This is a genomic window from Paenibacillus paludis (genome assembly GCF_042610515.1).
Taxonomy (GTDB): domain Bacteria; phylum Bacillota; class Bacilli; order Paenibacillales; family Paenibacillaceae; genus Paenibacillus_AQ.
Window position 1 is genome coordinate 1 of record NZ_JBGJZP010000004.1, and the last position, 115,343, is coordinate 115,343.

At 51.3% G+C, this 115,343-nt stretch carries 106 protein-coding genes, 1 pseudogene and 2 riboswitches; of the genes and pseudogenes, 73 read left to right on the top strand and 34 right to left on the bottom strand.

The window, feature by feature from the left end:
- The first annotated feature begins 572 nt into the window (after window positions 1–572).
- The 3 genes from ACAN56_RS08690 to ACAN56_RS08700 are packed head-to-tail and all read left to right on the top strand — an operon-like array spanning window position 573 to window position 2,590.
- Complete coding sequence (locus ACAN56_RS08690) at window positions 573–1,166, top strand: bifunctional transcriptional activator/DNA repair enzyme AdaA (RefSeq protein WP_038584893.1); 594 nt, start codon at window positions 573–575, stop codon at window positions 1,164–1,166.
- A complete protein-coding gene (locus ACAN56_RS08695; RefSeq protein WP_379142081.1) occupies window positions 1,141–1,707 on the top strand; it encodes a methylated-DNA--[protein]-cysteine S-methyltransferase in 567 nt (188 codons plus the stop codon). The genes ACAN56_RS08690 and ACAN56_RS08695 overlap by 26 nt, the downstream gene beginning before the upstream one ends.
- Entirely contained in the window at window positions 1,688–2,590 is a 903-nt protein-coding gene (locus tag ACAN56_RS08700) for a DNA-3-methyladenine glycosylase family protein (RefSeq protein ID WP_379142084.1), read from the top strand. Before ACAN56_RS08695 ends, ACAN56_RS08700 begins: the two co-directional genes overlap by 20 nt.
- 200 nt (window positions 2,591–2,790) lie before the next feature.
- Here the strand turns inward: ACAN56_RS08700 and ACAN56_RS08705 are convergent, their stop codons facing one another.
- The 3 genes from ACAN56_RS08705 to ACAN56_RS08715 all read right to left on the bottom strand — a co-directional run bounded on the left by ACAN56_RS08705 (window position 2,791) and on the right by ACAN56_RS08715 (window position 3,999).
- The gene (locus ACAN56_RS08705) at window positions 2,791–2,880 is read right to left on the bottom strand and encodes a putative holin-like toxin (protein ID WP_379142086.1); all 90 of its coding nucleotides are present in this window, start codon (window positions 2,878–2,880) and stop codon (window positions 2,791–2,793) included.
- Window positions 2,881–3,029: 149 nt separating this feature from the next.
- Window positions 3,030–3,179: a hypothetical protein gene (locus ACAN56_RS08710; RefSeq protein ID WP_156130793.1), complete on the bottom strand. Its 150-nt coding sequence runs from the start codon at window positions 3,177–3,179 to the stop codon at window positions 3,030–3,032.
- A 13-nt stretch (window positions 3,180–3,192) separates the two neighbouring features.
- On the bottom strand, window positions 3,193–3,999 hold the full coding sequence (locus ACAN56_RS08715) for a DNA-binding protein (protein ID WP_379142089.1): 807 nt from the start codon (window positions 3,997–3,999) through the stop codon (window positions 3,193–3,195).
- 540 nt (window positions 4,000–4,539) lie between these two features.
- On the opposite strand from ACAN56_RS08715, the gene ACAN56_RS08720 reads away from it, so the two are divergent.
- Window positions 4,540–5,007, top strand: coding sequence for a L,D-transpeptidase (locus tag ACAN56_RS08720; protein ID WP_341089269.1), 468 nt, complete (start codon window positions 4,540–4,542; stop codon window positions 5,005–5,007).
- Between the two features lie 111 nt (window positions 5,008–5,118).
- Here ACAN56_RS08720 and ACAN56_RS08725 read toward each other — a convergent pair whose 3' ends face one another.
- Entirely contained in the window at window positions 5,119–5,544 is a 426-nt protein-coding gene (locus ACAN56_RS08725) for a VOC family protein (protein WP_379142091.1), read from the bottom strand.
- Window positions 5,545–5,684: 140 nt separating this feature from the next.
- On the opposite strand from ACAN56_RS08725, the gene ACAN56_RS08730 reads away from it, so the two are divergent.
- Window positions 5,685–6,644 carry a helix-turn-helix transcriptional regulator gene (locus ACAN56_RS08730; RefSeq protein WP_038584907.1) on the top strand — a complete coding sequence of 320 codons (960 nt, stop codon included), beginning with the start codon at window positions 5,685–5,687 and terminating at the stop codon, window positions 6,642–6,644.
- 198 nt (window positions 6,645–6,842) lie between these two features.
- Here ACAN56_RS08730 and pdxR read toward each other — a convergent pair whose 3' ends face one another.
- Window positions 6,843–8,261, bottom strand: coding sequence for a MocR-like pyridoxine biosynthesis transcription factor PdxR (gene pdxR, locus ACAN56_RS08735; RefSeq protein ID WP_379142095.1), 1,419 nt, complete (start codon window positions 8,259–8,261; stop codon window positions 6,843–6,845).
- 105 nt (window positions 8,262–8,366) lie between these two features.
- Here pdxR and ACAN56_RS08740 point away from each other — a divergent pair, with 105 nt between their 5' ends.
- The 5 genes from ACAN56_RS08740 to ACAN56_RS08760 all read left to right on the top strand — a co-directional run bounded on the left by ACAN56_RS08740 (window position 8,367) and on the right by ACAN56_RS08760 (window position 14,230).
- Window positions 8,367–8,921: a GNAT family N-acetyltransferase gene (locus tag ACAN56_RS08740; protein ID WP_342438022.1), complete on the top strand. Its 555-nt coding sequence runs from the start codon at window positions 8,367–8,369 to the stop codon at window positions 8,919–8,921.
- A 198-nt stretch (window positions 8,922–9,119) separates the two neighbouring features.
- A complete protein-coding gene (locus ACAN56_RS08745; protein ID WP_038584915.1) occupies window positions 9,120–9,587 on the top strand; it encodes an Hsp20/alpha crystallin family protein in 468 nt (155 codons plus the stop codon).
- 399 nt (window positions 9,588–9,986) lie between these two features.
- Complete coding sequence (locus ACAN56_RS08750) at window positions 9,987–10,937, top strand: DnaJ C-terminal domain-containing protein (RefSeq protein ID WP_038584918.1); 951 nt, start codon at window positions 9,987–9,989, stop codon at window positions 10,935–10,937.
- 43 nt (window positions 10,938–10,980) lie between these two features.
- Window positions 10,981–13,623: an ATP-dependent chaperone ClpB gene (gene clpB, locus ACAN56_RS08755; protein ID WP_379142098.1), complete on the top strand. Its 2,643-nt coding sequence runs from the start codon at window positions 10,981–10,983 to the stop codon at window positions 13,621–13,623.
- 370 nt (window positions 13,624–13,993) lie between these two features.
- A complete protein-coding gene (locus ACAN56_RS08760) occupies window positions 13,994–14,230 on the top strand; it encodes a hypothetical protein (protein ID WP_379142101.1) in 237 nt (78 codons plus the stop codon).
- A gap of 456 nt (window positions 14,231–14,686) precedes the next feature.
- On the opposite strand, the gene ACAN56_RS08765 is transcribed toward ACAN56_RS08760, so the two are convergent.
- Both ACAN56_RS08765 and ACAN56_RS08770 read right to left on the bottom strand, forming a co-directional pair.
- Window positions 14,687–14,950, bottom strand: a complete 264-nt coding sequence (locus ACAN56_RS08765; RefSeq protein ID WP_379142668.1) for a hypothetical protein — start codon at window positions 14,948–14,950, stop codon at window positions 14,687–14,689.
- Window positions 14,947–16,875 (bottom strand): glycosyltransferase family 2 protein, encoded by a 1,929-nt coding sequence (locus tag ACAN56_RS08770; RefSeq protein WP_379142103.1) that lies wholly within the window; start codon window positions 16,873–16,875, stop codon window positions 14,947–14,949. Before ACAN56_RS08770 ends, ACAN56_RS08765 begins: the two co-directional genes overlap by 4 nt.
- A 232-nt stretch (window positions 16,876–17,107) precedes the next feature.
- Here ACAN56_RS08770 and ACAN56_RS08775 point away from each other — a divergent pair, with 232 nt between their 5' ends.
- From ACAN56_RS08775 to ACAN56_RS08815, 9 genes are all read left to right on the top strand, one after another.
- Window positions 17,108–17,320, top strand: coding sequence for a hypothetical protein (locus ACAN56_RS08775; RefSeq protein ID WP_038584928.1), 213 nt, complete (start codon window positions 17,108–17,110; stop codon window positions 17,318–17,320).
- Window positions 17,317–17,748 (top strand): peptidylprolyl isomerase, encoded by a 432-nt coding sequence (locus tag ACAN56_RS08780; RefSeq protein ID WP_379142106.1) that lies wholly within the window; start codon window positions 17,317–17,319, stop codon window positions 17,746–17,748. The genes ACAN56_RS08775 and ACAN56_RS08780 overlap by 4 nt, the downstream gene beginning before the upstream one ends.
- Window positions 17,749–17,885: 137 nt before the next feature.
- Entirely contained in the window at window positions 17,886–19,499 is a 1,614-nt protein-coding gene (locus ACAN56_RS08785; RefSeq protein ID WP_038584934.1) for an ABC transporter substrate-binding protein, read from the top strand.
- Between the two features lie 84 nt (window positions 19,500–19,583).
- Window positions 19,584–20,534, top strand: a complete 951-nt coding sequence (locus tag ACAN56_RS08790) for an ABC transporter permease (protein ID WP_076114551.1) — start codon at window positions 19,584–19,586, stop codon at window positions 20,532–20,534.
- A 4-nt stretch (window positions 20,535–20,538) separates the two neighbouring features.
- Window positions 20,539–21,384: an ABC transporter permease gene (locus ACAN56_RS08795; RefSeq protein WP_038584939.1), complete on the top strand. Its 846-nt coding sequence runs from the start codon at window positions 20,539–20,541 to the stop codon at window positions 21,382–21,384.
- Window positions 21,385–21,399: 15 nt separating this feature from the next.
- Window positions 21,400–22,413 carry an ABC transporter ATP-binding protein gene (locus ACAN56_RS08800; RefSeq protein WP_038584941.1) on the top strand — a complete coding sequence of 338 codons (1,014 nt, stop codon included), beginning with the start codon at window positions 21,400–21,402 and terminating at the stop codon, window positions 22,411–22,413.
- Entirely contained in the window at window positions 22,410–23,327 is a 918-nt protein-coding gene (locus ACAN56_RS08805; RefSeq protein ID WP_038584944.1) for an ABC transporter ATP-binding protein, read from the top strand. The genes ACAN56_RS08800 and ACAN56_RS08805 overlap by 4 nt, the downstream gene beginning before the upstream one ends.
- Window positions 23,328–23,400: 73 nt before the next feature.
- Entirely contained in the window at window positions 23,401–23,838 is a 438-nt protein-coding gene (locus ACAN56_RS08810) for a hypothetical protein (RefSeq protein ID WP_038584947.1), read from the top strand.
- Between the two features lie 176 nt (window positions 23,839–24,014).
- The gene (locus ACAN56_RS08815; RefSeq protein ID WP_379142113.1) at window positions 24,015–24,851 is read left to right on the top strand and encodes an MBL fold metallo-hydrolase; all 837 of its coding nucleotides are present in this window, start codon (window positions 24,015–24,017) and stop codon (window positions 24,849–24,851) included.
- Window positions 24,852–24,894: 43 nt separating this feature from the next.
- Here ACAN56_RS08815 and ACAN56_RS08820 read toward each other — a convergent pair whose 3' ends face one another.
- Window positions 24,895–25,734, bottom strand: coding sequence for an SDR family oxidoreductase (locus ACAN56_RS08820; protein WP_038584953.1), 840 nt, complete (start codon window positions 25,732–25,734; stop codon window positions 24,895–24,897).
- Window positions 25,735–25,939: 205 nt separating this feature from the next.
- Between ACAN56_RS08820 and ACAN56_RS08825 the strand changes: the two genes are divergently transcribed.
- Window positions 25,940–26,980, top strand: a complete 1,041-nt coding sequence (locus ACAN56_RS08825) for an AI-2E family transporter (protein WP_038584955.1) — start codon at window positions 25,940–25,942, stop codon at window positions 26,978–26,980.
- A gap of 197 nt (window positions 26,981–27,177) precedes the next feature.
- Here ACAN56_RS08825 and ACAN56_RS08830 read toward each other — a convergent pair whose 3' ends face one another.
- Window positions 27,178–27,609 (bottom strand): hypothetical protein, encoded by a 432-nt coding sequence (locus ACAN56_RS08830; protein WP_379142116.1) that lies wholly within the window; start codon window positions 27,607–27,609, stop codon window positions 27,178–27,180.
- Between the two features lie 293 nt (window positions 27,610–27,902).
- On the opposite strand from ACAN56_RS08830, the gene ACAN56_RS08835 reads away from it, so the two are divergent.
- The 8 genes from ACAN56_RS08835 (at window position 27,903) to ACAN56_RS08870 (ending at window position 36,375) form a co-directional block, all read left to right on the top strand.
- Window positions 27,903–28,598: a response regulator transcription factor gene (locus ACAN56_RS08835; protein WP_038584958.1), complete on the top strand. Its 696-nt coding sequence runs from the start codon at window positions 27,903–27,905 to the stop codon at window positions 28,596–28,598.
- Complete coding sequence (locus ACAN56_RS08840; RefSeq protein ID WP_379142119.1) at window positions 28,595–30,064, top strand: sensor histidine kinase; 1,470 nt, start codon at window positions 28,595–28,597, stop codon at window positions 30,062–30,064. The genes ACAN56_RS08835 and ACAN56_RS08840 overlap by 4 nt, the downstream gene beginning before the upstream one ends.
- 85 nt (window positions 30,065–30,149) lie before the next feature.
- Window positions 30,150–31,271: a TolB family protein gene (locus tag ACAN56_RS08845; protein WP_379142121.1), complete on the top strand. Its 1,122-nt coding sequence runs from the start codon at window positions 30,150–30,152 to the stop codon at window positions 31,269–31,271.
- Between the two features lie 232 nt (window positions 31,272–31,503).
- Window positions 31,504–32,049 carry a MarR family winged helix-turn-helix transcriptional regulator gene (locus ACAN56_RS08850; protein ID WP_379142123.1) on the top strand — a complete coding sequence of 182 codons (546 nt, stop codon included), beginning with the start codon at window positions 31,504–31,506 and terminating at the stop codon, window positions 32,047–32,049.
- Between the two features lie 150 nt (window positions 32,050–32,199).
- Window positions 32,200–33,654, top strand: coding sequence for an aryl-sulfate sulfotransferase (locus ACAN56_RS08855; protein WP_379142125.1), 1,455 nt, complete (start codon window positions 32,200–32,202; stop codon window positions 33,652–33,654).
- Window positions 33,655–33,684: 30 nt separating this feature from the next.
- A complete protein-coding gene (locus ACAN56_RS08860) occupies window positions 33,685–34,713 on the top strand; it encodes an ABC transporter substrate-binding protein (RefSeq protein WP_379142127.1) in 1,029 nt (342 codons plus the stop codon).
- 90 nt (window positions 34,714–34,803) lie between these two features.
- The gene (locus ACAN56_RS08865) at window positions 34,804–35,580 is read left to right on the top strand and encodes an ABC transporter ATP-binding protein (protein WP_038584974.1); all 777 of its coding nucleotides are present in this window, start codon (window positions 34,804–34,806) and stop codon (window positions 35,578–35,580) included.
- Window positions 35,581–35,598: 18 nt separating this feature from the next.
- Window positions 35,599–36,375 (top strand): ABC transporter permease, encoded by a 777-nt coding sequence (locus ACAN56_RS08870; RefSeq protein WP_038598357.1) that lies wholly within the window; start codon window positions 35,599–35,601, stop codon window positions 36,373–36,375.
- Window positions 36,376–36,468: 93 nt separating this feature from the next.
- On the opposite strand, the gene ACAN56_RS08875 is transcribed toward ACAN56_RS08870, so the two are convergent.
- A complete protein-coding gene (locus tag ACAN56_RS08875; protein WP_379142130.1) occupies window positions 36,469–36,840 on the bottom strand; it encodes a hypothetical protein in 372 nt (123 codons plus the stop codon).
- Between the two features lie 174 nt (window positions 36,841–37,014).
- On the opposite strand from ACAN56_RS08875, the gene ACAN56_RS08880 reads away from it, so the two are divergent.
- On the top strand, window positions 37,015–37,251 hold the full coding sequence (locus ACAN56_RS08880; RefSeq protein ID WP_038584980.1) for a DUF6953 family protein: 237 nt from the start codon (window positions 37,015–37,017) through the stop codon (window positions 37,249–37,251).
- Between the two features lie 133 nt (window positions 37,252–37,384).
- Here ACAN56_RS08880 and ACAN56_RS08885 read toward each other — a convergent pair whose 3' ends face one another.
- From ACAN56_RS08885 to ACAN56_RS08895, 3 genes are read right to left on the bottom strand one after another with little or no spacing between them, the layout of a single operon-like run.
- Window positions 37,385–38,467, bottom strand: a complete 1,083-nt coding sequence (locus ACAN56_RS08885; protein ID WP_038584983.1) for a mannose-1-phosphate guanylyltransferase — start codon at window positions 38,465–38,467, stop codon at window positions 37,385–37,387.
- Window positions 38,460–39,566, bottom strand: a complete 1,107-nt coding sequence (locus ACAN56_RS08890) for a glycosyl transferase (RefSeq protein ID WP_052091752.1) — start codon at window positions 39,564–39,566, stop codon at window positions 38,460–38,462. The genes ACAN56_RS08885 and ACAN56_RS08890 overlap by 8 nt, the downstream gene beginning before the upstream one ends.
- Complete coding sequence (locus tag ACAN56_RS08895; protein ID WP_379142135.1) at window positions 39,566–40,750, bottom strand: glycosyltransferase family 4 protein; 1,185 nt, start codon at window positions 40,748–40,750, stop codon at window positions 39,566–39,568. The genes ACAN56_RS08890 and ACAN56_RS08895 overlap by 1 nt, the downstream gene beginning before the upstream one ends.
- A 186-nt stretch (window positions 40,751–40,936) precedes the next feature.
- Here ACAN56_RS08895 and ACAN56_RS08900 point away from each other — a divergent pair, with 186 nt between their 5' ends.
- The 3 genes from ACAN56_RS08900 to ACAN56_RS08910 all read left to right on the top strand — a co-directional run bounded on the left by ACAN56_RS08900 (window position 40,937) and on the right by ACAN56_RS08910 (window position 42,815).
- Window positions 40,937–41,233, top strand: a complete 297-nt coding sequence (locus tag ACAN56_RS08900; RefSeq protein WP_052091753.1) for a helix-turn-helix domain-containing protein — start codon at window positions 40,937–40,939, stop codon at window positions 41,231–41,233.
- On the top strand, window positions 41,199–42,143 hold the full coding sequence (locus ACAN56_RS08905; protein WP_379142137.1) for a DUF1861 family protein: 945 nt from the start codon (window positions 41,199–41,201) through the stop codon (window positions 42,141–42,143). The genes ACAN56_RS08900 and ACAN56_RS08905 overlap by 35 nt, the downstream gene beginning before the upstream one ends.
- Window positions 42,144–42,227: 84 nt before the next feature.
- Window positions 42,228–42,815, top strand: coding sequence for a 50S ribosomal protein L25 (locus tag ACAN56_RS08910; protein WP_379142139.1), 588 nt, complete (start codon window positions 42,228–42,230; stop codon window positions 42,813–42,815).
- Between the two features lie 100 nt (window positions 42,816–42,915).
- On the opposite strand, the gene ACAN56_RS08915 is transcribed toward ACAN56_RS08910, so the two are convergent.
- Complete coding sequence (locus tag ACAN56_RS08915; RefSeq protein WP_379142143.1) at window positions 42,916–45,240, bottom strand: UvrD-helicase domain-containing protein; 2,325 nt, start codon at window positions 45,238–45,240, stop codon at window positions 42,916–42,918.
- A 166-nt stretch (window positions 45,241–45,406) separates the two neighbouring features.
- Here ACAN56_RS08915 and ACAN56_RS08920 point away from each other — a divergent pair, with 166 nt between their 5' ends.
- Window positions 45,407–46,288: a helix-turn-helix transcriptional regulator gene (locus ACAN56_RS08920; RefSeq protein ID WP_076111559.1), complete on the top strand. Its 882-nt coding sequence runs from the start codon at window positions 45,407–45,409 to the stop codon at window positions 46,286–46,288.
- Window positions 46,289–46,350: 62 nt separating this feature from the next.
- Here the strand turns inward: ACAN56_RS08920 and ACAN56_RS08925 are convergent, their stop codons facing one another.
- Both ACAN56_RS08925 and ACAN56_RS08930 read right to left on the bottom strand, forming a co-directional pair.
- Entirely contained in the window at window positions 46,351–46,806 is a 456-nt protein-coding gene (locus tag ACAN56_RS08925) for an Imm30 family immunity protein (RefSeq protein WP_379142147.1), read from the bottom strand.
- Between the two features lie 11 nt (window positions 46,807–46,817).
- The gene (locus tag ACAN56_RS08930) at window positions 46,818–47,681 is read right to left on the bottom strand and encodes a Cof-type HAD-IIB family hydrolase (RefSeq protein WP_038585003.1); all 864 of its coding nucleotides are present in this window, start codon (window positions 47,679–47,681) and stop codon (window positions 46,818–46,820) included.
- A gap of 514 nt (window positions 47,682–48,195) precedes the next feature.
- On the opposite strand from ACAN56_RS08930, the gene ACAN56_RS08935 reads away from it, so the two are divergent.
- On the top strand, window positions 48,196–49,437 hold the full coding sequence (locus ACAN56_RS08935) for a DUF445 domain-containing protein (protein ID WP_038585005.1): 1,242 nt from the start codon (window positions 48,196–48,198) through the stop codon (window positions 49,435–49,437).
- 117 nt (window positions 49,438–49,554) lie between these two features.
- Here ACAN56_RS08935 and ACAN56_RS08940 read toward each other — a convergent pair whose 3' ends face one another.
- From ACAN56_RS08940 to ACAN56_RS08950, 3 genes are all read right to left on the bottom strand, one after another.
- On the bottom strand, window positions 49,555–49,881 hold the full coding sequence (locus ACAN56_RS08940) for a P-II family nitrogen regulator (protein ID WP_038585008.1): 327 nt from the start codon (window positions 49,879–49,881) through the stop codon (window positions 49,555–49,557).
- 206 nt (window positions 49,882–50,087) lie between these two features.
- Complete coding sequence (locus ACAN56_RS08945; RefSeq protein ID WP_379142152.1) at window positions 50,088–51,188, bottom strand: glycosyltransferase family 4 protein; 1,101 nt, start codon at window positions 51,186–51,188, stop codon at window positions 50,088–50,090.
- Window positions 51,189–51,276: 88 nt separating this feature from the next.
- Complete coding sequence (locus ACAN56_RS08950; protein WP_038585013.1) at window positions 51,277–52,095, bottom strand: hypothetical protein; 819 nt, start codon at window positions 52,093–52,095, stop codon at window positions 51,277–51,279.
- A gap of 286 nt (window positions 52,096–52,381) precedes the next feature.
- Between ACAN56_RS08950 and ACAN56_RS08955 the strand changes: the two genes are divergently transcribed.
- The 26 genes from ACAN56_RS08955 (at window position 52,382) to ACAN56_RS09080 (ending at window position 80,980) form a co-directional block, all read left to right on the top strand.
- Window positions 52,382–55,927 (top strand): PAS domain S-box protein, encoded by a 3,546-nt coding sequence (locus tag ACAN56_RS08955; protein ID WP_379142154.1) that lies wholly within the window; start codon window positions 52,382–52,384, stop codon window positions 55,925–55,927.
- Complete coding sequence (locus ACAN56_RS08960; protein WP_379142156.1) at window positions 55,924–56,559, top strand: C39 family peptidase; 636 nt, start codon at window positions 55,924–55,926, stop codon at window positions 56,557–56,559. The genes ACAN56_RS08955 and ACAN56_RS08960 overlap by 4 nt, the downstream gene beginning before the upstream one ends.
- Before the next feature lie 113 nt (window positions 56,560–56,672).
- Entirely contained in the window at window positions 56,673–58,631 is a 1,959-nt protein-coding gene (gene pulA, locus ACAN56_RS08965) for a type I pullulanase (protein WP_379142159.1), read from the top strand.
- A gap of 330 nt (window positions 58,632–58,961) precedes the next feature.
- Complete coding sequence (locus tag ACAN56_RS08970) at window positions 58,962–59,288, top strand: PadR family transcriptional regulator (RefSeq protein ID WP_038585016.1); 327 nt, start codon at window positions 58,962–58,964, stop codon at window positions 59,286–59,288.
- Window positions 59,289–59,293: 5 nt separating this feature from the next.
- On the top strand, window positions 59,294–60,064 hold the full coding sequence (locus ACAN56_RS08975; RefSeq protein ID WP_379142163.1) for a permease prefix domain 1-containing protein: 771 nt from the start codon (window positions 59,294–59,296) through the stop codon (window positions 60,062–60,064).
- 494 nt (window positions 60,065–60,558) lie between these two features.
- Window positions 60,559–62,043, top strand: coding sequence for a glutamate synthase subunit beta (locus ACAN56_RS08980; RefSeq protein WP_038585022.1), 1,485 nt, complete (start codon window positions 60,559–60,561; stop codon window positions 62,041–62,043).
- Window positions 62,044–62,170: 127 nt separating this feature from the next.
- A complete protein-coding gene (yfcE, locus tag ACAN56_RS08985) occupies window positions 62,171–62,713 on the top strand; it encodes a phosphodiesterase (RefSeq protein ID WP_038585025.1) in 543 nt (180 codons plus the stop codon).
- Window positions 62,714–62,824: 111 nt separating this feature from the next.
- Window positions 62,825–63,853, top strand: coding sequence for an agmatine deiminase family protein (locus ACAN56_RS08990; RefSeq protein ID WP_038585028.1), 1,029 nt, complete (start codon window positions 62,825–62,827; stop codon window positions 63,851–63,853).
- A gap of 25 nt (window positions 63,854–63,878) precedes the next feature.
- Window positions 63,879–64,754 carry an N-carbamoylputrescine amidase gene (gene aguB / locus ACAN56_RS08995; RefSeq protein ID WP_038585030.1) on the top strand — a complete coding sequence of 292 codons (876 nt, stop codon included), beginning with the start codon at window positions 63,879–63,881 and terminating at the stop codon, window positions 64,752–64,754.
- Between the two features lie 255 nt (window positions 64,755–65,009).
- Window positions 65,010–65,825 carry a transporter substrate-binding domain-containing protein gene (locus ACAN56_RS09000; protein WP_379142167.1) on the top strand — a complete coding sequence of 272 codons (816 nt, stop codon included), beginning with the start codon at window positions 65,010–65,012 and terminating at the stop codon, window positions 65,823–65,825.
- Between the two features lie 92 nt (window positions 65,826–65,917).
- Window positions 65,918–66,565, top strand: a complete 648-nt coding sequence (locus tag ACAN56_RS09005; protein WP_038585035.1) for an amino acid ABC transporter permease — start codon at window positions 65,918–65,920, stop codon at window positions 66,563–66,565.
- 15 nt (window positions 66,566–66,580) lie between these two features.
- Window positions 66,581–67,303: an amino acid ABC transporter ATP-binding protein gene (locus ACAN56_RS09010; RefSeq protein ID WP_038598375.1), complete on the top strand. Its 723-nt coding sequence runs from the start codon at window positions 66,581–66,583 to the stop codon at window positions 67,301–67,303.
- Window positions 67,304–67,458: 155 nt separating this feature from the next.
- Window positions 67,459–67,905, top strand: a complete 447-nt coding sequence (locus ACAN56_RS09015; protein WP_038585038.1) for a tellurite resistance TerB family protein — start codon at window positions 67,459–67,461, stop codon at window positions 67,903–67,905.
- Between the two features lie 123 nt (window positions 67,906–68,028).
- Window positions 68,029–68,625 (top strand): TerD family protein, encoded by a 597-nt coding sequence (locus ACAN56_RS09020; protein ID WP_038585041.1) that lies wholly within the window; start codon window positions 68,029–68,031, stop codon window positions 68,623–68,625.
- Window positions 68,626–68,655: 30 nt separating this feature from the next.
- A complete protein-coding gene (locus ACAN56_RS09025; protein WP_038585044.1) occupies window positions 68,656–69,231 on the top strand; it encodes a TerD family protein in 576 nt (191 codons plus the stop codon).
- 68 nt (window positions 69,232–69,299) lie between these two features.
- On the top strand, window positions 69,300–69,881 hold the full coding sequence (locus tag ACAN56_RS09030; protein WP_038585047.1) for a TerD family protein: 582 nt from the start codon (window positions 69,300–69,302) through the stop codon (window positions 69,879–69,881).
- A gap of 81 nt (window positions 69,882–69,962) precedes the next feature.
- Window positions 69,963–71,264: a TerD family protein gene (locus tag ACAN56_RS09035; protein WP_379142172.1), complete on the top strand. Its 1,302-nt coding sequence runs from the start codon at window positions 69,963–69,965 to the stop codon at window positions 71,262–71,264.
- Window positions 71,265–71,291: 27 nt separating this feature from the next.
- Complete coding sequence (locus tag ACAN56_RS09040; protein ID WP_038585053.1) at window positions 71,292–72,044, top strand: TerC family protein; 753 nt, start codon at window positions 71,292–71,294, stop codon at window positions 72,042–72,044.
- A 213-nt stretch (window positions 72,045–72,257) separates the two neighbouring features.
- Window positions 72,258–73,466 (top strand): HpcH/HpaI aldolase/citrate lyase family protein, encoded by a 1,209-nt coding sequence (locus ACAN56_RS09045; RefSeq protein ID WP_052091755.1) that lies wholly within the window; start codon window positions 72,258–72,260, stop codon window positions 73,464–73,466.
- A gap of 76 nt (window positions 73,467–73,542) precedes the next feature.
- Complete coding sequence (locus ACAN56_RS09050; protein WP_052092412.1) at window positions 73,543–74,856, top strand: phosphoribosyltransferase family protein; 1,314 nt, start codon at window positions 73,543–73,545, stop codon at window positions 74,854–74,856.
- Entirely contained in the window at window positions 74,840–76,000 is a 1,161-nt protein-coding gene (locus ACAN56_RS09055) for a cysteine protease StiP family protein (RefSeq protein ID WP_379142178.1), read from the top strand. Before ACAN56_RS09050 ends, ACAN56_RS09055 begins: the two co-directional genes overlap by 17 nt.
- Window positions 75,997–76,830: an HAD family hydrolase gene (locus ACAN56_RS09060; protein ID WP_379142180.1), complete on the top strand. Its 834-nt coding sequence runs from the start codon at window positions 75,997–75,999 to the stop codon at window positions 76,828–76,830. The genes ACAN56_RS09055 and ACAN56_RS09060 overlap by 4 nt, the downstream gene beginning before the upstream one ends.
- Window positions 76,827–77,882, top strand: coding sequence for an ATP-grasp domain-containing protein (locus ACAN56_RS09065; protein WP_379142182.1), 1,056 nt, complete (start codon window positions 76,827–76,829; stop codon window positions 77,880–77,882). Before ACAN56_RS09060 ends, ACAN56_RS09065 begins: the two co-directional genes overlap by 4 nt.
- A gap of 34 nt (window positions 77,883–77,916) precedes the next feature.
- Window positions 77,917–78,627: a hypothetical protein gene (locus ACAN56_RS09070; protein WP_052092413.1), complete on the top strand. Its 711-nt coding sequence runs from the start codon at window positions 77,917–77,919 to the stop codon at window positions 78,625–78,627.
- An 11-nt stretch (window positions 78,628–78,638) separates the two neighbouring features.
- Window positions 78,639–79,739, top strand: coding sequence for a toxic anion resistance protein (locus tag ACAN56_RS09075; RefSeq protein WP_038585067.1), 1,101 nt, complete (start codon window positions 78,639–78,641; stop codon window positions 79,737–79,739).
- 434 nt (window positions 79,740–80,173) lie between these two features.
- Window positions 80,174–80,980, top strand: coding sequence for a formate/nitrite transporter family protein (locus ACAN56_RS09080; RefSeq protein WP_076111595.1), 807 nt, complete (start codon window positions 80,174–80,176; stop codon window positions 80,978–80,980).
- A gap of 104 nt (window positions 80,981–81,084) precedes the next feature.
- Here ACAN56_RS09080 and ACAN56_RS09085 read toward each other — a convergent pair whose 3' ends face one another.
- From ACAN56_RS09085 to ACAN56_RS09110, 6 genes are all read right to left on the bottom strand, one after another.
- Complete coding sequence (locus tag ACAN56_RS09085) at window positions 81,085–81,741, bottom strand: 3-oxoacid CoA-transferase subunit B (protein ID WP_379142186.1); 657 nt, start codon at window positions 81,739–81,741, stop codon at window positions 81,085–81,087.
- Window positions 81,734–82,402: a CoA transferase subunit A gene (locus ACAN56_RS09090; RefSeq protein WP_379142189.1), complete on the bottom strand. Its 669-nt coding sequence runs from the start codon at window positions 82,400–82,402 to the stop codon at window positions 81,734–81,736. Before ACAN56_RS09090 ends, ACAN56_RS09085 begins: the two co-directional genes overlap by 8 nt.
- Window positions 82,403–82,447: 45 nt before the next feature.
- Window positions 82,448–83,188, bottom strand: coding sequence for an acetoacetate decarboxylase (locus tag ACAN56_RS09095; protein ID WP_379142192.1), 741 nt, complete (start codon window positions 83,186–83,188; stop codon window positions 82,448–82,450).
- Between the two features lie 33 nt (window positions 83,189–83,221).
- On the bottom strand, window positions 83,222–84,406 hold the full coding sequence (locus ACAN56_RS09100; RefSeq protein WP_379142195.1) for an acetyl-CoA C-acetyltransferase: 1,185 nt from the start codon (window positions 84,404–84,406) through the stop codon (window positions 83,222–83,224).
- Between the two features lie 366 nt (window positions 84,407–84,772).
- Window positions 84,773–86,986, bottom strand: coding sequence for a TPM domain-containing protein (locus ACAN56_RS09105; RefSeq protein WP_379142197.1), 2,214 nt, complete (start codon window positions 86,984–86,986; stop codon window positions 84,773–84,775).
- Between the two features lie 202 nt (window positions 86,987–87,188).
- Entirely contained in the window at window positions 87,189–87,332 is a 144-nt protein-coding gene (locus tag ACAN56_RS09110) for a hypothetical protein (RefSeq protein WP_197073643.1), read from the bottom strand.
- A 312-nt stretch (window positions 87,333–87,644) separates the two neighbouring features.
- Between ACAN56_RS09110 and ACAN56_RS09115 the strand changes: the two genes are divergently transcribed.
- From ACAN56_RS09115 to ACAN56_RS09125, 3 genes are all read left to right on the top strand, one after another.
- Window positions 87,645–90,755 (top strand): EAL domain-containing protein, encoded by a 3,111-nt coding sequence (locus ACAN56_RS09115; RefSeq protein WP_379142200.1) that lies wholly within the window; start codon window positions 87,645–87,647, stop codon window positions 90,753–90,755.
- 300 nt (window positions 90,756–91,055) lie between these two features.
- A riboswitch (purine riboswitch) is annotated at window positions 91,056–91,155 on the top strand.
- A gap of 122 nt (window positions 91,156–91,277) precedes the next feature.
- Window positions 91,278–92,714, top strand: a complete 1,437-nt coding sequence (locus ACAN56_RS09120) for an NAD(P)/FAD-dependent oxidoreductase (protein WP_379142202.1) — start codon at window positions 91,278–91,280, stop codon at window positions 92,712–92,714.
- 146 nt (window positions 92,715–92,860) lie between these two features.
- Window positions 92,861–93,811 carry a VanZ family protein gene (locus ACAN56_RS09125; protein WP_379142204.1) on the top strand — a complete coding sequence of 317 codons (951 nt, stop codon included), beginning with the start codon at window positions 92,861–92,863 and terminating at the stop codon, window positions 93,809–93,811.
- 7 nt (window positions 93,812–93,818) lie between these two features.
- Here the strand turns inward: ACAN56_RS09125 and ACAN56_RS09130 are convergent, their stop codons facing one another.
- Entirely contained in the window at window positions 93,819–94,421 is a 603-nt protein-coding gene (locus ACAN56_RS09130) for a nucleotidyltransferase family protein (protein WP_379142653.1), read from the bottom strand.
- A 557-nt stretch (window positions 94,422–94,978) separates the two neighbouring features.
- Here ACAN56_RS09130 and ACAN56_RS09135 point away from each other — a divergent pair.
- The 5 genes from ACAN56_RS09135 (at window position 94,979) to ACAN56_RS09155 (ending at window position 100,578) form a co-directional block, all read left to right on the top strand.
- Complete coding sequence (locus tag ACAN56_RS09135) at window positions 94,979–96,646, top strand: LytS/YhcK type 5TM receptor domain-containing protein (protein WP_379142206.1); 1,668 nt, start codon at window positions 94,979–94,981, stop codon at window positions 96,644–96,646.
- The gene (locus ACAN56_RS09140) at window positions 96,643–97,371 is read left to right on the top strand and encodes a LytR/AlgR family response regulator transcription factor (RefSeq protein ID WP_038585089.1); all 729 of its coding nucleotides are present in this window, start codon (window positions 96,643–96,645) and stop codon (window positions 97,369–97,371) included. Before ACAN56_RS09135 ends, ACAN56_RS09140 begins: the two co-directional genes overlap by 4 nt.
- A gap of 124 nt (window positions 97,372–97,495) precedes the next feature.
- Entirely contained in the window at window positions 97,496–98,764 is a 1,269-nt protein-coding gene (locus tag ACAN56_RS09145; protein WP_341119348.1) for an L-lactate MFS transporter, read from the top strand.
- A 285-nt stretch (window positions 98,765–99,049) separates the two neighbouring features.
- Entirely contained in the window at window positions 99,050–99,628 is a 579-nt protein-coding gene (locus tag ACAN56_RS09150) for an RNA polymerase sigma factor (RefSeq protein WP_038585094.1), read from the top strand.
- Complete coding sequence (locus tag ACAN56_RS09155; protein ID WP_379142210.1) at window positions 99,589–100,578, top strand: hypothetical protein; 990 nt, start codon at window positions 99,589–99,591, stop codon at window positions 100,576–100,578. The genes ACAN56_RS09150 and ACAN56_RS09155 overlap by 40 nt, the downstream gene beginning before the upstream one ends.
- A gap of 165 nt (window positions 100,579–100,743) precedes the next feature.
- Here ACAN56_RS09155 and odhB read toward each other — a convergent pair whose 3' ends face one another.
- Window positions 100,744–102,057, bottom strand: a complete 1,314-nt coding sequence (gene odhB, locus ACAN56_RS09160; RefSeq protein ID WP_379142212.1) for a 2-oxoglutarate dehydrogenase complex dihydrolipoyllysine-residue succinyltransferase — start codon at window positions 102,055–102,057, stop codon at window positions 100,744–100,746.
- A 54-nt stretch (window positions 102,058–102,111) separates the two neighbouring features.
- Window positions 102,112–104,979, bottom strand: a complete 2,868-nt coding sequence (locus ACAN56_RS09165; RefSeq protein ID WP_379142214.1) for a 2-oxoglutarate dehydrogenase E1 component — start codon at window positions 104,977–104,979, stop codon at window positions 102,112–102,114.
- Between the two features lie 484 nt (window positions 104,980–105,463).
- A riboswitch (cyclic di-GMP riboswitch) is annotated at window positions 105,464–105,548 on the top strand.
- 27 nt (window positions 105,549–105,575) lie between these two features.
- On the opposite strand from ACAN56_RS09165, the gene ACAN56_RS09170 reads away from it, so the two are divergent.
- Window positions 105,576–105,728, top strand: coding sequence for an anti-repressor SinI family protein (locus ACAN56_RS09170; protein WP_081965649.1), 153 nt, complete (start codon window positions 105,576–105,578; stop codon window positions 105,726–105,728).
- Window positions 105,729–105,828: 100 nt separating this feature from the next.
- Here ACAN56_RS09170 and ACAN56_RS09175 read toward each other — a convergent pair whose 3' ends face one another.
- The gene (locus tag ACAN56_RS09175) at window positions 105,829–106,161 is read right to left on the bottom strand and encodes a helix-turn-helix domain-containing protein (protein ID WP_038585105.1); all 333 of its coding nucleotides are present in this window, start codon (window positions 106,159–106,161) and stop codon (window positions 105,829–105,831) included.
- 421 nt (window positions 106,162–106,582) lie between these two features.
- Between ACAN56_RS09175 and ACAN56_RS09180 the strand changes: the two genes are divergently transcribed.
- The 4 genes from ACAN56_RS09180 to ACAN56_RS09195 all read left to right on the top strand — a co-directional run bounded on the left by ACAN56_RS09180 (window position 106,583) and on the right by ACAN56_RS09195 (window position 109,689).
- Window positions 106,583–107,581: a hypothetical protein gene (locus ACAN56_RS09180; RefSeq protein WP_379142217.1), complete on the top strand. Its 999-nt coding sequence runs from the start codon at window positions 106,583–106,585 to the stop codon at window positions 107,579–107,581.
- 18 nt (window positions 107,582–107,599) lie between these two features.
- Entirely contained in the window at window positions 107,600–108,193 is a 594-nt protein-coding gene (gene sipW, locus ACAN56_RS09185; protein ID WP_156130796.1) for a signal peptidase I SipW, read from the top strand.
- Window positions 108,194–108,279: 86 nt separating this feature from the next.
- Window positions 108,280–108,783, top strand: a complete 504-nt coding sequence (locus tag ACAN56_RS09190) for a TasA family protein (RefSeq protein WP_052091759.1) — start codon at window positions 108,280–108,282, stop codon at window positions 108,781–108,783.
- Between the two features lie 84 nt (window positions 108,784–108,867).
- Window positions 108,868–109,689, top strand: a complete 822-nt coding sequence (locus ACAN56_RS09195; RefSeq protein WP_038585108.1) for a TasA family protein — start codon at window positions 108,868–108,870, stop codon at window positions 109,687–109,689.
- 90 nt (window positions 109,690–109,779) lie between these two features.
- Here ACAN56_RS09195 and ACAN56_RS09200 read toward each other — a convergent pair whose 3' ends face one another.
- The 5 genes and pseudogenes from ACAN56_RS09200 to ACAN56_RS09215 form a co-directional block, all read right to left on the bottom strand.
- A complete protein-coding gene (locus ACAN56_RS09200; RefSeq protein WP_038585111.1) occupies window positions 109,780–110,757 on the bottom strand; it encodes an aldo/keto reductase in 978 nt (325 codons plus the stop codon).
- Between the two features lie 51 nt (window positions 110,758–110,808).
- Window positions 110,809–110,922, bottom strand: a pseudogene (locus ACAN56_RS35490) (hypothetical protein); the annotation flags it as partial.
- 114 nt (window positions 110,923–111,036) lie between these two features.
- Window positions 111,037–111,600, bottom strand: coding sequence for a PadR family transcriptional regulator (locus ACAN56_RS09205; protein WP_038585114.1), 564 nt, complete (start codon window positions 111,598–111,600; stop codon window positions 111,037–111,039).
- Between the two features lie 6 nt (window positions 111,601–111,606).
- Complete coding sequence (locus ACAN56_RS09210) at window positions 111,607–113,127, bottom strand: MDR family MFS transporter (protein WP_038585117.1); 1,521 nt, start codon at window positions 113,125–113,127, stop codon at window positions 111,607–111,609.
- A 217-nt stretch (window positions 113,128–113,344) separates the two neighbouring features.
- Window positions 113,345–115,183, bottom strand: coding sequence for a bifunctional diguanylate cyclase/phosphohydrolase (locus tag ACAN56_RS09215; RefSeq protein WP_052091760.1), 1,839 nt, complete (start codon window positions 115,181–115,183; stop codon window positions 113,345–113,347).
- Window positions 115,184–115,343 lie beyond the last annotated feature (160 nt).

Sequence of the window (115,343 nt, forward strand, 5' to 3'; positions counted from 1 at the left end):
GTAGGTACGATTGAAGCTCTTTGTCAGGTGCTTCTTTCTTCGATAGTCGCTGGGGATTTTCCTTTTCTACAAGGATTATATATTACGCCAGAATTTATATGTTTCACACGATAACTTATCCTTCTATTTCTCGCTGAAACGGTACCGTCCTTAAAAAGGACGGCAAAGCCGTTTCCACTTGGATTGCCGGTTTAGATGAGCCGGCATGTGGAAGCAGCCGGACTCCAGCGCTTCTATTTCGGCAAAATCAGTCTTATTGGGGGCGAAACGGACCTCAGCGCCGCTATTTTCACAAAAACTGTCTAATTGTCGCAGGAAACAGGAAATAACGTCAATGCAGTCCGCTGGGCATGAAAGTGGGCCTTTCTGCTATAAATAGCGTCTCTCCAGTCCGGCAGCGTTGAAAGCCCCCTTCTGGCCGAAGCGGACCGCTGTGCGCATATCGCGCGGCATGGTGGACTGGTCAGAGCCCGGTTGCAAAGGTCTTTACTGTCGTAATCTTGCTCTCCTATTGCGATAGGCTGCATAAGGCCAAAGCAATCGTTTATACTGGCGGTATGAGGTGATTTCATATGGATCAGGCATTATTCGAACAGGTCTACGATTCGGTAGTCAAGCGGGAATCAACCTATGACGGGGTTTATTATACAGCGGTGTTGACTACACATATTGTCTGCCGCCCTTCCTGCCGGGCAAGAACGCCGAAGGCGGGCAATGTGGTCTTTTACGGTTCTTTGCAGGAGGCGACGAGAGCAGGTTTCCGCCCCTGCAAAAGATGCCGCCCCGAGGAAGGCGGCAGGCTAAGACCCGACGCGGTGCTTGCCGCACAGGCAGATGCCGTTATGGCAGAACGTTATGGAGAGAAGCTGACGCTGCAGTCACTGGCTGAACAGCTGAAAGTCAGCCCGTTTCACCTGCAAAGAACCTATAAGCGGGTAACCGGCCAGTCTCCTGCCGCGAGGCTGGACCAGCTGCGGCTGGAGAAAGCATGCGGACTGCTCGCGGACACCGGGCTCGCCATTGCTGAGGTTGGCAAGGCGGTCAGCTTTCAGGGACCGTCCCATTTTGCCGCATGGTTTGCGCGGAAGACCGGCCTTGCGCCAACAGAATACCGTACAGAGCTCAAAGGAGGAATCCAGCATGACCCAGACACTCAAGACCATTGAGATTTTCCATCATACCCTCAACGTCCGGAATAGAGACTGGACTTTGTGGGCCAGCAAGAAGGGCCTAATCCGCATATCTTATCAGGAGGATCAAGGCGTGCTTCCGGCATCGTGGCTGAAAACCTATGCACCGTCACATCAGTTCAGCGAGGACGCTGGCATCTTCGATCAATTCGGGGCCACGCAGCTTCTGGAGAGTTATTTTAACGGAGAGCCTGTAAGCTTCAGCAGTATCCCTTTGGATCTCTGGGGCACCCCGTTTCAGCAGGAGGTCTGGATGGGGCTGGCCGCTATTCCCCATGGTGCAATAGTGACCTACAAGGAGCTTGCCGTAAGCATCGGAAGACCGCAGGCAGTCCGCGCGGTGGGTGCGGCTAACGGGCAAAATCCGCTGCCGGTTGTGCTGCCCTGCCACCGGGTCATCGGCACGAACGGCACACTAACCGGATACCGGGGCGGCCTCAAGCTGAAGCAGGAGCTGCTGAAATTGGAAGGCATTACGAATGTGGGGGCGGCGGGACATGAACGATTTGCTTTTTGAGCTGCCGCTGCCGGAGTTTTTTGACTTGTCCACATGTCTGGAATACATGAACCGTTCGCCGCTGGAATGCCTGTTCCGTTCCGATGGGGAAGGGGTTACCCGGCTGTTCATGCTGGAAGGAACGCCGTCGCTGGTCAGGCTGACGGTTGCAGCCGGTACACCGCGTCTACAAGCCACACTGCTGACCGGTGCTTTTCCCGGCCCGAAACCTCTGGCGGAACTGACGCAGTATATCGTGGAATGGTTCGATCTGGACCGCGATCTTGCACCGTTCTACCGGCTGGCTGACGCAGACCCGCTCTTGCAGAAGCTCGCGGCGAGTGAACGGGGCTTGCGGATCATCGGCATTCCCGATCTGTTCGAGGCTTTATGCTGGGCTATTCTCGGCCAGCAGGTCAATCTGGCTTTTGCCTACAGGCTGAAGCAGCAACTCACCGCTGAATACGGGAAGTCGCTGGAATATGAAGGGCATACTTATTATCATTTTCCGGGGCCTGAGACGTTTCTAAAGGTCTCGATGGAAGAACTCTGTAGTCTGCAGCTGACCCGCAGCAAAGCGCGGACCCTATTGGATGTGGCTGGACTGATCTCCGGTGGTGAATTGAGCCGGGAGGAGCTGCTGGCCCTGCCGTCCCCTGAAGCCGCCGAGCAGCGGCTGCTGAAGATCCGGGGAATCGGTCCGTGGACCTCGCAGTATGTGCGGATGCGCTGCCTGCGCGACGCCACTGCCTTCCCCGTAGGAGATGTCGGCCTGCAGAATGCGGTGAAGTTCCTCACCGGCATGGATAGAAAGCCGACCCCGGCGGAACTGCTGGCACTGTCGGTACCCTGGCACGGCTGGGAAGCCTATGCCACATTTTATTTGTGGCGTGCGCTGTATTGACTATCCGCTGCCTGTGAACGGTCAATAGGTTTGGCTTTTTTTGTATCACCTTGTTGTATGAAAACCGATATGCTAAGATACAATTAAAGAAGGAGCCGTGCGTCAACACGACTCCAGTGTACAATCCGCGATAAGAGCGGACGGCCTTGGTATAAGGCAACGGAGAAGTAGATCGCGCTCACCCTACCAAGATGGGCGGTCTACTTCTTTTTGTTGAAGGATAAAATCAACACAACCAGCGTCGCAAATGAAATCATCAGCGTCAGTGCTTGGTATACCTCCACAGGCATCACCTCCCTTCCGGGAGATTAGCCGACCGCTAATCCAGCAGTTAACCGTGCATCAATGGAAATAAGCCCAGCTTTGATAGCCCCATACTTTTTCACACGCGAAAAAGCCCCTGCAGAGTTTGCAGAGGCTCGTCCGGCTATTGATTTATTTAATGGTCTACCCCGTGGCGCAGCGGTCCGAAGCCGCCGCTTGCGATCTTATCCGTGCTGGTGGATCCTGCGTCCGCGCTGACAACAGCTGCATTAACACTTACCAAAGCGACCACAATAAAGATGAGCGTAAACACTTTTTTCTTCATTTTGAAATCCTCCCTAGTCTTGTATTTGTTCCATCAAGCAGAGGTACTCGTCCAGTTGCCCGGAAGTTGTTTGATTTCGGAGTTTCTCAAAGAGAACCGCTGACTTACGGAACCCTGTATCATCTTTAAGCTTAACTGATGATGCCAAAGAACATAGAAGCGAATTTATAGAATCATATATATTTCCATTTATGTAATAATATTTCGCCTTCAAATAAATGTAATCTATGTAATACCGGATATTCCTTTTTGTTATGTAGTATTCCCCCATCGAGTCGATCTGCTCTTTGAACTCGATCAGCACCTCATCGACGTTGTACTTATGCTTGATTGCTGACTCCAGGATGTATATCATGCCTGGCAGGATTTCCTCTTCGTTATGCCGCAGGAAAACCAGGTAATCCGGAAGTGCGGTGGTGTTCCCCTCGTTCAGTTCGATCACGTGCAGATTAGCTAGGGCAATTTCACGATAATATTCAACCTCGGCCCAGCCCTCGGCGTTCATACCGTTAATCCATCCCAAATCCTCATACTTCGAGATGCACTCTCTCGCCTCGTCATATCGGCCCAGCTTCTCAAGCGCGATTCCTTTCAAACACATAGAATAGCCGAAGTAATAGACGATGCTTCGGTTTATTCCGAAGTTGCACACCTTCTGGCCGTCGGCATGCTCCCGCTGATATATGCTGTAAAATTGATTAATCTCGCTGTATAGCCTATCGGCGATTTGGAGGATACCGTCCCAATTTTCAAGGGTAAATGATGCTCTTAGCATCTGAACCAGTGAATCAGCATTGATCCCGTTAAGATCCAACTCCAATATGATCCATCCTTCCGTAAAAAGCGAAAAAAGTTTCTCCATGATATTCCACAAAATACAAAATAAGAATTTCTTTGTCTAATCATTGTTCTTTATTTCACCCTTATTAGTAAGTGACCCATGTCACATTTAAAGGTATTTTTATACAAAAAAATTCATTATATGGAAAATATGCAGGACGTCCGATACGCGTCATACAAAAACGCCTGAAATAAGCTCAGACGCTGCAATATCGCAACAAAGCTACGTCTGAATTAGTTAAATCTATAAAGGAAAAGAGACACCTCTAAAAGAGACATCTCTTGAATAAAACGGAGTTTATGTCACAGATAATCAAAGTTGTATATTCAGGATTAGACTTGAGAATAAATAATATTTTCCAAATAAAGTTGATAATTAGTAATCCGTGGTTGTAAATCCTCCTCCTCTAACTCCCTATTAATAGAAGGCGGTTGATGCAGAGCACAATGATATGGAGTTATCTATTAGCCTCTGCCACTCCATCAGCTAATCCTTCAAAAACAATTGGAGGTTTTATAAATGGGATACCACATTCGGGTTAACTTGAATGCAAACCGGACAAAATTGGGTTCACTGAAAATGTATAATGATAGCGGGGCTTTAGTATTTGGTCCTGTACAAGCACTTGGCCGCTCAGAGTACGGTTATCCTTGGTCTCAGACTGACGGACATACACCAACCGGGGTATATTCAGCAACAATATCGAAAGAGCCAATGCCCCAAACGGTTAAAAATAAACGCTCTTATGGCCCGTCGAAATATATCATAATGGACCCTGTTAGTGGCAATGCGTTAATTGCAGAACAAAATGGCCGCTCAGGTCTATGGATTCATGGTGGAGATCCAGCAGATACAGGTGCCCCTTCTTATCCACTACGTCCAACACATGGTTGCGTAAGACTTTCGAATGAGGACCAACACAGCTTGATTTATGTTCTATCCACATTAGGTGGCGGTACTGGAAAGGTTACTATCGCCGAAGTTTAATCTAAGGAACAAAATCAACATTTGTTAAAGCCGTTTTAAACGGGGCACTTAAATACAGACACAGGCCATGGCTGCCTGCCTATGGAAGGGCAGGAGCCATGGCCTGTTTTTTTACCGTGGCCGCTTGGTGAAGATTTGAAAGGTTACACCGAACTTGTCGGTGATCATGCCGTAGGCTGGGCTGAAATAGACCGGACCGAGTTCAACGTCAACCTGCCCGCCTTCCTTAAGGGTGTTGTATAACCGTTCCGCTTCCCCGGCGTCCTCCGTCGAAAGGCAGATGTTGATGCCGTTGCCTGTTTGCAGTACCTGTCCGATGTCAAGATCGGCTACAAAAATATCCGTGTCTCCCACACTCAGGACAGAATGGGCGATACGCGCTTTTTCTTCGTCCGACAATGGTGAATCCGGATTCTGCGGGCCTTGTCCCACGGTTTGCTTAAACTGAAGTTTTGCTCCCAGACTCTCCTGATAAAAAGCAATGGCTTCCTCTGCCGTACCGTCAAGCAGGATAAAAGGATTTAGTTGGATACTCATTTCTAATTCGCTCCTTCAAGCTGTATTTGCCCTTTGCGGCTGGGCTTTGATTTCATTGTAGTCTATAATAGTGACAAGTATTGTCATGAATAGAAAAGTAAATGAAGCCAATTTCAAATCATCTGAATGGAGGCTGGCGCATGTCCAAATCGAAAAGACTGCTGGACCTGATGATGACCGTCAACCGCAGGCGGAAGTTTACCGTCAGGGAGCTGGCCGACGAATTCGGGGTCTCTACACGAACGATTCTGAGGGATTTACAGGAGCTTGGCGAGCTTGGGGTTCCGCTGTATTCCGAAGTAGGCCCCCATGGAGGTTATCAGGTGCTGAACGAACGGATTCTTCCGCCGATTGCTTTTACGGAAGCGGAGGCGGTAGCGATTTTTTTTGCCAGCCATGCCTTGCGTCACTATCAGTATCTGCCCTTTAAAGAAGAGTCCCTATCAGCATTGCACAAATTTTATAATTATATGTCGGGTGATGTCCGCGACCGGATTGATGAGATGAAAAACCGGATTGATTTCGTGACTCCGTCAAGGCAGGCAGAGTTTCCTTATTTGTCGATCCTGCTGGAGGCGGCTACCGATCAGAAAGTACTACGGATCGACTATGAATCCAAAGGGCAGCAGTCGTGCAGAGCAATACAGCCTGTCGGCATTTATGCCAGCAGCGGCTTATGGTACTGCCCGGCTTATTGTTTTGTGCGCGGGGATATCCGCGTGTTCCGCTGCGACCGGATCCATTCGGCGGACTATGACCATTCGGGGCTGGCGCCCCTAGATTTGCGGCATATCCATCTGGGAAATAAGGAGATTTACAGCGCCATGGAGCAGGTGCCTGAAGAGGAACGGGTCAAACTTCACGTAGAGCTTGGGAAAGCGGGGGTCCAGAGCTGTGAGGCCGAGCTGTGGTCGGCATCCCTGCTGCATAGGCGTGAAGACGGGACCGGATGGCTGGAAGGCAAGGTATCTGGAAGCGATCTTCGCTTTTTTGCCAGATTTGTTATGGGGCTCGGAAACGGGGCGACGGTCCACGAACCGCCGGAGCTGGTGGAGGAACTAAAGGGTATGCTTGCCGAAATACTGGAGAAATACAGCTGACAGGAAATGCTGCGGCTGTTTCTGGGGATTAGCATACCCCAGCGGGCCGGGGGATTAACTTCGCTATTTGGTCACGCGGATGAATTGCTTATCCGCCAGGTCAAAGGAGCCTTCCGGCGGCAGTGGTCTGTCCGAGCAAAGGTAATGGTCAAGGGTCGTTGGGATTCACCTTCCTGAAGGGTCTGCTGAATAACTTCGTTAAATCAAGGGCAGCCATACCTCAGCCAGACGGCGGATTCCCTCTTCGATCAGGTTTTCAGGGATGCCCCCGAATCCAAGGATAAACTCAGGGTCATCGTTTTCGGGCTGCTCCCACCATGTATAAGACATCGGGGTAACCCGAATGCCGGCCTTTTCTGCCACAGCCGCAAGCTGCCGGGCACTGCCGCCGGATTTCAGTGTGAGCAGAATGTGAAATCCGGCGTCCCTTCCGCTTACGGCTGCCTGGTCTCCGAAATAGCGCTGAATGGAGCGGAGGAGAAGGTCATGTTTTTTCTGGTAGAGCAGCCGCATTCTCCGCAGATGCTTCTCGAAATGCCCTCTTTCCATAAAATAATGCATCGCGATCTGATTCAGCCGGGAGGCTGAATGCTCCAGATACAGCTCCCTCGTCAAATGGTGATACAGCGGCAGCAGTGCTTTCGGCAGAACCATGTAGTGAATGCTAAGGGCAGGGGCTAGAGACTGGGCGAAGCTGCACATGTAGATTACGGGGCTGTCTTCCAGAAGTCCCTGCAGTGCGGGAATCGGCCTTCCGTGATAGCGGAACTCACCGTCGTAGTCGTCTTCAATGATTATGCTGTCCGTTGAACGGGCCCAGTCCAGCAAAGCGTGGCGTTTGGCAATCGGCAAGGTCATGCCTCTGGGGAACTGGTGGGAAGGCGAGATATACACGCTGCTGGCCCTGCTGGTATAGAGCTTCTCCACATCTATTCCGTCTTCCTGTAAAGGAATGGGAATCATCTCAAATCCGTGCCTGCGGAATGCTGCCGGCAGCAGATGATAGCCCGGATCTTCAATGCCGAGCCGTTTGCTGCTGCCCTGCAGTATGAGGCAAAGCAGAGAACATAGCGTATATTGATCCCCGCCGATTACAACCTGCTCCGCCGTGCAGCGCAGCCCGCGGAATTGCCGCAAATGGGCGGCGATGCTTTCGCGGAGGGCAGGCTCACCCTGCGGATCGCCATATTGCAGCAGATCAGGGTTGGCGAGCTGTTCCTGATAGAGGCTGCGCCATATTTTGTGGGGAAACAGGGAAAAGTCGTTTTTCGACATATGGAAATCATAGGCATACGGCCGGGAGTCGCGGGCTGTTATCGGGCGGCTGGGCAGCGGCGGAGCGCCTGCGGCGGCTGTCAGCCCGCTGAACATATGCATAGGCTGAACATAATAGCCGCTGCGCGGCTTGCTTGCGATGAAGCCCTCGGACAGCAGCTGCTGGTAAGCAAGCTCGACCGGTGTAGCGCTGAGGCTTAGCTGGGCGGCAAACACACGGATTGATGGCAGACGGGTACCGGCCGGCAAGGAGCCGCTGATGATTTCTTTTTTGAAATAATGATATAGCTGAATATAGTAGGGAATTTCATGGTTCTCGCTGAGAGCGGGGACAAGCAGCATATTATCCTCTCCATCTGTCCTTCGAAATTGAATGATTTTGTCTATTTTATAGTATACAGTCTTGCAATATCATAGAGCTACACTAAGAGACAGGAGTTGGCAGCAATGAATAAGCAGTCCGGGCTATTAAATGGAGACAAAGTGTATCTGCGTCCGCTTAACGGGGAAGATGCCGAACTGTACTACCACATGTTCTACGATAAGGAGACCCGCTACCTCACAGGCACCCAGAAGCATATCAACAAGGAACAGATCACGGGGTATATTGAGCGAAAAGCCGGGGATGACAGCGCAGTGCTTCTGCTGATTGCCCTTCAGGAGAATGACGAGGTGATCGGCGACATTGCGATTCAGGATATCGACCGGAACAACCGGAATGCGAATCTGCGGATCGCCATCGGCGAAGGGAAACATCAGGGACAGGGTTACGGCCGGGAGTCTCTGCTGCTCATGCTGGACTATGGCTTCGGGATTCTGAATTTGCACCGGATCGAACTGGAGGTCTTTAGCTACAACAGCCGTGCTATACATGTATATGAGAGCATCGGCTTTGTCCGGGAGGGCGTGCAGCGGGAGGCGCTTTTTTATAACCATGAATACCATGATGTGATCAAGATGGGCATGCTGGAGCAGGAGTACCGGGAGCGTTATTTACGATAAAGGTCAAACAAGGTCAAATCGTTAAAAAAGCTAAAATTTGTAATATAAAATAAGCCGAAACGCCGGGATTTGCCGGATTTTCGGCTTATTCCGGTTTTGTCATCCAGCGGTAGCCGGACTATAATAAAGCCATAAGGTCAAATAAAGTCAAAGTCAAAATTGAGTTCAAAATTGAAGACATTGAGAGGAGAATGGATCATGTTTGATTTGGTGCCTTTTGGAAAACGCAGAGATGATGTGTTTGGTGTGCTGGCTAAGTCTTTAAACGAAGTGTTTAATGATGAGTTTTTTGCTCCGATGACCGGCGCTGCCCAGTCCTTCCGGACGGATATCCGCGAGAGCGGTCAGGCCTATCTGATCGAGGCCGAGCTTCCCGGCTTCAAAAAAGAGGAAATCGACATTGATTATACCCGTCCATATTTGACGATCAAAGCGGTACGCAAGGAAGAGGACGCTCAAGAGAACGAAGAACATCAGGTAGTGCGCAGAGAACGCCGGTACGGGGAGTATGTGCGCCGCTTCTATGTGCAGGATATTGCCGAAGATGAAATCCGGGCTTCCCTGAAAGACGGCATGCTGTCGCTGGAAGTACCGAAGCAGCAGAAATCTCAGGGCAAACGCATTGAGATCCAGGATAATGGTTCATCCGGAGAACAGCTTCAGTAACATATTCCAAGGCTATAACATCCGGGGGAAGCGGAGAGTCCCGCACGCGGATGGAAGGTGAAGTGAGACTTTCAAGCCTGGAGGAATGAGCTGTGTAAAAAGGGGTCCCGGGCAGGGCGGCCTATGCCGCATGCCTCTCTGATCCCTGCAGTTGCAGCGGCTTCACCGGGCTTTTCATATAGCAGTAACCATAGAAGGCGCATTGTAGTGGGATTTCCGGCTATGGTGCGTCTTTTCTGAGAGTATATCCCCTGTGGGCAGCAGCAGAGACAAGGTAAAGCAGCACAGGGCTGACCCGGCTGACGAATTACCAGTTGATGGGACGGGAAGAATATATTTAAGAATACAAGCGGAAAGCGCCGGAGGATGGGTGCAGCCAGCAGAAAGGAAGAGGTTCGATTGGCGGCAAAAAACTATTACGAGGCCTTGGAGGTAGGCAAGCAGGCTTCCAAGCAGGAGATTAAAAAAGCCTATCAAAAGCTCGCCAAAAAGTGGCATCCCGATGTTAATAAATCTCCTGGAGCGGATATGAAATTCAAGGAAGCGGCAGAAGCATACGAGGTGCTGGGCAACGAGGAAAAGCGCAAAGCCTACGATGAAGAGCTCCGCTACGGATTTGGCGGCGCAAATACGGGCGGCACGCAGCATTCGGGTTCCGGGAGCGGCGGTATTTCCGAAGAGGATTTGTTCGGCATGTTCTTCGGCAGCCGTGGTGCGGCGGACCGGGCCGGATTTGATTTCTTCTCCGGCAGCGGCGGTGCGCGGCAAGGCGGGGGAGGAACGTGGGGGCAAGCGCAGGGCACCATGCAGGCTCAGCTGGAGATTACGCTGGAGCAGGCTTACAAGGGCGGGAAAGTAAGGGTGCAGGTCGCTGGCAAAGACGTGAACGTTAGCATCCCGGCGCGGTCACCCGAAGGTACGGTCCTGCGGATTCCCGGCGGCGGGAATGCTGCTGCGCAGGGTAGGGACGTGCTGATTACGCTGCATATCCTGCCGCATGAGATTTACGAGCCCGAAGGCGGCGATCTGTATGGGACGGTGGAAATTGCCCCATGGCAGGCCGTGCTGGGCGGAGAAGCCAAAGTGCCGCTGCCCGATGGCAGCAGCGTCAAATTGAAGATCCCCGCCGGGATCACGGGCGGGAAAACGCTGCGGATTCCGGGCAAGGGGCTGAAACGCCCGAACGGCACAAACGGTGACATCCTGTTCGCGATTGAGATTGTCATCCCGCCCGGAACTACGGAAGCGGAGAAGAACATTTACCGCCGTCTGGCCGAGGGTGCAAGCTTTCAGGCCGGAGCCAAACGCCAAGGCTCCGGAGCGCAGCGGCGCACAGCCGCCAGAGGGTAATTAGATATAGGAGCGATGAAGAAAGGGAAAGGTGATGAAGGAGATGGACTTCAACAAACTAACACAAAAACTGCAGGAAGCCGTTGCAGCCGCACAATCGCTGGCGGGTGCGGGCGGACATCAGGAGATCGATAACCTCCACCTGCTTAAGGCGCTGCTCCAGCAGCAGGATGGACTGCTGCCGCGGCTGCTGCAGAAGATGAACATTCCCGCTGCCGAGCTGCTGCAGGGCACGGATGAGCTGCTTCAGCGGAAGCCCAGTGTCAGCGGATCGGGTGCCGGCACGATGCGGCGGTATGCTTCGCCATCGCTGATTGCCGTACTGGAGCAGGCCGAGAAGGAAGCGGCAGGGATGCAGGATGAGTTCGTTGCCGTAGAGCATGCCGTACTGGCCATGGTATCTGTTTCCGGCAGCGAAAACCGCGAGCTGCGCGAACTGTTTGCCAGCCGGGGGATTACACGTGACAAGCTGCTGGCTGTGCTTGCGGATATCCGCGGGCACCAGCGGGTGACGAGCCGGGAGCCGGAAGCCACCTACGAGGTGTTGGAGAAATATGGCCGCGATCTGGTGGCCGAAGTGCGGGCCGGCAAGATTGATCCCGTCATTGGACGTGACGGGGAGATTCGCCGGGTCATCCGCATCCTCTCCCGCAAAACCAAAAATAACCCGGTGCTGATCGGGGAGCCGGGCGTAGGGAAGACGGCTATCGTCGAAGGGCTGGCTCACCGGATCGTCCGCAAGGATGTGCCGGAGGGACTGAAGGATAAGACGATTTTTTCGCTCGATATGAGTGCGCTGGTCGCCGGAGCCAAATACCGTGGGGAATTCGAGGAGCGGCTGCAGGCGGTTCTGAAAGAGATACGCGAGAGTAACGGGCGGATCATTCTCTTCATTGATGAGCTGCATACGATTGTCGGAGCAGGCAAAACCGAAGGAGCGATGGACGCCGGCAACATGCTGAAGCCGATGCTGGCCCGCGGCGAGCTGCACTGTATCGGAGCGACAACGTTGGATGAGTACCGCAAGTATATCGAGAAGGACCCGGCGCTGGAGCGCCGTTTCCAGCAGGTGCTGGTCAGTGAGCCGGATGTGGAGGACACGATTTCCATTCTGCGCGGGCTGAAGGAACGTTTTGAGGTGCATCACGGGGTCAAAATCCATGACAGCGCACTTGTAGCAGCGGGCGTGCTGTCGAACCGCTATATCACGGACCGGTTCCTGCCGGATAAGGCGATTGATCTGGTGGATGAGGCCTGCGCAATGATCCGCACGGAGATCGACTCCATGCCCGGTGAAATGGATGAGGTGACCCGCCGCCTGATGCAGATGGAGATTGAAGAAGCCGCGCTGAAGAAGGAAACAGACGATGCCAGCAAGCGCAGACTGGAATCCTTGCAGCGTGAATTGGCTGACCTTAAGGAGAAACATCTCGGGATGACTGCGCGCTGGGAAAAGGAAAAGTCAGCTATTCAAGGCATCCGTGAGCTGAAGAAAAAATTGGAGCAGGCGCGCAAGGACCTGGTGGATGCGCAGGAAATCTACGACCTCAACAAATCGGCGGAGCTTAGCTACGGCATCATCCCGGATCTGGAGCGGCAGGTGAAGGCTGCGGAGGAAGCGGCGCAGCAAGATCAGGAGACCCGGCTGCTGCGCGAGGCCGTGACAGAGGAAGAAATCGCGGATATCGTCTCCCGCTGGACAGGAGTTCCCGTGAGCAGACTGGTCGAAGGCGAGCGGGATAAGCTGCTGCGGCTGGAGGATATGCTGCATGAGCGGGTTGTCGGGCAGGAGGAGGCGGTCCGGCTGGTGGCGGATGCCGTACTCCGGGCCCGGGCAGGCATCAAAGACCCGAACCGGCCCATCGGCTCCTTCCTGTTCCTCGGGCCGACCGGTGTTGGCAAAACCGAGCTGGCAAAGGCGCTGGCCGTATCGCTGTTCGACCGTGAAGACGGCATGATCCGTATTGATATGTCGGAGTACATGGAGAAGCACAGCGTCTCGCGCCTTGTCGGCGCGCCTCCGGGATATGTCGGCTATGAGGAAGGCGGCCAGCTTACCGAAGCGGTGCGCCGTCAGCCCTACACCGTTGTCCTTCTGGACGAGGTGGAGAAGGCCCATCCCGATGTGTTCAACATCCTGCTGCAGCTGCTGGATGACGGGCGGCTGACCGATTCGCAAGGCCGGATCGTCGACTTCAAAAATTCGATTATCATTATGACCTCGAATATCGGCTCGCCGCATCTGATCCAGGGCACCGATGATAACGGGGAGCTTACCCAGGCGGTCAAGGACAGAGTCATGAAGGAACTGAGCGGTCATTTCCGTCCCGAGTTCCTGAACCGGGTTGACGATATCGTAATGTTCAAGCCGCTGACATTGGCTGAAATTGAACAGATCGTTGTCAAGCTGGTCGACGGCTTGCGTCTGCGTCTGAGCGACCGGGGGGTTGGCCTTAAGCTAAGCGAGGCGGCGGTGCGGTTCATCGCCAAGGAGGGTTTTGATCCGGTGTACGGAGCAAGACCGCTCAAGCGGTTCATCCAGCGCAGTCTGGAGACACCTGTTGCGCGCGCCCTCATCGCCGGGGAAGCGCCGGAGGGATCCGTCCTGGAGGTTCACCATGCGGGCGGTGAGCTGAAAGTTTCCATTGCCAAGCCGGAGCCGGCGGAGAAAATAAGCACAGTGTGAGAAGCTGGCAGATAAGTTGTGTCTGGCAGGGAGCAGCAGCCTTGATGCGCTGCGTTCTGAGCTGCGAAGCAGCTTGTGGTGCGCTATGTTCCGCGCCACGAAGAAACTCGCGATACGAGGCGTTCTGTGCTGCGAAACACTGATGGTGCCGCACTCTGTGCTGTGAAACACTACTGGTGCCGCACTCTGTGCTGCGTGACACCGCTGGTGCGCACTCTGTGCTGCGAAACACTGCTGGTGCCGAACTCCGCGCTGCGTAACACTGCTGGTGCGTACTCTGTGCTGCGAAACACTACTGGTGCCGAACTCCGCGCTGCGTAACACTGCTGGTGCGCACTCTGCGCTGCGTAACACTACTGGTGCGCACTCTGTGCTGCGAAACACTACTGGTGCGCGTTCTGTGCTGCGTGACACCGCTGGTGCGCACTCTGTGCTGCGTAACACTGCTGGTGCGCACTCCGCGCTGCGTAACACTACTGGTGCCGCACTCCGCACTGCGAAGCAGGGCGCTGGTACTTTGCGTTCCACATCGCGCACCGCTCAGTTCAGACTATGCGATGCCCTGCCTTGGCTGGAATTGGCCGCCAAGGCAGTTCTTCCGATGTGATCAGCAGATAGCTGCACTTCGTACAACTAAATGGACCCGTTATCCATGCGGTGGAGGTTTAATTGTATTTCGTGCAGCTATTTTTTTGATTTCCCGCCCATTCAGCCTTGTGACGGTTTTTTAATTGCAGGAACTGCAACTATAAGCCGCTTCTGGCCTTTTTGGCTGGGAATAGTTGCACGAAATACAGCTATAGATCTGGAATTGAAATTCTGTACTCCACAATTCCGCAATTCCGCAATCAATCTGCTTACGGCAGGCATCCATTTATTGCACTTGGTGAAGCAGAGTAACTGGAACAGATTAAGGGTAGCTGTTGCTATCTGCTGAATCAAATCGTCCAAGTCCGGCACAAAAAGAGCGTCCACCAGCTATGTATGGCTGAGGGACGCTCTTTTTGTGCTATTGGAAGTGTATAGGCTAGTGGTGCAGCTTTTAACTAAAAATGCTCTTTACTCAAGAAAACTGAGGGCAACAGCGCCCTAGAGCAGTTGACCGCGTTTCTTCAAATGGCGGTAGAGTAATCAGCGGTGCTACTGTCGAGCTGAGGCCGTAGAAGAAATGGGACAGATTCATCATCGTGCCCGAAACGGCCATCGAGCCGAAGATCAGAAAGCCGGCGAACACGGTCAGCAGCTGCAGAATACAGTTTCGTTTAGTTGATGCGTGCAGTGAAATTTGCATGAAAAACCGCATAGGGTCCAGTATACTACCACTCACTCTATCCAAGGAACCAAATTGGGGTGCTGCTCAAGGATGGAGGCATATTGCTCTTTCCAACCGTATATTCCATCCGGATCAAGCAGCATATAGCGCAAATATTTATCCAGCCGGAATTCTGGCCGGGACCAGCCGAGATGCTTAAGCCGCAAATTGCTTAATTGATGGGGCAGCTCAAAAATATTCTCCGGCAGCCGTCCGCAATGCTGCGGCGATTCATTCCAGATATAGGGGAAACCCTCGCGGTAGCGGAGCAGAAACGGACGATAGCTGTGGTGGGAACGCCAATACCTGTCTTCACGGTAATGATGATCATCCCAAAAATCATAGAGCCGGAAGCAGAATAGGTCGCAAGCATCCTCCCGCAGCAGGGCGTCGATGTCACCGGCAAACCTTTCTTCAAAAATCTCATCCGCATCCAGACTCAGGATCCATTCCGGCCCACTCTTAACAACCTCATCCCACTGCTGCTTGCGCAGCTCCGCCTCATTGCTGAACTTGGAGACGGTGTTGTGTATAAGACGGAGTGGAATGCCCTGAAGGGCTTCCCGGCAAATGTCAGCCGTGTTATCCGTGCTGCCATCGTCAATAATGACGGCTTCGTCGATATACTTGCGATGTTCTTGCAGAATTTGCTGCAGGAAGCGCTGGCTCTCATTCTTGACGACCATCGTCAGAGTCAGCTTTGGTCGTCTGCCAGCCGGGGAAGCAGTGGCAGCAGACGCCGACGGGACGGCATTGGCGGCATGATCCTCTGCCTCAGCGGGTTCATCTCCCGGCAGTGCCGGCAGGTCTTTGCTCAGGCGTACCTTCGCCTCAGCCGCTGTCCACGGAGCAGAATGCGGCTGCGAATCCTGTTGAACCGACGTTTCCCCGGATTCAGCTTCCGGCTCTGCGGTCTTTGCAGCTTGGCCAGCCTCCGCCTCCGTTTGTAGTACGTCCCCGGGTGCCGCAGAACCCTCCGTTTCTTCTACGACTCCCGGAACCGCCTCCGCTTCTTGTACGCCTCCCGGTGCAGCGGCAGCTTTTATTTCATGTGCGCCTCCCATCGTTCCCGCCGTATCCGCTGCATCTGCCCCGTCATCCGTCCCGTCCACAGCTGCTTCCGGAGCGGGTGACGTCAGCCGGATATAATCATCCACCTTACTAAGGTCGCTGTCCCTGTAGAGATGCAGCGCAGGATAATGGGTGTCGACATATAGCGGAATGCCCAGAGCGGCGGCACGGATGCAGAAATGGCGGTCTTCGCCCCAGTAGGAGATATTCCGGATCACATCATAGCTTACCCCGGACTCGATAGCCCGGCGGCTAATCAGCGTGCAGGCGCCAAGTCCGCCAACCTCATAGATTCCCGGCTGCTGCAGCTTGGCCAGAAAGGCGTGAAATCTGTGGTTGATCTCCTCGTGGGTAAGCTTCTCCCCCGGAAGTGCCTCCCACTGGTTGTACTCGTCATGCATCCAGACCTGCGGCTGCAGCATCGTGTTCGGCTGCCACTGTGTCCAGAAGACCTCCGAGATAATATCTTTTTGCGTCTGTATCAGGTGGAGTAACGTGTCCGGATGTAAGATCAAATCCGAATCGATCAGGAACAGATAATCATAGCCGAAGGCTTCAGCCCGCCGGATCATCAGGTTCTTGAAGCCAGCCACCTTCCAAACCAGGCCCGAATTCCAAAAATGGGTATGGTCATCCCGGACATAGGTATCGCGGAAGCCGGAGGACTGCAGGAATACATTATTGGCGCTTTTGGAGAATTCCTGCAGCAGCGAACTGGACGCTTCATCCTCATTGTCATCAATGAAATAAAAACCCAGCTCAACACCGTCAAGCCGCAGGCGCAGCAGTGATTTTAGAAATTGGTGCAGGATCAGCGGTTTTTGGTGGATCGGGCTGCCGAGCAATACGCGTGTCTGGGGTCCGCTCATAGCTTTCCATTCCAGTACAGGGTCATCATTAATAGAACATCCCCTTGGATTTACAAATAGATGATATAGGTTATATGTATTCAATATATTTAGAGAGGTACTAGACTAACCCTTATTTTTTAAAGGGTGTGGGAATTTATGGATTGGTGTCTGGAGACGGCCTGTTGTACAATACCGCTTAAAGACTGCAACGGGCAGTCGGCAGGCTGACGGGAGGAGTGGCACTATCGCTATGGATAAATCACCGCTGAAAGTACAACAGCTGATCAATCTGCTGCTGGCAATGAATCCGCGTGCCGAGGTGTTCTGGCATGATGCGGAGGGGAACTACCGTCCGCTGCGGGACGAGGATGTACAGGAGATCTATGCGCCGGAGGAAGCTGCCAAGACGGTTGCCCATATTGGCGGCCCTTATAGAAATGAAGAGCCGGAGGGGAGATCATGAAGCAGGCATCCATCAGACTGGAGCAAGGACAGGTCATTGAGCTTGAGCTTCATGAGCAGGAAGCCCCGGGTACCGTAGCCAATTTTGAAAAGCTGGCGAACAGCGGCTTTTATAACGGCCTGACTTTTCAGCGTGTAGTCCGCGGGTTCGTAGCTCAAGGCGGGTGTCCCGAAGGCACGGGGCGTGGAGGCACCGATAAAATCCCCTGTGAAACGCAGAATAATCCCCATAAGCATGTGCGTGGCGCCTTGTCGATGGTTCATTTCGGGCCTAATACCGGCAGCTGCCAGTTTTTTATCTGCTATGATACGTTTGATTATTTGGATCCCTGGCATACGGTGTTCGGAAGAGTCACGGCAGGAATGGAGCATGTGGACGCCTTGAAGCGCGGGGATATCATGTCAGAGGTCAAGGTGTGGAATCATTAGACGCCCTACCCGTCTTTACAGGCGATTCCCTCGAAATCCCATTATTGTGAAATTGCATCCATTGTAATCCCGAGTATTCCGATATATAATTCATAACAGAAGTAGTGAAGTTGTTCATAGACATGGAGGAGAAACAAATGCGTAGAGGATTATCAGGGGTTATTGTTCTAATATTGTTAACGGTTATGATCAGTGCGTGCTCCGGGGGGAATAACGCAGCATCAACAAATGCAAGCCAGTCACCGGACGCTTCGCAGCAGCCTGCGGCAGGTGAACCCAAAGACGGCGGGAACTTGATTATCGGGGTGGCTTCCGATCCGGTAGTGCTTAATCCGAACTATGCAGGTGACCGGGTCAGCTTGACGATTGACCAGGCGCTGTATGCCCCGTTGTTCCAGGTTAATAACGGAGAGAAAACATTTTATCTGGCGGACAGCCTTACGCCTTCGGCCGATAATCTTACTTATACACTGAAGCTGAAAAGCGGACTCACCTGGCATGACGGAGAGAAGCTGACTGCCGACGACGTAGTGTTTACGATTGACAGCATTTTGGATGAGGCACAGAATAGCTTCCTCAGAGCCAGCTTTGTCATCGGCGACAAGCCGGTCAAAGCGGTGAAAGTGGATGATGTGACTGTAGAATTCCAGCTGCCGCAAGTCAGCCCGGCTTTCGAAGCTGCACTGGTGCAGGTATTCCCGATTCCAAAGCATATCTTTGAGAATGAAACTGATCTGGAGAAAAGCACCAAAAATGCCTCTCCTGTAGGTTCGGGCCCATTCAAGTTCAAAGAATATAAAGCCGGTGAGTATCTTACACTGGAAAGATTCGATAACTACTTCGGCGGCAAGCCGCACCTGGATTCTGTAACTTACCGGATTGCCAAGGATACCAACGCTGCCAACCTTGCCCTGCAGAATGGCGAGATCAACGTGCAGTACCTGGATCCAAAGGATGTAGCGACTATCCAGGCTACAAATAATTTTCAGATCCTGCCTTACAGTGAAGGCCGCCTGGCTTATCTGATGTTCAACGCCAACAGCGACACAGGTGTTCTGGCTAAAAAAGAAGTACGTCAAGCTTTGTCCCTGGCGCTCAGCCGTGATGAACTGATTCAAACGGCATACACTTCCAGTGAATATGCCGATCCGGCGAAGTCATTCCTGACTCCGGACGCGCTATACTTCACCAATGACGTGACTACGTATGACAATGATGTCGCCAAAGCAAAGGAACTGCTGAAAGCGGCTGGGGTCAGCAACCTCAAGCTGAGATATATTGTGCAAAGCGGAAACAAAACACAGGAAGCCATCTCCCTGTATGTACAGCAGAAGCTTAAAGCGGTCGGCGTAGAGGTTGAACTGCAGAATATGGATTCCTCAGCCTGGGTGCAGAAGTTTATTGACCTGAAGGCTAAGGACTACGAGCTGGCATTGACCGGATATATCATGGGATATGATCCCGATGCTTACCGCATCCTGTTCACTTCGGGCGCTTCCTCCAACTATTCGCATTATGCGAATCCAGAGGTTGACCAGTTGCTGAAGGATGGAGCCGGCGAGGCTGATACAGCCAAACGCGGCGAGATCTACAAGAAAGCACAGCAAATTGTTGCTGAAGATGCACCGATCTACCCAATCGCTTATACTAAAACTGTCGTAGCCGTGTCCAACACCTATGGCGGAATTGAAGAAGCTGTTCTGAAGCCTGTCGTTATTTTTGAAGATTTGTCCAAAATCTATTTGAAATAAAGCGCAGCGAAAAATAAGTACGGCAAAAAATAAGCTGGACATCCAGCTTATTTTTTGCTGATCAAGAGCTGGGAGAATATGCGTATGAGACAACTCATTTTTCGTAGACTGCTGCAAACGATCCCGATGTTGTTTTTCGTGTCGGTTGTCTGCTTTACGATGATCAAGCTGGCTCCGGGAGATCCGGTGCTGTCCTTTGTAACACCGAATATGCATGCCGATGATATCGAGCGCATCCGCCATAACCTGGGGCTGGATAAGCCGGCGTATATTCAATATTTTATCTGGATCAAAGAAATCGCCCAGGGCGACTTCGGGTATTCCCTGGTCAACCATCAGCCGGTATTGGATCAAATACTGGACCGTTTGCCGGCGACAGCCGGACTCATGGGCAGTGCGATCCTGCTTGCGGTACTGCTGGCGATTCCCCTTGGCCTGATTGCCGGAGCGAACCGCAACCGCTGGGCCGACAAGCTGATTAATTTTATCTCCTACATCGGGATTTCGGTGCCATTATTCTGGCTGGCCATTTTGCTAATGTACTTATTTGCCATTAAACTGCATCTGCTGCCGAGTATGGGGATGCGTACGATTGGCGTGGAATCGGCGGTTGATGTGCTGAAGCACGGGATTTTGCCTTGCTCTGTTCTGGCTTTTGGTTTTCTCGCCACATACGTGCGCTACATCCGCTCCAGCACCATCGGACAGCTGAAAGAGGAATATGTGCAGATTCAGTATGCTTTTGGCTCGAAGAAGTCGACGATACTGTTTCGTCATGTTATGAAGCATGTGCTGCTGCCTGTAATTACGCTGCTCGGCATGTCCATGGGCGATCTGGTGGCAGGGGCGATCGTGACGGAGACGGTATTTTCCTGGCCGGGCATCGGGTCGCTGGGAATGACGGCAGTCAAGGGAATGGATTACCCGGTCATTATGGGGATCACGCTATTCTCTTCCCTGATGCTGATTATCGGCAATCTGGTGGCGGATATTCTCTATAGCTTCGTTGATCCGAGAATTAAATTAAAGGGGTGACCTCATGAATCGCAGTAAATGGAAAAATCTAAAATCAGAGCTGTTTACGAACGGTCTGGGTGTCGCCGCTCTCGTAATATTGATTGTATTTACCCTTGGAGCCATTTTCGCCTTCCTGTCCGGCTATGATCCCAATGCAATGGATGCGATGGCGAGACTAACTCCGCCGGGGGCCGCCCATTGGTTTGGAACGGATGACTATGGACGGGATTATCTGGCCAGAGCGTTGTACGGCGGCCGCGTGTCCCTGCTGGTTGGCTTCGCCTCGATGGTTGTGGCAACCGTCATTGGGGTAACAGTGGGCGTAATCAGCGGCTATTTCGGCGGCTGGCTGGATAATCTCCTGATGCGTATGCTGGATGTTATCATGTCGATTCCTTCCTTCCTGATTCTGCTGCTGCTCAGCGTGTTTCTGAAACCAAGCGTCAGCAACATTATCATCATTATTGCGCTCCTGATGTGGATGAATGTAGCCCGGGTTATCCGTGCGGAGGCGATGACGATCAAGGAACGCGAATATGTGCTGTACGCCAAGGCGTCGGGACAAAGCGCCACAGGCATTATCTGGCGCCACATTCTTCCCGGCCTGGTGCCGGTCATTATTGTAGGGGCAACGAACAACATTGCTTCGGCCATTATGATGGAATCCTCGCTTAGCTTTCTCGGTTTCGGCGTACAGCCGCCGAATGCCACCTGGGGCAGCATGCTGAACAGCGCGCAGGGCTATATTGCCCAGGCGCCTTACTTGGCGCTGTTTCCCGGGCTGATGATTTTGTTAACCGTACTGAGCTTTAATGTGCTGGGTGATATTTTGCGGGTTGGCTTTGAACCGAAGCTGATCCGGAGATAGGAGAGTGAAGACATCATGACGCAGAGGCTGCTGTCTGTTGAGGATTTGCAAGTATCGTTCTCTACCCGCGATGGGGAGAATCAGGCGGTCCGGGGAGTCAGCTTTCATATAGATGCCGGTGAAACTGTGGGAATCGTCGGGGAATCCGGGAGTGGTAAAAGTGTCACGGCCAAGGCGATTATGTCCCTGATTACGCCTCCGGGCCGCATCACCGCCGGAAATATTGAGTTCCGCGGCGAGAGTCTGAACGGGCTCTCGGAGAAGCAGTGGCGCAAGCTGCGCGGCAACCGGATCGCCATGGTCTTTCAGGACCCGATGACCTCGCTGAATCCGGTTAAGCGAATCGGGCAGCAATTAACGGAAGTCATCCGCAGACACCGCGGATTGAATAAAGAAGCGGCTTATGCCGAAGCGGCGGACATGCTGCGCCAAGTGGGCATCCGTGATCCGGAGCAGCGGCTGAAGCAGTATCCGCATGAGTTCAGCGGAGGAATGCGGCAGCGGGTGATGATCGCCATGGCGCTCTCCTGCCAGCCGGAGCTGCTGATTGCCGACGAGCCGACAACCGCGCTTGATGCAACGATCCAGGCGCAGATTCTTGACCTGTTTAAAGAGCTGAAGGGAAGATCGGAGACCGCTGTCGCGCTAATCACCCATGATCTCGGTGTGGTGGCGCAGGTCTGCACCCGGGTTATCGTGATGTACGGCGGGCTTATTATGGAGGAGGGGACGGTTCAGGATATCTTCTACCGCCCCCAGCATCCCTATACCCAAGGCCTGCTGCGCTCGATTCCGAAACGTGGCGGCGGCTCGCGCGAGCGGCTTATTCCGATTGAAGGCACGCCGCCGGATCTGCTGGATCCGCCGCCGGGCTGCCCGTTCATGGAACGCTGCCCGCATGCCTTTGCCCGCTGCAGCGAGCGGCCTCCGGTAACCGAGCTGTCTCCGGGCCACCGCTCAATGTGCTGGCTGGCTGAAGGCGCGCCGGAAGCTGCTGCAGTTCGTGCGGAAGGAGGGGAAGCCCTGTGAGTAAAAACGATGTGCTGGTGGATGTGAACAATCTCAAGAAGCATTTCTCCAAAGGCAAAGATATGCGCGGACGCGACACCGCCGTGCTGAAAGCAGTCGACGGCGTAAGCTTCCAAATTCGCCGGGGGGAAACCTTCGGACTGGTCGGAGAATCGGGCAGCGGAAAGTCGACAGTAGGACGCTGCCTGCTCCGGCTATACGATTATACAGGCGGCGAGGTGTCATTTGACGGCCAGTCGCTCGGCTCTCTTAGCGAGAAGCAGCTGAAGCCTTTCCGCAGACGGATTCAGTCGATCTTTCAGGATCCGTATTCCTCGCTGAATCCCAGTCTGAATGTGCTGGAGCTGATCAGCGAGCCGATGAAAATCCATGGCGTGCACCAGGGGGAAGAACGCAAAGAAGCGGTGGCTTCGCTGCTGGAGAAGGTAGGACTCAAGAGAGAGCATCTGTACCGCTTCCCTCATGAGTTCAGCGGCGGCCAGCGCCAGCGGATATCCATCGCCAGAGCGCTTTCCGTGCGGCCTGAATTTGTCGTCTGTGACGAGCCGATTTCGGCGCTCGACGTCTCCGTCCAAGCTCAAGTCGTCAATATGCTGGAGGATTTACAGTCCGAATTCGGACTGACGTATCTCTTCATCGCCCATGATCTGTCGATGGTCCGGCATATTTCCGACCGGATCGGCGTCATGTACGGCGGACGCCTTGTCGAGGTTGCGGAGAGCGATGAGCTGTACGACAACCCAATTCATCCGTATACCAAAGCGTTGCTGTCTTCCATTCTGGAGACAGACCCAATGAAGGTGAATCAGAGAATTCATCTGGACGGCTTCTCTGTCTCGCGCGGCGAGGGCGAAGCCGTTAAGCTGCAGGAAGTGAGCCCAGGCCACTTTGTGGCTTACGACTTCGCGGAATAAAGGACAGCTGTGCTATGATTTGAAATAAGGATAGGCTGAGTTAATGGTGTTATTACTGGAGGGAGGTCATACAATGACAGAAACATCGGGCAAAGTTAAATTATCGCAATGGGATGCGCTGCTGCTGGAATCGCTGCGGTCCTTGGGGTGGGAGAGCGGGCAGCTGCTCGGAATAACCTCCGGGGGAGAGCTGCCGGTGGATGAGAGTGAATTCCATTTTGACTATCAGCAATTGGCAGCATTCGCTGCGGAGCAGCCGGAGGAGTACCGCCGCGCGGTAACGGATGGCTACCAGATCAAGTACAATACCATTCGTGGAATCCGCAGCTGGATTGCCGTAGCCCTCGGCAAAGAGGCGCAGCTTGAGCTGGAGGAAGGCAAGGAAGCGGTGGAATTGGCTCTGACGGACGCTGAGAAAAGCCGTCTGGAAGCGGTGCTCTCCTTCGGATGGCATATTATTTCAGGACAGGCTGAGGCGGGAGTATACCGGATTGAGCCGATCCAGCGGTAAACGGGGTACAAGGCATTCATAAAGTTCTATCGACATCAGAGAAGATTGTGCCTGGCGCTCTGCCGGGGCAATCTTTTTTTATTGAAATATAAGTATTTATATGTGAACTTATAAGGTAGACATAAGAATTTTGCTGGTGTGAAATAGAAACGTTGATCCGGCTAGGAGGGGAATCGGTGTTAAAATCGAAAAGCGCAGGGGTTACACTATTTCAGAGTGATCTCTATGAGACCAATTCGCTTGTAGTGGAGACTGCAGACTGTGTGCTGGTGGTGGATCCATGCTGGCTGCCGCGTGAAGTGGAGGAAATCCGGCAGTATGTAGAGAATACCCTTGCCGGCAGACGGCTGCTGCTGTTATTCACGCACTCTGATTATGATCATATTATCGGGTATGGGGCTTTCAAGGAGGCCGAAGTTATCGCCAGCAGAGCATTTGCAGGCAAAAGCGAAGAAGAGCGGAAGGCGATTATCGAGGATCTCCGGACCTTTGATGACAATTACTATCTGAGAAGGCCTTACGAGACAAATTATCCGGTAGTGGATCATATCATAGAACAGGATGGGCAAACGCTAGTATTCGGAGATATGGTGCTGACCGGCTATGTTGCGCCGGGGCATACGGATGATGGACTGTTTACCTTGGTTGAACCGCTCGGACTGTTCATTGCCGGAGACTATTTGTCGGACGTGGAGTTCCCCTATGTTTATGACAACAGCCGTTCCTACGAGCAGACGCTGGGCAAACTGGAACTGATCCTTGCCAGTCATGCTGTCACGCTGCTGGTTCCCGGACATGGGGAAGTGGCCGACAGTCTGCCCGAAATCTCGCGGCGCAAAGCCGTAGGTCTCGCTTATATTGATAATCTGCGGACAGCTATAGCTGAAGGCAAGCAGGAAGACATCGAACGCCTGATCGACGGCTGTGCGTTCCCGCGTAATATGGCCAAATTCCACCGGAGCAACAGGGAGCTGATAGAGAAGGAGCTGGCCGAAACTGCCGGTGAGACTTAAAGACCGGAAACGCAGTTTAGAGCCAGCTCCTCTTTCAAGCCGTTTATAGATTGAGCTGGATCTTGCGGGTGTTGAGCACACCTTCGAGTCCGGTAGGGTCTGTGCTTATCTTGCGGGAGACGAAGGCTTCCGCCTGTTCCGAGGTGCGGATCCGCAGCGGCTTGGTTTCCATATGCACCAGGTCCCACATGACGTCCGCTACAGAAGCAGCGGTCTGCGGCACCACGTTCCGCTGCAGGAATGTCGCGGTATAGGCATCAAGAACCGGCTTATATTCGTCCTCCAGAATTCCTCCGGTGTCGGCTACATGACCGAGCACGGTCTTGTTGAATTCAGTGGCGATGGCTCCCGGCTCAAGCAGCGTGACATCAATATTGAACTGCGGCTTGTAGTAGGTAGCCAGACTTTCCAGCAAGCCCTCCACCGCGAACTTGCTGGCGCAGTAGATCTCGTTCATCGGCTGGCCAACCAGTCCGCCGACGCTTGAAGTGGCTACAATGTGTCCATATCCGGTGCGGCGCAACAGCGGCAGCGCGGCTCGAATCGTATGCATGACGCCATATACGTTAGTGTCGAACACCTTTTGAATGTCCTCCAGCGGTGCTTGTCCAAGCGCCCGGAGATAGCCAAAGCCCGCATTGGCAAACAACACATCAAGTTGGCCCTGCTCCTGATCAATCCGCTCGATCACAGCCTGAACCGATTCCGGCTTCGTAACCTCCAGCTCTACAAAATGAAGATTGCTCTCTCCACGGTACTGTTCCTGATCACGTGCGGGGTTTCGTGTACCAGCGTAGACGATCCAGCCTTCACGCGCGAACTTCAAGGCCGAGGCCAGGCCAATTCCGGATGAGGCTCCGGTAATACAGATGATTTTTCCCATAAGATAAAGACCTCCAGTGGCAGAAATGATTCTGCATATTTAACGATTATTTTCCACATTATAGCATAATATAGGCTCGGCTCTGATAAGTTGACATAAAGTTTGTATTTCCGCGTATTTTAGGGGCCCTCCAAGTTGCTATAAGTGATTTCATTACTGTAGACTATAAATAAAAGTCCTAATTGCAAGCGAATGGAGAGGAACAATGGAAGTATTCAAGCGTTACTACGCGAATTTAACAGCCCGGCGGTTTTTAATTCTGGCGCTGATCGCACTGTTGCTGTACAGTATTCGAGACATGCTGAATTTGGTGCTGCTGACGTTTTTGATTGCTTATGTAATGAACAGCTTTCAGGTATTGCTGACCAAGCGGACCAGTAGATTTGTTAAGGTGAACAGTAAGGTTATTATTATCATCTTATATCTGGCTTTAATCAGCATGATCGTGATGGCCCTCGTCAAATATCTGCCCAAGGTTTTTGAGCAAATTAAGCAATTAACCAATTTTCTCAGCACCTTAACCTCTGAAGATATTCCGCAGAATGAGATTATGCAGTATTTATTCAACATGCTGAAGGATTTGAACTATGAGTCCTATATGAAGAGCGGCATTGATTATGTGCTCAAGATCAGCAATTGGGGCACAACCTTCGTATTGTCAACCATTCTGAGCTTTGTTTTCATCCTGGAGAAGAACCGGATTGTCAGTTTTACCTCCCGCCTGAGAGAGAGCAAGATTTCCTGGTTCTATGTGGAGCTGGAGTATTTCGGCAAAAAATTCATCTCCTCCTTCGGCAAAGTCATTGAAGCCCAAATTCTGATAGCGTTGTTCAATACTTTCTTCACGGTCATCGGGCTGTGGATTCTTGGCTTTCCGTACCTCTTCGCGCTGTCGATCATGATCTTCATGCTCAGCCTGATCCCGGTTGTCGGCTTTGTCATCTCCCTGATTCCGCTCTGCATTATCGGCTATAGCATCGGCGGGCTGGAAATGACGATCTATGTGCTGGCGATGATTGCAGTACTGCATTTTGTCGAAGGCTATTTCCTCAACCCGAAGCTGATGTCTTCCAAAATGAACCTGCCGATGTTCTACACCTTTATCGTGCTGCTGTTCTCCGAGCATTATATCGGCGTATGGGGACTTATTCTCGGCATTCCGATCTTCGTCTTCTTCCTGGATATTCTGGATATTACCCGGGAGAAGCAGGTACCTCTGGATATTGAAGCGAAAAAGATTCAATAACCTGTCAGATTCCTTAGCGGCATAATAAAAAGTGGCATTCCTACTTAACGAAAGTTGGAATGCCACTTTTTCTTTGTTCAAATATAATGAATTTATATGCTGCACGCTATAAATTATCCTTCTATTTCTCGCTGAAACGGATACCGTCCTTTTGAGGACGGCATCCGTTTCCACTTGCGATTGTTATGTAGTTCCCGTTAATCGAATGAGGTAAGAACACTTTGAGCCACAAGCTCGCTGAGTTCGGCTTTCTGAGCGGTATATTGCTCCGAAGTAATGCTTCCGCTTGCCAGTCTGGCATCAAGCTGCTGGGTTAACTGGGCAACCTGCAGGTGAATAACACTGTCAATATTCCCGCCGTTCTCTACAGCGATATCATGTAAGGACTTCCCGTCATAGAGTGCCTCGTACAACTCCTCGTCAGAGGATTGATTCAGTGCCTCCAGTAATTCATCCTTGTCTGCCACATTGGTAGAAGTGGACCATTTTGCTACCGGAGCGGCTGCTGCTGCTACTGCTGCAGGCTTGCCCCAGGTGGTTCCTCCAAAGGACATGGCCACAATCATTGTTCCGACAATCATCACCCGTTTAATGTTCATGCGTTTAATGTTCATATGTTTTATATTCATCAGTGTCATCCTCACTTTAAGTGTAATGTTATATCAATCAAGGGGCGTAGGTTACGGCAATTAGGACTTTAGCTTAAGCTTATTGTAAACGGTGAAGCTGAGGCTAAGCTTAAGTCTGGTTTAAGATAACCTAAAAATTGGGCTCCTGACGAATACTACGTTTAAATTGGCAAGCGGGTTCGTTTTTTTGGAAGCAGGCAAGGATTTTGGTCAAACAGGCGAACAAAGGTATACTACAAATAGAACAATTGGCCAAGAAATAATTAAACCGGAAGCGGGAAGGTGAACCGAAGATGGCTAAAAAAGTGCTTGTTGTCGATGACGAGCCGGGCATTGTAAGTGCGATTGCCTATGCGCTCCGCCGTGAAGGTTACGAGGTGGACACCGCCGCTGACGGCGAAGAGGCGCTTGGCAAGGTATTGACCTTCCGGCCGAATGCCATGGTGTTGGATGTGATGATGCCGAAGCTGAGCGGATACGATGTATGCCGCAGGCTGGAGAACCGGAAGGACATCGGGATTATTCTGTTGACCGTCAAAAATGATATCGTTGATAAAATCGTCGGCCTGGAGCTGGGCGCGGATGATTATATGACCAAGCCGTTCGAAATCCGTGAGCTGCTGGCCCGTGTCAAGGCACTCTTGCGCAGGCTGGACAAACAAGGCGGGGAGGCACCGGCCGAGATTATCGAATATGGGGCGCTGCACGTGTACCCCGGAAGGCGCAGTGCCGAGCTTGACGGGCAGCAGCTTGAGCTGACACCGAAGGAATTTGATCTGCTGCTCCTCCTGCTCTCCCACCCGCAACGTGTCTATATGCGCGAAGAGCTGCTGGAACAGGTGTGGGAAATGGATTATGCCGGAGGCACACGTACGGTGGACATCCACATCCAGCGGCTGCGCAAAAAGCTGGGTGAGCCGTACCAGAATGTGCTGCAAACCGTCTATGGGGTCGGCTATAAAGCCATTTCTGCCGGGAGTTACCCATGAGGATCAGCATCAAGCTGAAATTCAGCCTGTTCCTGGCCGTACTGCTCATTCTGGCTGTAAGTGTGCTGAGCTATTTTGTGCTGCAGGGTGTAGCCAGGAATCAGCAGCTACAGGCTGAAGACTACCTGGACCAGCATGTCAAAACAGTGAATCTGCGGGTGAAGCAGACGTATTATACGGGTGCCCGTCTCGAACCGCAGGCATTCATGCAGCAGCGGGGCAGATCGCTGGCTGTGGAGCTGGCCGGGTTCACCGGCCTGGAAGTTACACTTTACGATGCGGCGGGGCAGGTCGTTGGCAGCTCGGTCCAAGGAGAGACTGCCCCGGCAGGGCAGGATGTCTCCGGTGCGCTGGCCTATGCGTTGCAGAATAAAATCGCCTACCAGAACGCAGCGGATGATAAGCTGCTTTATCTGGCTCCTGTGCAAGGACCGGAGAAGCAGATGGGTGTTGTGCAGCTGCAGTATTCGCTGAAGAGCGCCCAAAGCTTCCAGCAAACCTTACAGAACCTGTTCCTGACGACCGGTGCAGCCGTGCTGGTGCTCAGCTTCATCGTCGGCTATCTATATTTCAACCGCGCCGCTGCGGCGATCGGGCGGCTTAAGAAGGCGGCAGAGTCGATCCGCCGCGCCGAATATATCTCTGCTCCACCGGTGAAGCGGAAGGATGAGCTGGGCGAGCTGGCTGAAGGCATTTACTTCATGAGCCGCGAGATTGAGAGCAGCATTGCCGCAAAGGATGAGGAGCAGCGCAAGCTGCAGCTGGCCGTCACCAAGCTGCAGGCGCTGGAGCAGCAGCAGAAGCAGTATATCGGCAATATCAGCCATGAATTCAAGACGCCGCTGACCTCTATAAAAGCTTATGTAGACCTGCTGAATATGTATGATGATGATCCCAAGCTGTTGTTTGATGCCAAGCTCAATATTGCCAAAGAGACTGGGCGGCTGTATGAGATGGTTGAGAAGGTACTGCAGCTGACGGCGCTGGAGAAATACGATTTCGAGTCACAGGCTGAACTGCTGGAGGTGGCTGAGGGCCTGGAGGATATTTGCGGACGCATGAACGGCAAGGCGGAGCGCTACGGGATTATGATTACGCTGGATGCCGAACCCGCCCATATCTGGATTGATAAGGAGAGCTTTATGCATATTTTTATCAATCTGCTCGACAATGCGATCAAATATAATGTCCCGCAAGGGAGAGTTCATCTTCATAGCGAGGTCCGGGACCAGCGGGTATGGATCACCATCAAGGATTCCGGTATCGGGATTCCTCCCGAGGCCCGCGACAAGATTTTTGAACCCTTCTTCACGGTCAACCGTGACCGTTCCAGAGCCTCAGGCGGGACTGGACTGGGCCTATCCTTGGTGCGCAATCTGGTGGAGAAGCAGAACGGAACCATTACTCTGCTGGAGACAGAAGGGGAAGGCACGGCATTTGAACTGTCTTTTCCGAGGGTCTCTTAATTTACAATTTGGAAACATCCGGAGGCGCTTTGGAAATACTCTTCCGGTATGCTTGGAGCAACTTAAGCTTGTAGGGGGAACGATCATGGCTGCAAAGATAGGCGGAAAGCCGGGCAAGGCGGCGCTGTTTCTGTTGTGCACGGCAATACTGTTATCCACGGCGGCTTGCAATGCGGGCGAAACGGAGACACGGCAGATCGTAGAAAAATCCGGCCAGAAGATCACCGTTCTGGACAATACCAGCGAATCGGTCTACACGAAGCTGGAGCTGGAGGGCATTGACAAGGTGGAGAATGTCCGTGGAATGGATTTTGTCAGTGAAGACAGCCTTGTTGTGGATAAGGAGAATCGTCAGCTGCCTCCACAGACGGTTGAGGGCCAGAAACGTTATCCGCATAATCTCTATCTGCACAACCTATCCACGGATGAGGAGACTCCGCTCCTGGTAGGGGAGAAGAATTACGGCTCGGCCCTGCTGTCTCCCGACAAGAAGCATCTTCTCTACAAAGAGTTGGAGGATTTCACCGGCTTTGGCTACATTATGAATCTGGAGACTGGAGTATCCGTACAGGTGGACGATACGCAGTTCAGGAGCGAAGAGGGGAAATGGATTGATAACGGGCAGATTCTTTTTCCTGATATGGAGGGCAATATCCTAAGAGTCGATCTGAATGGTGATCAAGAAATTGTGCTTAAACCCGGTGCGGCGTATGTTCATGAGGTGGTGCAGTCGGGAAGCCTGATCTATTACGTCACAGGTGAAGAGGCGGAGTTGAACGCTTACAATACCGAAACGAAGCAATCCAAACTGCTGAAGAAAAGTGTCATGTGGGTCATTCCTTCACCGGACGGGAGCAGGCTGGCTATTGTAAAACGGACCAAGCCGGGAGAGATGGTCCTGGTTCTCTGCGACACGGAGGGCAATGAGCAGTCAACACTAGCTTCGGCGCAGCAAATATTCGGAACCAGCTGGTCCCCGGACGGGAGCAAGCTGGCTTATGCACTAACTGCCGGAAACGCTGCTTCGGGTCAGGACGGTTTATTTATCACCGAAGTGGAAACGGGCGAACAAACACCGGTTCTGGCTGACATTGAAGTGGCCGACCAGCTGCGCTGGAGCCCTTCCGGCAAGAAGCTGCTCGCTTCTTCCGGCATTTTGAAGGATAATGCGTACCAGTTCATAACTTATGTGATCCGGTTAACTTAAGATGAAGATACGGGGCATCCTGCGGGATGCTTTTTATTTTCTCTAAATCCACACTTGACAGGTTGGTTTAAGGGGGTTTATGATTACTGCAATAATTCACCAGTCATTAAATGAACAATGAAATAATTACCTGAGCCGATTGGACCGCCAAAGGCTCCCGCATGATCTCCCTATGGGGGGAGTGTGCCGGGAGTCTTTTTTTGTTGGCTGATGGAAGGGAAGTAGGGAGAGCATGACGGAAGAACAATGGGAGCAGCTGGAAGAGGCGGATTATCTGTTCCGCAAAATGGTGCGCAGGTTTGTGAAGGAGCGTGACCGTGTAAGTGTTGCGGGGATTACCTTGCCGGGTATGCTGATTCTGCACAAAATCATCCGCGAGGGTGAGCAGCGGCTTGGCGATCTGGCCGGGCAGCTCGATTTCACCTCCGGTGCGATTACTGCACTAAGCGATAAGCTGGAGGCCGGCGGGTATACAGTGCGCAGGCGCAAGGAAGATGACCGCAGAACCGTATTACTCGATATTACAGCCAAGGGCAGGGAAGTGGCCGAGCGCAACAGCAACATCGGGGCCCGATGTATCACGCTTCTGTTCGAGGGCTTCACGGAGGAGGAGCTTGAGCTGCAGAGCCGCTTTTATGAACGGATCATCAGCAATCTGGAGGGGTTCTCGGATACGCTGCTGGAGCTGGCGCAGCAGAATGCCGAGCCCCCCGTTCCTGCCAGCCCTGAACAGAAGCCGCCGAGAACCGTGACAGAGAGCAAATATCTTAGTTACTGAGAAAATAATGTCTATGCTTCCGAAGCAGTTTTGTTCGAAGTGACTCAGGAAGTGTATACACACAAAACTTAAGCAAATGCTTCCGAAGCGAGTTTTGTTCGAAGCCGATTCAGGAAGCCAATACACACAAAACTTTAAGGAGAGATGATTATGGGACATTCAACAGTTTATCCAACAGGAGCAACAGTGTACAATCCGGCCAAGGCGTGGAGCGGCTATACGGTATTTCAGGCGGGTGAAGAAGGTGTAGTGCTGATCGACATGAACGGCAAAGAGGTTCATCTGTGGCAGGGGCTGCTCGGCTTTCCGGCCAAAATCCTCCCCGGCGGTTATGTACTAGGCAGCACGGGCCGGAGAGATCCGAAGTTTGGCATTCAGGATAATGTGGATCTGGTGCAAGTCGATTGGGATGGCAATATCGTCTGGAAGTACAACAGCTATGAGCATATTGAAGATCCCGGCTATGAGCCGCTGTGGTATGCCCGCCAGCACCACGATTACCAGCGGGAAGGTAATCCGGTCGGCTATTACGCTCCGGGGCTTGAGCCTAAGGTAAGCAGCGGCAAGACATTAATTCTCGCCCATAAGAACCTGCACAACGACATCATCTCCAACAAAGAGCTGCTGGATGACACCATTCTTGAAGTGGACTGGGAAGGCAAAATTATCTGGGAGTGGAAGGCCAGCGATCACTTTGCTGAACTGGGCTTTGACGAAGCGGCCCGTAATGTCCTGTTCCGCGACCCTAACACGCGTTCCTTCGGTAATCTCGGCGGCGGCGTAGGCGACTGGCTGCATATCAACTCTGCATCGTACGTGGGGCTGAACAAGTTCTATGATAATGGAGACGAACGGTTTCACCCGGATAACGTCATCTGGGATGCCCGGGAAGCGAACATCATCGCGATTACGGACAGGAAAACAGGTGCTATTGTCTGGCGGCTCGGACCGGACTATTCTCTCCCTGAAGTGAAGCATATCGGATGGATTATCGGCCAGCATCACGCTCACATTATTCCAAAAGGGCTGCCGGGTGAAGGCAATCTTCTCGTATTCGACAACGGCGGCTGGGGCGGTTATGGTCTGCCGAATCCGGCATCACCTTTCGGGCAGAAGAATGCGGTGCGCGACCACTCCCGTATCCTGGAGATTGATCCCGTAACGTTAGAGGTCGTATGGCAATACACTTCGGCAGAGGCCGGATTCTCAGTTCCGACGGACTCCTATAAATTTTACAGTCCTTATATCAGCTCGGCCCAGCGGCTAGCCAATGGGAACACGTTGATTACAGAAGGATCGAACGGCAGATTGTTTGAGGTTACTCCGGAGTATGAGCTGGTCTGGGAGTATGTCTCGCCATTTACCGACCGCCGAAACACGAATATGGTCTACCGCTCCTACCGGGTGCCGTATGCATGGGTGCCGCAATTGGAGAAGCCGAAGGAAATTGCGATTGAACCCATAGATGTGACCACCTTCAGAGTGTCTGGTGCAGCGCCGAAGGGCTCGGATTCTGTAGTAAGTGTAGCGACAACCCTGCCGTTTGTAGAAGGAGCTGCTTGTGTGGCTACCGCTGATGAGAGCGCTGTTCAGAGAGCGAGATAGATTAATTCCAAAATGAAGAGGTGTGTTTACTTGAAAAAATCCTGGTATGGTTCTGCTTTTCTGCTCTTATCCTTATCTTTCGTAATTTTTATGTCAGGCTGCAGTTCCAAGGGAGATGCCGCCGCGTCTGAGGGATCATCCGGCAGCAAGGAGAAGACCGTGAAAATCAAGATTGCCGACACGAATTCCAATCCGACCTTCCGTGTAGCTCTAAATAAAGGTTTCTTCAAAAATCATGGAATCGACGCGGAAATTGTCAACTTTGGCACCCCCGCAGAGGGTGTGAATGCTCTTTTCATCAAGCAGGTGGATGTATCCTACGGCGCTGATTTCCCGCTGCTGAACGCTGTTTCCAAAGGCGAATATTCGATCATTGCTTCTGCCGGTCTGGCTACCGATCAGGCTGCGGCGGCGTGGAAGCTGTACGTGAGGGATGAGATCCAGAGTGCCGCCGATCTGAAAGGCAAGAATCTTAGCTTCCTGCGCGGAACCTTCCTACCGTATCTGTGGGATGAATACCTGAAGGAGCAGGGCATCGCGTTAAGTGATGTGAAGCTTACCGGGCAGGGGGCTTTTGACGAAGCCTTTATTGCCCTGAAGCAAGGAGATATTGATGCCGCCTGGGTCATCGGTTCAGCATTGGAAGATAAGCTGAATGCCTTAGAAGGTGTGCATCAGTTAACTGACATGTCCAAAACTCCAGTGCGGCTGGGTACAGGAATTGTGGCCGGCAATGAGCTTCTGAAGGCAAAGCCGGATGTGATCGGAGGATTCCTGGCGGCTGTTGCTGAAGCGTCAGCCTATGCCCAGGAGCATCCAGATGAAGTGGCGGATCTCATGTACGAGGAAGTGAAGCAGCCGAGAGAAAATACGCTGAAGGATCTGCCTGTTAACCCATGGGAGGTTGGCTTTACACAGGCTGCCTATGACAGCTTGGCAGGCCAGAAGAAATACATGGTCGAGACGGGTATCATCGCACAGGACTTTGACCTGGACAGCAAGCTGAATCTGGAGCCGCTGAAGAAGGCTTTGCCGGATACAGTAACCTACGGCAAATAACATGCTCTTATGAAGCGGGTTCCGAAGCCAGTTCTGACCAAGGCTGACCGAGGAGCCCTATGCTATACAAAACTTTTAGGAGGTGTCCATATGGCCTTAACTGCCAAGCAGAATGCCATTCATATCGAGCAGCTTCGCAAAAGCTACAGCGAGCCTGCAGCCGGAAACGTCCATTACATTATCAAAGATGTGAATCTGGTCATTAAAGGCGGGGAGTTTTTTGTTCTGCTCGGACCGAGCGGCTGCGGGAAATCGACGCTGCTGAATATGATTGCCGGGTTTGTCTCCAAATCCGGAGGAAACCTCAGAGTGGATAATGTTGAAGTGGATAGACCCGGCCGGGACCGCGCAGTTGTATTCCAGCAGGCAGACTCCTCCTTGTTCCCGTGGCTGACGGTGCGGGAGAATGTGGAATTTGGGCTGCGGATGAAAAAGACACCGAAGCCGGAGCGGCGCACAATTTCGGACCGCTATATCGGGCTTGTCGGATTGAAGGGTCATGAGGAGAAGTATCCCAAAGAGCTCTCGGGCGGGATGAAGCAGCGGGTGCAGCTGGCACGTGTGCTTGCGAACGATCCTGCCATCCTGCTGATGGATGAGCCGTTCGGTGCGCTGGATGCAATGACCCGGCGGACGATGCAGAAGGAACTGGTCAATATTTGGCGTGAGACGCACAAGACCATTATTTTCGTCACCCATGATATTCAGGAGGCGCTGCTGCTCGGTGAACGGATCGGTATTATGTCCGTAGGTCCATCCTCCAATATTACGGATATTTACGACAACACGCTCTCCTATCCGCGAGATGTGGCATCACCGGAGTTCTACTCGCTGTACAACCAAATTCAAGGCCATTTCGAAGAATAGGATAGGGTGTGAAGCATGATGAAATGGATAGAGAAAAAATGGGTCTCCGTCACTTTGCTGTGGTTGGCCGCACTGGCGATCTGGCAATTGGGTGCAGTGCTCTATGGACCTGATGTGATCCCCGGACCGTGGGCTACACTTAAAGGCGGGCGGGAGCTGATTAGTGACGGTACCTTGATGAAATATATCGGCATCAGCTTCTACCGGGTGCTGGTCGGCTGGGTGCTGGGCAGTCTGATTGCCATCCCTGTAGGACTTGTAATCGGCAAAGTCCATGTAATCCGTATTTTTGCGGAGCCGTTTCTGAATTTTATCCGTTTTATTCCGCCGATCGCCTTCATTACGCTGTTTCTAGTCTGGTTCGGCATCGGAGAGCAATCGAAGATCGCGCTGATCATGTACGCGACATTTTTTATTGTGGTGTTGAATACGCTGACCGGGGTGGTGTCTGTGGAAGAGGATAAAATCCGTTCGGCACGCAGCATGGGCGCAAGTGAATGGCAAATCCTGCTGCATGTTATCGTTCCGGCTACGACTCCGTATATTTTTACCGGCGTGCGTCTGGCGATGGGAACCTCCTACATGGCGATTATCGGTGCTGAAATGATCGCTTCGAACGAAGGCGTAGGCTATCTGATCTGGAATTCGCGGCTGTTTTTCCGCACGGACTGGATTTTTGTTGGGCTGTTCTGCCTTGGGTTTATGGGATTTTTCACCGACCGGTTGTTCAACTGGTTCGGGCGTAAGGTGCTGTATCGCTACGGTGTGGTCAGCGTGGCAGTGCGGAAGCGGTAGCGGTAGCTATTTCCTTCATATTGAATCGTCAAACAACCGCCCGGTTCTCCGGGCGGTTGTTTGATCTTCTATAGTAATGACGAATAGGCGGGGTTACGGGCGGTCAGCCGTTCTTTGGCTCCATATGGAATGGGCCGACAGGACAATAAATGAAGCATAAAGGCTGAGCAGGAACCACTCATGAAAATGATAAGCAGGCAGTGCAGTCAATAAAAGCCCCGCAGCATTAAAGACAATAAGCCGTACGGCCAATAACTTACAGAGCTTGGTCAGGATGAAGTTCAGTACACTCACGATCAGATTATAAAAATATATAAACAGAAAAATACCGAGGAAATTAAACCCCCAGGAGAACCCCAGCGGGGACTCATCGTTAACTGTCGCTACTATACCTGCAAAAACCGCACTGATTCCAAGGGAGAGATAGACCGTATTCAGAAATAACTCTTTGTACGCTTTATTCATTTTCAGTTCCTCCAGAAGATCGGGATCTTACTTTCTGTAAATACTGACGCAGTGAAGTGATATAAGTTTCATCTGGACACTTACACTTGATCCGGACATTTCCAGGGTCCGTTGCTATTTATGCTATAATGGGGGAACATTGAAATAGAGGATGATCGAAAGGGGCAACACCTGATGGAAGTTACTGCGCAAGAGGTTGCGGAGTGGATGGTCAAGGAGATCCAATTTACCGGAACCTTGTACCAGACTGCTGCGATTGAATATGTGAAGGCGAATTTCGGCGAGCAATTTGTATTTGTGAACGAGAACGGAAATGCTTCGCTGTCCAAGGATGTGAAGAAGGCTTTCCGCAAGCTGCATGCCGGAAGGATTGCATGGGACCGCGACGGCTTCCTGTGGGCGTGGACCTAATTGCGGGAACCTCGAACATATATAAATGAATTCATAAAAAAGTGACCGTTGCTATCAGAGCAACGGTCACTTTTTTTGAAATAAATTATCTAAATAAGCCGGGAGCCACAGCCATTCTTACATTTTGCGGAATTTAGATATATGAAGTCATGCCCTTTTCCTTGAGCAGATCGACGATGTCCTTGACGGATTGAGCTTTGTCCTTGGGGCAGATGAGGACCGCATCCCCGGTATCGGCAATGATAAATCCGTCTACACCTATCGTGGTGATCAGCCGCCCGTTTCCGTAAATGATCGAATTGCGGGTATCAATGCCTATATGGTTGGCTTTAATAATGTTGCCGGACTCATCCGGAGGGAAGATAGCGCCGAGCGCATCCCAACTGCCGATATCATTCCATCCGAATTGGCCGGACAGGACTACCACCTCGTCAGAACGCTCCAGGATTCCGTAATCAATCGAAATATTTTGAAGCAGGGGATAAATGCGGTTAATCGTCTCCGCTTCCTGATCTGTGCCAAGCGCCTCGCTGATCGGCAGCATGGTGTTGTACAGCCGGGGCAGGTAACGCTTGAAATTATCAAGGATTACGGATGTCTTCCAGATGAAAATCCCGCTGTTCCATAAATAATTGCCTGACGCGAGATAACCCTGGGCTTTCTGGAAGTTCGGCTTCTCCACAAATTCAGCCACATCATAGACCGCTACCGGACTTGCTGAGATGGGGTCTTTGTCATAAGCGATGTAACCATAGCCTGTAGAAGGAAAGGTAGGCTTGATGCCGATCGTGACAATCCGGTCACTTTCCATGGCTACCGTACAGGCCTCATCCAGCGTAAGCCGGAACTGCGGTTCATCAGTGATATAGTGATCGGAGGGTAGGACGACCATCAAGGAATCCTCTTGGGCCATATGCTGTATAGAGAACGCAGCGAACAGGATACTGGCGGAGGTATTGCGGGCCACAGGTTCAATCAGAATATTGCTCTTCTGCACGCTGCTGTGCATAATGCTCTCCAGCAGCACGGCCTGGGTGCGGTTTGTCACGATGACGGTGTTCTCCTGGGGAATAATGCCCTTGAAGCGTTCAATCGTATCGTTGAGCATGATGTCATTGCCGCTGATATTGAGCAGCTGTTTGGGAATTTCCTGTCTGGACAGCGGCCAGAACCGGGTGCCCCCTCCGCCCGCAAGGATGGTCGCGTATTTATCCATGATGGGTCACCAGATGGGCAATGGAGAAGGAAATGATGCTTTCCGACCCTTGATTCAGATTCAGTCCGCTGCTGTGGATACCGTCATAACAAGCCCCGGATTGAGGATCAATCAGCGGCAGATTTAAGGAATTATGCCCTGTGTACCATGCGTAGCATAAGTCAGCCTGCTGCAGATAAGACGGGTCCTGAAGAACGGACGCAGCCTCCCGGCAGGTCAGCAGCATTTCGCAGGCTTCAATTGGCTGCTCGTCGTAGAGAGCCGGCTCCCCGCCGCGCAGCAGCCAGCCGTGGCTGCCGATGGGCTTGTAATAGCCCTCCCGGGCAAAAGTCCGTGAAGCAAGGAAATCAAGGCTTTCTTTGGCTGTATGCTTAAGCGCAGCATTTCCGGAAAGCTTGAAAGCCCTCAGCAGCGCCCAGGGAAGCATGGAATTTCCGTACGTAAGGCTGTCTTCGTACCAGTTCCAGCCGTCTCCCTTGGTGCGGTTATACTGATTATGCAGCCGGACAGCGATGCGCTCAATCAGGCCGGTGATGAAGTCTTTGGACAGAAATGCCTTTTCCTCTGCCGTACTTGGCGTATGGGGATAGGGAAAGGAGTAGGTTAATGCGCCGGGCGTTTTGATCAGATAACTGAGGCCTACGACGGCATAAGCTACGGCACGGGGCGAACCAAGCTTTTCTATATGCGGCAGCGCCTGATTGATCAGATAACGGCAGGTATTCAGCAGGTTGTCGGGCAGAATCGACGAGTAGGAGAGTGCGAAGCCAAGCGCCCAAAGCGTACGCCCCTGGCAATCCTCGGAGCCGTTGTCCTCGAGAAATGAACGGCTATAATCCATGAAGTTCCGGAAGTTGCCCTGCTCATTTTGTGCGTGATGTATGAAGGAGAGATACGTGTGAATCAGGTCTAGCGAGACGGTATCCTGATCCTTTTTATACAACAGAACGGCTGCAATTAAAGCACGGGCGTTGTCATCGGTCGTATAGCCCTTCGAACGGTCGGGGACGCCAAACTTGGTATGCTGGAAAATCCCCGTATCATCGGTTATTCTGCGCATGTAATCCGCCTTGAACGTTACAGCAACGGAGGTTTGCATCAAATCACACTCCGGTCTGCCAGGCTCGCTTGCGAAATTTTCTCCTGAAAAATCGCAGCGTAGGATTTAGCGACTTCATTCCACATCATCGTTTGTCCCAGCTCATGGGTCCGTTTCTCCATGGCCTCCACTTTGGCCGGATCATCCAGCAGTTCGAGGATGCAGTCTTCCAGCGAAGCTGAATCACGGAATTTTGCCAGCAGGCCTCTGCCTTCGGCAAGCATTTCTTCGGCATAACGGTAAGGGGTGGAAACAATTACTCTTCCATAACCAACGCCATAGGCAAGTGTGCCGCTTACGGCTTGATCCTTGCCGAGATAGGGGGTCAAGTAGATGTCGGACATCACCAGCGACTCAATAACTTCTTCCTGGGTCAACAGCTTATCGACAAAGAGCACATTATCGGACAGACCGAATTCGCTGACGAGGTCCGTCAGTTTTTGCCGGTACACTTCACCCGTTTCCAGCTTGACCACCGGATGGGTTTTGCCCCAGATGATATATAGTGCATCCGGGTGCTGCTTCACCACTCCGCGCATGGCCTGAATAGCATATTCAATCCCCTTGCCGGGACTTAAAAAGCCGAAGGTAGAGAGGATTTTGCGTTCTCCAAAACCATACTGCACTTTAAGCTCCGCTCTAGGAGCTGTTTTTACATAAGGTACACCGTGATGGATACAGGCGATCTTGGAATCCTCGATATTATAGATGGAGGTCAGATCGTGCAGGGTGGATTGGGCCATCGTTACTACCTTGACACTTCCCTTTGCAATCCGGCTGATAATAAGGTGCTGCTTGGCTGTAGGTTCTCTTAATACGGTATGAAAAATAGCTACATACGGCAATTCGAGCCTTTCGATCAATGACAGCAGATATTCTCCGCTTTCCCCGCCGTAGATGCCGAATTCATGCTGGATAACGAGCAAATGGGCGTCTGATTTGTTAAGCTCATCGGCGGCCTCTATATAGTCAGACAACTTATCTTGGTTAATTTCCCTCATGACCTGGTCGCTGTACTGGTAAGTTTCATTGTTGTTCATGGCGATGACCCGAGGCGTATTGAAGCCCAGCAGCCCGGTAAATTGATCTAATAAATCCTGGGTAAACGTAGCAATTCCGCATTCTCTAGGCAGGCTTGTAGATAGAAAAACAATGTTTCGGTTATTGCTGTCATGATTCAACATAGAGAGCCTCCTAAGAATTTTTATAAAAAAAAAGAAAATAAGGAGTTCTTATTTTCTAAAGTGAAGTGGTATAAAATTTGACTTCTGCAATTTATTTCCTGCCCATACTATAACATGACCATTTTTTCTTGTCAATTTATTGACTCTCCTCTGTTCTCCAGATATAGTGATGTAGGAGGTGAAGGAATGCCGGTTATACGCAGTAAATTAAGTGAGGTTATGGAGAAACATGACCCCAAATTATCGATCCGCAAGCTTGCCAAAGAAATTAACTACCATTTCGATTCCGTCCGGCGGATGTACAAAGACGAGATGGTGCAGTATCCCCGGGATCTGCTGCTGAAGCTCTGTACCTATTTCAATATCCAGCCCGGTGAATTGATCCGGATGGAAGCGGATGAGAACGATTGGGCGATAGATAAAGCAAACGAATATGAGGAGGAAGGCAATGACAAGGAGACCGTTCAAGACGGCAACCTGTAACGAACTGCTGGACACCTTTTATGCTAGGCTCCGTCATGTGAGCGTGGAGAAGCTGGTTTTTTCCGGTGTTGGGAAACGCGATGTATACAATATAACGGCCCCGTTTGTACATGACGGGGAGGAAGTGATTCTGGGAAGAGTTGAGGAACGGGACAGTGAGTTCTCTCAAGTCTTCTTTTTTACACTCTGCGATGGCGTCTGGATACCCCGTGCACATACACATACCTATAATTTGCAGGACCCCTGTGTAACCCACATCAAGGGAGAACTGATTGTAGGCGGGGTTGAAGTGATTACCGCAGGGGATGACCCGCAGAAAATCGTCTCGTGGGTTACGCAGTTCTACCGAGGGTACCGCATTGATTCCATGCGCCACTTCTCGTCCGGTCCGGCAATGATGAAGGATATCCGGCTGATAGAGCTTCAGGACGGCCGGATCGGTGTATTCACTCGGCCGCAAGGAGAGAAGGGCGGAAGAGGGATGATCGGCTTCACGATTATCGATTCGCTGGAGGAATTAAATGAGCAGACCTTTCTGGAAGCGGAAATATTTCAAGATCAGTTTGTTCCCGAGGAGTGGGGCGGGGCGAATGAAGCGCATTTATTGAAGAACGGTCATGTAGGCGTTCTGGGACATATCGCCTGTTTTGACCGCTTAGGAAAAAAACATTACTACTCCATGGTCTTCTCGCTTAATCCCGGTACGTTTGAAACTACTCCGGTCAAAATTATTGCTGCCAGGAGTGACTTTCCGATCGGTCCCGGCAAACGCCCGGATCTTCAGGACGTCATCTTTAGCGGCGGACTGGTACGGGGTGAGCAGGGCCGGGCGGTATTGTCAGTGGGCGTCAGCGATGCCGAAGCCTACAGAATTGAACTTCCCGACCCCTTTTTGGAGTATGAGCAATAAATGGGTGAGAATTGACTAGATTCTATGGTCGTGTTATGCTTCTAATGACAAGAATTTATGGTCGAAGAGAGCGGGAAAACAAAAATGAGTAAATTTATTCTATTGAACAATCGTACGGAAGAAACACAGTCCAACTTGAACGTCGCAAGAAAGCAAGGACGGATCCCGGCTGTGCTGTATGGTATTGGTAAAGATACTCTAAGCCTTGAAGTGGGAGAGAAAGAGCTGTTGAACGTGATTAGAACCAACCCGCGGGCAATCCTGCAAGGGAAATTGTCCGACGATACGGTGGTTCCGGTAGTTGTTCAACATATTCAGAAGGACTCCATTTCAGGCAAAGTGCAGCATATCGATTTTCAGTATGTGAATATGTCGATCAGTATGGACAGTAAGGTAACAATCCATTTTGCCGGTGAAGCTGCTGGTGTCAAAGCTGGCGGGGTACTTCAAGTTGAAATCTATGAAGTAGAAGTTCGCTGCATGCCGGGCGATCTGCCTTCTTCCATGGAAGTAGATATCAGCGGTCTGGAAATTGGCGACCAGTTGGCTGTCTCCGATCTGATCTTCCAGAAGGGCATTGAGGTGCTGACGGATCCGAGCACAGTAATGATTCAGATCAAAACAGTACATGAAGAAGTTGAAGAACCGGCGGAGACTCCGGCTCAAGTATAAGAAGACATTAATAGCCCCTTCCGGCAGCAGTGCAGGGAACTCATGGTTTCATGATTCCAGCCAAAGCTGCCTGAAGGGGCTTTTTTTTGCGAAATATCTGTTATACGGGAACCACCCGTGTGCTTTGTTCCATAGGGGAGCTGCAGAGCGGGCAGGGCTTGGAGGATAAGTGATCCTCGGCTCCGCCGGCTTTCATCCGGGTCCAGCCCGGGCAATTTGTACCGGTGCATTTCCAGACGGCAACGGTATGGGTTCTTCCCGCTGACGTTCTGGTGGAGTTGTGCTCTGTTCTGGTATACCCGCTTCTTAGTCCCGATACAGCAGGTGCAGAAGAAGCTACGGCAGAGCGGAAGGCGGACAGCATAAAGCGGGAGACCTCGGCTTTTTTGCCCCGATGCCTAGCCGGCGAGCTGATGAACAACTCTTCCCGGGCTCTCGTGACGGCAACATAGGCCAGTCTGCGTTCTTCTTCCAGCGCCGCAATGCCGGACTCCGGCCCGGTCTTCAGGGGGCTGCCTACTGTCGGTTTTACTGTCTTCCGGTCCTTCAGCCGGTCACCCTCCAGCGCGGAACTGTGGGGAAGAATCCCCTCAGAGGCTCCGATCAGGAAGACTACCGGAAATTCCAGCCCTTTGGATTTGTGGATGGTCATGAGTGCAATCCGGTTGCCTTGCTCTTTCAGGCCGGTCTGGCGGCTCAGCTCATTCCGCTCGGTAATGTTATCGATAAAATCAAGGAAGACGGTGATATTGTCGAACCGTTCCGCTGAGGTTTCCAGCTCGTCCAGCATTTCCTTTAGCGTTTCCCGGTGCAGTGTAGCCTGATGACGCTCATTGGCTTCAATGAAGTAATCATAGAAGTTAATGCGGATCTGGCGGATAGCCTGTACTGGAGTTACGCTGCCCAGCCCCCGGATCAGCTCCAGTCGTTCCCGCAGCTTGGTCCCTTTGAAATCCTCCATGCCGGGCATCGACAGCAGATGGATCAGCGGCCCCTGCTTGGGCTGGATGGCCTCCATCCGGCGGATATGGTCCATGCCCTTTTCCCGGTTCATGTAGAGCGTCGGCAGAATATTCTCCATCGCGGCAAAGTTTCGGCGGTTCACGGACAGCCGCAGGTGGTCCAGCACGGGGGAAATCAGCCAATGCTCGTAGAGCAGCTGGCCTTCACCGTAATCAATGTAGGGAATATCGCGCAGCAGCAGCAGCTCCAGAATCGCCCGGTTGCTGCTCGACGCCCGGTACAGCAGTGCGAAATCGCGGTATTCCCGGGAATGGCCGTCAACCTGGCTTACAATATGCTCCACAATTTGCTCGGCTTCCTCGTCCGCCGTCTGCGGGCGCAGGTACCGGGGCGGGCTGCCGCCATTTTTGGCCGCTTGCAGCGTTTTGGAGCGCCGCCGCGTATTATGCCGGATGATTCCGTTACCCAGCCCGACAATCGCCGGACCGGAACGGTAATTGATATCCAGCGTAATAACCTTTGCGCCCGGATAAAGCTTCTCGAATTCAAGAATGAACTCGCTGCGCGCTCCGTTAAATGAGTATATCGTCTGGTCATCATCCCCGACGACCATCAGATTATGCTGCGGATGGGCGATCATTTTGACGAGTTCATATTGCAGCGCATTCGTATCCTGAAACTCATCAACCATTACATATTGAAATTTATTCTGCAATTCCTGCAGTAGCGCCGGCTGCTCCCGCAGCATCCTGTAGGCAATCAGCAGCACATCGTCGAAATCAATTTTGTGATTATCCCGTTTCCACTGTTCATACAGGGCCAGGACGGCCTTCATTTCCTGCTCGGCGGTTGTAGTTTCCGGCAGATTCTCCGGCTCCCCCATATTCATCTTGCAGGAAGAGAGCAGGGCAAGCAGGGTTTCCGGCGGATAAGCATCCTTTGGCAGCCCCAGCTCGCGCATGATCTGCTTCAGCAAAATGTGCTGGCGGCGTGTCTCATGGAAGATGTCCTGCCGCAGACCCTGACGCCTCAGGAAATAGAGGAAAAAGGAATGGAACGTGCGGGCCTGAAGGCGTGTTGCGTCGTTTTCGCTCACGCCCGGCAGCACTGCAATGCGTTCGCGCATTTCCGCTGCCGCCTTGCTGGAGAAGGTCAACAGCAGCAGGCGGCTGGGGGATATGCCGCGCACCGACAGCAAATAACCGGTTCTGCAGATCAGAACCGAGGTTTTGCCGGAGCCTGCCCCGGCCAGTGTCAGCAGCGGACCCTGGTAATGCCGCACTGCGGCGATCTGCGGCTGATTCAGCAGAATTCCGCCTTCCTCCAGCAAACGGAAATAAGCCGCATCGCCATCCTCCGGCTTCACCATCTCGCGGCTGGTCCGGGCTGAGGCGATTGCCGCCTGGGGAATCCGTTCGCCGGTAGCGCCCAGCGGTATATTATGAAATAAGAGCTTGTTCATTAGATTCACCTTCGTTTGTTTACAATACGGGTTTGGTTTAATTTTTAGCCAGTTTACACTATACCACTGTATTTCCCTTTCTGTATAGAACAGCCGATTTATGAGATAAAAGATCAAATATCCGTTTGGCCGCTATGTTATTTTTGGAACAGAGGAGGGAACACCAATGAGCGATAAAATGCACTTCAAAACGGTGAGAAGCTCACTGGACTATATAGAGAGGAACCTCACAGAGCGGATTACCCTAAGGGAAGTATCGGTGCACAGCAAATTTTCTACCCACCATTTCTACCGGATTTTCTATGCAGTAGTAGGGCAAACCTTGGCAGATTACGTAAGGCGGAGAAGACTTGCGAAAGCGGCAGGGGAACTGATCTACAGCAATAAGCGTATTCTCGATATCGCCCTGGAGTACCATTTTCAATCTCAGGAGGCCTTCTCCCGCGCTTTCAAAAAAGCATACCGGCTCACCCCCGGACAATACCGGACCTATTCGAGAGAACTTAATAAAGGAGAGATCAGGATGAGCACAGAAAAGGCATTGCAGGGCTGGACCATAACCGGCATGAACGGCGGCGGCTATGATGTTAAGGTGGACAAGTCGGAAGTGCATATGGGCAAGGCATCGGCGTTGCTGCAATCCGGTAATGCAAGCGAAAACGGATTTGTTACACTCATGCAAATATTCAGCTCGGAAGCCTACCGCGGGCAGAGGCTGAAGCTGTCTGCTTTTGTCAAAGCAGGGGATATCTTCGGATGGGCCGGCTTATGGATGAGAGTCGATGCCGCGAACGGGGAAATGCTGAAATTTGATAATATGGCCCATAGGCCAATTAAAGGTTCCAGAGAATGGAATCAATACAACGTCATTCTGGATATTCCGCAGGACAGCCATGCGATAGCTTTCGGGGTCCTGCTGAACGGCTCCGGCAAGGCCTGGGTCGATCAGTTCCGCTTCGAAGTCGTAGATGCCAAGACGCCCACGACAGATGAAGGCGGGGAAGATACCCTGCCGCTTGCGCCGGTCAATCTCGATTTTGAACAATAATAGGTTTCTGCAGCCCCTGCCCATGCGAAGTGAAGTATCCTGGGAAAGGGGTTTTGCTGTGCTTACTTTAATTTTCCCAGAATAGAATTGGCTCTGCGCTCGAACAGCCGCGGCTTGTCTTCCTTGATTTCTTCCAGCAGAAACGCCAGGCATCTCTTGATCCGCAGGGGCATGCCGGCGGCGATGTCGGCAAATTCCTTGCGGTAGATATCATCGCCCAGTATTCTCTGGATCAGAATAATCGCCCAATTACGGCCTGTCTCCAGCAGCTCCGGCAGCGATTCCAGCAGTTGGGTCAGGTACATCTCCATTTGGTAGCTCTCCAGAAAATGAACAAGACCGAACATAACCTCCTCCTGTTCGGTATCATCATCGAACACCTTGAAAATCTGCTGGATCACAGCGTCCTCCGTATCCCCAGCCAGGCCTTCCAGGGCCTGCTCAAACTGTTCGCATTCCAGCTCCGTGCGCAGCAGCCGATTGTCATACAGCAGGGCAATGCCTGGATACATGTTCATTTAGATTCCCCCTACGCCTTGTCCAAAAGATGGCGGATTCCCGCTGCCACACCATGTTCTGCATTGCTGAGCGTGATGAAATCGGCCGTTTCCTTGAGGATTGAAGCAGCATTCTCCATGGCGATCCGGTAGCCGGCCACCTCAAACATCGGCAGATCGTTGTAACTGTCGCCCATTACAGCTACCTGCTCCAGAGCCATGCCGAAATGCTTAGCCAGCATGCTTACACCGGCCCCTTTATTAGCGTCCTGATGGTTAATCTCAATATTGTTGGGATGAGAAGCGGTGATAATGAGTCCGGGAATGGCGGCGAAACGTGTAGAGGCTTCTTTCAGAAGCTCAAGGTTCAGCGAGAACGCCAGCGTCTTGTAGATGACTTTGTCCGCTTTGCCCCAGATCTCCTCCATGTCCTCCACATAGGTCACGGCAGCCTGCTGAAACTGCTGGTCGATCATGGCCTTAAGCAGCCAGCGGAGTTCTTCCGGCACCTCGTCATCTTTAAGCTCCGATATTTTCTCCAGATGCACCCGTTTATCGAGCTCTACATACACGTTATCCTCTGTGTATACCTCATAATACAATTCAGGAATTTCGTTCATCCAGCGCAGCGCGGGAATAATATTCTCTTTGTTCAGCGGCTTGCTTGCCACAAGTGTCCCGTCAGCCAGCGTCACTACGGCTCCATTCAGACTGACTACCGGACATTCCAGCTCGGCCAGCCGCAGCTGCCGCTCGGCATCCATGTAAGAGCGTCCTGTGGCGATGATTACAATATGTCCCTGGTTTTGGGCGTGTACTATCGCTTCCCGGTTCTCCGGGCTAATGATTCCTTCTTCGTTAAGCAGTGTTCCATCCATATCGAGTGCTATCAGCATATCGTTTGCATTCCTTCCTGTACCGCAGGTTGTCCCCTTCAAGGGCAATGAGATCGTTCCTAGTATCTTATCATTAATGTTCTGAAAATAAAAAATCCATTTTCATGAAAAGAAACCATATAGATTGAACTTAAGGTTTTAGAGTACAGGATCAGTCGCAACTACGGTGAATATTTGGACTTCCGGCCGCTGTTGTCTTCGGATTTCTTGATTTTAACCGCAATTAGCGGTAGAAATCCGAAGACAAAGGCGGACACTACCGCTCCTCCAGTTCCAAAATCCCCCTCCGTTGCTCCTTTCCCTTATCTCAAGTTTTTAAGTTCAATCTATATAACCGCAGAAAATTGTGCAGTGTACTGCATTTTCAGAAAGGAGTTTACTCGTGGTACAATGAAAGGCAGACTAACAAGTGAACGGCCGCCGTAATCGTCAGCTCATAGGGTCACAATGTGATTGGCGGTATTTCCCTGTCCAGGGAAACAGCTGTCCGACGCTTTAGGTAAGGGGGATAAAGATGAAATCCAGAAATTTAGCTACGATATCGCTGGCTGTCATGGCCTGCGGTTTTCTGCTTACACTGTTTTTGCCGGATAATCTGGCTGTTGTTCTGCTGAGAGGCGGCTTCGAAGCCGGGCTGGTAGGGGGGATTGCCGACTGGTTTGCGGTTACCGCACTGTTCCGCCATCCGCTGGGCTTGCCGATTCCGCATACCTCGCTTCTGCTGAAGAACCGGGATAAGATCATCCAGTCTCTTATCTCCGCTATGGAGAATGAGCTGCTGAACAAAGAGAGCATCGAGAACAAGCTGCGCAAGATCCGCTTCGTGTCGCTCGGCAGCGGACTGCTGACGAAGTTTGTAGCAAGGAAAAAAGCAAGAGCCGACATGCTGGAGCAGCTCAGCACCTTTGTTCAGCGGCTTCCGGTAGATAAGGCGGTTCCTTATCTTCAGACGGCGGTTGCAGATTACATCCGTGAAGCGGAGCTTGGTACCGCCGCCGACAGCATCGTCACCAAACTAATGAACGACGGCAAGGATATTGCCGCGCTCGATTATGCGCTTGAAGGCATCTCCGGCTGGAGCAGCCGCCCTGAGACGCGGGCGATGCTGGGCAAGATCGCCAGTGAGAAACTGGCCGAGGTGAAGCTGGGGGGGCTGAAAGGCATGGCCTTTCAGGCATTTGTCGGATTTGTGGATGCCGATATGCTGGGAGAAATGCTCCAGGGCATGCTGCAATCCGGTATCCGGGATTTCCGTGAAGCGGATAATCCTTACCGTGAGCAGATCATCCAGGAAATCCGCGTCGCCCTGTTTCAGCTTGTGAACGACGAAGCACGGATCCTTTCACTGAAGGAATGGGCGCTGGAGGAGCTGCAAGGCGAAGCGGCTTCAGCGTTTCTGCATAAGCAATTGGAAGCTCTGCGCGGCAAGGCGGTTGCCATGCTGGAAGAGGACCGCAGCTGCGGAGGACGCAAGCTGTTTGCGCTGTATGCCTTGTTGGCCCGGCGCATCAGTACGGAAAAAGAGTGGACGGAGAGCTGGGAGGAGCGGATTCGCGCTTCATTAATCGCCTTCGTGGAAGCTAACCATTACCGGCTTGGCGTATTGGTCAAGGAGAACCTTGATCAAATGGATGATGCCAGCCTGGTGAACATGCTGGAGGACAAGGTGGGCAAGGATCTGCAGTGGATTCGTGTCAACGGTGCGGTATGCGGCTTTGTCGTGGGACTTGTGCTTACAGTCATCCAGATGATCTAAAGTCAGAAGACTACAACATCAAGAGGCAGCAAAGCGTACCCTTGAACCGGAACAGCCGGAACCGGGGGATGTTTTGCTGCCTCTTTTCTATAGAGCTATTTATCAAAGGGACAAGGGTTACAGTTGGTTTTTACCGTTGCTGATGGTGAAGGTCTCCAGCACGGGAAGCACAAAGATTTTACCGTCACCGAAGGAGCCGTGCTCGCCGGTTCTTGCCGTTCTCATAATAATGCTGATTACATCATCCTTCTCATCATCCTGGATGACAATCATCAGCAGCTTCTTGGAAATTTGATTGTAATAGTTGGTTCCGACCTGAATTCCCTTTTGTTTCCCGCGGCCGAGCAAATCCATCTTGCTGATGGAGGGGAAGCCGGCAAGCATTAATTCAGCCATGACTTCATCCGCTTTCTCAGGTCTAACTATAGCTTTGATCATTAACATAACGATGCACCCTTTCTACAGCCAATAGTGTGTGTTGTAGGGGGTTGCCAATTTCATGATAGCGGTATAAGCAATACATTTCGTTAATGGCAACGCTTACAATATGAGTATAATATTTACTGCAGGCCATATCCTGCGAATAAGATCACTAATTTCTTGTTACACATTGTCGCATAGCAGAGGAGCGCCCCTGCGGTAGACCTCTGCTATTGCGGCAAAAGCGAGCGGTACAGCTCCTCCAATTGTGCTGTGGTATGCCTCCACTCAAAAGCCCGCAGGGCATCACTCCGCCCTTGCATCCCGATCTTTGCCGCCTTCGCCGGATTGCGTCCGATCGTCAGCAGACGTTTGGCAAAGGGGGCGGCCTGACGGTAGCGGTCCACCAGGTAGCCGTTGTGGCCTGACGTGATGATCTCACGGATGCCGCCGTTATTCGAAGCAATAACCGGAAGCCCGGAGGCCATGGCCTCCACATTGACCAGTCCAAAGGATTCATGCCCTTGGGAAGGGCAGACGAGGCAATCGGCCATCTGATACAGGCTGTGAATATCCTCATGGGCGATGTTTCCAACGAAAGATACAGATACACCCAGTCTCCGTGCGAGGGTTTTGAGCCGCTGGATATATGGAGGTTTGCCCCGGCCGGCTATGATCAGATGGGAGGGCAGGCGTTTATTGAGAATGTGCATGGCCTGCAGCAGTATGGGCACTCCCTTACGGGGGATCACCCGCCCGACGAACAGCACCGTGAACACTTGCGGGAGCCTGTATAACCGCCGGAGACGTTGCCGTTCCGTTTCTTCGGCCGGTATGAACCGGGACAGGTCCGCTCCTAGCGGAATAACACTGAGTTTCTTGTCCAGGCCGGGAAAGCGCCGGGAAATTCTTTGCTGCAGGGAGCGGCTGTTGGCAGCGATGCCGTCAGCCTTCGCCAGGCTGCGGGCAATTCGGCGTTCTGCCGGTACGAACGTCAGAGAGTGCAGATACAGCAGTACCGGAGTCAGGGGATGCTGGTGTTTCACGGCGGCCATCAGCAGCGGCCGGTTATCGATCTGAATCATATCGAAGGACGTCTTCTCAAGATATTTGAGTACCGAGGCAAGATAACGGGAAGGACTGCCTGAAGCCAGACGGATAATCCGGACCTGTTCAAGCTCTGCGGAGTCGGGCAGTCCCGGTGACTTGCGGCTTAGTACCGTTACCATATGCCGCCGGGCCAGCCTTCTGGCAATCGCCCAGATGCAGATCTCCACTGAACCGTTCCCCGGTACCGGGAACTGCTCCGGTGCAATAATACAGATATGCATAATATAAGCCTCCTCAAGGCCCGCTGATGGATATTGTCTCTACCTACCATATGCGGACCAAGAGTCGGAAGACACATTCCTTCAGCAATCATGCTGCGATTTGCTTGGCCGCGTCCGCAATCACACCGGCAATTTTTTGCTCAAGCTCAACGATCTTCAGCTTGCTGGCTGCCATTTGACGGTAGCCTGAGATAAGGGATGACAGGGATTGGGCAGTCAAAGCCTGATTTTGCTTGCGGATAGCTGATTTGAAGTCGCTGAAATCCGCCGATATCCGTTTGTTCAAGGAGGTTGCCACACTTTTCTGGGACTTGATCGAGGCCTGCGGGCTTTCAAGCCCCGCCAAGGTTTTACGTGCGGCGGCCATCTTTTTGGCGCGGGTTTCTTTGGCCGCTTTCAGCAGGGCTTCTTTATTGCGGATATCCTCACGGGCGAATTGAACGAGAATTTTCATAGCATCAGCCTGTGTGCGGAGCACATCCTTCAAGACCTTGTCCTTCAACCCTCTGAGTAGGTTAATCCGGCGGTTGAGCGCGCTGTATTGATCAAAGAGAGGCTGGTAACGTTCTTTGGTGCTGCTTACGGCCGTGGACAGCCGGGCCACGGTGGACTGATCTATTTCCTTGATTTGGTTTCGGACAATGATCAGCGCTTGCGTATTGCTGTCATGCAGCCGGCGGATTTGCGCCTCACGGCTGTCATACTGGGCGACCAGGACGGAGAAATCACTGTAATACCCTTTAAGCCTAGTCCTTGTCGTATCGTCCGCAGTGGCGGCAGTCAGTTCAAACGAGGCTTGAATCGAAGGGGTCAGCGCTGTTCCGGATGCGTTTACCGCGCCTGCTGAAGATAATACTGCAAGCAGAAGCGCCAGCATTGCCAGGGGAATCTTCTTAAGCTTGTTCATCTTTTTCCTCCTTAATCTCATCCCTTATTCCGCAACAACAAAAAAAGCACCCGCAGTAAAGGCTACTAAGCCTTTATTACGGGTGCTTCCGTCGTAATAGGTCACGAATGAAATATTATCTAAACTATAAGGGAAGGACAAAACCCCGTCAATATTTGTATTTTAAACTTTTTTTTGATGGAAACCAGGCTGCGCGTTTATTCCGGACTTTTCTTAACGTATACTGGGTAATAAGACAACAGAGAGCTGCATACGAGCCGGCTCGTGACGAAGGGGGCCTTGTTTGATGGAATTGGCATATAATAGCGATATTTTGGATCAAGCCTTCATGATGTCTCCGGTAGGAATGGCCGTCCTGGCCTCAGAAAAGGACAAATGGATCAAGGTTAATTCCGCTTTTTGCAATATCCTCGGCTGCAGTGAACCGGAGTTTCTAGCTGGAGCTTTATTGAGAAGCAAGAGTGCGTCACAGCCAGAACAGGAAGACCGGGAAGGGCTCACACTAATGAGTGTATTGGAGGGGCTTTCATACACCCCCGGTGATACCTTAAAGAGTGAACAGAGGTTTCTTAATCGTGCAGGACATTCTGTTTGGGTTTCCCTTACATTCGTGCGGGCTGATGCAGGACAAGACTCTTCACATATTATTGTATACGCGCAGGATATTACTGACCGGAAAATCGCTGATCAGCTGACAGTAGACAGCCGTGATTTGTACGATTTATTTCTAAAAGACGATCAGAGTATGATTTCGTTCACATTGCCCGACGGCACACTAAGCTTCATCTCTCCCTCATCTCTTTCGTTAATCGGATTTACCCCTGAGGAAATGATCGGCAAAAACCGGCTGGAATTTTATCATCCTGATGATATCGAGGGCATGGACAAGTCTGACGCTCTTCTGAAGAATGACATCTATGTCCGCCGTTTACGCCATAAAGATGGGCATTATCTGTGGTTCGAAAGCTCTTTTCATGTGATCCGGGGGAAAAACAATGAAATTATCCGGATCATGGGTATTGGCCGCAACGTGACGGGCCGCAAACATAATGAGGAGGCTTTGGCCACGGCGCAAAGAGTCGCCAGAATCGGTTCCTGGGTATGGGATTTGACGAAAGGCAAGCTGTCCCTCTCGGAAGAGCTGCAGCGTATGCTGAAGCTTGGTATTGGGGCAGCCGAAGTCGATTACCGGACATTCCTGGAGCTGGTTCATCCGGATGACATCAACGACATATTTACAAGGGTGCGGGAGACGCTGGAAAACGGGAATTCCGGTGAGAGTACCTATCGGCTGGTCCTTGCGGATGGAACTCTGCTTGCGGTGCATATTCAGTGGGATACGGTACTGGGACCGTCCGGCCAGCCTGTTCAGCTTATCGGAATGATGCAGGATATCACTGAACGCCAGCAGATGGAGCAGCAGCTTAGAGAAAATGAGCGGAATTACCGGCTGATGTCGGAAAATTCACTGGATCTGATCTCGCGCCATGCGATAGAAGACAGCATATTCTTATACTGCTCTCCGGCCAGCCGCTCTCTGCTCGGCTATGAACCGGAGGAGATGGTCGGTACCAGTGCTTTTGATTACTTGCATCCCGATGATTTAATAGTAATGAAAGAAATGATGGCAAAAAGTGAGCAGACCGGCTTCATCCCGGCGGCGGTCTACCGTTACCGGCGCAAGGATGGCAGCTATGTCTGGTTTGAGACGAACAGCAGGTATATTTTAGATGAGCAGGGCGGGATTGTGGAGATTATTGCCGTCGGCCGTGACATAACGGAGCGCAAGCAATTTGAGTCCAAGCTTCAAGAGAACGAACAGCGCTATAAGTCGCTGTTTGAATATAATCCGTCAGCCGTATACTCCATGAATCTGCAGGGGGATTACTTAACCTGCAACTCCAATCTGGAGGTGCTGAGCGGATATTCAATGGAGGAGCTGGTGGGCAGCTATTTCGGCCCCCTGGTGCATGAGAAGGATAGGGCAAAGACGCAGTATCATTTTAATCTGGCTTGCCAGGGAATGCCTCAAAGCTATGATCTGACCCTTATTCATAAAGATGGCCATCTGGTAGAAATCAGTACGACCAACATTCCGATTATTCTCGGGGACAAGGTTGTCGGCGTGTACGGAATTTCCCGTGACATTACGGACCGTATCCGGTATACCGAGCAGATCGAGAAGCTGGGCAATGATTACACACTAATCTTAAATGCAGTCTCCGAAGGTATATTTGGTCTTGATACGGAGGGGAGGGTAACCTTCATCAATCCGGCGGGGGCGCAGATGCTGGGCTTCGCCTACGGTGAAATTATGGGCCATCCTTATCTGGATCACATACAGCACACAGCGCTGGATGGTCTTCATTACCGGCCGGAGGATTCTCCGCTGATGCAGGCCGTCCGTGCCGGGGAATCCCATCAGAGCAAAGATGCGGTATTGTGGCGCAAAGACGGTTCAAGCTTTCTGGCCGAGTATCAGGTTACTCCGCTGTTTGATAAAGGAGACCGTAAGGGTGCGGTTGTTGTGTTCCGTGATATTACGGATGAGAAAGAGATTATCCGCGCCAAGGAATCGGCAGAGAAAGCGGATCAGGCGAAATCGGAGTTTCTGGCGATTATGAGCCATGAGCTGCGGACGCCGATGAACGGAATTATGGGGATGACGGATCTCCTGTCAGAAACCGAGCTGGATGAAGAGCAGCGCGGATATGCGGAGATTATTAGCCAGAGCAGTACTTCTCTGCTGTATATCCTCAATGAAATTCTGGATCTCAGCAAAATAGAAGCCGGAAAAATGATCCTCGTGCATGAGCCGGTAAGTCTTGAATGGGTCTTGGAAAGCGTAACCGAGCTGTTCTCGCCGAAAGCGAAAGAGAAGAACCTGGAATTGAGCTGCCAGGCTGCTTCCAATGTTCCGGAGTTAATCATGGGCGATGCGGCCCGGCTGCGCCAGATATTGGTGAATCTGGTCAGCAACGCAGTGAAATTCACTGAAGAAGGTCATATCTCTATTGAGGTGGGGACGGAATTCTGTCCTAACCAGAATAAGCTGACTCTGAAGTTTAATGTTAGGGATACGGGAATCGGAATTCCGCCGGAGAAACAGTCTCTGCTATTCCAATCGTTCTCCCAGCTGCACCCGTCCATTAACCGCAAGTATGGCGGAACCGGACTGGGACTTTCCATCTGCAAGCGGCTGGTTGAGCTTATGGGCGGAGCGATTGCAGTGGACAGTGTGGAAGGCGAAGGCTCGAACTTCTACTTTACCTTGCCCTTGGATATTGATCATGATCCTAGTGATTTGGAGGAGGAGCCGGTACAGGTGCAGACTCCATCAGTACCGGTGATTAGCCTTGATGATGCCGAGCCCGATGATAATTCCCGGATTGAGGAGGAAGGAAGTGGCCTTCTGCTTACTGGAGGTCTTCCTCAGTTGGAGCCGAAATACGGTCCGCTGCGGATTCTGGTCGCAGAAGATCATCCCGTTAATCAAAAGCTTCTATTGATCATGCTGGAGAAACGCGGATATACTGCGGACCTGGTGGAGAACGGCCAGCAGGCGCTGCAAGCCGTTCTGCAGCAGCCCTATGATCTGGTATTTATGGATGTGCAGATGCCGGAGATGAGCGGGCTTACCGCAGCGGCCAGAATCAGAGACCAGCTCCCCCAGGCCAAGCGGCCCTTTATGGTGGCTGTGACTGCTTATGCCACACGGGAGGATCGTGAAAGATGTCTGGCTGTAGGTATGGAAGATTTCATCAGCAAGCCGTTTCTCACCTCCGACATTGAACGGATACTGCAGCAGCGTCAGGAGAAGATATCCTTATGAGAAAAGCACTGCGGGAGCACAAGCTGCTCGCTGAATCTTATACGCAGTGGGACCCGGGTGTTGCTTCGCCCGGCTCGGCCTGCGGTCCGGCGACCATCGCCGCATTGATGGAATATTGGCGCACGCGGAAGGGCCGGGCTTTTATTCCCGGAGCAAGTCATTTTGCTTCCAAAGCGGCACATATTAATCACGTATACAGCCATCATGGCGGAACACCTTGGGGAATGAGCGTGCGCAGCTTTACCAAAGGCGTCAAAGCTTATATCCGGTCTTCTGCTCCTCTGGAGGCGAAGGAACGCGGACTCTTCTCCGTAAGTGTGTTTAATGATATAGACCGGTACAAAGCAGAGATTGACGCGGAGCGGCCGGTGGCGCTCAAATTCGATAAATGGCTTACGTTTCGCTGGCGGGGAAAATACGCTTATGATTACCATTGGGTGCTGGGAATCGGTTATCAGGAGCCTGAGGGCGGAGGAGGCCCTGTACTTATTGTTCATGATAACGGGATGCGGCATAAGCACGGCGGGTTCACTCCCGGCCAGGCACGCCTTATCCCTTATAACGTCAATAAAAATGTTATAACCATGGTGGCTTTGGATATCAAGGAAGCTTCCATAGGGCATCAGCTGTAGCCTTCAGGCGGCAGGAAGGGCAGCTTGATGAAACCGTTGAGTACAAACGTTTGCACAAAATCGGTAATAAGGATATAATTCCAATTATTAAAGGGTAAAGGAGACAGATGGCCTTGTCCGTACAAAAGGAATTGAAAGAACCGATTTATTATGGTGATCCGGCGGCTACCGGAGGAATATCCGTGTTCGCCCAGGAATTTGATGAGCTTTTCAGTTATGACGGGGATGACCTTGGCGTGACGTATACGCCTGCTTCCTCGGCCTTTTGCTTGTGGGCACCTACTGCGCAGGAAGCAGCGGTTGTGCTTTATGGCTCATGGCACGAAGCCGCCGGAGATATCTTGCCGATGATCCGTGATGTCAGGGGGACATGGCGTTTGAGCGTGGCCGGGAACTTGGAGGGCAAGTTCTACACCTATCGTGTGCGCATCGGGGAGCAGTGGAATGAAGCGGCCGATCCTTACGCCCGGGCTGTCGGCGTGAATGGAGATCGAGCGGCGATTCTCGATTTGCGCAAGACCGATCCCCAGCGCTGGACAGAAGATAAGCCACCTCTGGCTGACCCTGTGGACGCGGTGATTTACGAGCTTCATCTGCGGGATCTGTCTGTTCATCCGGCTAGCGGCATTGCCCATAAGGGACAATATCTGGGTCTGGCCGAAGAAGGGACGCGCGGACCGGGCGGGATTCTTACCGGACTGGATCATATATCCGATCTCGGAGTGACCCATGTGCAGCTGCTCCCTATTTATGACTATGCTACTGAAAGTGTTGATGAGACCAAGCTAGACCAGCCTCATTACAACTGGGGTTATGACCCCAAAAATTTCAATGCTCCGGAAGGCTCCTACGCTACGGATCCGTATGATCCGGTTCTGCGGATCCGCGAGCTGAAGACAATGATCCAGACACTGCATGACCGCGGACTGCGCGTAATCATGGATGTGGTCTACAATCATGTTTATGACGGCTACCTTGTTAATTTCACTAAGCTTGTTCCCGGCTATTATTTACGTTATAAGCAGAACGGCAGTCTGTCGAACGGCTCGGGCTGCGGCAATGATGTCGCCTCTGAGCGGATCATGATGACCCGGTTTATTGTGGAGTCGGTGCTGTACTGGGCCCGGGAATATCATATCGACGGTTTCCGCTTTGATCTGATGGGACTGCTCGACATAGAAACCATGCAGGAGATCCGCCGCTGTCTGGATGAAATTGACCCTTCACTGATGACTATAGGGGAAGGCTGGATCCTGGATACGGAGCTTCCGGCGGAGCGCCTTGCCAGCCAGAGCAATGCGGATGCGCTTCCGGGCATCGGACAGTTCAACGACGGGTTCCGCGATGCAGTAAAAGGGAATATTTTCCGCTATGAAGAGCCTGGATTTATCGGCGGCAAGACTGGCCTCGAGCAGGCGGTGAAGACGGGGATTACCGGAGGAGTCGTATACGGTCAATCCATGGGGGCGTTTGCTGATGAGCCGCAGCAGTGTGTGAACTTCGTTGAATGCCACGACAACCATACCCTCTGGGATAAAATTGTAATTTCCACCAAAGGGGAAAGCGATGAGCGGCGCAGAGAGATGCATCGTCTGGCTTCGGCAATGGTAATGACGAGCCAGGGGATTCCGTTTCTTCATGCAGGACAGGAATTTATGCGTACGAAGGACGGGGTGGAGAACAGCTTTAAGTCTCCCGTTGAGATCAACCGTATGGACTGGGAACGCGCAGCGGCACATGTGGAGGATATTGCTTATATGAAGCAGTTGATTGCGCTAAGGCAAGCCCACCCGGCATTTCGCCTGCGCAGCGCGGAGGAAATTCGCGCACAGCTGATGTTTGAGAAGGCGCCTGCCGGGGCAATAGCCTATACACTCCGGGATCACGCCGGAGGCGATCCGGCGCTGCACTTATACGTGCTTTATAATTCAAATACAGCCGAAGTGTCATTGGATGTGCCGCAGCTTGGCGAGTGGAGCATCCTGTTCGGCGAGGATCTGGTCTCGAAGCTTGCCGGGGGCAAGCTGACCGCCAAGGGCATTGGAATGGTTGTATTGGCCGTCCGGCAATAAGTGCCAGCTGCACTGTATATAATAGTTTGATAAAAATGGATGCCACTCGGTTGAGAGTGGCATCCATTTTTTGCGTCGATCCATATCGTCCCAATTTGGCGGACTCCGTGGGCGTTATCTGCCCGTTAGGGAAGAAAGCAGGCGGCAATCTGGAGAGATAACGCCGTTAGAGTCCGCAAACCGTAATAAACGGACCTCAGCCACCCAATAAGGACACTGGAGTCCGACGGCCTATTTTTTCCAAAACTACTTTATCTGTCGTAGTAATTATGCTACAATGCAATTACTACGACAGATGAAGTAATGAGGGGTAAGTTAGGAGGATGAATTGTGATCAGCAGTGATGTCATACGGGGATATAACGATACGCTCATCCTCTATATGCTTCTGGACGGAGAGTCCTATGGCTATGAGATTTCCAAGAACATCCGGAAGCTGTCGGAGGAGAAGTACATCATGAAGGAGACTACGCTTTACTCCGCATTCACCCGGCTTGAGAAGAATGGGTACATCGATTCCTTTTTTATGGATGAAACCTTTGGGAAACGACGCACCTATTACCGTATAACTCCGCAAGGTCTGGCTTATTATCTGGAAAAATGCGAGGAATGGAAAGTTACGCAAGAGGTCGTCAACAAATTCATAAAGGAGCTGTGATCAGGATGGATACCATTAGGGGCTATTTGAACAACATGTTTACTTCCCTGCCCAGGACAGAGCAAACATATAAGCTGAAGCAGGATCTGCTGGCTAGTATGGAGGAGAAATATTACGAACTGAAGAAGGAAGGCAAATCAGAGAATGAGGCGGTAGGCATTGTCATATCCGAATTCGGCAACATCGATGAGCTGATTGACGAGCTTGGGATTACAGTGGGGGGAGAGGATACGCTGCTTCCTGTACTTGCTCCGGAGGATACATGGGGGTATCTGGCTGCCAAGAAGACTAGCGGTTTTATGGTGGGGATTGGTGTAATGCTGTGCATCATCGGCCCGGCACTGCTGATTCTGTTTGTTACCCTGGCGGAATTTGGTTTTCTCCGTGGGGTGATTTCGGAAGACACTGCCGGAATTATTGGCGTGATCGTGCTGCTGCTGCTGGTGGCGCTGGCGGTTGGGCTATTCATATTCAGCGACACAAAGCTGGAGCGATACAAATATCTGCAAAAGGGTTTTAATCTGCCCTATTTTTTGCGGACCGAGATCGAGCAGCGCAGCCGTGCATTTGCCCCTACCTATACCCTGTCTCTGACTCTGGGTGTATCCCTGTGTGTACTCTCTCCGGTTCCTGTCCTTGCCTGGTCTGCAATCAATGAGGATGCCAGCGGCTACGGGGTCACTATTCTGCTTGCGCTCATTGCGCTGCCTGTCTTCCTGTTCATCTACTATGGGAGTATCAAGGAAAGCTTTGGCTTTCTGCTCAAGGAGAAGTAGTACACTGAGGTTCCTGAAGAGAAAGAGGAAAAACACTTCAAGAGCTCTATCACATCCATCGTTTGGCTGCTGGCTACCGGCTGTTTTCTGATCAGCGGATTTATTTTTGAGCGCTGGGATATCAACTGGGTGATCTTCCCGGTTACAGCGATTTTGCTGGAAGTATTAAATGCTGTGTATAAAATGATTGAGGTAAAATAACGCTTTCAGCCAGCTCTGCCCATCCTCCGGAATTTTATCTAAAAAAGTGACATTGCTCATTTAGGGTATAGTGGAACAATGATAATATTAAGGCATTTCAATCCACGACAGTACCTGGCAGGACCTGTGAAGGAGGGAGAACTTGGCCTCCTTGCAGTTTTTCGCTTTGCTGCTTTACAGTGACAAATGATCAGTCGGTGACAGAGAGTAACTGCCTTTTTGGAGCCGAATGGGCAACATGCCGCCCCTGAAGTTTTCGGCGGTCAATTAGAGAGACTCGGAGGATGACAGGAATGGGTAAAGCAACCGGATTTTTGGAATATCAGCGGCAGACTCCTGCGGAGTGTGAGCCTTTAGAACGGATTAAGAACTGGAATGAATTTTCGGTACCCTTGGAAGAGGAGAAGCTGCGGGAGCAGGGAGCGCGCTGTATGGATTGCGGAACACCGTTCTGCCATGTAGGACGTCTGCTGTCCGGGATGGCCTCCGGCTGTCCGCTGCATAATCTCATTCCGGAATGGAATGACATGGTCTACCGCGGCAATTGGGAAGTTGCGCTGAAACGGCTGCACAAGACCAATAACTTTCCTGAATTTACAGGACGCGTGTGTCCGGCTCCTTGTGAAGGCGCTTGTACCGTGGGCCTTCATGGTAATCCCGTAACGATTAAATCCATTGAAAAGTCGATTGTAGATAGAGGATTCGCCGAGGGATGGATTGTTCCCGAGCCGCCTTTGACCCGTACGGGCAAAAAAGTAGCCGTAGTTGGCTCCGGACCGGCCGGCCTTGCCTGTGCCGCACAGCTTAACAAAGCAGGCCATAGCGTAACCGTATATGAACGGGCTGACCGGATCGGAGGTCTGCTGACCTACGGCATTCCGAACATGAAGCTGGATAAGAAAACCGTGCAGCGTCGGGTGGATTTGCTGGCGGAGGAGGGCATTACCTTTGTAACCCGGACCGAAATCGGCAGAGACATTGCTGCTTCGCAGCTCAAGGAAGATAATGATGCTGTAGTGCTCTGCGGCGGCTCGACACAAGCCCGCGATCTTCCGCTGGAAGGCCGCGAGCTTCGGGGAATCCATCAGGCGATGGAATTTCTGACGCTGAATACGAAGAGTCTGCTTGACTCTGATTTGGCTGACGGTGAATATTTGTCTGCGGCCGGCAAGGATGTTGTTGTGATCGGGGGCGGAGACACCGGCACCGACTGTGTAGCTACCTCGATCCGGCACGGCTGCCGCAGTGTCATCCAGCTGGAAATTATGCCACAGTCTCCATTAACCCGCCAATCCAACAATCCTTGGCCGGAATGGCCAAAGGTACTCAAAGTGGACTACGGCCAGCAGGAAGCCGCTGCTTTGTATAAGGAAGATCCGCGCCGTTACCTCGTTTCCACGAAACGTTTTGTTGGTGATGACGGCGGACATGTGCAGGAGCTGCACACGGTGCGCATCGAATGGACGCGCAATGAGCAGGGCCGGATGGTTCCGGTAGAAGTTCCGGGCAGCGAAGAGGTAATTAAGGCACAACTGGTGCTGCTGGCGCTGGGTTTCACCGGTCCGGAAGAAACGGTGCTGAATGAGCTTGGGATAGAACGTGATGAACGCTCCAACGCCAAAGCGGAATTCGGTGCGCAGGCGACCAACGTCGAGGGTGTATTTGCCGCAGGAGACATCCGCCGCGGCCAGAGTCTTGTGGTCTGGGCAATTAATGAGGGACGCCAGGCTGCACGCGAAGTCGACCGCTTCCTGATGGGAGCCTCCAATTTGCCTTAAGTATATCTTGGATAGGTGTTTCATGTGGACGTCCCGGTGGGGCGTCCGCTTTGCGTTCCGGGGCCAAGGAAAGTTAAGATAAAAGATAAGCTATTTAAACGGGTTGAACAGAAAGGGAGATTATACGATGAAGCTGATGTTTATTTCCGATATTCATGGATCGTTATTTTGGCTGGAGCAGGCTTTGGCAAAAGTAGAGGAGGAGCAGCCGCATACGCTAGTGATTCTGGGGGACTTCTTATATCACGGTCCGAGAAATCCGCTGCCGGACGGTTATAATCCCCAGGGAGTCGCAACGAAGCTTAACGCGTACGGGAAATCTCTGGTGGCTGTTAGAGGCAACTGCGATGCCGAGGTCGATCAGATGCTGCTGGAGTTCCCGATGATGGGGGATTATGTACTGATTCTCCACGAAGGCCGGAAGATCTATGCCACTCACGGGCATGGCTTCAGCATTGACCATTTGCCTGCACTTGCTGAAGGGGATGTATTTATCCAAGGACATACCCATCTGCCGGTAGCCGATATAAAAGAAGGCATCTATGTGCTGAATCCAGGCTCCATCTCGCTGCCAAAAGAGAATAACCCGAATTCCTACGGAATTCTTGAGAACGGGGAGTTCACGGTTAAAGATTTTACGGGCAACGTCGTTAAGCATCTCAAATTGTAGGGTGACCTTATTCTGCGCGGCATTGAGCGTAATGGCGGTTTATTGTATGATGGGTAAGGAGCTTTCAGGGATCTTCCCGCTTCAAATATAAACAGCAGAGGTAAACAACAAATGTATCCTAAAGATTTGAACTATACAATGCCGGCGGAATGGGGCAAGCATGAGCGGACCTTCATCTCCTGGCCGGTTCAGGCGTCCATGGTTTTTCCGGACAACCATAAATCTGTTTGTGACGGCTATGCCGAAATCATCCGTGCCATTGCTGAGTTCGAGCCGGTTACCGTGGTTGTCAATCCGGACGATCTGGGGATGGTAGAGGAACTAGAACTCGGGGCGAATGTAACGCTGCTGCCGATCCGGCATAATGACGCCTGGCTGCGTGATAACGGGCCGACGTTTGTTCTAGGTGAAGACGGTGTGCTCGCCGGTGTGAACTGGAAATTTAACGCCTGGGGCGGCAAATATTCGCCGTGGGATCTGGATGATGAGGTGGCTCCGCAAATTCTGGAGCAGCTGAAGATGAAACGTTTTGACGCACCGCTGGTAATGGAAGGCGGCTCTATCCATACCGATGGTGAAGGCACACTGATCACCACGGAGGAATGTCTGCTGAACACGAACCGCAATCCGGAGCTGGACCGGGCAGACATTGAGGAATATGTACGGAAATATACCGGTACCGAGTCGATCATCTGGCTGAAGCGCGGCCTCAGCGGTGACGAGACTGACGGCCATGTAGATAATATTGCCTGCTTCGCCGCTCCGGGCAAAGTCATCATTCAGGTCTGCGGCGACCCGCAGGATGAGAACTTCGGCATCACTCAGGAGAATCTCCGTATTCTGGAGAATGCGGTGGATGCCAAAGGCCGGAAGCTGGAGATTATCCAGATTCAGCAACCACCCCGCGTGGACTATGAGGACAGCCGCCTGACGCTTAGCTATTTGAATTTCTATTTCGTCAACGGCGGCATTATACTGCCGGTATTCGGCGGGACGGCTTCCGAGACAGATCAGCTGGCGGAGCAGAGTCTGGCTGCCTTGTTCCCGGACCGCAGAATCCGTAAGGTGAACGGTATGGCGGTCATCGGCGAAGGCGGAAACGTACACTGCACGACCCAACAGATGCCTGCCACAAAGTAATTTACTCGCTAGGGAGGACAGAAGCATGAGAAAAGTAAAAGTAGCCGCTACACAAATGAGCTGTTCCGGCGACATTGATGAGAATATTCGCAAGGCTGACAGTCTGGTCAGAGAAGCAGCGGCTCAAGGCGCGCAGATTATTTTGCTGCAGGAGCTGTTCGAAACCCCTTATTTCTGCCAGAAGGAGAAATCTGATTATTACGTCTACGCCACTGAGCTGGAGCAGAATAAAGCAGTGAATCATTTCAAGGCTGTAGCCAAAGAGCTGCAAGTCGTGCTGCCGATCAGTTTCTACGAGAAAAAGAACTATGCCCGTTACAACTCGCTGGCGGTAATTGATGCCGATGGCACGGTACTGGGCAAATACCGTAAGAGCCATATTCCTGACGGTCCCGGCTATGAAGAGAAATTCTATTTCAATCCGGGGGATACCGGGTTTAAGGTATGGAATACCCGCTATGCCAAGATCGGTGTCGGCGTCTGCTGGGACCAGTGGTACCCGGAAGCCGCCAGAGTCATGAGTCTAATGGGCGCGGAGATTCTGTTCTATCCCACAGCCATCGGTTCGGAACCGCAGGACGGATCCATTGATTCCAAAGATCACTGGCAGACCTGCATGCTGGGCCATGCGGCGGCGAATTTGATTCCTGTCGTGGCCTCCAACCGGATCGGCGAGGAAATTGATGAGGATTCCAGCATTAACTTCTACGGCTCCTCGTTCATTGCCGGCCCGCAGGGCAATAAAATCGTCGAAGCCGGGCGGGATGAGCAGACGGTACTGGTCAGCGAATTCGATCTGGATGCGTTGGAAGTGGGCCGGATTGAGTGGGGCATTTTCCGTGACCGCCGTCCGGAGCTGTACAGAATGATATCTTCGTATGATGGGGACTTAACCTTTTAAGGAATAATCGAACAGAAGTATATAACATGGAATAAGAAGGCACTGCCAGGGAGAATCATGATCTCTTGGCCGTGTCTTTTTTGCTCTTATGGCATGTTCATGGGAGATATGAGGACTGTGTCTAGCGATAAATGTTACAATCTATGAATTTAGTGTTATATAACATTACATAATGGAGAAAAGTTAATTGTCATCACCACTGTGATCTGTTAAAATCTCCTTAAGTATTTTACAAAATGAGTGGGGGATTGGAAAATGGGGATCGGAAAAAAGTGGGCAATGTCAGCTTTGGTGGCATTTTTGGTCTTGTCTATGGTGGGCTGTGGTTCCAACAATAACGCCAAAAGCGGAGATGCGGCAGAAGAGTCGATCAAATTCGCAAGTGACGCCAGCTACGCGCCAATGGAGTATATGGACACGGACACCATCAAGGGCTTTGACATTGATTTCATCAAGGCAGTTATGGAAGAAGCGGGTATCGATTATACAGTGACTAATACGGGATGGGACACGATGCTTTCCAGTGTGAAGCAGGGCACGGAATATCAGGCAGGTCTATCCTCGGTATCCATTACGGACGAACGCAAGGAAACCTATGACTACTCTATCCCCTACTTTGAATCCACTAATATGATTATGGTTAAAGAGGGCAGTGACATTAAGAATGCGCTGGACCTGAAAGATAAAACCGTAGCGGTACAAGGGGCTACAACGGCCGATGATCTGATGAGCGGGATTATGGGTGTCGACAACACCAAACTGAGACGTTTTGAAAGCAACGCGGTAGCGCTGATGGAACTGAAAGGCGGCGGAGCCGACGCGGTTGTGGCTGATATCGCTATTGTGAATGAATACATTAAGAACAATCCGAAAGAGAAAGTAACGGGCATCCTCGATAAGGAGAACTTTGGTTCCGAATATTACGGCATTCTATATCCTAAGGGCAGCGAGTGGAAAGCCAAACTGGATCCGGCAATCAAAGCTGTTATAGAGAACGGAAAGTATGCCGAGATCTACAAAACCTGGTTCGGGGAAGAACCGGATACAGCCACTCTTCTTAGCGCGGAGTAAGCAAGCAGGGAGACAATAAAGCGTGCGTAATGATTGCTATTGCGCATGCTTCTTTTTTTGAAATTTAGAGCAGAAGAGAAGGGAAGAATTCTATGGACTTCAGATTCGACATCATCGTTCATTATTTGCCGGTCTTACTGAAGGGAACGCTATTCACAATTGGAGTATCTATTGTATCTATTCTTTGCGGCTCGATCCTGGGCTTGGGGATGGGCTTTGGCAAAATGGCTCCGAAATGGTATTTCCGCTGGCCGTTCCATTCCTATATTAACTTCTTTCGTGGCACACCGCTGTATGTACAGATCCTGATCGTGCATTTTGGGGTAATTCCACTTTTTTACGGCACGACCAACGTCCTGATGACCTCATTTGTCGCACTTTCGCTGAATTCTGCCGCCTATTCCGCCGAGATTTTTCGTGCCGGTATCCAGTCGATCGATCCTGGGCAGCGGGAAGCCGCGTTGTCGCTTGGAATGAGCAAATGGCAGGCGATGCGTTTTATCATTCTGCCGCAGGCGATCAAACGGATGGTTCCGGCGTTCGGGAATGAATTTATTGTCCTGGTTAAGGATTCCTCCTTGCTTGCGCTTATTGCCGCCCCGGAGATTATGTATTGGAGCAATACGATGAAAGGCCAATACTTGCGGATATGGGAGCCTTATTTGACCGCTGCCTTTATCTATTTCATTCTTACCTATTCACTCAGCAAGCTGCTCAATTATATTGAACGGAAGGTGTAACCTTATATGGAGCCTATTATTTCGGTACGACATTTACATAAATCATTCGGTGCCCATCAGGTGCTGAGCGATATTAACGTGGATATCTACGGCCGGGAGGTTGTGGTGGTAATCGGGCCTTCGGGTTCGGGAAAATCGACCTTTTTACGCTGCCTTAATCTGCTGGAGGAGCCGCAAGAGGGCGATGTTATCATTGAAGGAACTTCCTTGATGGCCAAAAGCACAAGAATTAACGATATCCGTACAGAGGTCGGCATGGTGTTTCAGCAATTTAATCTGTTTCCGCACAAGAAGGTCATTGAGAACATTATGCTGGCCCCGATGCAGGTCCGTAAATGGCCTGCGGACAAAGCGCGGCAGAAGGCGCTGGAACTGCTGCAAAAGGTCGGCTTAAGCGAGAAGGCGGAGATGTATCCGGCATCCCTGTCGGGCGGGCAGGCCCAGCGGGTCGCAATTGCCAGGGCGCTGGCGATGGAACCGAAGATTATGCTCTTCGATGAGCCGACATCGGCGCTGGACCCGGAAATGGTCGGTGAGGTGCTGGCGGTAATGAAGGATTTGGCCCGCGAAGGTATGACTATGGTTGTAGTCACGCATGAGATGGGTTTTGCGCGCGAAGTAGGCGATCGTGTCTTGTTTATGGAACAGGGCGTGGTGGTTGAGGAAGGTATTCCGGAACAGTTGTTTGGCAATCCTTCACATGAACGAACTAAGGGATTTTTGTCGAAAGTACTGTGAAATTGTGGCAAACTAGAATATTGTTTTTCTATCGGTTATATTAGAATAGTAAACTTACGGATCGACAAATACTAAGAATATCTGTCGAATAGAAGGAGAGGAGGCTCTGGGATATCTTTATTTATCATACTCTATAATGATAGAAGGAGAATACGATGAGCACATTTAAAAATTGGTTGAATACAACAAAGAGCGGGTTAACGGAACAAGTTAAGAAATTTAAAAATAAAGATTTCATGAACGCGGTAGTTGCAGGCTGCGCGCTGGTTGCGGCGGCTGATGGCAAGATTGAAGAAACCGAAAAGAACAAAATGGCGGGGTATATGAATCTCAGCAATGAACTCAAAGTGTTTGACATGAGAGATGTCATTGCCCAGTTCAATTTCTACGTAAGTAATTTTGAGTTTTCCCCGGAAATCGGCAAACAGGAAGCACTCAAAGCTATTGCTAAATTCAGCAGCAAGCCGGAAGTTGGACGCGTAATTGTTGGTGTATGTTCGGCTATCGGTGCAGCAGACGGTGATTTTGATGAGCATGAGAAAGCGGTTGTGCGGAATATCTGCAGTGTACTGGGACTAAGCCCAAGCGAATTCAGTCTCTAAAACAGGAACAAATATCCATCAACCGGATGAAACGGATTGGGTTTTTTACCGTATGAGTGGTATAACATCCAAAATGCTAGACTTACAGGCTGTGATTCTTTTCGGAAACGGAGGTACGTAAAGTTGGCTGGAATTAATTTGGTAAAAGGACAGAAGATTGATTTAACTAAAGGAAATGCCGGGCTGGCTAACGTTATTGTAGGTTTGGGCTGGGACCCTGCCGAACCTGCCCGCGGGTTCTTCGGTGCGAAGAAACAGGCGAATGTGGACTGCGACGCATCGGCGCTGCTGCTGAGCGAGAATGGTAAGCTGACCAGCAAAATGAATTTGGTATGCTTTCACAACAAGCAGAATCCGAACAATTCCGTTGTTCATTCCGGGGATAACCTGACGGGTGATGGTGACGGGGACGATGAACAAATCAATGTCAATCTGAAGGCAATCCCTTCCGATGTGCACAAGGTACTTGTAGTAGTTAACATTTATGATGCCGTGAACCGCAAACAGGATTTCGGCATGATCAAATCGGCGTACATCCGCATTATCAATGCTGCCGGAAATGCCGAGCTGATCCGGTTTAATCTGACCGACAATTACACAGGCTTTACGGCGCTGATCTGTGGAGAGCTTTACCGGCACGGCGAAGAATGGAAATTTGCCGCAATCGGTGAAGGTGCCCATGCCGCACATATCAATCAATTGGCTGAACGATACATTTAAATCTAATTTCGGAAAGAAGGTTTAATAACTATGGCAATTAATTTATCCAAAGGGCAAAAGATCGATTTGACTAAAAGCAATCCGGGATTGTCCAAAATCAAAGTCGGCCTCGGTTGGGATACCAACAAATACGATGGCGGCAAGGATTTTGACCTCGACGTTTCCGTCTTTCTGACAAATGCTGCAGGTAAAGTTGGGAAAGAAAGCAACTTCATCTTCTTCAACAATAAGCAGAATGAGAATGCTTCCGTTGTTCATGCCGGCGATAACCGTACCGGTGAAGGTGATGGCGATGATGAAGTGATTGAAGTGGATCTGAAGAACATCCCTGCTGATGTTGAGAAGGTTGCTTTTACCATTACCATTTATGAAGCGGAGTCCAGAAGCCAGAACTTTGGACAAGTATCCCGTTCTTATGTGCGTATCGTCAACGAGGAGAACAATGAGGAGCTGATCCGCTTCGACCTTGGTGAAGATTTCTCCGTTGAAACGGGCGTGGTAGTTGGTGAACTGTACCGTCACGGCGCAGAGTGGAAATTTAATGCTATCGGCGCAGGCTACAAAGACGGTCTTGCCGGTCTGACACGCGATTACGGACTGCAATAAAATTTACTGCAGCCAACCTAGACATCTAGACCTTAGATGAAACCATTCACGAAAGAGGGTTGATGCCAGTGACGATCAGTCTTTCTAAAGGACAACGGATCGATCTTACCAAGACTAATCCGGGTCTGACGAAGGTAGTGGTGGGACTCGGCTGGGATACGAACAAATACAGTGGCGGCAAGGATTTTGACCTGGATGCTTCAGCATTCCTGCTGCATGAAGACGGCAAAGCCAAAGGGGCGGACGACTTTGTATTCTACAATAATCCGACCGGCGGCGCAGGCTCCTTAACCTATACGGGGGATAACCGTACAGGAGAAGGCGACGGGGATGACGAGCAGATCATTGTTGATTTCAGCAAAGTTCCTGCACATATTCAGCGTATCGGGATCACGGTAACGATCTATGATTGTGATGCACGGGCACAGAACTTTGGACAGGTGTCCAATGCATTTGTTCGTGTCGTGGACGCTTCCAGCGATCGTGAAGTGCTGCGATATGATTTGGGTGAAGATTTCTCAACGGAGACTGCTGTTGTATTCTGTGAATTCTACCGGCATGGTGCCGATTGGAAATTCCAGGCGATTGGAAGCGGATTTGCCGGCGGCCTAAGTGCTCTATGCAGAAACTATGGACTGGACGCGCAATAACAGCTTCAAAGGCTTGAAAGGCGGGATCTCATCGATCCTGCCCTTTTTATACTCTTATCCATTTACAAAGGTGGCTTAAGAATGAATATTGAAGTGGTTAAAGGCCAGAAGGCAGACCTGACCAAAGCAAATCCCGGGCTTCGCTCTATTATCGTGGAGATTGGCTGGCAGGCTCCGTCCTCTATGGAAATTGATGCCTCTGCATTTTTGCTTGGAGAACAAGCCAAAGTGCGCAGCGATGAAGATCTGATCTTTTACAACAATCCATCTACGGCGTACATCAGATATAAGGATGTAGCCGGTACCAAATCAAGCGGTCTTAAACACTTTGAAATCGAGCTGGATACCATTCCTGCTCAGACGATGAGGATTGCATTTGCAATTACACTGTACGATGGCGAAAACCGCAATCAAATGTTCGGGCAGATGAGCGAGGCCCATTGCCGGATTCTGGATCGGGCGACGGGTATGGAGATTTTGCGCTGTAATCTTGAAAATCATTTCTCTGTGGAAACAGCTGTTGTAGTAGGAGAATTATATAGATATAGCGGTGAGTGGAAATTCAGTGCTATTGTGGCTGGATTTAACGGCGGACTTAAAGCCTTGTGCGCTAACTATGGAATTGAGGTCGAAGATGATCCGGTTCCTGAACTCCGTGAACCGCAGAAAGGTCCTGCACCGGAATTGGTACGGCCATCCGTACCGCCTGTGCAAGAACCCCGGATCCCGCCGGCTGTACCGCCTGCACCACCGAAGATTGAAGAGGCTTCTGCGCCGCCTCTGAATCTCAATCTCAAGAAGATTGAGCTGAAGAAAAAGGGCGATTCCATAAATTTGAAGAAATCAGCTGCCGGTCTTGGAGAAGTGCTCATCAATCTGAATTGGAATCAGAAGCAAGGCGGTGGGTTGTTCAGCCGTAAAGGGGGCGTGGATTTGGATCTCGCTTGCCTGTACGAGTTGAAGAATGGCCGCAAAGGAGTCGTTCAAGCGCTGGGGAATGCTTTCGGAAATCTTCAGCAGCCGCCTTATGTGGTGCTCGATGGCGATGACCGGACAGGCACCGTAACATCCGGCGAGAACTTGCGTATAAACGGAAGTAAGCTTGCGGAAATAGAACGAATTTTAATCTTTTCATTTATTTACAAGGGGGTTACGCACTGGTCTGAAGCCGATGGAGTCGTCACCATCACTCAGGCTGGGGGTCCGGAGATTATTGTGAATCTGGACGAGCATAACAACCGGAAAGGCATGTGCGCTATTGCATTGATCCGGAACGTAGGCGATACATTCAGCATTGAACGGCTTGTGCAATATTTCAGCGGCCATCAGGAGATGGATCAGGCCTATGGCTGGGGACTGCGCTGGGTAGCGGGCAGTAAATAATTTAATTTTTCCGGAGGCGCAAGCAAAATGGATTGGTTCAGTGATTTTTTTAGAAGTATCAGCGAGAATTATGGGCACTTTTTCTCTTGGAGCGACATTGTAGGAACGCTCTCTGACCCGGTCAGCTGGGGGATTATCGGGAGCTTGATTTTGCTCGAAGGGCTGCTATCGGCAGATAATGCGCTTGTGCTTGCGGTAATGGTTAAGCATTTGCCGAAAGAACAGCAGAAGAAGGCGTTGTTTTACGGGATATTGGGAGCTTACCTCTTTAGATTCCTGGCGATCGGACTAGGGACGTTCCTGATTAAATTTACGCTCGTCAAAGTCCTTGGGGCATTATATCTCTTTTATATCGCTTATAAAGGATTATTCAAGCGAAATGAATCCGGCGAAGGTGAAGAAGGGAAAGAACATAAAGGCACCTCTTTCTGGAAAACTGTACTGCTGGTTGAATTGATGGATATTGCGTTCAGTATTGACAGTGTGGTAGCTGCCTTCGGGTTGAGCGACAAAGTCTGGGTTCTTTTCTTGGGCGGTATCCTCGGCGTGCTGATGATGCGCGGTGTGGCGCAGGTGTTCCTGAAGCTCATTGCCAAGTTCCCTGAACTGGAGCAGACGGCGTTCCTGTTGATTGCCCTGATTGCAGGCAAAATGCTTGCTGGAGCGTTCGGATTTGAAATGCCGCATTTCATTTTCTTCACCATTCTGATTGCGGTCTTTGTGGGAACCATTCTGTACAGTTCCGGAAAGAAAAAGAAAGAAATGAACAGAAACGCGTAATTTCAAGGTTTCATAGGATAAAGAGGACCATCACAGGGAAGGTGAGACTCCCTTTTATCCCGGGTAATCGTATATGGAATAGCATGGCCTTTGCTTGTATTTGAGAGAGCCGGAAGCCGTCCCCGAGAGGACGGCATAGCCGGTTCTGCAGCTCTCTATAAGGAGAGGCTATTTGTTTTGCTCCGCTTTGCAAAACTATAAGGGGGAAGGCCTTTGAGATACTTCGATTACCTGACGCAAGAGCAAGAAACGTCATTATTCTACTCTCCGCCTGTTTCATTTAACCATACTACAAGCAAGGAACTGCTGGCTTACGCTGTTGGGGCTGCCCTCTATATGCCGGCAACCCGGTCCACTGTGGCTGAGGATATTCTGAAGCTCAGAGCTGCGGGGCTGGTGACGGTCATAATTGATCTGGAGGATGCGATAGGCGATGGAGAGGTTGATTACGCTGAAGAGTCAGTGGTAAGGCATCTTTCCTTTCTGTCGGCTTATGCCGAGAATGAGCCTGATCCCGGAAATAGTCTTCCCCTGCTATTTATCCGCGTCCGCAATCCGGAGCAGCTGCAGAAGCTGATTTTCCGGCTGGGATCGTTTATTACAATGCTCACTGGTTTTGTCTTCCCCAAGTTCTCAGTGGACAATGGTGTGGAGTACTTTGAGGCGATTGCCGATTATAACAGCTCACGCGGCTATCTTGCCCCTGTGCTGTATGGCATGCCGATTCTGGAAAGCGCCCCGATTATTTACCGGGAGACCCGGACGGACAGCTTGCTGGCCATACGTAACTTGCTTGGCGATTACCGTGATTATGTGCTGAATGTCCGAATCGGAGCGACTGATTTCTCCAGTCTGTTTGGATTGCGCCGCAGTCCGGATATCAGCATTTATGATTTGATGCCGATCCGCGACTGTATATCGGACATTATTAATGTCTTCGGCCGGGTGGAAGAGGGCTATGTCATTTCAGGACCGGTCTGGGAGTATTTTGCCGGCAAAAGACAGCAGGGGCTCCGCCCGCAGCTGCGTCAGACTGCCTTTGAGGATGCCTTCGGCAGGCAGGGCCGGGAGATGCAGCACAATTATAATTCCAGCGCCATGGACGGCTTGATCCGTGAAGTGATTCTGGATAAAGAAAACGGGATTGTCGGCAAGACGATTATTCATCCTTCCCATCTAAGACCCGTGCAGGCCATGTATACAGTGATGCATGAGGAATATGTGGATGCACTAAGCATTGTAGAGAGTAACGATGGCAGCCGTGGAGTGTTCAAGAGCGAATACTACAACAAAATGAATGAAATTAAGCCGCATCTGAACTGGGCAAGACGTATTTTACTACGATCTCAAATATACGGGGTGTTACATGAACAACAGCATTTTACCTTACTTCTACCCGAGAACGAATATACACACGTTTAATATCGTCCAGAACCTGCAGGTTACGGTAACCGAAACATCCAACCCCTTTGATATGCCGGTTGAAGCTTTATTCTCCATGGCTGCACGGATCAATAAAAAGCGTTCCTTTCTCTTTGTCAGCAAGGTGCTCGGCAAGCATATTCCAGTAATGCCCTATACGCCACTGCTTAGCGGAGCTGCGCTAGGGCTGCTTTTATACCGGGAAATGAACGGCGGGGCTAAGGCTGCCGCCAACGAGCCGATGGACAAGCTGCTGGATGCGGCGGTTCACGGCCTCATTCATCCCCTCCAGGCAGAGGAGGCCTACCATGAGCTGCTGGCCGCGCAGCTGGTGCTTCCGCAGCCGGTCGTTTTTGTAGGTTTTGCCGAGACTGCTACGGCGCTGGGTCATAGCATGTACAACATTTTTGCCGGAGGCGCGTCATATATTCATACCACCCGTGAAGACATCCCGGAGATGGCGTCAATTATCAGCTTTGAAGAAGAGCATTCTCATGCGGTTGATCATCTCTGTTATGCCCTGGACGCCGCCCTTTTGTCTGGAGAAGAGCCGATTGTGCTCGTAGATGACGAAATTACGACCGGTAATACGGCGATCAACACGATCCGGGATATCCAGTCCAAGTTCCCGCGCAAGGAATACGTAGTAGCTTCCCTGCTGGATTGGAGAAGCGAAGGGCATATTCAGGCTTACCGTGATCTGGAGCAGGAGCTCGGGATTCAGATTAAGGCGTTGTCTCTGCTGCAGGGTTGTATTGAAGTGAAGGGGACACCTGTGCTGGATGCCGAAGCCGGTAAAGGACAGGCGAAGCCCGCCCGTGAGGCGCCTGTTGTGACTACATATATCCGGGACGGATTGGAGCGGCTGGCAGTAAGCTCTACCGACTCACGCGGGGAAATCAACACTTCGCCGTATCTGAAGCTTAGCGGCCGCTTCGGCCTTAGCTCAGAGGATAATGTCTGGATCGACAAGGGTGCAGCACAGGTGGCGGCGCAGCTTCGCGAACTGCGCGAGAGCCCCTATGCCCTGGTGATGGGTGTCGGTGAATTTATGTATCTGCCTATGCGGATTGCGGCCGAAATGGGGGAAGGGGTTGCCTATCAGTCATCTACCCGCAGCCCGATTCATCCGGATCGCCGGCCGGATTATGGCGTGCATAGCGCGGCTGCTTATCCATCGCCCACAGACACGGGGATTACGAATTATATCTACAATGTGGACCCCGGCCAATATGGTGATATTTTCGTGCTGCTGGAGCGGGATGTACCCCATAGACGGATTGAGCCGATGATGGATATTTTGAAGGGACTGGCCGGCAACAAGGTGCATCTGATTGTACTGGGTCCTGAACTGGAAGTGGAGGTGCCCGCTGATGAAGGGAACGGATAGCGGAGAAACGATCATGAGCAAAAGAATAGCCCCTCCGGTTCCACTTGGCAGCTATCCTCCATCAGATGTTCGTTTTCTGCTTAAGGATCTCAGCAATGTCTCCCTGGAGCTGGGTACGGCGGAGCGGGAGAAAGCCATCCAGTCCGGGGTAAGCTATTCGGAGATGCTTCCTGTGGAATACCAGCCGACGGAGCCGTATATTGCATTGTTTCAGGAGACACTCCGGCACTCTGCGGTAAAGGTCGCACAGGCGGTTGCGGTTGTCTCCGAGCTGATCGTATCCCGGCGGGGGACAGACCATACGGTGCTGGTCTCCTTGGCCAGAGCGGGAACGCCGATTGGCGTACTGATTAAACGCTATATTGCCGAACGGTACGGCGTGGATCTGCCGCACTACAGCATCTCGATTATCCGCGGCAAAGGCATGGATGAGAACGCAATTCTCTACATGCTGCAGCAGCATGGCGCGGATGCCAATCTGCAGTTTATTGACGGCTGGACGGGCAAAGGCGCAATCACCCAGGTGCTTATTGAATCCTGTGCCGATTTCTATAAGAAATACGGGATTGCGCTGAATGACGATCTGGCTGTACTTGCGGATCCGGGAAGCTGTTCGCAGACCTTCGGGACCAGGGAGGATTATCTGATCCCAAGTGCCTGCTTGAATTCGACGGTGTCGGGACTCATAAGCCGTACAGTGCTGCGGGAGGATCTGATCGGCCCGGAGGAGTTCCATGGTGCGAAGTTCTATAGGGAATGGCTGGACAGTGACCTCTCCAATGTGTTTATCGAAGCGATTACACCCCATTTCGCTTCCGTAACCGCGGATGTTGCGGCAATCGCTGCAGGCATGCTGAAAGCGCCGCCGGAGATTACCTGGCAGGGAATGCGTGATGTCCAGAGTATTCAGGAGACGTTCGGCATTGATAACATCAATCTGGTCAAGCCGGGCGTGGGAGAGACGACGCGTGTGCTGCTGCGCAGAGTACCCTGGAAAATTCTTGTCGATACTATGGATAACCCGAATCTGCGCCACATTCTGCTGTTGGCGGAGGAGCGGGGGGTTCCGGTAGAAGTGTATCCCGGGCTTACCTATTCCTGCTGCGGAATTATCCAGCCGCTGAAAGGAGGGGAAAGCGATTGATTTACGCCAGCGATTTAGACCGTACCCTGATCTATTCCCTGGGCGCGCTGCTTGTTCCGGAGGATTCACCGGGACTGGTGCCGGCTGAAATTATTGACGGCAAAACGGTCTCCTATATTTCACACGCAGCACTGCAACGCTTGAAGGAACTCACCGCGAGCATCATCTTCATGCCAGTGACTACGCGGACCATTGCGGAGTATAAGCGGATCAACCTGTTCCAGGAGACGATTATTCCGGATTATGCCGTCACCAGCAACGGTGGCAACATTCTGGTTCGCGGAGTGGTAGATCAGCAGTGGCGGGCATTGATCGGCAGGCTGGTGGAACGCAATTCAGCTGCCGCCGAAGAAGTGGGAAAGCTTGTACGATCAGTGGTTCGTCCGGAATGGATTATCAACGAACGTTATTGCGATGAGCTGTTCTATACATTTATGGTGTACCGCGATCTCCTGCCCCTGGATGAGATTAACCATCTGGCAGAACGTCTGCTTGGGCTGGGCTGGAAGGTTTCTTTGCAGGGCCGCAAGCTGTATGTAGTGCCGGAGGCTGTGAACAAAAGCGATGCGATTGTTCATGTGCGCCGCACGGTTCATTCGGAGCCGATGGTTGCTTCGGGGGATTCCCTGCTGGACAAATGTCTGCTGGAAAGCGCGGATTATGCCATTGCCCCGAGGCATGGGGAAATATTTGCCGAGCAGCAGGCCACTCTAGTAGAATTTAACTATCCTTTTACAGAGCTGTCGGGCGTCCATGCCGGGGAAGAAATCATGCAGTATGTTCAGAAGATTTATAACAATCTAACGACATTGGGAGTTGGGCCGCAATGAAAAAGGTAAATATTTATTTCAACCGCTGGTTCTCCGTGGCTTTTCATTATATGAATCTCATACGGAATAATGAGGACGGCATTCCTGTTCAAATCTTTGCTACCCACCCCGATATCCGGCATATGTCGCTGCAAGGCGCTGACGTTGCAGGAACTGAACCTGCTCTGGAAGGGATCGAATACGTGCAGTTCTGTGTTGATTTCTGCCGCCGCAATGAGATTGATATCTTCATCCCGCGTCTGCATATGATGGATATCGCCCTGCATGCTGCAATGTTCGATGCCATCGGCACGAAAGTGCTGGTCTGCCGTGATTTGGACCTGCTGGAGATGATTCTGGATAAAGGCAAGTTCTATAGCAAAGTTAAGGATAGCGGAATAATGGAAATTCCCGATTATCATGTTGTTGATACAGCGAAACAATTCAAGGCGGCTTACGAGGATCTTGTGGCCAAAGGGCATGAGGTCTGCTTCAAGCCTACCGAAACAGAAGGCGGACTTGGCTTTCGTATCATTAATAACAGCCGCAGCCCTATAGAGGAGCTCTTTGGTTATGTGACGCAGCATATTTCGTTTGATGAGGCTTACCGCGTCCTTTCCGGAGTGGATTCGTTTCCCGCCCTGATGGTTATGGAGCTTCTGGAAGGGTATGAGTACAGTATCGACTGTCTGGCGGACGAGAACGGCAGGCTGCTTGCCGCCGTGCCGCGCCGCAAGGACAACGGGCGGCTACGGGTTATGGAGCATATTCCCGAACTGGAGAATATTGCGAAGCGTGTCGCCGAAACCTATCAGATCCCTTATAATTACAATATACAAATGAAATACGGCGGCGGAGTTCCCAAGCTGTTGGAGATTAACCCCCGGATGTCCGGCGGGCTGCATGTTTCTTGTCTGACTGGTATCAACTTCCCTTATCTGGCGGTTAAAAGCGCGCTGGGCGGCGAGGTTCAGCCTGCCGAGTTCGCCGGTGATATACTGGCCAGCCATATAGAGCAGCCTATGATTATGAGAATACACGATGAATCCGCTATTACGGATTCCGTGAATTGAGTGTGATTTCACACGCTCACAAGAGGTGAGGACAATTTATTCGAAATCAAAAGTATTGTTGTATGCAGGAGCCGGCTATGTTGTGGCTCTGCTGACGAGCGCTTTCCTGCCGGAGCTGCTCTCTCTGCTGTTCCCGGTTGCCGGAGCTGCCATCGGGCTGCTTGGAGGCAAGCGCACACGAACTAACCTGCCGGCGGAGGTACTCCCGGCCGGGCAGGAGCCGGCAGCGATCGCCCCGGCTTCTGCTGCGGGCAGTCCTGAAGTGATCCGGGCTGCACCCGCAGGATCGGAAACCGGTGCACCACATTCCTTGTCCGGCAGAGGACATACTGAGATCAGGATCGGAGCGGAATTCGCCCCGGTGGTGGAGTATCTCGGCATTCTGGAGGATATGATTATTTCGGAAGGCCAGAAGGATACGCTCGACAATGAAATTGTTGAGAAATCACTGGCACTGATCGCCAGGCTCCAGCGGGTCATTCCGCTGCTTCAGGAGCTGGGCAACGGTGAGATCAACCACACGGTCCGCAGATTGGTGCTGAAGGACCTGAACGGGGTCATCAATCCTTTCCTGCGGCTGGGCGGTGAGGCCAAAACGAAAAATCGGAGAATGCTGCTGAACGGTCTGCGGGATGTCGATTCCAAAATTACGGAGATCGCCTCTACGATCGAGCATAAAGACCTGATGGAACTTCAGACCAAGGCGGAACTGATTCATCAGCGGTACAGCAGTTCCGAATTATAGGAGGGAAACCCATGTCCACGCAGTTGATAGAGCTCAAAAAAGAAGATGAGCAGAAGGTAGTTGCAGAAGCTTCCCAATTAATTGAGAAGGTAGCCAAGACCGATACCGTTGCACTGGATTCCTTAATGGATGACATCGGCAAGCTTGGGGTGAAGACGCAGGAAAAAGCGGGACAAACCCTGAAACTGCTGGATCGGCCGGTCAATGATCTGATGTCCGGCAAACGCGTCGAAGTGCCGAATATGATTATGAAGCTGCGCAATGAATGCGAGAATCTGCAGCAGAGCAAAAATGTCAGCTTTTTCGGCAAAATGCTGCGCAAGAGTCCGCTCAAGAATTATGTCTACAAATATCAGTCCGTACGCACCAATATCGATGCCATCGTGACCGGCCTGCGGGACGGACGTGATACGCTTGAAGAGAGCATTGTCAACATGCGGCAGCTGAAACGCACCTCCATGGACGAAATCTACAACCTGCAGACCAAGATTGCCTTTGGCAACAAGCTGAAGGAGCTGTTCGAGGTGGAAATCGCCAAACCGGAGAATGAATTCCGCAAGGCTTATCTGGAGCGGGGGCTGCGCAAGGTCATGGTGCGGATCCAGTCCATGACCGAGATGATCCTGCTCTATAATCAGGCTATTGCTGCTACGGATATCATCAATGACAACAATGATAAGCTGATTGATTCGGTCAACAATGCGATTGACAAGACGTCAAATCTGATCACCGTATCCGCGATGATTGCAATGTCCCTGGCCGATCAGGAAAATGTCATTTCCGCCGTGGAAGCGACGAACAAGACGATTGAGGACCAGTTCAAGGAGAATGCGCGTCTGCTGCGCACCACGACTGAGAAGACGACAGAGCTGCTGTCCAAGCCTTCCATGTCGCTGGAGGCAGTGAATCAGGCCATCGGCGATCTGCTCAGTGCCTTGGATACCTCCGAGCAGTCCAACCGCCGGATTATCGAAAGCTGCCAGGATTATACGTCCAAAATGACGACAATCAACACGCAGTTGAACAACCGTCTCGGGCTGAACGAAGCCTCGCAGCCGCAAGCGCTGAAGCAAGCCGGCAGCGACAGCGAGCTGAGCAGCTTCTTGAACTGACACCTTGTCCGAATATAGATAAATAGCTATTTTGTTCTAGCCTGCTGGATGGTTCAGCGGGCTTTTTTGTGCGCATAGCGGTTCAGCCTCGGGTATTAGCAGCTTAAGGAGCATTCATAATAGAGCACTCCCCTACATAAGTTGTCACTAAGGCAACATATGGAGGAAGTGAGGAACTGCGGATGATTCTGGGATGCCTGATATTTGTGCTTATTGTCGTAGCCAGCAGCGAAAAGGCAGAAGCCATTGCCAAGCTGAATGATCCGGATGACGGCAGCTAGCACTGCGGCAACGGATTCTCACTAAAGAAAATTTGTAATATATTGACGCTCTGTGATTCAAGCAATTTCCAGCGGTTTATTGGGTATAATACCCCAGGAGGCTGTATCAGCCTGCCATCATCGCGGAAAATACAAGCATTAAGCGGAGGTCATATGGAGAACGAGGCACTGCTGCAGGTTGAGAAATTGGCACTGAAGAAACAGAAGATTTATCGGCAAAGCATATTGCGTTATATCGCCAGAGCAATGCTGGCTAGTATGTTTATCGGATTCGGCGTAATTGTAGCGTTCAAGACAGGCAACTTTTTCTACATGGAGCAATCACCGATGACCTATCCGATGGCTGCGATTACGTTTGGCGCGGCCATCATCCTGATCTCCTACGGCGGAGGCGATTTGTTCACCGGGGATACATTTTATTACACGTATGCTGCCTTAAGACGCAAGATGCAGTGGACCGAAGTTGTGCGGATGTGGACCGTCAGCTATCTTGGCAATATTCTTGGAGCTGCGGCCTTTGCGCTGCTGATTTTTTTGACCGGACTGTTCTACGATTCCAGCGTCAACGGTTTTCTGCTGAATGTGGTCGCCCATAAGATGGAGGCTCCGGCGTCTGAGCTGTTCTTCAGAGCCATCCTGTGTAACTGGCTGGTCTGTCTGGCGTTTTTTGTTCCGATGTCAATGAAAAGCGACGGGGCCAAAATGTTCGCCATGGTCCTGTTCGTATTCTGCTTCTTTATTTCCGGATATGAACACAGTATAGCCAATATGTGTACCTTTGCGATTGCACTGGTGCTGGATCATCCCGGTACGATATCTTGGGGCGGTGTGGTGCACAATCTGGTGCCTGTCACCATCGGGAATCTGATTGGCGGCGGTGTATTGATGGGTGTAATGTATTACTATGTGAACAAGCCGTTTCTGGACGAGGAGCATGACAAGCCCAAGGATACGCATTAACCGAAGACCAACCAACCCGCTTCCCCAGATTGGGGAGGGCGGGCTGTTTTTTTGGGGGACGGTGGAGTTTGGAATTAGCCAAATACCGTAGGTTACTATTTTGCTTAAACGGGAATGGCCTTCAAGTTTGGCGAGATCAACAACTTTGCCCTGGTTGCCTTTTGAACGTCTTCCACCGACAGACCGGGCGCAATTTCCTTCAGCATCAGCCCTGTGCCCGGAATCACATCGATGACAGCCATTTCGGTTACAATGGTTTGCACAACATTTACAGCAGTCAGGGGCAGCTTGCAATGTTCTAATATTTTCGGTTCCCCATCTTTGTTCACATGGTCCATGGCTACAATGACACGCTTGGCCCCGACCACCAAATCCATAGCTCCCCCCATGCCCGGCACTTTTTTTCCTGGAATCATCCAGCTTGCAAGGTTGCCGTTCTCATCAACCTCCAAGGCACCCAAGACGGTGATGTCCACATGCCCTCCACGGATGATGGAGAATGAAAGCGCACTGTCAAAATAGCAAGCTCCTGCCATTGTTGTAACATAACTTCCGCCAGAATCAATACAATCGATATTTTCTTGTTCCTTTGTGGCTTTGGGGCCAACACCAAGGATTCCGTTCTCAGCCTGCAGCATAATATGAACATTATCGGGAATATAGTTTACTGCCATGGTAGGCATGCCAACACCCAGGTTGACCACATCGCCGTCTTTAAATTCCTGGGCGATTCTTCTCACAATGAATTCTCGGTTATTCATGCGTATCCCCTACCTTTACAATGGCGTCGATAAATATTCCGGGTACGTTGACATGATTGGGATCAATCTCCCCGAGCTTTACATATTCGTCTGTCTGGGCAACTACATAATCTGCCGCCATAGCCATAACGAAATTGAAGTTGCGTGAGGAGCCGTTGATCACAAGATTGCCCGCTTCATCTGCCTTATGGGCTCTGATTAGCGCCACGTCCGCTTTGAGCGGCAGTTCGAGCAGATATTCCTTTCCGTCAATATCTATTTTCCTTTTGCCTTCCTCTACAATGGTACCTACACCTACAGGTGTTAAAACACCGCCCAAGCCTGCTCCTCCTGCACGTATTTTTTCAGCTAACGTGCCTTGCGGGAAGAGGTTTACCTCAGCTTCTTTGGTCATAAGGAGTCTTCCCGTTTCGGGATTGGAGCCGATATAGGATGCATAAATCCGCTTGACTCTGCCGCTTTTTACAAGCTTATATATAGATAATTCCGTGGTGCCAGTATCATTGGAAATAATGGAGAGATTACCGGCGGAATGGGTCTCGACAAGCGCACGCACCAACTGTTCGGGATGGCCTCCGGCCAGAAAACCACCGACCATCACCGTGTCTCCGTCTTTGACCTTCTTAACGGCGTCTTCTGCGGAGATTAATTTGTTGTTCATGGTTTCAGACTCCTTGTATATTTTTTTTTTTTGAGAAAGCAAAGTTTACTGGAGATAATCATGAATGACTCTTGCGTATGGCAGCGTTAAATCGGCAATAAAATGTTTGCCGCCGATATACGCCTTAACAGGAAAATCTGCCACAGGAGCATGGACGTGGGGGGTCAGACTTAACCGGGCCGGCCCTGACCAGGCGCCCTTTACTGTAATATTCTCGAGATTGTACGCCACTAACTGCGCAATTTTAGGGGTACCATCAACATCGGGAATTAATTTTAGATTCACTTGGGTTTTTGCGATGGCTGTAGCCGTGTCCTTTTCGTCGAGAATGTTATGTTTGAAAGGCATGGTTCCCATGGCCACCTGGACATGGTTATAATGTAATGTACCGGTCAGCGTTTCTGTACCTTCAACACTCAGGCGGGGGTTCGCCCATTTTTTGGGGAACCCCCAAATTTCACGTCCTCCAAGAATAGCAGGTGCGTTATCCAAATACATTTGAGCAACAAAATTGCAGGGTTCCCCCTGAAAGATACACGGGATGACAATACCGCTCTCCTCATAGCTTCCTAGACCGGATGAATCAGGCATCTTGATCCATTCATAGGAAACGGTATTGCTTCCATCCGGCTGAAGAGGCTCCGGGACCGCCTGTCTAATCGCAGCGGGATCGGATTCATAGGTAATTATAAAAAATTCCCTGTCGATGAAACGGTAGGGGGGACGACCATAACTAGCGCTGGCCGCAGGCATGGACTGCAGTGAAAAAATCTCTTGTGGATTCATAACAATCGGATCTCCCTTTCTTGTAGAAGAGTGTTAGATGAGTGCATTCTCAATCAGCATCGCGATTCCCATACCCGTTCCGATACATAACGAGGCTATGCCGTAACGTGCAGAGCTTCGTACCATTTCATGCGCAAGCGTAACCAATATCCTCGCTCCGCTTGCACCGACAGGGTGTCCAATTGCGATTGCGCCGCCATTGACATTCACCTTCTCCGGGTTGACCCCAAGCTCTTTTATTACCGCTAATGCTTGTGCAGCGAAGGCTTCATTAATCTCAAACAGATCGATGGCATCAAGGGAGATTCCCTGATCCTTAAGAAGTGACGAAACGGCTTTCACCGGGCCCATCCCCATATATGCAGGGTCAACGCCAACAAGTGAATAACCCTTGATATAGGCCAACGGTTGTACCGCATGCTCCTTGCATTTGTCTTCCGACATAACAAGTACAGCCGCCGCTCCATCATTGATCCCCGAGGCATTTCCGGCAGTAACCGATCCGTTTGTCTTAAATGCAGGTTTTAAATTAGAAAGTTTTTCTTTACTTGCATCTCCTCTTACATGTTCATCCTCCGAGAACCAAATATTCTCTTTTTTGGTTTTGGTCAGAACGGGAACAATCTGCTCTGCAAAAACCTGCTTGTTTTTTGCTTCTATAGCCTTGATCTGGCTTCCATAGGCAAATTCATCCTGCTCAAGTCTTGAAATGTTATATTTCGCGGCAATGTTTTCTGCGGTAATTCCCATATGATATTTATTGATGGGACACGTAAGGCCGTCGGCTACCACGGTGTCTATCAATTCACTGTTGCCCAGCTTGTAGCCATTTCGTGCATTCCTTAGTACATAAGGGGCGTTCGACATGCTCTCCATACCTCCAGCTAAGAGGACGCCGCCTTGTTCTGCCAAAATAGAGTTGTAAGCTAAAGCGACGGCATGAAGCCCTGAACCGCAAACCGTGTTTATTGTTGATGCAGGTACTTCAATGGGGATGCCGGCTTTTAATGCCGCCTGTCTGGCAGGATTTTGGCCAGTGCCTGCTTGAAGGACATTTCCTAAGTAAATTTGATCAATCAATGCAGGCTCTAGTTGACTTTGCTGAAGGCAGGCTGTCATCACGTTTGCCCCCAATTCCGAGGCGCTTACTGACGAAAGTCCGTTGTTAAAAGAACCGACGGCTGTTCTTAATGGGCTTACCAATGCAACTTTTTTCACAAGTCCTCACATTCCTTTCACTGTGTTTAAAAAACTTACATGCGGGTATATACCACGGTGCATGAGAGAGTGAGCGTTATAGTGTGATCGCCTTCCTTCGTCCTTATTTGGAATTAATTAACAAATTAATCGTAAGTCTAATGTTCATTTTACTCAATGTTCAAATAAATACATAAATTTACATATTGATATGTATGGGGCCTTGTATACTCATATAATGAAGTCGTTCTATCATTTTCATTGTTTTTCTGGATATTTCTGGTTATTTCAGAAAAAACGAATGAAAAGTGAAAAAGAGTTCAAGTCAAAAACGCCACCGGCCAGTTATTCCGGGCCGGTGGCGTTTTGCATAGATATGTTCGCTGTCTACCATTTGGAGCCGCCAGAGGAATTTCTGCCGGATTTGCCGCCACCACCGCCCCAGGATGACCCGCCAGTCGAGCGGCCGCCGCCTCCCCAAGAGGAACCGCCGGATGATCTGCCGCCGTCGAAGCCGCCCGAAGAGGAGCCACGCTTGCGTGCCTGCTCCCGGCGCTGCTGTTCCCGCAGGATGGCCAGCTGTGCCAGGCGCTCCTCTTCTTCTTTTTGGCGTACGAGACGGTTCGCTTCCTCCACGAAGGAGGAAATCTGGGACTCGTAAGCATGTGCAACGGCTTCCAGCTCATCCAGGTTATAAGGCCGGATGGACAGCCGCTGCTCCAGTTCACCATACTCAGGGATCAGGGAGAGCTGGAATTGGCTTCTGGAGGCGATTCCCTTGCTCTGAAGCCGCCGCTGGGCCGTATCCACACGCTCCTGTCCTTCCGGCAGGAGCCGGGTGACGTTAGCTAAGCGTTGGCCCAGCATATTGAGACTCTCGCCGACATTGTCGAACTTCTGGGCGGTTTCTTCCTGAAGTTTGAGCAGCTGGTCCAGGCTATTGCGGGCATTGTCATATTCCCCCCGCTGGTCACTGGTCCAGGTTTCGATCTGCGGAACTTCTCCCGCACCCTGACGGAGCTGTGTTCCCGCAGTCTCCATTACCTCCTCAAGATGAGTCAGATGGATCTCCGCAAACCGGCTGCGGGCTTCGGAGATCCGGCTGTTCAGCTCATTGCGCCGCTGAGACAACTCGCTCCAACGGCTGCGGACCGTATCCAGATCCCTCAGGTTGTTCTGGCGGATCAGGGCCTGGCGCTCTGTCATGGCAATGGCATCGCCCAGCAGGGTATCCATACGGGCAGCGATTTTGCGCACCTCATCCATGTCTCCGCTGCGCAGCGGAGCTTCAAGTGTTGCCGCGGCTGCGGAGGCCTGATCCAGATTCTCATAAGGTTTGACCTTCATATTGTGGAGGGAATTCTGTTCGATCAATGCGGCGATTGTGCTGCGGGCAGCCGCCAGAACTCCAGGAAAGTCATTCAATTTGTCGTCATACGTATCGACATCCTGCAGATCCTGCTCGATCTGCGCCTGCTTCTCCTGCGCCTCCACGGTCATATCCTGTGCGGCAATTGGGTCGAACAGCTCCAGCTCATCCGCTTTGGCGGTCTCTTCAGCCAGTTCTTTCAGATCATCGGCAATTTCCTGCAGCCCATAGCCGGTTTCCTTGACCGCACTCTGAAGCTGGAGGTTCAATTCAGGCGCTTCCTTCTTCAGTTCGGTAATCTGCTGTTTAACGTTGCGGTCAGCATCACTGATTACGGCAATGTGCTGCTCTTCTTCCTCCAGCGAGGAGCGAAAAGCTGTTTCAGTCTGCTGCAACTGTGAGCTGGCAGCCTTGAGGGCCTTCAGACGGTAGAAGGGAGGCTGCGAGCTTTGGCTGCTCTGCAATACAGAGATCTCCACCAGCTGTGCAGACAGCCGCTTGGAGATTCCCTCGACCATTTCTCCCGTCTTGCCTTGAACAATTCCCTGGAACGGCTGCAGGGATTCCAGCGCCCGGTTCGCCCGGACCAGCAAGTCGGCCAGCTGCTCCTGCTGGCTACGGAGCTGCCCCCGTCTGCGCAGGCCGGTGAACAGCACATACAGCACTAATGCCAGCAGCGCTATCCCAATGACAATGCCGGCCATCTTCAGCAGCCCAAGGCCTGGGCTGCTGCTGCCGCTGCTGCCAGTGCCGCCGAAGGAGTGCAGCTTCTGAATCATGGAACGGATTCCCCCGGCAAAATCCCCTTCCCGGGCATAAGGATTAAAATACGTGTCCAGCAGCCCCGTGATGGCTGCGGTATCCAAGGCTCCGCCTTGAGCTTGAGACCAGGAGTTGATATAGCCCTGTAGGCCCGGATTCTTGAAGTTCAGTTCAACTCTCTGGTCTCCGGCAGAGATCAGAAGGAGAACATCCTGCGGCGTCAGGCCCCAGGAATCATAGACGTCAGTGGCATAGGCGCCAGGCTCGGCGCCATCCAAAGAATCGACAGTCAGCACCCGGATGGTATAGCGGTCTCCCTCAGCAATTGCGGCAACAGTTGCCGCCTCCTGCGTCGAGAGCAGGCCGGCTTCATCGGTAACCAGTCCCTGCTGAGCGGGAATCGCTGCCGCATAGATACTTGGCATCCATAGCAGGCTGATGATCAGGAACAAGGAAATATATTTTTTCAAACTGGCACGCTCCGATCTATAGGACTATTGTTCAGTATATTATGCTGATTATTATACTATATCATTAAACATCCTAAGCTTTGCAGATGCACTTTTAAGCAATTAATGGCCCTTTTGCAGCTTGTATCAAATGTTTTTTTCTAAAATGGCATTAAAAAAAGCCGCACCCCGTAATCCGGGAATGCGGCATTCTGCACGATCATTATCTGACTTGCAGGCAGAGAATATATTGTAATCTGGATTTAATTTCTTTTTGCCATTTCAAATCTCCAACTTTAACAGCAAGATTGAGCAGATCCAGATAGTCGTCAACCTGCAGAGCGGTCCGGGTATTGGCTGAGTTCATGGGTGTTCAGTCTCCTTTTAACTCCATATAGTGAATTGAATGTATTCGTTTATTTAATAATGATAATCATTATCAACCGTTATTGCTATTATCCACATTTTAAGCTAAAAAAGCAATATAAAAAATTAAAAAGATGAACTGTTTTTGCAATGGACAGTTTAGCACTTTGCTCAGGCGGGGCAGTGAACTGGCATATTTGCACAATTTATCACAATAGGTCGGGTAACTTGCAGGAACCATACCATTTTTTGTCGAATACAGCTTCTTATAACTGCTCTTAGCCCGATTTTTATTGGAAAAAGGAGAATTGCGATGAAGCGGTGTAAACTCATCCTTCTAATTAGCATTGTGCTCATGATTGCACCCCCTGCTGCCGCTCACGCTGAAAGACAAGAGATAAGATATCAGACAGAGCTGGGTTATCCGCCTTATAAATACATACAGAACGGATATCTGACCGGCTTTGATATTGACCTGACAAGCATGATTTTTGAGAAGCAGGATTATCTGATTCAGTACAGCACCGGCGAATGGGAGGAAACGTATAAACGGCTAATTGACGGAGAGATTGATACCACCGGACTTATGGCCGTTACGGAGGAGAGAAAGAAGCAGGCATTGTTCTCTAAGCCTGTGTTCAAAAGCTATATCTCTGTCTATTCGCGTCAGGCGCTGAAAGAAGTAGTGAAGCTAAGCACCTTGGAGAACTATAAGGTAGGAGTTGGCAAGGGTCAGTACTCCGAGATGGTGCTGCACGGCAAAGCAGGAGTCTCACATTACATAGAATATGCAACAGTACCAGAAGCGCTGGAGGCTCTGCAGAAAGGCGAGATTGATCTCTTGTTCGAGAACCAGGGTGTTGTCGATTATTTGATTGTTGAGCGTGGATTAACCGGTGCAATTATTCGCAAAATGAGTAATTTATACCCTGAGGATATCGCTTATGGTATCAGCAAATCAGCACCGGAGCTGGTCTCCTACGTTAATGCACGGCTGGAACGGCTGCAGCGGTCCGGTGCTTTTGAGGAGCTGTACCAGCAATATTTTTTCGCTCATTCGGATGATTATCAATCCTTAACCAATGGGAGGATCATTTCAGGCATCGTCATCGGCTTCTGTGTGCTGCTTTTTGGTATTGTTCTAATAAGGGTTTACATCAGGCGTTTACGCCGGACTATCCACTCCGAGCAGGAATTTTTTGAGGATGTTATTGAGCATACCGGGATGATTGTCTGGGCGGTGGAGGGTGATAAGAGGATCGTGCGTTTCAATCAGTATGCGGAAAAGATGACAGGTCTGAAGGAGCAGGACATGCTCGGAAAAAGCCTCGATGATATTTCCGGTCTGGAAGGCAGCGCAGCCTTGCTCAGAGATCTCCTTATCAAAGCGGTGTACAAGGACTACGCAGGCAACGTTGAACTGCGGCTTCCCGATCATGTGCCGGATGCCCGCTATTTCTCCATCCGGACTACTCTGATTAAGGGGATGGATGAGCAGGCTGAAGACATCTTCGTACTGGTTGGACTGGATATTGATGAGCGCAAGGAGAGTGAGCTTAAGCTTCAGCTCAGCTACGAGGAGCTGGAGTCGACCTATGAGGAGCTGGCGGCGGCAGAGGTGGAGCTGCAGGAACAGCTTAACAAGCTGGGGGTCAGTGAACGCCGGTTCCGCCTGGCCTCAGAAAGCTCCGGTGCTTATATGTGGGAGCTGGATTGGGAGACAGGGGTCTATAAGCTTTCTGACCGCTGGTACGAAGTAATGGGCTACAATGAAGAAGAAATCAACTCGTTTGACGGCGGGGTGCTCAGTATCATTCATCCCGATGACCAGGAGACTGCGCGGAAGGCGAGAGAAGAGCATCTGTCCGGGTTGACCCCGATATATGAGACTGAATACCGCATGCGAACCAAAGATGACAACTATATATGGTTTGAGGTGCGCGGCAAGTCGATTGTCGATCCAAAGGACAGGATTGTGCTGTTCCTGGGTTCCCTGATTGACATCAGCAAACGCAAGCAAGCTGAGTTCAAGCTGAATAACAGCTATCAGGAGCTGGAGGCGACGTATGAGCAGCTTACGGCAACACAGCAGGAACTGGTAGGACAATATGATATGCTGGTCGAAAATCAGAAGAATATGCACCGTTTGGCTCATGTGGACTTACTCAGTAATCTGCCCAACCGCCTCAGCCTGCTGGAGACGATGGAGAATTACTTCCAACGGTCTGGCGGCAAAGCGGCACTCTTGTTTGTGGATACCGACAATTTCAAATACATCAATGACACGCTGGGTCATAAATCGGGTGATATTCTCATCCGCAAAGCCAGTGAACGGCTGCAGTCGCTTGTGGATGAAAGAGCCATGCTCTCCAGACTCGGCGGAGATGAATTTGTAATTTTCCTAAAGGATACGGATGACCGTGAAGCCGTGCTGAATTTGGCGGAGGACATCATGCGGTCATTCCGCAGGTCTTTCCTTATCGGGGAAAGCAATCTGTATGTCTCTGCCAGCATCGGGATCTCCTTCTATCCGGAAGACGGGGAGACCACAGAGGAGATTCTGAAGAATGCCGATGTGGCGATGTACCGGGCCAAAGAAGAGGGTAAAAGCACGTATGTAGTCTATGATAAGTCCATGCATACCCCGTTTAATGAACGGATGAACATTGAGAAGCATCTGCGAAGTGCGATGAACAACAATGAATTTGAGCTGCATTATCAGCCGCAGGTGGAGATCGGGACCGGGATGATTTCCGGCTTTGAGGCCTTAATTCGTTGGAACAGTCCTGTGCTTGGTTTTGTATCACCGCTGTCATTTATCAAGATTGCCGAGGATTCGAGGCTGATTATATATATCGGAGAATGGGTTCTTAGGGAAGCCAGCAGGTTCATGAAAAGCGTACATGACCGCACCGGAATTCCATATAAAATATCCGTCAACATTTCGATCATTCAGCTGTTGCAGGATGATTTCGTGGAAATGGTGCTGGACAGCCTGGCGGAAAGCGGACTTGAGCCCAACTGCCTGGAACTCGAAATCACGGAATCCATTTTTATGGAATCCTTCGAAAGCACTGTCAGCAAGCTGGGATTCCTTAAGTCGCGCGGGATCCGCATCGCCCTGGATGATTTCGGAACAGGGTACTCTTCTTTGAGTTATTTGCAGCAGCTGCCGATTTCCACACTGAAGATGGATAAAATCTTTATAGATTCTCTGGAGGATAAGGCCTACAGCCAATCCTTTGTTCAGACGATCATCATTCTCGGCCACAAAATGGGTCTTGATGTGGTGGCTGAGGGAGTAGAGGATGCCAGACAGCTGGAATTTCTTAAGCAATTCGACTGCGATAAGGTACAGGGTTATTTAATCAGCAGGCCGGTTCCGGAGCGCGGAGTATGGGAATTGCTTGAGCCTCATTATTGAAATAGAACTAGAGATGACTGCACAGCAAAGCGAGCCCGGGACAATATAGTCCGCGGGCTCGCTTATATTTTCGCGTAGGAATAGTCTTGGAAAAGTCTTTTTCCAGTGACAATATAACTATATATTCGACAAAAACCTCAGGTTTCCTTCCACTGATATTTATCTAATAATGTTCGTATTTAAGTGAATGAGCTTTAGGAGTTATAGCTAAAAATTCTCTCATTAAGATCTAAAGACGAATTATTTTCTGGTTTTGTCCTTGACACATTCGTGAATAATCTGTAGAATTTCTATTGGCTCATATAATAAAGTTAAGCTGTTCGTATATCCTCAAAGATAAGGTTTGGGGGTTTCTACAGGGGACCGTAAATTCCTGGCTACGAATAGGGTGCATTTTGCATACCTATGAAGTATCCGGGATTTTTGTGTTGTGGTTAATAAATTATCTATTTTCGCAGAAACGGACAATGGCCTGCATGAGTATGGCGATGCCGTTTCTCCCTAGGAGGAACAGAGAAACAGATGAGTAAATATGATGTGATTGTCGTTGGTGCGGGTCCGGCCGGAATATTCGCCTGCTATGAATTGACACGAAAGGCGCCTGATTTGAAGGTGCTGCTTGTGGACAAGGGTCATGATATTTACCGCCGCAATTGCCCGATCCTTGAGGAGAAGATCAAGCTCTGTCCGCCCGCTTCGGGGCGCAAGGAATTCGCCGGCTGTCTGCCTGCCTGTTCAATTACTGCCGGTTTCGGGGGAGCAGGGGCCTACAGTGACGGCAAATTTAACATCACAACGGAGTTCGGCGGCTGGATGACCGATTATTTGGCACCCTCCAAAGTGCTGGAGCTGATCGAATATGTAGACAGCATTAACCTGGAGCATGGCGCAACACCGGTCATTACCGATCCGACAACCGAGAGTATCCGCAATATTGAGCAACGGGGATACGCTGCCGGACTGAAGCTGCTGCGGGCGCAGGTGCGCCATCTGGGAACAGAGCAAAACCTGGAAATCCTTAAATCCATATATGAATATTTGAAAACACGTATTGAAATGCTGTTCAAGACAGAGGTTCAGGATATAGTTACCGTAAAAGACAATGGAACGCACCGCATTACAGGCATTACGCTGAAAAACGGGGAAAGCCATGAGGCGGATAAGGTTATGATTGCCCCGGGCCGTGACGGTTCGGCCTGGCTGACCGAGGTGCTGAAAAAACGCCGGCTAAAAATGTACAATAATCAGGTCGATGTAGGTGTAAGAGTCGAAACTTCGGATGTGGTAATGCGGGAGATCAATGAACATCTTTATGAGGGTAAATTCATTTTCAATACATCTGTAGGCACCCGTGTCCGCACCTTCTGCAGCAATCCGTCAGGACATGTTGTTGTGGAAAATCACAGCGGTGTGATGGCGGCCAACGGACATTCCTATAAGGACCCTGCACTGGGTTCGAAGAACACCAACTTTGCCCTGCTGGTCTCGCATACGTTCACCGAGCCCTTCGACAAGCCCAATGAATATGCCCGGGAAATCTGCAAGCGGGCGAACGATTTGTCCAGCGGCGGCGTGATTGTACAGAAATACGGTGATATTCTCCGTGGCCGGCGTTCAACGGAAACACGGATCAAGGAAGGATTCCTGGAGCCGACGCTGAAGGAAGCGGTACCCGGCGATCTGGGACTGGTACTGCCGTACAATACCATGAAGAGCCTGATTGAAATGGTGGAAGCCCTGGAGAAAGTAACTCCGGGTATCGCCTCCGAACATACGCTGTTCTATGGAGTAGAGGCGAAATTTTATTCGGCCCGTCCGAAGCTTACGGAGAATCTGGAGACGGAAATTTCCGGACTGTACTGCGGCGGAGACGGTGCGGGCATCACCCGCGGTCTGGCTCAAGCCGGAGCCGCCGGGGTATGGATTGCCCGGGGGATGATGGAACATACCGGCGCTTAAAGACAATAGAATAGGTGAAGAAGGGCAGACTCTGCAGGGATTTCTGCGTTGAGTCTGCCCTTTTTCTATTTAGCTCTCATTTGAACTCCCGCTCATATGGTATACAATAATTATCATAATTGTAAATTAGAGAGGGTGATGCAGCAATGGATTCAAAGCAGGACAAAAGCAGGGGACTTCAGGTGATAGTGTATTTGCTCTTTATTGTGTATGCATTATTTACTGTTCAGGTAATTTTGTTCAAAACTATTCCTATAACAAGCATATTTGAGGCGGACAATGCCTTAAGAAGTGTGAACTTGATCCCATTCCACACGATTTACGGATTTTTCACAGATGAATCCATCGGCAGCGATAGAATGGTGACCAATGTGTTGGGCAATATCGGGATCTTTATCCCCTTAGGCCTTGCCGCAGCTTATATAGGAAAGAGCAGGACCTGGGGATTTAAGGTTGCTTTTGTCTTCTCGGTTAGTATGGCTTTTGAAATCATTCAATATATCTTTGCGCTGGGAAGCAGTGATATTGATGATATTCTGTTGAACTGTGCCGGAGGTGTGATTGGCATAGCCTTGTATAAAGCTCTCTTGAAGATCACTCCTTCCGGAAACCAGCTCCTTGCGGCGATCATTGGATTCTTTTTACTGGCAGGCATTGGCGGAGGTGTTGTGACGGGGGTGGTGGATCGCAGCTTGCTGCCTTTTGCTGATCAGGAGATGGAATACATAGATGAGAACAAGCAGATCATGACAGGCGTAGATGAGAGTACGGCAGATCTGTTCGGCGATTTGACCGCTGCCCAGACTGACGCAATAACCCTATATAACAATCCTAAGTATAGTATGCTGAAGAAAACAGCGGAAACAACAGAACCCGGGCAAGAGAATAGTACCATTCCAGTAGGTGCCTCAACCAAAATCATTATCAGGCATTTGGCGTCTGATCAAAATAAGATTATCAGCACCTACGAAGAAGGTACGATTTCCAGCCTGGTCTCCATAGTGGAGTCATCTCCAGCGGCCCCTACAGTCAGAGTCTGGTTGGACGGAGACAGCAAACAAGCGGCAAGGATGCTGCTCGTAAATGTTCTGAAGTGAAGTGATATTACCAAGTGTTCCTATCTTCTTGGGCAAGCTGGCCGGCAGCTGTAATTTGCACCCGAGGCCATAACAACCTCCAATTCTTGCTGGCGATCCGTTTCTCATAGATAGAGTGCAGCTGGCGGTTGGCTATAAAACTCGGAGTGGGTCTGAGCTCCATTTGGATTACATCCCGGATGCCATGAGGGGCGGCCAGCCTTAAATTACCGTGTTCATCCAGCGAAAGCCCAAGAGCGGTTGCCGTCTCAGGAAATTTGGACATGCCGTCGACAGAAGAGGTATAGGGCGGAATATCGTTAACCACATGCATTCTCGCCTGGTTCTTGACCGACCAGGGGATGGACGGATCGGCGGCCCGCAGCTGCGCTTCCCAGGCTTTTTCGGTCTCTTCGCGGATGTCGCTGCTATCATAATAAATAACATCAATATCTGCCAGCGGTGTTCTTTCCGTAAATCCATGCTGGACATCCCAGACTTTAGAGCGGACAAATCCGGCGCAGACCCAGGAATCGGGCAGCATCAGCGCTCGGGCGGCAGATAGAATATTCATCATCCACGGGTCTTCTCTCACTGCCCGCAGGAGATCTTCCTCGGTATGGATCAGCAACATAGGTCCTCCTTTAAATAGTTGCACTAGAGCGTGTCTTCAAACCGCTTCCCCGCCAAAATCTGCTGCTGTATGCCCTAAGGAATCATGGGTACAGTAGCATTTTCTGATCACACACGGAGAAAGGCGTTTACGAACGGACCGAGTTGCACTTAATTGGGGCTTTTAGCCTGTTACAGGAGGACAACGGACTCCAGCGCAGTTATTTCTCCCTGCTGGCCGTTTTTAGATAGAATGCAGAGCAGATAAGGTCGCCTGGGTCCGCAAAAGAGAATAAACAGGTGTTTTACTCTCCATAGCGCCTCCTGAGTCCGTCCCTCGAGTAAACGAACCCGCTGCGGGCTTTTAGGTCCCCTACTTTCAATACTAAATCCCTGCTTCCCCAGAGCTCTTCCAGTTTGAAGACATGCACTAAATAAAAGCAACGGTTTTTTTATCTGATGCCTCTATTATAAGGCCGAATTTACAGGCTTGGGTACTCTAATAAGACAATAGGGCGGATTGCTATTATGATTTGGCACATCTTATAATGGACCGATAGATTGACCATTGGAGGCATGGCTGTGGAACATAACTTGACGATATTGCTGCAATTGTTCGAAAGGGCGGCACTGCTGCTGATGTGCCTGTTTGTGTTGACCCGGCTGCCGCGGTTTAAAGAGATTTTTGTCAAAGGGGCTTACGCTCCGCAGGATCTTGTGATCGTGACGGTGATCTTCAGTCTGTTCGCGATCTTCGGAACCTACAGCGGCATTAAAGTCGACGGCTCACTGGTAAATGTGCGGATTATCGCCATTATGGCCGGCGGGATTTTGTTTGGTCCTTGGGTCGGACTGATTACCGGCATTATATCCGGGGTTCACCGTTTTCTGATTGATATCGGCGGCGTGACTTCCGTGCCCTGCCTGATTACAAGTGTCACGGCGGGAATTGTCTCCAGCGTCATTTACCGCCGGACCACGGCTGACCGCCGCTGGATTGCCGGTATCCTGGCCGGGATGGGCTGCGAAGCACTGACCATGCTGCTTATTCTGGTTATGGCAGATCCTTCATCGCTGGGTGTGGATATCGTTTCGAAGATCGCTTTTCCGATGATTGTGGGTCAGATCAGTGTCGGCCTTATTGTTATGCTTGTCCAGAGTGTGGAGGGGGAGAAGGAACGGATTGCCGCGAAGCAGTCCAAGCTGGCGCTGGATATTGCCAATAAGACGCTGCCGTATTTCCGCAACATCAATCCCCAGTCGCTGCGCACCATTTGCGGGATTATCAAAGAGGACATCGATGCCGATGCGGTAGCGATCACTGATACCCGCTTCATCCGTGCCTATGTCGGAGTGGGAGAGGAATACTACACCGAGACGAACGAGATTATCAGTGAAGAGACGAAAAAGACGCTGAGGGACGGCGAAATTACGATCCGCGATGACGATACTGAATATATGAACCGGGCAATCCGGTCACTGATTATCATTCCCCTGAAAGAGAAAGGCGAAGTGACCGGAGCACTTAAAATTTACTATACCAACGCCCATAAAATCACTTACTCGCTGCAGGCAATGGCGGTAGGGCTGTCGCAGATGATTTCGACGCTGATGGAGGTATCGCGGGTCGAAGGCATTAAGGAGATGGCTAACAAAGCCGAGCTGAAGGCGCTGCAGACGAGCATTAATCCCCATTTTCTGTTCAATGCGCTGAACGCGATTAGTTCACTGATCCGGATTAACCCGGATAAGGCACGGGAGCTGATCATCAACCTGTCAGGCTATATGAGATACAATCTGGAGCTGACCGATGAATTTATTGATATCCGGCGTGAGCTGCAGCAGGTCCAGCAATATGTGGAGATTGAAAAAGCCCGCTTCGGCAGCCGCCTGGCCGTTGAGTATGATATCGACGAAGTGGAGGTGCGTATTCCCAGCCTGATTATTCAGCCGCTGGTGGAGAATGCGATTGTTCACGGCATTTTGAAAGTGAAGGGACCAGGCACGGTGACGATTTCGGTAAAAGACCAGGGAGAGACCGTGCGGATCGGCATCGCCGATACCGGAGCAGGCATCGCGCAGGAGACGATGGAGAAGGTCTACAGCGGAAGCATGCCGGATAACAAAATCGGGCTATATAACGTACATCAGCGGGTAAAGCTGATTTATGGCAAGGGTCTGATCATTCACCGGCTGGATAAAGGGACGGAAATTTATTTCGACGTCACAAAGGAGAAGCGATGAAAGCGATAATTGTAGAGGATGAAGTGCTGGCAAGGAGTGAGCTTGCCTTTCTGATCGGAGCACACAGCGATATAGTGATCACCGCCGAGTTTGAGGACGGACTGGATGCGCTGAAATTTCTGCAGGCTGAGGAAGTCGATGTGATTTTTCTGGATATCAATATTCCGTCCATCGACGGCGTGCTGCTGGCCCAGAATATCAGCAGGTTCTCGGTCAAACCCTATATAGTATTTATCACTGCCTACAAGGAGCATGCCGCCGACGCTTTCGAGATTGAAGCATTCGACTATATTCTGAAGCCCTACAGTGAATCGCGGATGAAAGCCATGCTGAACAAGCTGGAAGCGGCATTCGCGGCGCGTAGCCGTCCCAGAGAAGAAGGACATCTTGCGGTCAGCAACAAGGTCAATCTGTGGAAAAACGAGAAGATCATCGTTGTCGATGCCGACGAGATTTATTATGCTTCAGCGCAGGAGAAGACAACGAGCGTAATGACTAAGGGAGAGGAATACAGCATGGCTCTGAGCATCAGCGAGTTCCACAGCCGGCTGCCGCAGGACAGCTTCTTCCGCTGCCACCGGTCCTATCTTGTGAATCTGTCCAAGATCAAGGAAATTATCCCTTGGTTCAATAATACGTATCTGCTCCGGCTTCGTGATCTGGACTTTGAAGTGCCGGTAAGCCGCAGCAAGGTCAAGGAATTCAGGCAGATCATGCGCCTGTAGCGGCATTTCATTCCCGCATTCGGTCATCTCATTCCCGATTTCTCTCAAGAAAGCGTTGTTTCGCTACAATAAAGGAGCAAAGAAAGCCCTTGCAGCGACAATAGAGAGAAAGAAGGAATGACTCATGACTACGGCTAAATCTGGCAGCAAGCGCTGGATGATCGTGCTGGGTACAGTGATTATGCAAATGGGACTGGGCACAATCTACACGTGGAGCCTGTTTAATGCGCAGCTTGTCAGCAAATTCGGCTTTGAGCTCAGCGCTGTTTCGATAACTTTTTCCATTACGAGCTTTGCCCTTGCCTTCGCAACCTTGTTTGCCGGGAAACTGCAGGACCGGTTTGGCCTCCGCAAGCTGACCGCTTCCGCTGGGATTATGCTGGGACTTGGTCTCATGCTTAGCTCGCAGGCCAACTCCCTCCTGATGTTCTACCTGCTGGCCGGCGTAGTCGTGGGTTATGCCGATGGTACGGCCTATATTACTTCGTTATCCAATCTGATTAAGTGGTTCCCTAAGCATAAAGGCTTGATCTCCGGCGTATCGGTCGGCGCCTACGGAACCGGCAGTCTGATCTTCAAATATATCAACGGCAGCCTGATCGAGTCGGCAGGCGTATCGAATACCTTCTTGTATTGGGGCCTGGCCGTTATGATCATGGTTGTCGCGGGTTCGCTACTGGTCAGGGAAGCTCCTGTGGCTGCTCCGGCACTGGCACAAGCAAACAGCAGAGGGACGGATTCCTCTGCCGCAACAATTCCGGCTGTAGTGAAAGACTATACCGTCAAAGAAATGCTGCGCACCAAGGAAGCATATCTGCTGTTCGTAATTTTCTTCACCGCCTGCATGAGCGGCCTCTACCTGATTGGCATTGTTAAGGATATCGGGGTGCAGCTGGCAGGTCTCGATATCGCTACAGCGGCCAATGCCGTTGCGATGATCGCGATCTTCAATACTGCAGGGCGCCTGATTCTTGGAGCATTGTCCGACCGTATGAGCCGATTGAAGCTGGTCAGTGCCACGCTGCTGGTCACAGCCCTAGCGATGCTAACCTTAAGCTATGCGACCTTGAGTTACGGCCTGTTCTTCGCTTGTGTGGCCACCATTGCTTTCTGCTTCGGGGGCAACATTACGGTGTTCCCGGCGATTGTCAGCGACTTCTTCGGCCTTAAGAACCATAGCAAGAACTATGGCATTGTCTATCAGGGCTTCGGAATCGGGGCGTTGTCCGGCTCGTTCATCGCCGCTTCTCTCGGCGGGTTCAAGCCTACCTTCATCGTCATCGGCGCACTTTGTATTGTAGCCTGTCTTCTGGCGGTTTCCTTAAAGCCTCCGGTGCAGAGACAGGCAAGAGAAAAGGGAATGAGCCTGAAGCCTTCACGGCATACGGCTTAACCATATACAAACATGTTGGCTTAAGAAGTATACAGACAAAGAGAATAGTTATTCGAAAAAGAGATATCCCGGCCTTTCGTGCAAACGGCTGGCGGATATCTCTTTTTTGTATACTCATGGTTCAGTAAGAGGACTGTGTTGCCGCTGCTCGAAATGTATAGGATGGAAAATAGTTCGGGGCGTACAGAAAATAATTCAGGCATAGGCACTTTTTGCAGGGCGCAAGTGTTATAGAGATATACAAGTAAGGAGGTGCTGGCAACGTCACAGGAGCATTTAAGGGATATGAAACAGGTGGAGGCTGTAATCGAACAAGTTCAAAAGGGGGACCGGGAGCAATATGCCTGCATTGTCGAGATTTTTCAGCAGCCAATATACCGTTATTGCTGCCGTCTGCTCGGGAACAGGCAGGATGCGGAGGATGCTGTTCAGGACATTTTGGTAAAGGCCTATCAATCAATCAGAGGGTACAAGCCTGAAGTAAGCTTCTCCGCCTGGCTCTACCGGATTGCCGGCAATCATTGTCTTAATTTGCTGCGCCGACGCCGGCTGCAGGGGCATATTCTGCGGATCTTCCGGCCGGAGACGGTAGCTGCGAGCGCGGAGCAACAGATGGAAGCGCGGCTGTTTAGCCCTGCTCTGGAGTTAGCGCTGCTGCAGCTGTCACTGGAGGAGCGGAATATTCTTGTGCTGCGGGTGTTTGAGGAGCTGACTTTTCAGGAGATGGGCCACATTCTGAACAGCAGTCCTAATGCGCTGCATAAGCGGATGGAACGGATTAAACGGAAAGTCAGGGAATTTATGCAGACAGAGGAGGGGATCTCTTGGAACGAACCGGAATCCATAATGAGTACCAAGATATAACAGCGGCAGCAGCTTCTGGGCAGCAGCTTCACACCATTGAGGTGACAGACAAGGTGATGGCCCGCATTCGGACACTGGATCAGAAGTCAGATCAGAAGCAAGGTCCGCGTGGGATCCGATTTGCCGGCAAAACAGCGGCTACTTCAGGAATGCTGGTTATGCTGCTGCTGATTACCGTAACGGCTTATGCCGCTACGGAGTACATTCAGATCCGTAATAAGGCAGGAGAGGTTAAGGTGCAGCATCAGGCAACGGATCCGAATTGGGGAAAGGCTGCTCCTGCACCGTACTATCAATATATGCATAAGCTGATGGATTTCGCGGAGCCGGGAGAGCTGATTGCTTATTTCTTCAGAGGAGAAGCCCTTCCAGAAGGAGCAGTATCCGCTCTGCAGTTTAAGTCTAAGGATCTGGAGCTGAATGATTATCCGGCATTCCTTGCAGAGATGAACAAGCTGAACATGCCGATACTCCCCAAGGAAGCTAAGGGTTATACTTTTACAAAGGGAAAGATCTCTCCCCTAGGGCCATCCGATGCAGAGATCAGTAGTAATCCGCTTTACCGTCAGACTCTTAACGAGCTGATTGCCGAGGCGAGGCAGAATACCGACCGGAATCTGTTTATGAAGATCTTGCCGTGGACTAAAGCGGGCTGGTTCGAAGGCGTGTATATGAAGCAGGGAGCAAACATTAGTATTAGTGCAACCCCGCTGTATGGCGGCTATGTTCAATTTATGCAAGATGATGATGCTGCCGCGGAGAAGCTGGAGGTAGCAGGCAGGGAGATTGTCTACAACCGAGTTGTCAAGCCGTATGTAAGCTATCATTACCTAAGTTGGTACAACGAGAAACAGGATGCGTATTACACAGTTAGTACCTACGGCAACCGGACGTTGACTAAGGAGCAGCTGCTGGAGCTGGCAGCGGAGTTAATCCAGGGAGGGTTATAGGCAGGCAGTTCTGACGGGTTACCTTTTGTACCATGATAAATCTGGAAATAATTGCTTCTTCGATTCATCAGTTATAACAATAAAACAGGCATCCGGTTGGGCGTGCTCGCTCTCCGGATGCCTGTTTATCTATGGGCTGAAGGAGTGAAGGCTGCTACTGGAGGGTTACCCTTCCAGCAGCAACGCTTCCGGATCCTCCAGCAGTTCCTTGACCTTAACGAGGAAGCTTACCGCTTCGGAGCCGTCCACGATGCGGTGATCGTAGGAAAGCGCGATGTACATCATCGGGCGGTTGGCGCTTCTTTCTTCGTCCAGGGCGATCGGACGGAGCTGGATCTTGTGCATGCCGAGGATACCAACCTGCGGCGTATTGAGAATCGGCGTGGACAAGAGTGAGCCGAACACGCCGCCATTGGTAATGGTGAACGTGCCGCCCTGCAGCTCCTGCAGGTTGAGCGTATTGGCGCGTGCTTTGGAGGCGAGCTCGCCGATCCGCCGTTCGATCTCAGGGAAGCTGAGCCGGTCCGCATCGCGGACGACCGGTACAACCAGCCCTTCCTTGGCAGCGACGGCGATGCCGATGTCATAATATTTCTTGAGCAGCAGATCTTCGCCGTCGATCTCGGCATTCAGCAGCGGATAGGCTTTGAGCGCGCCGATCACAGCCTTGGTGAAGAAGGACATGAAGCCCAGTCCGACTTCATGCTTCTCTTTGAAGGCATCCTTGCGGCGCTTGCGGATGTCGAGGATGGCAGTCATGTCCACCTCGTTGAAGGTGGTCAGCATGGCCGCGGTCTGCTGCGCTTCGACCAGGCGGCTGGCGATCGTCAGCCGTCTGCGCGACATGCGCTTGCGCTCCACGGCCTTGCCGTCCTCTTGCTGCGGCGCTTTGCCCGCCGCAGCTTTGGCAGGCTCCGGCTTGCCCTGCGGCGCCGGAGACACGGGCACAGCGGCCCCTGGGCCGGCTGCGCCATGGTCCTTCACATCGGCCTGGCCAATCCGGCCGATAGGGTCGCGGGCACTGACCTCGCCGAGGTCGATGCCCCGCTCCCGCGCGAGCTTGCGCGCCCCCGGCGAAGCCAGGGCCGCATTGCCTGCCGCACCTTCGGGTGCGGCGGCAGGAACGGCAGCGTCCGAAGGCGCTGCCACAGGTGCGGCAGCGGCAGGTGCAACGCTGCCTGTAGCAGGTGCCGCCTCGGGCTTGCCGCCCGCAGCGGCCTGCGGCGCACTTCCGGCAGCAGCGTCTGCGCTGCCGATCACGCCGATAGCCTCGCCAACGGCTACATTCTCGCCGGCCTGGCGCAGGATGGAGGAGATGACGCCGTCCTCCTCCGCGCTGATTTCAAGATTGACCTTGTCGGTTTCAAGCTCAGCAAGCACATCCCCCTGGCCGACAGTATCGCCCTCTTTAACCAGCCATTTGTAGATCGTTCCTTCGGAAATGGATTCGCCCAGATCGGGTACTTTAATTTCGGACACAGGCCCTTACCTCCCCAAATATAATAGTTAACATTATCGTGACACCGTCCCCTTTCAGGAGGACGGTACAGCCGCTTGTACTTGCGAATTTAGTTTCAGGGCTTCCGTAACTATACGCCGCTGTTCAAAGCTATGCACATCGGCGTAACCGCTGGCCGGGCTGGAACGTTCCGGACGGCCGATATACTGCACTTTGACATTCTGCGGGGCGATGGCGCGCAGCCGTGGTTCGGCATAACTCCAGCCGCCCATATTCTTAGGTTCTTCTTGTACCCAGATGATTTCCTGCAGGGAGCGGAAGGTGCTCAGATGAGCGGCCAGTTCCCGTTCCGGGAACGGGTAGAGCTGCTCCAGCCGCAGAATGTGCAGCCAGGACCAATCCTGCCCCTTGGCTGAATCCAGCTCAGTCTGCAGGTCGATAGCGACCTTACCGCTGCAGACAACCAGCCGTTTAACCTCGCCGGGCTTGCTGCCCAGAAGCGGCTCCGGCAGGACCGGCTGGAAGCTTCCCGAAGCCAGATCGGCTCCCGGGGAAGTGCTGCGTGTGTTGCGGATCAGGCTTTTCGGAGCCATGACCACCAGCGGGCGGGCATCCGATCTGCCGCAAAGGGCAGCCTGGCGTCGGAGCAGGTGGAAATACTGCGACGCACAGGTCAGATTGGCTACAGTCCAGTTCTCTTCAGCCGACAGCTGCAAGAACCGTTCCAGCCTTCCGCTGGAATGCTCTGGCCCCTGGCCTTCGTAACCATGCGGCAGCAGAATCGCCAGGTTGCTGCGTTGGGTCCATTTGGCGCGTCCGGCAGCAATGAACTGGTCGATAATGACCTGTCCGGCGTTGGCGAAATCACCATACTGCGCTTCCCAGATGACAAAGGTTTCCGGGGCAAACACGTTATAGCCGTATTCATACCCGAGCACCGACGCTTCCGACAACGGACTGTTGTACACCCCGAAGGAGGCGCTGGAGTCCTTAAGCTGATGCAGCGGAGAGAAAAGTGCCCCTGTGTCACTGTCATGCAGCACCAGATGGCGGTGCGCGAAGGTGCCGCGCTGGGAGTCCTGGCCGCTGAGACGAATCGGTGTGCCATCCTTCAGAATCGTAGCGAAGGCGAGGGCTTCTGCGAGTGCCCAGTCAACACGTTCTCCATCATTCAAAGCGTCTTTGCGGCGCTGCAGAATCCGCTCCAGCTTCGGATAGACCTGGAAGCCGTCCGGCACCGACAGCAGCTCCCGGTTAATTTCCTGCAGGTTGTCAAGCGGAACCGCTGTAGGACGCTTCGGTGTAGGTGCGCTGTCCAGTGCAACTGAGGTTTTGGCCTCTGCGTTCTTATGCTTGCCTTCCTTCATCTTATCAAAGGCTTGCTGCAGTACGCCTTCAGCTTCGGCGTTCATTGCTGTAACGTCCTCTGCCGTGATAACTCTCTCCTCCTGCAGCCGTTCCGCGTACACTTTGTATACAGTAGGATGATTGCGCACTTTACCATAAACAATCGGCTGTGTCGTTTCCGGATCATCCATTTCATTATGTCCATGGCGGCGATAGCCGATCAAGTCAATCACGAAATCCTTCTTGAACAGATTGCGGTAGGCGCTGGCCAGACGGACGGCGGCAATACAAGCCTCCGGATCATCGGCATTGACATGCACAATCGGAATTTCATAACCCTTAGCCAGGTCACTGGCATAGTGGGTAGAACGGGAATCCTCACTTTCCGTCGTGAATCCGATCCGGTTATTGACGATAATATGCACTGTACCGCCGTTCTGATAACCTTTAAGCTTGCCGATATTAAGGGTTTCGGCCACGATGCCTTCACCCGGGAAGGCAGCATCGCCATGCATCAGCACAGCCATGGCTTTATTCGTATTTAGCTTAGGCAGACCCGGAGTGCTGCGGTCTTCCTGGGCCGCACGCGTGAAGCCCTCAACCACCGGATTGACGAATTCCAAGTGGCTCGGATTGTTGGCCAGAGTGATCCGTGTACGGACGGTTTCTCCTTCACGGACGGCGCGGTCAGCGCCGAGATGATATTTCACATCACCGGTCCAGCCGTAGTTGATGCCCATGGAGCCTTCGGAAGGGAACAGCTCCTTGTTCGGCGAATGATGGAATTCCGAGAAAATAATATCATAAGGTTTGCCCAGGATATGAGCCAGGACGTTAAGCCGTCCGCGATGCGCCATACCCATCAGGATATGTTCCGCACCGTCATGAGCGGCAGCACGCACGATTTCATCCAGCATCGGCACCAAGGCGTCATTGCCTTCCAGGCTGAAGCGTTTCTGGCCGACAAAAGTTTTATGAAGGAAAGTTTCGAATTGCTCTACCTGAATCAGCCTTTTCAGCAATTCTTTGCGCTCTGTGTTGTTTAGAGGCGCGGGAGAGCTGGTAGATTCCGCCTGGCTGTTCAGCCAGCGCAGCTCCTGCTCGTCACGCACATGCCCGAATTCATAGGCAATGGTCTGCGTGTAGGCCTGGCGCATCCGGTGAACGGCATCCCAAGCAGTATGAACGTCATTCGGGGCATTCTCCCAGATCAGCGAGGCGGGCATAGCCATTAAATCCTCGCGGGTCAGATCATAGGTTTCGTACTCCAAATATTTCGCCATCGGATTGTTTCCCCGGTCCAGCGGGTCGATATTGGCGGCCATATGGCCATGTATGCGGATATTGGCGATCAGCTTGGATGCCCTTACGGCCTTTCTAAGCCACTCAGTATCTCCTGAAACCACAGGCAGCGGTGCCTGTTCGGCATCAGGAGCCAATGGAGGGGGGCCGGAAAGGGTGAAGAGATCGCGGTAATTATGCTCTACTAAAGTTGGATCTTTTACAAATTGCTCATATTTCTCTTGGATGTAACCCAGATTGGGTCCGTAATACTTGCTCCACACAGTTTCGTTATAGGGATCTTTGGCTGCCATGAATACATCCTCCTAACGGATGAACTCCACGCGCGCCAAAATTTCGCCGGCGCCCTTGTGGAGCTTCGATGTTTGCGGTTTCATTCCTCATCTTATTGTGCAACTTTCAAGGCGGGTAATCAATTCATACTTTGGTTGAATCCGTTCGCAAAACGGTATGATTCAGTGCCTAATTCATACAGAACTATTATAAGTTTGGTTTCTTAACTATATGAAAATGATGCGGCGGTGTGATTGAAATGAACGAAATAAAAATGTTGTTTTCAGTTTTCATATATACATATATAGATAAAGAGGCTTGTTCTACAATTTTTTGGGATTATCGAGTAATTCGTACAAGCAGTTGGCAAAATAATCAATTATTTTTCGTTTCTAATTATACAATATTCCCATAAATCGACACACTTTTCGTGTAAGATATTGTATAATGTTATTGCGGATAACGGTTTCATGAATTTCTAACCAGATCCTTTCATGTAAAGGATCCAGTAAAGGGTAAACCTGCCGAAAGACAGGGGCACAAAGTCTCGGGTCTAATGTAGAAATACTACGACGGCCGGACTGCCTGGGGACGCGTAATCTTAGGAGGAGATTTCTTGGATAAGTCCAACCAGGGGAACAACGGAGAACTGCAGACAGTTGATCTGGATTTAGAATGGGTCTATTTGCTGATGTCGGCTAAGCAGGCGGGCATCAAAGCGGATGAAATCCGCCAATTTTTTAATGAGAAGACTTTGCAGGCGATGTAGCAGTTGGTTGTTAAAAGTTTTTGTACATACAGAAAGGGCACAGCGGATCTCTCCGCTGTGCCCTTTCTGTATGACCGGAAGTAGAAGGAACCTGCATGAATCAGGAATCCTTCTGCTCCAGCCGCCATTTTTGATAGTCCAAGAACTCTTTGAATTCCCGCTTGCTTATACCCGAAGCCATAGCTTCCAGTACGAGCCGGGACCATTCTCCATCCAGAGGTGACTCCTGCACATCGGAAGGCTCGCCGTAAAGCAGCGCATGAATGGATACCTGAAGTGCGTCAGCGATTTTTTCAATAAATTGAATAGAGGGGTTAGATTGTATATTTCTTTCCACATTGCTTAAGTATGATTTCGCCACATCAGCCTTATCCGCAAGCTCCGAAAGAGACAAGCCTTTTTCCAGACGGAGATGGTGGATGCGACTTCCCATATTATCTGGCACGATAAAAACGCCCCTCCGTACTTTTTGTTACAGTATAACAAATAACCGGAAGACGGACAAAGCACTATAGAATCAGTTCCGGTATGAATGATCCCCCTTTTATGTCGTTTCCACTCCACATTCCCATTATTTTCATTCCCTCTGCGGTATCATTTAGATTTTTCATACGAAAACGTTCGTTAAAAAGTACGATAAGCTGAGGAAAATGAAGCTAAAAGCAGAATTTTAACTATAAATCGTTCTTTATTAAGAATATTGCAACAAAATGAGATTTTTGATTTGTAGGAGTAATGGCATATACTTACGTCATGGTTCTTAATAACGAACGAATATCGTTCGTCATAAAGGCTGGGTGTTAATAGATTACCTTGTTTGCAGGAAATTGCAAGCAGCTAAAGGAGAGGCTCCTGTGAGGCTTTCACGTTCTTCCCGGAATAGAAACATCCGTCGGTATACGCTTCCCCAAATTGCAGGGATCGTAGTGATTTCGGCTTATGGCATCGGCCAAATTACAACGCCCACGTATGCATTGCTGACTAACGTCGCAGCAACCGAATCATCCAATATCACCACAGCATTTGTGTTTCCAAGCACGGTCGATCACATTGCCAACCAAGCCAGCGAAGCGATGAAGCTTGCGGTCCAGCAGCGTGAAGCGGCGAGAGAGGTGCTAGCGGAGATAACGGATAAGAATACGGACTCGGAGACCGCAGAGGGACGTATTGGAGGTATTCAAGAGGCTGCTGCACAAACGCGTGAGGCTGCGGCCGGCGCGGCTGCTTTTTTAGCTGAGCTTCAAGGCTATCTAACACGCTCGCAATTAGAGCTGGAGCAGCAAGTCAATGAAGTGAACCAGAGACTTTCTCCATATGAGGTCGATTTTAATCAATTAACAGCCGCACAAAATAACGATATCCCGGTATTCGAACAATTGCTCAGCCAAGCCAATCTAACGCTGGGCGAATTTCAGGAGATGGTTAGAAAGCTAAGCTCCATCAGAAGAGTGGACGCTTATGTGCAGGCAGCCTATCATCAGGCATCGACCGCGGCCGAACAGGCTAGGAGTTATGCGGACGAAACCTCGTTGATGCATACAGAGGCCGCTGACGTGATCCAAGGACTGAAAGAGGCTGAGAAGAAGGCGAAGCTCGAAGCGGAAGAAAAGGCGAAGCTCGAAGCCGAGGAGAAAGCGAAACTCGAGGCTGAGAAGAAGGCGAAGCTCGAAGCTGAGGAGAAAGCGAAACTCGAGGCTGAGAAGAAGACGAAACTCGAAGCCGAGGAGAAAGCGAAGCTCGAAGCTGAGGAGCAAGCAAAGCCTGATAAGACTGCTGAGCCTGAAGCCCCTGCCCCGGACGCGAATCCTGACAGCATAACGGTAAAAATAGGCGAAAAGCAAGGCGTATTCTAAACAAGGCGGTGCTCTCCAGTGATACTTAAATGGACTCGTAACCTATTGATGTATGCGTTAATTCTCATTTTTCTACTTACGCTGGTATCTGCAATCACTAGCCGGATGAATGGCGGAACGCCCAAGATTCTGGGCAAGGAAATTCTAACGGTGCTCTCCGGCTCCATGGAGCCCGGAATTCAGACGGGGGCTGTCATTGCCGTCAAACCGGTGAGTGAACAGAGTCAGGGATCTTTTAAACCAGGAGATGTAATCACTTACAAAGCTCTGGATGGATCAAACAGCCTGATTACCCACCGCATTGTCAGCGTGCTCGGCTCGGGAGAAAACACCCAGTATATCACCAAAGGCGACAATAACGATGCGCAGGATGCAGATCCTATTCCTTCAAGTAATGTTGTTGCACAGTACGCGGACTTTACCGTTCCGTTTCTGGGATATTTCATGAACTGGGTAAAATCGACCGCCGGGATTATTGTCGTAATGGTTATTCCGGGGATTTTTCTGGTCATCTCTTCCCTTATTACAATCTTCAAATCGATCATGCGCATGGAGGATCCTGTAGAGGTGCAGCTTGCGCCCGGAGAATCCCCGCCTGTTACGAACGGTTGATGCTTCTCCTAACGTGGTTAGGGAAGATTCAATAAATAATTCATAACATACTCCATTCATGGAGATCCAGGAGGAGACAAATAACAATGGCAAATCTCAAAAAAACGATGGCAATGGCAATGGCGACTACAGCACTGGGGGCAACATTAATTGCCGGGGGATCCTTCGCTATCTTTACGAGTTCCGCACAGAATACAGGCAATACGTTTGCTGCTGGCACGCTCAAGATTGAACTGGATAAGAAGGATGAAGCTCAGCAGAAATATTTCAACATCACAAATTGGGCTCCGGGAGATTCTGAGATCCAACCTGTAGTAGTTAGCAACAAAGGAACGCTTGAGCTGCGTTATGATCTCTCGCTGGCTGTAGGCGGCGACCTCGGCGGCGGAGCAACCCCGCTGGTCATTACCGCATACTCTGATGCGGCTGGAACGGTACCGCTTACCGTTGCCGACCGTGTGCTTGCTGTGGGCGGATCGGAGACGATTTATGTCAAAGCTGAGTTCCCGAAAGCAGCTGACAACAGCTACCAAGGCAAGTCGGGTACAGCCTCCATTAAAGTAGATGCAGAGCAGACTAAAAATAACTAAGCACTATAACGAACGGATCTATAGCTAAAAATCAAATAAAAAGGGGGGGTGTCCCCCCTTTTTTAATAAGGAGAGCTTACTTCAATGATGAAAAAGAAAAAAATGCTGATTGCCGCATTTTCCTCCGTGGTGCTGCTCTGCGCCGCCATTGGTGGAGGCACGTATGCCTTGTTCACCAGCTCCGCCCAAAACACCGGCAACACCTTTGCTTCCGGTACGTTGTCCTTAAGTACTCACCGCAATGACGTGCCGGTTGAAGGCCCGATGTTCTATACGGCTGACTCCGATGCCGGACGTATGGGAACAGGATTGTGGGCACCGAAAGATACCCACACCCGAGCCATGCTGATCAAGAATACCGGGACGCTGGATGCCAAACTGACCGATCTGATTGCCATCCCGGAAGGAACACCTGCACAGCAGGCCGATGCGCTCGCATTCGGTGAGCAAGCGGTAGTCACTGTAGCCGCTTTGGCTGCACCAGGCGGCGTCACTCTTAATGCCGATGCGCTCAATGAGGTGAACGAAGCTGCAGACCGGCTGTTCAAATCGTTGATTAACGGTCCTTCCTTCCTGAAGGCACTGGCACGCAACGGACAGGAAGCCTTCGCGATTGCCAGAGAAGCCGTGCTCGACTGGACATACCGCGTAGACAATAACGGCCAGACTGTACTGGTCAGCGTTTCCGATGCTTATGTAGGTTCACTTAAGGATTTGTACAACAGCGGGGCAGGCCGGGATGCCAACCTCCCGAACCTGATTCTTCCTGCCAAGAAGACGATGCATCTGGCCTATAACGTGACTTTTGTTGATGATACGGGTCTCGGCTTTGATAATGACAGTCTGCAAGGCAAATCGGTTAACTTCACCTTCAAGAACAACTTTGAGCAGGTGAAGAATAATTAGAATCAGGAATAGAACATAAAAGGAGCGTCATCTCCGGCTTCATGAACCGGAGATGACGCTCCTTTTGGTATGCGAATGAGGATATGAGGCTTACGGCAGCTTCTCGCCGCGCGAGCTGACATACAGGTCGTACCATTCCTTGCGCGTAAGCTCCAGCTTGTCCGCACCCGCGCAGGCGGCGATCCGCTGCGGATTCACCGTCCCGATTACCGGCTGGATGGCCGCAGGATGAGTCATCAGCCAAGACAGGACAATCACTTCAGGGGTAGTGTTCTTCTGTTCGGCGAGTGTTTGGACCATAGCCGCCGTGTTCACGACACTCTCAGGCTGGCCTGTAAGTGAACGGCCGCTGAATAAGCCTTGGGCCAGCGGACCCCACGCCTGCAGCTGGATGTTCTGCGTCCTGCAGTATTCGAGGGTACCTTCGGGAAAGGTGATGTCTTTCCAGGGTTCACGGTTTACGCTGACCATGGCATCCAGCCAGCTTATTTTGGCCAGACTCATGTGCAGCTGGTTCACGACGAACGGTTCGTCACAATAATGCTCCAGCAGCCGGATCTGGGCGGCACTCATGTTGGATACGCCGAAGTGACGCACCTTTCCCGCCGCTTTGAGTTTATGCAGCGCTTCAGCTACTTCTTCAGGGTCCATAAGCGGATCGGGACGGTGCAGCAGCAGAATATCAATATATTCCGTGCCCAGCCGGGAGAGGGTTCCGTCGACACTCTTCAGAACATGCTCCCCGGAGAGGTCGAAGCTGTTAGAGGTATCGCCTGGCTCAATCAGCTTGATGCCGCATTTGGACTGGATAATAATCTCTTCCCGCAGTCCGGGGCGGTCTTTGAAGAGCTGTCCGAATACCTTCTCCGCTTTTCCGCGGGTATAGATATCTGCATGATCAAAAAAGTTGATTCCGATAGACAGTGCAGCCTCAACAGCCTCATGTCCCTGTCTGACATTCTCGGCAGTGATCGGCTCATGGTCCCAGCCTCCGCCCAGTCCCATGCAGCCCAGAGCAATGCGGCTGGCTGGAATCCCGTGCGTATGCAGTGGCAGCGTTTTCAGCAATAATATCCCTCCGTGAAATAGGATTAACGTTATACTGGATATTGTACACCTTTAGAAACCGGTATGGTATTTTTTGTCGCTGGAGGAGCGGTGTTTCGTGCCCTCTTTATCCTTCTCTTCTTCTTTCTCCAGCTTCAGGTCTTCCAGCGGAATCGGATCCACATTGGCGGAGTTGCCCTATATATCCGCCTGGTGTTCAGCTGCAGTTGCTCGTTAATAAACGGTTTAGACCGGTGTTAAACAGCAAAGAGGCCCCTGAGGGCCTCCAGTGTATAACGTTTATTGCAAATCGAGCGGTGTTCCAATGTCACTGAGCTTGCGGGCGGCTACGTCGTCATAGAGCCGCTTAAGCCACTTCAGCTCAGTGAGGCTATGCTCATATCTGCCGTACATCAAGTGCAGCGCGGACCGGGGGACGATGGAGATATGCTCCTCGTACACCTGATAAGCATAATTGACCTGATGCTCAACTTCGCGTATCCGCTCCTGCAGCAGCTTCTCCACCTTGCCCTGATCGATGTGCCGCGAGAGCACAAGAGCCATGTACAGCGGGTGAAAGACCTCATCGGTCTTCTTGATCTGCTGAATGACAAGCTGTTCGAACAGGGCTTTGCCCTTATCGGAAATCCGGTAGATGGTTTTATCCGGGCGGTCGTTGCTGGAGATGGTCTCAACAGCTTCGATATGTCCCTCCTGTGCCAGTTTATCAACGGCGTAGTACAGCGACCCCATCTGCAGCTTTATCATCCGGTCATACATGCGCTCTTTCATTACGAGTGTAATCTCATAGGGATGCCTGTCCTTCTCCAGCAGCAGCCCGAGAATGACCATCTTCATGGACATTTCCGCTTACCCTCTTCCGCCCGAAGGCTGAGTTTCCTTACTGTGATCGGTGAGCCGGTCTTTAGGCATCAGCAGTACAAAGGCCAGACCCAGCACCGCCGGAATCAGCGCCCACATAAAGGTGTGGGCAATGGAGCTGGACAATGCGCCCGTAATCTTCTCCAGTACCGGAGCCGGAATTTGTGCTCTGGCTTCCGGTGTCAGGGCGGCGCGTGGATCGCCGAACGAGGAAGCTTCGGCACCACCGCCAAAGGCATCAGTAAGGCTGCTTGTGAATCCGTTGCGCTGGATAATTCCGAAGATGGTAATGCCCAGCGTCATGCCCAGAGAACGCATGAAGGTACTGGTAGAAGTAGCGGAACCGCGCTGGCGCATCTCGAAATGATGAATCGAGGACATGCTGAGCACGGAGAAGGAGAAGCCTACACCGAAGCCGGTCAGGGCCATAAATACATTAAGCAGCAGGCGGGAAGTATCCGGCGACAAGGTGCTTAGGGAGAAGACGCCTGCCACAAAGAAAACGGCTGACAGCATCATAATATTGCGGAAGCTGGTTTTGGTGGTGAGCAGCCCCCCGGTCTGGCTGCCGATTACCGTGCCGATCATCATCGGCATTAGAATCAGTCCCGAGTTGGTGGCGGAACCACCATATACACCCTGTACATAAATCGGGATATACACGGTAGCTACGATAAAGGCCGAGCCGTAGAATAAACCGATGATGCTGCTCGTTGCAAACAGCTTCTTGCGGAACATGGCGAAGGATATAATCGGTTCGGCTGCTGTCCGTTCTATAAAGAGGAACGCAATCAGCAGTACTGCGAAGCCGGCGAATAAGCCAAGGATGACCGTGGAGTCCCAGGCATATTCATTGCCGCCCAGCTCAAGGGCGAACATCAGGCAGATGACGGAGCCTACAAGGGTAAAAGCTCCACCCCAGTCGATCCGCTGCTTGGCATGGGAGACGGATTCCTTATAGAACATAGAGATCAGAATAAAAGCGACAATGCCGATCGGCAGGTTGATATAGAAGATCCACTGCCAGCCTACATACTCAGTAATGTATGCTCCGAGCAAAGGGCCGATTACGCTGGAGATGCCGAAGACGGCACCGAAAAGTCCGGTCAGCTTGCCTCTTTTTTGCGGCGGATAAATATCAAATACGATAGTGAAGGCGATTGGCATAAGTGCGCCGCCGCCCACGCCTTGAATAGCGCGGTAGATGCTAAGCTGCGTGATGCTGGTTGCGATCCCGCAGAGTGCTGAGCCGGCCAGAAACACGACGAGGCCAAAAATGAAGAAACGTTTGCGCCCGTACATATCGGACAGCTTGCCGAAGATCGGCGTTCCGGCCATGACCATGACCATATAAGCCGAGGTGACCCAGACAATTTTATCGAGTCCGCCAAGATCGGAAACAATAGTACCCATAGCTGAGGCAACAATGGTATTGTCCATAGCGGACATTAGAATACCAAGCAGCAGACCGACAACTACAAGTTTGAGATTGCTTTCTTTAGTGTGCATGCTTCGCAGGCTCCTTTTTGTAAAGTTATTGATTTCCTTAAGGAAAAACGGCAAGTGGAAACAGAACTCATTATATTCAAATTTGAATAGGGGAGCAAGAGTTATTTTTTTAGCGGGGAATTAAGTAATTAAAATATAGCTTTTTGTATTGTGGTCAGGATTGGGGGCTTCTAGACGAGGGAACAAAAAAAAGAGCTACGGCCGGGGAACTCTGCAGCTATATAGCTGCATCTCCGGCGCTAAGCTCTCTGGCTTCAATATAGGTAATGAAAAATTCAGTCAGTTCAGGGTCGAATTGGCTTCCCGCACAAGCTCTCAGCTCAATGATCGCCTCCTCCACGGACTTGGTTGGCTGGTAGGGCCTTTCCGTAGTCATGGCGTCAAAGGAATCGATAATGGTCAGCATCCGGCATAAGCGGGGAATTTCCTCACCCTTAAACCCGTAGGGATATCCCTTGCCGTCATACCGTTCATGATGCAGCTCGATGTAGGGGGCGAGATCCTTGAATTTGTCGTTGGTGAGCGCCATTTTTTTGCCCCAGGTGACATGCCACTTGACCATTTCCCACTCCTCAGGCTCCAGCTTGTCTTTCTTGTTGAGGATGCCCCACGGAATTTCCAGCTTGCCGATATCATGGATCAGCGCGCCGAGTGTGAAGTGTCTTTTGGAAAGGGCGTCGATGTCGAGCAGCTCACTGATATCCATCGCATAGCGGAATACGCGTTTGGAGTGGCGGAAGGTCTCCATATCCTTATACATAAACAGGTTCAGCTGCTGCTCGATGTCGCGTACATCCTGGCTGAAGTCAAGCTCCTGCTCCAGTGAGGAGTATGCTCCATACGTATGCACTGTATTCTTGCCCTGGCGCTTGGAATAGTAGAGAGCCTGGTCGGCCTGGTCGACGAGCTGTGATTTATCGTGGATATCGCTGGTGCAGGAGGCAATGCCGGCGGAAAAGGCGAGGCAGCCAAGCGGGAAAATTTCAACGCCGTCAAACCGGCTGTTGTTCAGCTTTTTGCGCAGCTGGTCGATGTAAACACGGGCTTGCAGGATATCGTAGGCCGGCATGAGCAGCGTAAATTCCTCACCGCCATAGCGGGCGGCAATAATCCCATGCTGCTGGGCTTCGCTCTTAAGCGTCTCACCGACAAATGCGATCAGCTTGTCCCCCTGCAGATGGCCGAAATGGTCATTATATTTCTTGAAGTCGTCAAGGTCGATCATGGCGAGCGAAAGCGGAACGCCCGATGCCCTTGATTTCTGGATTTCCTGTTCCAAAGCTTCCTCAAAGTAGCTGTGATTGAATAGCCCGGTCCGCTGATCGGTGTTGGCCCGTTCCTCAATGCTGCGGTACATGGAGAACAATCTCTTGAAGGAGTAGCAGAGCAGCGTGCTCAGGCACAAGAATAGGACAAGCCCGAAAAAGCTGTTATGGACGATCAGTACAACGAGAACCAGAGAAAGAACCAATGTGCACAGATAAACGACGAAAGAATCTTTTATAATATCCTTAATCGTCTCATAAAGTGTGCCTTTATATATAATGTAGTAATATAGTCCGATCAAGAGGGTGTTACCTATAAAATAGACCGCAAGTGTCATCAGATAAGCCGGCAGTTCGTCATTGATCAGCGGTCCGGGATGTCCTCCAAACAAATCAAAGGTGTAGGAAGAAAGACAGATCATAATGGAGTAAATCGAGAAATTCGTCAGGTGTTTCCACCAGCTGGTGCTTGTGTCAAAAAAGAAAAAGATCAGGCAGTTGAGAAGAAGAACAGTCAAAGTGGTAGAGCCGCCAAAGACAAAAATGCAGGCCAAATATACCGCTGATTCCATGGTCAGTTCGTTGCCCTCCGGAGGAAGCTGCACCAGGGAAAAGGTGAGTATTAAACTGGCTCCGGTAAGCGCATAAATCCATACCCACCTTGGGGTCGGATACTGCAGAAATTCCAAATGATTGCTATACGTGAAAAGCGCTACTCCCAGAAGGGATATGAGCAGTGCATAGACATGGCCTGAATTAATCTTGCCTGCAAACGTTTTAAGCTTGGTCATGATTACCCCTCTTTATTAACAAAATGTGCCTGTGTACATAATAATGGTTTTAGGGATAAATGAATAGTAATTTGCAAAGAAGCAGGCTGTTTTCAGCCTGCTTCTTGTGGAGGAATTAGTGTCCGCCGATTCTGAAACCCGAAGTAAGAGCGATAACTAC

Coding starts and splice junctions, on each gene's coding strand:
- ACAN56_RS08690 (WP_038584893.1), top strand. CDS start 573: ATGGATCAGGCATTATTCGAACAGGTCTACGATTCGGTAGTCAAGCGG.
- ACAN56_RS08695 (WP_379142081.1), top strand. CDS start 1,141: ATGACCCAGACACTCAAGACCATTGAGATTTTCCATCATACCCTCAAC.
- ACAN56_RS08700 (WP_379142084.1), top strand. CDS start 1,688: ATGAACGATTTGCTTTTTGAGCTGCCGCTGCCGGAGTTTTTTGACTTG.
- ACAN56_RS08705 (WP_379142086.1), bottom strand. CDS start 2,880: ATGCCTGTGGAGGTATACCAAGCACTGACGCTGATGATTTCATTTGCG.
- ACAN56_RS08710 (WP_156130793.1), bottom strand. CDS start 3,179: ATGAAGAAAAAAGTGTTTACGCTCATCTTTATTGTGGTCGCTTTGGTA.
- ACAN56_RS08720 (WP_341089269.1), top strand. CDS start 4,540: ATGGGATACCACATTCGGGTTAACTTGAATGCAAACCGGACAAAATTG.
- ACAN56_RS08725 (WP_379142091.1), bottom strand. CDS start 5,544: ATGAGTATCCAACTAAATCCTTTTATCCTGCTTGACGGTACGGCAGAG.
- ACAN56_RS08730 (WP_038584907.1), top strand. CDS start 5,685: ATGTCCAAATCGAAAAGACTGCTGGACCTGATGATGACCGTCAACCGC.
- pdxR (WP_379142095.1), bottom strand. CDS start 8,261: ATGCTGCTTGTCCCCGCTCTCAGCGAGAACCATGAAATTCCCTACTAT.
- ACAN56_RS08740 (WP_342438022.1), top strand. CDS start 8,367: ATGAATAAGCAGTCCGGGCTATTAAATGGAGACAAAGTGTATCTGCGT.
- ACAN56_RS08745 (WP_038584915.1), top strand. CDS start 9,120: ATGTTTGATTTGGTGCCTTTTGGAAAACGCAGAGATGATGTGTTTGGT.
- clpB (WP_379142098.1), top strand. CDS start 10,981: ATGGACTTCAACAAACTAACACAAAAACTGCAGGAAGCCGTTGCAGCC.
- ACAN56_RS08770 (WP_379142103.1), bottom strand. CDS start 16,875: ATGAGCGGACCCCAGACACGCGTATTGCTCGGCAGCCCGATCCACCAA.
- ACAN56_RS08775 (WP_038584928.1), top strand. CDS start 17,108: ATGGATAAATCACCGCTGAAAGTACAACAGCTGATCAATCTGCTGCTG.
- ACAN56_RS08780 (WP_379142106.1), top strand. CDS start 17,317: ATGAAGCAGGCATCCATCAGACTGGAGCAAGGACAGGTCATTGAGCTT.
- ACAN56_RS08785 (WP_038584934.1), top strand. CDS start 17,886: ATGCGTAGAGGATTATCAGGGGTTATTGTTCTAATATTGTTAACGGTT.
- ACAN56_RS08790 (WP_076114551.1), top strand. CDS start 19,584: ATGAGACAACTCATTTTTCGTAGACTGCTGCAAACGATCCCGATGTTG.
- ACAN56_RS08795 (WP_038584939.1), top strand. CDS start 20,539: ATGAATCGCAGTAAATGGAAAAATCTAAAATCAGAGCTGTTTACGAAC.
- ACAN56_RS08800 (WP_038584941.1), top strand. CDS start 21,400: ATGACGCAGAGGCTGCTGTCTGTTGAGGATTTGCAAGTATCGTTCTCT.
- ACAN56_RS08810 (WP_038584947.1), top strand. CDS start 23,401: ATGACAGAAACATCGGGCAAAGTTAAATTATCGCAATGGGATGCGCTG.
- ACAN56_RS08820 (WP_038584953.1), bottom strand. CDS start 25,734: ATGGGAAAAATCATCTGTATTACCGGAGCCTCATCCGGAATTGGCCTG.
- ACAN56_RS08825 (WP_038584955.1), top strand. CDS start 25,940: ATGGAAGTATTCAAGCGTTACTACGCGAATTTAACAGCCCGGCGGTTT.
- ACAN56_RS08830 (WP_379142116.1), bottom strand. CDS start 27,609: ATGAATATAAAACATATGAACATTAAACGCATGAACATTAAACGGGTG.
- ACAN56_RS08835 (WP_038584958.1), top strand. CDS start 27,903: ATGGCTAAAAAAGTGCTTGTTGTCGATGACGAGCCGGGCATTGTAAGT.
- ACAN56_RS08840 (WP_379142119.1), top strand. CDS start 28,595: ATGAGGATCAGCATCAAGCTGAAATTCAGCCTGTTCCTGGCCGTACTG.
- ACAN56_RS08845 (WP_379142121.1), top strand. CDS start 30,150: ATGGCTGCAAAGATAGGCGGAAAGCCGGGCAAGGCGGCGCTGTTTCTG.
- ACAN56_RS08850 (WP_379142123.1), top strand. CDS start 31,504: ATGACGGAAGAACAATGGGAGCAGCTGGAAGAGGCGGATTATCTGTTC.
- ACAN56_RS08855 (WP_379142125.1), top strand. CDS start 32,200: ATGGGACATTCAACAGTTTATCCAACAGGAGCAACAGTGTACAATCCG.
- ACAN56_RS08865 (WP_038584974.1), top strand. CDS start 34,804: ATGGCCTTAACTGCCAAGCAGAATGCCATTCATATCGAGCAGCTTCGC.
- ACAN56_RS08870 (WP_038598357.1), top strand. CDS start 35,599: ATGAAATGGATAGAGAAAAAATGGGTCTCCGTCACTTTGCTGTGGTTG.
- ACAN56_RS08875 (WP_379142130.1), bottom strand. CDS start 36,840: ATGAATAAAGCGTACAAAGAGTTATTTCTGAATACGGTCTATCTCTCC.
- ACAN56_RS08880 (WP_038584980.1), top strand. CDS start 37,015: ATGGAAGTTACTGCGCAAGAGGTTGCGGAGTGGATGGTCAAGGAGATC.
- ACAN56_RS08885 (WP_038584983.1), bottom strand. CDS start 38,467: ATGGATAAATACGCGACCATCCTTGCGGGCGGAGGGGGCACCCGGTTC.
- ACAN56_RS08890 (WP_052091752.1), bottom strand. CDS start 39,566: ATGCAAACCTCCGTTGCTGTAACGTTCAAGGCGGATTACATGCGCAGA.
- ACAN56_RS08895 (WP_379142135.1), bottom strand. CDS start 40,750: ATGTTGAATCATGACAGCAATAACCGAAACATTGTTTTTCTATCTACA.
- ACAN56_RS08900 (WP_052091753.1), top strand. CDS start 40,937: ATGCCGGTTATACGCAGTAAATTAAGTGAGGTTATGGAGAAACATGAC.
- ACAN56_RS08905 (WP_379142137.1), top strand. CDS start 41,199: ATGACAAGGAGACCGTTCAAGACGGCAACCTGTAACGAACTGCTGGAC.
- ACAN56_RS08910 (WP_379142139.1), top strand. CDS start 42,228: ATGAGTAAATTTATTCTATTGAACAATCGTACGGAAGAAACACAGTCC.
- ACAN56_RS08915 (WP_379142143.1), bottom strand. CDS start 45,240: ATGAACAAGCTCTTATTTCATAATATACCGCTGGGCGCTACCGGCGAA.
- ACAN56_RS08920 (WP_076111559.1), top strand. CDS start 45,407: ATGAGCGATAAAATGCACTTCAAAACGGTGAGAAGCTCACTGGACTAT.
- ACAN56_RS08925 (WP_379142147.1), bottom strand. CDS start 46,806: ATGAACATGTATCCAGGCATTGCCCTGCTGTATGACAATCGGCTGCTG.
- ACAN56_RS08930 (WP_038585003.1), bottom strand. CDS start 47,681: ATGCTGATAGCACTCGATATGGATGGAACACTGCTTAACGAAGAAGGA.
- ACAN56_RS08935 (WP_038585005.1), top strand. CDS start 48,196: ATGAAATCCAGAAATTTAGCTACGATATCGCTGGCTGTCATGGCCTGC.
- ACAN56_RS08940 (WP_038585008.1), bottom strand. CDS start 49,881: ATGTTAATGATCAAAGCTATAGTTAGACCTGAGAAAGCGGATGAAGTC.
- ACAN56_RS08945 (WP_379142152.1), bottom strand. CDS start 51,188: ATGCATATCTGTATTATTGCACCGGAGCAGTTCCCGGTACCGGGGAAC.
- ACAN56_RS08950 (WP_038585013.1), bottom strand. CDS start 52,095: ATGAACAAGCTTAAGAAGATTCCCCTGGCAATGCTGGCGCTTCTGCTT.
- ACAN56_RS08955 (WP_379142154.1), top strand. CDS start 52,382: ATGGAATTGGCATATAATAGCGATATTTTGGATCAAGCCTTCATGATG.
- ACAN56_RS08960 (WP_379142156.1), top strand. CDS start 55,924: ATGAGAAAAGCACTGCGGGAGCACAAGCTGCTCGCTGAATCTTATACG.
- ACAN56_RS08975 (WP_379142163.1), top strand. CDS start 59,294: ATGGATACCATTAGGGGCTATTTGAACAACATGTTTACTTCCCTGCCC.
- ACAN56_RS08980 (WP_038585022.1), top strand. CDS start 60,559: ATGGGTAAAGCAACCGGATTTTTGGAATATCAGCGGCAGACTCCTGCG.
- yfcE (WP_038585025.1), top strand. CDS start 62,171: ATGAAGCTGATGTTTATTTCCGATATTCATGGATCGTTATTTTGGCTG.
- ACAN56_RS08990 (WP_038585028.1), top strand. CDS start 62,825: ATGTATCCTAAAGATTTGAACTATACAATGCCGGCGGAATGGGGCAAG.
- aguB (WP_038585030.1), top strand. CDS start 63,879: ATGAGAAAAGTAAAAGTAGCCGCTACACAAATGAGCTGTTCCGGCGAC.
- ACAN56_RS09000 (WP_379142167.1), top strand. CDS start 65,010: ATGGGGATCGGAAAAAAGTGGGCAATGTCAGCTTTGGTGGCATTTTTG.
- ACAN56_RS09005 (WP_038585035.1), top strand. CDS start 65,918: ATGGACTTCAGATTCGACATCATCGTTCATTATTTGCCGGTCTTACTG.
- ACAN56_RS09015 (WP_038585038.1), top strand. CDS start 67,459: ATGAGCACATTTAAAAATTGGTTGAATACAACAAAGAGCGGGTTAACG.
- ACAN56_RS09025 (WP_038585044.1), top strand. CDS start 68,656: ATGGCAATTAATTTATCCAAAGGGCAAAAGATCGATTTGACTAAAAGC.
- ACAN56_RS09035 (WP_379142172.1), top strand. CDS start 69,963: ATGAATATTGAAGTGGTTAAAGGCCAGAAGGCAGACCTGACCAAAGCA.
- ACAN56_RS09040 (WP_038585053.1), top strand. CDS start 71,292: ATGGATTGGTTCAGTGATTTTTTTAGAAGTATCAGCGAGAATTATGGG.
- ACAN56_RS09050 (WP_052092412.1), top strand. CDS start 73,543: ATGGCTGCACGGATCAATAAAAAGCGTTCCTTTCTCTTTGTCAGCAAG.
- ACAN56_RS09055 (WP_379142178.1), top strand. CDS start 74,840: ATGAAGGGAACGGATAGCGGAGAAACGATCATGAGCAAAAGAATAGCC.
- ACAN56_RS09065 (WP_379142182.1), top strand. CDS start 76,827: ATGAAAAAGGTAAATATTTATTTCAACCGCTGGTTCTCCGTGGCTTTT.
- ACAN56_RS09075 (WP_038585067.1), top strand. CDS start 78,639: ATGTCCACGCAGTTGATAGAGCTCAAAAAAGAAGATGAGCAGAAGGTA.
- ACAN56_RS09080 (WP_076111595.1), top strand. CDS start 80,174: ATGGAGAACGAGGCACTGCTGCAGGTTGAGAAATTGGCACTGAAGAAA.
- ACAN56_RS09085 (WP_379142186.1), bottom strand. CDS start 81,741: ATGAATAACCGAGAATTCATTGTGAGAAGAATCGCCCAGGAATTTAAA.
- ACAN56_RS09090 (WP_379142189.1), bottom strand. CDS start 82,402: ATGAACAACAAATTAATCTCCGCAGAAGACGCCGTTAAGAAGGTCAAA.
- ACAN56_RS09095 (WP_379142192.1), bottom strand. CDS start 83,188: ATGAATCCACAAGAGATTTTTTCACTGCAGTCCATGCCTGCGGCCAGC.
- ACAN56_RS09110 (WP_197073643.1), bottom strand. CDS start 87,332: ATGAACTCAGCCAATACCCGGACCGCTCTGCAGGTTGACGACTATCTG.
- ACAN56_RS09115 (WP_379142200.1), top strand. CDS start 87,645: ATGAAGCGGTGTAAACTCATCCTTCTAATTAGCATTGTGCTCATGATT.
- ACAN56_RS09120 (WP_379142202.1), top strand. CDS start 91,278: ATGAGTAAATATGATGTGATTGTCGTTGGTGCGGGTCCGGCCGGAATA.
- ACAN56_RS09125 (WP_379142204.1), top strand. CDS start 92,861: ATGGATTCAAAGCAGGACAAAAGCAGGGGACTTCAGGTGATAGTGTAT.
- ACAN56_RS09135 (WP_379142206.1), top strand. CDS start 94,979: ATGGCTGTGGAACATAACTTGACGATATTGCTGCAATTGTTCGAAAGG.
- ACAN56_RS09140 (WP_038585089.1), top strand. CDS start 96,643: ATGAAAGCGATAATTGTAGAGGATGAAGTGCTGGCAAGGAGTGAGCTT.
- ACAN56_RS09145 (WP_341119348.1), top strand. CDS start 97,496: ATGACTACGGCTAAATCTGGCAGCAAGCGCTGGATGATCGTGCTGGGT.
- ACAN56_RS09150 (WP_038585094.1), top strand. CDS start 99,050: ATGAAACAGGTGGAGGCTGTAATCGAACAAGTTCAAAAGGGGGACCGG.
- ACAN56_RS09165 (WP_379142214.1), bottom strand. CDS start 104,979: ATGGCAGCCAAAGATCCCTATAACGAAACTGTGTGGAGCAAGTATTAC.
- ACAN56_RS09175 (WP_038585105.1), bottom strand. CDS start 106,161: ATGGGAAGTCGCATCCACCATCTCCGTCTGGAAAAAGGCTTGTCTCTT.
- ACAN56_RS09190 (WP_052091759.1), top strand. CDS start 108,280: ATGGCAAATCTCAAAAAAACGATGGCAATGGCAATGGCGACTACAGCA.
- ACAN56_RS09195 (WP_038585108.1), top strand. CDS start 108,868: ATGATGAAAAAGAAAAAAATGCTGATTGCCGCATTTTCCTCCGTGGTG.
- ACAN56_RS09205 (WP_038585114.1), bottom strand. CDS start 111,600: ATGTCCATGAAGATGGTCATTCTCGGGCTGCTGCTGGAGAAGGACAGG.
- ACAN56_RS09210 (WP_038585117.1), bottom strand. CDS start 113,127: ATGCACACTAAAGAAAGCAATCTCAAACTTGTAGTTGTCGGTCTGCTG.
- ACAN56_RS09215 (WP_052091760.1), bottom strand. CDS start 115,183: ATGACCAAGCTTAAAACGTTTGCAGGCAAGATTAATTCAGGCCATGTC.